Source organism: Amycolatopsis sp. NBC_00438, assembly GCF_036026695.1.
Classification (GTDB): domain Bacteria; phylum Actinomycetota; class Actinomycetes; order Mycobacteriales; family Pseudonocardiaceae; genus Amycolatopsis.
In genome coordinates, this window is sequence record NZ_CP107923.1 from 7,471,459 (window position 1) to 7,584,580 (window position 113,122).

Here is a 113,122-nt window from a genome sequence, read left to right on the forward strand (position 1 = left end):
TCTCGATCCCGGACACCGCGGACGGCGCCGGGCAGACGGCGCCGCTGGCGCTCTACGCGAACGGAACGAAGATCCGCGACCTGTCCCTGACGTCGAACTACAGCTGGGTCTACGGCGCGTACCCGTACACGAACGCGCCGTCGCAGGGCAGCCCGCACCGGTTCTACGACGAGACGCGCGCGCAGATCGGCGACTGGCCAGCGGGCACGGTCCTGAAGCTGCAGAAGGACGCGTCCAGCACGGCCGCGTACTACGACGTCGACCTGCTGGACGCCGAGCAAGCGCCAGCCGCGGCGACCGCCCCCGCGGGTGCGTTGTCGATCACGTCGTACGGCGCGGTGCCGGACAACGGCTCGGACGCGACCGGGGCGATCAACGCCGCGATCGCGGCGGGCGCGGCCCAGAACAAGCCCGTCTGGATCCCGGCCGGGACGTTCCGGATCACGTCGAAGATCAACGTGGCGAACGTTCGCGTTTACGGAGCGGGGCCGTGGTATTCGGTGATCCAGGGCACCGGTCCGCGCGGTGGCTTCTTCGGCACGGGCAGCAACGTCACGCTGGCGGACTTCGCGATCTTCGGTGACGTCCGGATCCGCGACGACAACGGCTCGGACGCGGCACTCGACGGCAACTTCGGCGCCGGGTCGTTCGTCCAGAACCTGTGGATCGAGCACACCAAGGTCGGGCTGTGGACCGATTCGGGCACGAACGGCCTGTACGTGGTCGGCACGCGGATCCGCGACACGTTCGCGGACGGCGTCAACATCCACGCCAACGTGGCCAATGTGCGGGTCGACCAGTCCATGGTCCGCAACACCGGCGATGACGGGCTGGCGATGTTCTCCGAAGGCAGCGCCGTGACCGGGAGCGCGTACACGTTCAACACGGTCCAGTCGCCGGCGCTGGCGAACGGCATCGGCATCTTCGGCGGCAGCGGCAACCGCGTAGAGGACAACGTCGTCTCGGACAACGTCGAGGCGGGCTCGGGCATCACGGTCGGCACCCGCTTCAACCCGGTCCCGCTGTCCGGCACGACGTCGATCCGGCGCAACACACTCCTGCGCACGGGCAGCTTCGAGCACAACTGGAACTCGGCGATCGGCGGCCTCTGGATCTACGCGGATTCGGCACCCATCGCGGCCCCGATCGTCGTCGAGGACCTGACGCTGACCGACAGCAGTTACCAGGGTGTGCTGCTGAGCTTCCAGAAGTCGATCACGCAGCTGAGCTTCGACCGCGTGACGATCACCGGAGCGGGCACGTACGGCCTCGAAACGAACGCGACGGGCAGCGCATCGATCGCGCACACAACGGTGACGGGCGCCACGTCCGGCGGCCTGCTCAACGACGGCGGCTACACGCTGGTGCGGGGCGCCGGGAACTCGGGCTTCTGACGGCCGGGCTTCCAACGCAAACGGCCCCGGTGACCTGCTAGGTCACCGGGGCCGTTGGGCGTGGCGGGTGAGGGATTCGAACCCCCGTAGGCGTAAGCCAACTGGTTTACAGCCAGTCCCCTTTGGCCACTCGGGTAACCCGCCCAAGCCGGTTGTACCGGCCGGGGAGAAGCTTACCCAAGCACTCCCGGCGGGGGTCAACCGGGATACCCCGGACTAGGCTGGGTGCCCCTGACTAGCGAGTACGAGGTGTGAGGACACGTGGCGGATCCCTCTTTCGACGTCGTGAGCAAGGTCGACCGCCAGGAGGTGGACAACGCGCTGAACCAGGCGAGCAAGGAGCTGGGCACGCGCTTCGACTTCCGCGGCACCGGCACGACGATCAACTGGTCCGGCGAGGAGGCGATCGCGATCGAGTCCGAGACGGAGGAGCGCGCGCTGGCCGCGGTCGAGGTCTTCAAGGAGAAGCTGATCAAGCGCAGCATCTCGTTGAAGGCGTTCGAAGCGGACGAGCCGGCCCTCTCGGGCAAGATCTACAAGCTCAGCGGCAAGATCATCCAGGGCATCGCGTCGGACAAGGCGAAGCAGATCGCCAAGTTCATCCGGGACGAGGGCCCGAAGGGTGTCCAGGCTCAGATCCAGGGTGACCAGCTGCGGGTTTCGGGCAAGAAGAAGGACCAGCTGCAGGACGTGATCGCCTTGCTCAAGGGCAAGGACTTCGAGATCGCGCTGCAGTTCACGAACTACCGCTGACGCACCCCCGTTGACCTGCGGGTATCCGGTTTCAGGTGCCCGTGGGTACAGCGTCGGTACAACCGAGCGCGGAGTCGACGAGCGTCCGCGTCTGATCCACCGCGTCCGGCCAGTAGCCGACGTAGGTGTTGAGCGTCACCGTGGGCGTGGTGTGCCCCATGGCGAGCTGGACCGTCTTGACGTTCGCTCCGCCGAAGATCAGCACCGTGGCGAAGTAGTGCCGGAGGTCCCGCAGGCCGAAGCCCTCCGGCAGGCCAGCGGCCTTCACAGCCGGACGCCAGATGTACGACCAGTCGGCCCGGTGGATCGGCCGGCCGTCGCCCCGGGTGAACACGAGGTTGGCGGGCCGCCGGATCGGCCGGCGGGGGTCGGTCTCGTCGTCGATCTCCTCCGGCAGCGTCCGGAAGGTCTCCAGGTGGCCGCGCAGCGAGTTCGCGACCAGCGTCGGCAGCTCGTTCGCCCGGCGGCTGGTCTTCGTCTTCGGCGGGGCGAGGTACGGCGTGCGGCCGGACACCACCGTGAGCTGGTGCCGAACCTCGACCTCCATCGTGGCGAAGTCGATCGCGTCGCGCTCCAGGCCAAAGATCTCGCCGCCTCGCCAGCCACAGCCAGCCGCCAGGTAGACGATCGGCCGGTACCGCTCCGGAAGCGCGTCGTGCAGCGCGTGGACCTCTTCCGGCCGCGCGATGTAGTACTGGGCGTCGTCGATCTCCGGTAGGCGGATGCCGACGCACGGAGATGTCCCAATGCGCTTGTCCGCCACGGCCGCGTTGAACAGGGGAACGAGCGTTCCGAAGTAGACGACCGCGAGTGTGCTCGGGGCGAGCTTGACCGCTCGATCCTTTACCCAGCCCCGAATATGCGAGCTGCGAATCTGAGCGATGGGCAGCTCACCGAGCGCGGGCACCAGGTGCCGCCGGATGACGCGCTCGGTGCGTTCGGCCGTGCTCGGGCGGTGCAGCAGCGTCTGCCGCCACTGGTCCGCGTAGTTCTTGAACGTCAGCCGTCCGGCGCGCGGGTCGACGTACTGGCCGCGCGAGATGTCGGCGTGCACGTTCGCGTCGTGCCGGTCGGCGTCGACGCGGCGCTCGAATGACTCGGTACGGTCCTGGCCGGTGTCCGGGTCGACCCAGCGCACGCGCCAGCGCTTACCGCGTCCGTGGCGCTTAGAGCGCAGCCGCTCGCCGGTGACGGAGTCGCGTTTCCGCAGGTACCAAAGGTCGTCAACGGCCATGTGGTCCCTCGCCGTCGTCGTCCTGGCCGTCGAGCTTGCGCCGGGCGAGGTGCAGTTCGGCGAACACGGCGGCGAGCCGTCGTTCGGCGTCGTTGTGGTAGCCGATGCCGGTCATGGACCAGTCGTTGACGACGGTCAGGACCTCGGTATCCGAGATCCCCAGGGCCTCGCGCTGTTCGTCCAGGCAGTACTCCGCCCGGGTGCGGCGGATCTGCCCGAACGTCGTCGAGTAGCGGCGGGACTTGGTCAGGAAGTGGCCCCGGAACCCGAGCATGTGCGCCCACTTCCGGAGGTTGAGGTCTACGAACTCCTCGAGCCCACCCAGCCGCCAGGCCGTACGCATGAGCTGCTTGTGGTGCTCGGTGATCGGAAGCTGTTCGATGTGCTCGGCCGAGCGGATGCGGTAGTCGCTGCCCTCGGTCAGACGGGTGCCCTTGGTGGCGTACTTCGCGACATAGCCAGCGACGCGCCGGTCGTGCCAGCCGCCGTCGGACTCCTCCGAGGTGCCTTCCGAGGCCGCGATGGGCTCCACGTCGACCTGATCACCCCAGGCCAGGTCAAGCACACCCACGGCCGGGGAGTCCGGGGTCCGGACGACGACGGACGCGGCGGCCGCCTGGATGACGGCGGTCAGGACGTCGTCGGTCACTTCGGCCGGCGGGGGCGGGCCGTCCGGTCCCTCGGGGCCGTCGATGCGGACGACGGCGTGGAAGTGGATGAGGCCGCGCCGCTGGTACTCCGCAACCTTGGCGTAGGACAGGCGCATGACCTCCCGCAGCTCCGCCGGGCGCAGCCCCAGGGCGCGGGCCAGCTTGCGGCCCACAGCGATGGTGAAGCGGCGCCACAGCTCTCCGGCGTGGGCCTGCCACAGCACCGACCCGACGTAGTCGTAGGTCTCCGGGTCCAGGGGCGTGCCGAGGACGTCGTCGTACTGGGAGTGCAGCTCACCGCAGGAGCAGCGGCGCACGTGTCCATTGCGGAAAGGTCGCGAGTGGACTTTCCCGAACGACGGTGCGGTCAGGGTCGCCAGCACCCGCAGGTGGCCGGTGACGGTCTCGGGGACGCCCTTGCCTCCGGCCATGCCCGCGCGGATGAGGTGGAACGTGTCGTGCGCGTAGTGGGCAGAGCAGGACTCGCACACCGACGCGCGCCGGTTCTTGCAGGGGACGAACACCGAGCCGGACAGCTCGGCAACGACCTTGCCGGAGGAGTCGACCACAGTGGAGCCCCCGGCCATCCGAACCGGCTTCGCGCAGCCCCGAGCGGCCTTGACCTTCCCGGCCCAGGTGTCGAAGTTCGCGCGGGCGAGGACGTGCGCGAGGGCCGGGTCGAGCGTGCCGGACTCCGAGAACGCAGCCACCATCTCGCCGAAGCCAGCCTGAGCAGCCACCATCAGGCAGCCACCCCCACCCGAGCGGCACCCGGCCAGCCAACGCGTGACGTACGAAGGTCACCCCACACCGCCGGGCGCGAGACGGTGTGCAGGCCATCCAGGTAGGGCACTTCGAGGACTTCCCCGCGTTCAACGAGAACGTTCCAGCGCTCCGGCGACACGCCCATGCCCTGAACGAGGTCCATGACCAGCTCGGGGAGGTCGGCGAACCGCAGGTCGCAGAAACGGCGGCCGGTCTCCGAGTCCACGTCGGACAGTCGGAACCGCTCGCCGGGCAAGCGACGGACCTGGGCACAGTGGCGTTCCTGCTGGGCCACGACCATGTCCGAGTAGGAGCCGAAGCGGCCCTCGCCACGGCAGGTGCGGCAGGCGATGCCGGAACCCGGGGTGAGGGTGCCCATCCCTGAGCACGTCGAGCACGGGGTCCAGGCGATCACGGGGGCCTGGATGTGCGGCTGTCCGCACCGGGAGCAGTCGAAGGTGAGCACGTCACCGAGCTGCATGGTGGTCATGGCTCAGACCCCCGCGCAGAAGCAGACGTAGGCCGCGCCGACGGCCCCGGTCACGGAGCCGTCCCGGTCGCAGGCCGCGAGGGTGCCCCAGCAGTCCGGGCACCAGCCAGCCGGGCCAGCGCGGTGCACGCGGTCGGGAAACGTGCGGAACAGCGGGGCCAGCGAGTAGTACCGGAACGGCCCGACGACGGTGTAGGTCTCCCCCGCGTCCACGAGCGCCTCCCACCGCGCCTCGGTCAGGTCGACAACGTCGGTGATCACGTCCTCGATGTACGGCGGCAGGTCGCCGAACTTGTTGCGGCCGTAGGGCTCCAGCGTCAGCGGGTTCTCGTCGGAGAACCGGAACCGCTCCGGGATCACCGTCACGTACCGCTCGTCATCCAGCAGTGCAAGAGCGCCCATGTTCGCCTCCGTCGTCGCGCCGAACCCACCGACCTCCCTAGGGAGGTAATCTCAGATTGCACCTCCCTAGGGAGGTTGTCAAGCAAGGTGTGGAGGTCTCACTAGGGAGGCCGTACCCTGGACACTGACGCAGCGAAGGAGACCCCCGTGTCGGAACGGCTACCGCTCAGCAGACGGATCGCGGCCGACCTGCGCGCGGCGATCATGCAGGGCGAACTCGCCCCGGGTGCCGTGCTCCCGTCCGAGCGGCAGCTCATCGCCCAGTACGGCACGACGAAGGCGACCGCCGGCAAGGCGATTTCCTTCCTGGTCTCCGAGGGCCTGGTGACGACCGAGTTCGGGCGAGGCACCTTCGTTCGACGCCGTCCACCCCTCCGCCGCGTCTCGGCAGCACGACGCCACGCGGCCCACCGAGACACCGGAAAGCCCGTCTTCGACGTCGGAGCCATCGAGCAGGGCCGGGTTCCGTCGCGCCGGATCCTCTTCGTCGGGCGCGCTCCTCTGCCCGCGAACGCAGCTCATTGGCTACGCGCCTCACCCGGCGACGAGGCAGTCGTACGCCGTCGCCTGCAGTTCCTCGATGAAGAGCCGGTCGTGGTCTCCGCGAGCTACTACCCGCTGTGGCTCGCAGCGGACACCCGGCTCGAATCACCCGACGCGCTCCCGGAGGGGCCCGACGAGCTGATCGAGTCGCTCGGGCACACGTTCTTCCGAGGGGTGGAGGTGTTCAGCGCGCTCATGCCGACCCCGGAGGAGACGGAGCTGCTCAACCTCCACGCAGGGGTGCCGGTGATGCACATGTGGGACGTCGACTACGACAAGGACGGCAGGCCCCTACAGGCCGCTCACGACGTCTACGCGGGCGACAAGCACGAGTTCATCTACGAGTGGAGCGAAGGCGACATTCAGCCATGACGAGCGAGTGGCCCGGCAACTGGGCTGACCGGATCAGCGGCGAAGCCTGTGAGATGTGCCAGTCGAAACGCTTGGACGACGACACCTACGGGATTCGGATCTTCGAGACGGCCGACGTGGACGCCGTGCTCCAGCGAGCCGACATCCAGCGCGGGTACACGCTCGTCATCTGGCGCGGGCGTCACGTCGTCGAGCCGTTCGAGCTGACAGAGTCGGAGGCGCAGTCCTACTGGAAGGCGACCTTGACCGTGGCGAAGGCGCTAGCGACGTTCTACCGGCCGCTCAAGATGAACTACGAGACGCTGGGGAACACCGTCCCGCATCTCCACACGCACCTACTGCCGCGCTTCGTCGAGGACCCTGCTCCGGGGAGGCCGTTCCCGCTGCTGCCTCAGAGTGGCGACGAAGCCCAGATCGACCCTGCGCAACTCGCCAGCGACGCCACGGGGCTTCGGGCTCTCCTCGGTTGAGCCGCTGCCCGTGAGGTGGAGGCTTGGTGAGAACTTTCTCTACAGGATCAAGGCGGCCCCTCCGGGGCCGCTCGGCCCCAGCTCTTTGCCCCGGCCAAGCCCTCGCGGGGGCGTGCGGCCTGGCGGCCGGTCCCCCGCGAGTCGGCCGGGGCGAGTGGGCCGATGGGTTCGGGCAAGCCGCGGATCCGAGAAAGATGTCCTCGCCGGACGGGCAGGCTCCGGGATGACCAAGGCCGCCTGGCTGCCGGCGGGCAGAGCGGTCGCCAGGTGGTCATCCCGCCGCCCAATCCGGCAGCTATCACACCGCGATGGGGCCGCAAGCTTGACGAGGACGGCTCTGTCTTGTTCACGGTTGCGGCCCCATCGCGGTGTGATCGAGTCGCTACCAGGCGACGGGATGACCACCGACTAGCGTGAGTAACGAAGAACGCGGTCATCTTTGAAACGGAAGCTCCACTTCGCACGATCAATAAGGGACAGTGAAGGGATGATGCAGTGCATTGGTTCAAACGAGGCCGAGTGATGCCTGACGATGCACTTGACACGCCCAACCCAGATCAGGCCTGGAAGGCACTGTCCATCACCAATGAGTGGATTCGCCACGCCGACTCGAAGACCGGCGTCACGCTAGCCTTTGTCGGCGCTACGGCCACAATGCTATTCAAATTATTGGAAAATCAGAGCAAGTGGACCTTGCCTATCATCATCTCGGCGACAATAACTACAGTCGCCATGATCCTGGCAGTCCTCTTCGCAATAACGGCACTCTTCCCTCGCGTACGGAATCGCGAACAGCGAGCTAAGCACCCGGAATCCACCGCCGGCGCTGAAGAGTCGATAAATTTGCTGTTCTTCGGTGACGTGCATCGGAATTATCGCGACGACCGGCCTACATATAGAGACGTGCTCTCCTTGCTCACATCCGACGCAACGAGACTGACAGGCCAGATCGCGGATCAAATCCATGCAAACGCACACATTGCATCGGTGAAATTTCAGCACGCAAACAGGGCGATCTCCTGTGAGCTCCTAGCAATGGCAGCCATTTCGGGAGTTGCCTTCATCAAAGTGTTGGGGTGGTAATAGTGGACGGAAACCACAAGGCCTACGATTACAAGCAAAGCTCAGCACGCATTGCTGAGATTCTTGATCAACCGGCCGGACAGTTCGAAGAAGTCGAGTCACTCCCTGATCGCGATAAGTTATCGTACACCAACGGATTCTACGGATGGTGCTCGGCGATCTTTGTCGATATCCGCGATTCCTCCAAGCTTACTGCCAAGTACAAGCGTCCCCGTCTTGCAAAGTTGTACAGGTCATTCATCTCCGAGATGACAGCAGTCCTCAACAGTGATCTATTCGTCCGCGAGGTCAATATCGTCGGCGATTGCGTTTGGGCCACATACAAGACGCCGAACAAGACCGACATAGACGACGTATTCAGCGTCGCTTTTACCGCCAATACTTTGCTAGAGCTACTGAACGCGCAGCTAAAGAAAAGGGACTATGACCCTCTGAAGATAGGGATTGGCGTCGACTACGGTCGCGTCCTCATGATCAAAGCCGGATACAAAGGCAGCGGCTTGAATGATGTTGTCTATATGGGCGACGTAGTAAACAGGGCAGCACACCTCGCACACAAAGCTGGCCGGAATTGGCAACCGCCAATTTGGGTTGGCTCAACGTTCCAGCAAAATCTGAACGACCACAACCGAAGTTTGCTAACACAGCGGTACGACATGGAGGTCGGGACCGTGTTCACGGGCTACGTGATTCACACTGGAATGAACGAATGGATTAACGAGAATTTCGGCTAGGCCCGAAGGAACGGACACGAGCAGACCAGTCTGATAACGGGTACAAATCCGGTACAGACGGCACCAACCAGCGACGACCGACGACCACCACCAACGGGCACAAACCCGCAGCTCAGAGCCACACACCGGAGCATCACCCCAGGCCGGACGCAGTTCACGAACTACCGCTGACGCACCCTCGTTGACCTGCGGGTATCCCTATCGGGTGCCCGTGGGTACAACGTCGGCGAGTGCCTCAGCTCCGTTCCGCGTCGCGCCGGTAGCTGTAGTGGATGAGGCCCGCCCGGAGCATGCCCACCTTGTCGTACAACGCGCGAGCCGGGGCGTCCTCCAGCGTGTTCCAGTACAGGCCCGGGAAGCCCTGCTCCTCCGCGTCCCGCGCCACCCAGTCGATCATCGCAGTCGCGATACCCCGCCGCCGGGCTTCCGGGTCGACGTACAAGTCCGCCAGGTAGCACTTCGCGGCGTACCAGATACTCGCATGGAACAGGTAGTGCGCGGCGCCGACCACCTCGCCGTCCAGCCTGGCGATGATGCCGCGGATCCGGTCGTCGTCGAGCAGGCGTCGCCAGGTTCGTTCGTAGGCTTCGTCGACGCGTTCGACCTCGAAGTACGCATCCTTGCCGCGGGCCAGGACTTCCCAGCGGGCACGGTCGGATTCGGTCAGGAAGCTGATCTCCACCAACGAATACCTCCGCTCAGGACGGCGTGATCGTCCAGCTCGCCTCGTAGCCGTCCACCCTCAGGTACGCCGGACCTCGAACGTCCCGATCCACCTCGACGTCGCCGATCTCGTTGACCAGCAGGTCGTCCGTCTCGGCGGACTCCACCCACAGGGCGATGTTGCCGCGGGTCTTCGCCGAGAAGTGGACGCGCGTGACTCCCGCCGGGACCCGCAGGACCGCGTCGCCCTTGCCCGATGCCGGCTTGGCGAGCGGCGTTTCCGGGAGGCTCCGGTAGTCCGTGATCGTCGCCGTCCAGGTCGCGTCCGCCAGGACCGTCACCTTCCTCGTCGGGCGGTCCGGTTCCGTGTTCAGCCAGGTTGTGCCCTTGTACGCGCCGATCGCGTTGACCAGGCCGAACTCGCCGCCGTCGGTGCTGATGATCACGTTACCCGCGCACTTCGGGCAGTCGAACGTGAAGAAGCCCAGCTGGTCCGCCGGCCAGGTCACCGCGAACTGGCCTTCGCCCTTGCCCGTGTGCGTCTCCGGCGGCACGTCCCGCGGCGCGGCCGGCGCAGCCGTAGAAGGAGGCAAAGAAGCAGAAGAACCAGCCGCCACGATCACGCCGTACCCGGTACCCGACGCGCACCCCGACGCCAGCACCACGGCCGCGAGCGCGTACACCACTTTCTTCATCCGATCCCCCTCAGTGATCTTTCGGCCCTCTTTGCCCCGGCGTTACCGTCGCCTTGTGTGATCGATCACCCAATCGGGCACAGCAAACCCCTCTAACGCGCGAACGCCGCGCGACCGTCCACAGCAGACCGCCCGCAGCGTGTTGTAATCGCGCGGTCACCGCGTGGAGAGGGTCAGGATGCGCCGTTTGCTCGTCTTCGTGCTTCCGCTGGTCCTCGTCACCGCACTGCTGACCCCCGCGAGCGCCGCCGAACGCCAGCAACTCGTCCCCGGGTACGGCTCCTACGCCCGGCTCGTGCGGCTCGAACACTCCCCCTTCGGACGCGGGCGCGTCATCGCCGCGCTCACCAGTGAAGACGCCGGGGGCAAGTTCACCCCCGTCATGGAGAGCACCGACGAGGGCGCGTCCTTCCACAAGATCGCCGAGATCCACGACCCCGACGGCCGCTACGGCATGTGCTGCGGCACCCTCTACGAACTCCCGCAGCGCGTCGGCCGGCTCCGCGCGGGCACCCTCCTGTGGGCCGCGTCCTACCGGCAGGACGCCGGGGCGCAGCGCCGCGTCGGGATCAAGATCTGGGCCAGCAAGGACGGCGGCCGCTCCTGGGGGTTCCTGGCCGAAGCCGCCCGCTCGCACAACATCGACGGCATCTGGGAGCCGGAGTTCACCGTCGACGCCGGGGGCACGCTCTGGCTGCACTTCGCCGACGAGACGCAGGCGCCGAAGTACGCGCAGGTGCTCAACCGGGTCGCCTCGACCGACGGCGTGAACTGGGGCACCAAGCAGCTCACCCTGGCCATCCCGCCGGACCGCGTCCGTCCCGGCATGCCGATCATCCGGCGGCTGCCCGACGGCCGGTACTACTTCGCCTACGAGATCTGCAACTTCCGCGACCGCTACTGCGACCCGTACTTCAAGATCTCGCCCGACGGTGCCAACTGGGGCAGCCCGACCGACCCCGGCACCCGCGTCAACACCGCGAACGGCAACTACTTCCAGCACGCGCAGACGATCACGCTGTTCCCCGGCGGGCCGAACGGCGTCCGGATCGTCATGGTCGGGCAGATCTACACCGACGCCAAGGGCAAACCGCAGCCGGGCAACGGCCAGGTCCTGCTCGCGAACGACAACTTCGGCAGCGGCAACTGGTACGAGCTGCCCGCGCCGGTGCACATCACCGGCATCTACAACAACTTCTGCCCCAACTACTCCTCGACGCTGCTGCCGGTCGACGACGGCAAGAACGTCCTGGAGATCGCGACCGAGTACAACCTCGGCTGCAAGGCCTACTTCGGCAAGGGCCCGGCCTTCTAGCGCTTCCCCATCCCGGCTCCACAGCCCGCCCCGTAGGGTGGGCGGCGGCGGTGGACCGAGCAGAGGGAGGCAGCGAATGAAGGGCATCGTGCTGGCCGGAGGCAGCGGGACTCGCCTGCACCCGATCACCCAGGCGGTGTCGAAGCAGCTGCTCCCCGTCTACGACAAGCCGATGGTCTACTACCCGATCTCGGTGCTGATGCTGGCCGGGATCCGCGAGATCCTCATCATCTCCACCCCGGCCGACCTGCCGATGTTCCGCAAGCTGCTGGGCAACGGCGACCAGTTCGGCCTCTCCTTCACCTACGCCGAGCAGCCGAGCCCGAACGGGCTGGCCGAGGCGTTCGTGATCGGCGCGGACTTCATCGGCGACGACGACGTCGCGCTGGTGCTCGGCGACAACATCTTCTACGGCCAGGGCTTCTCCAGCCGGCTGCAGGCCGCGGTCCAGGACCTCGACGGCTGCGTCCTGTTCGGTTACCCCGTCAAGGATCCCGAGCGCTACGGCGTCGGCGAGGTCGGCGCGGACGGCAAGCTGGTCTCCATCGAGGAGAAGCCGGCCAAGCCCCGCTCGAACAAGGCGATCACCGGCCTGTACTTCTACGACAACCAGGTCGTCGAGATCGCGCGCGCGCTCAAGCCGTCGCCGCGCGGCGAGCTGGAGATCACCGACGTCAACCTCACCTACGTGCGCCAGGACCGCGCGACGCTCGTCGAGCTCAGCCGCGGCTTCGCCTGGCTGGACACCGGCACGCACGATTCGCTGCTGGAGGCCGGGCAGTTCGTGCAGGTGCTGGAGCACCGGACCGGCGTGCGCATCGCCTGTCTCGAGGAGATCGCGCTGCGGATGGGCTTCATCAACGCCGACGAGTGCTACGCGTTGGGCTCGAAGCTCGCGAAGTCCGGCTACGGCGACTACGTCAAGGCCGTCGCCGTCGCAGCCGGAGCTTCGGCCTAGAACAGCTGGTCGCGCAGCGTCGGCCCGGCGTACTCGGTCCGGAAGACGCCGCGTTCCTGCAGGTGGGGCACGACCTTCTCGACGAATTCGTCGAGCCCGCCCGGGGTCAGGTGCGGGGCGAGGACGAAGCCGTCGGCCGCGTCGGACTGCACGTATTCGTCGATCGCCCCGGCCACGGTCGCGGGCGAGCCGACGAACTGCTGGCGCGCGGTGGCCTCGATCACCAGCTCGCGGATCGACAGCTTCTTCTCCTCCGCGAGGGCCCGCCACTCCGCGGCCAGCGCGGCCGGGTCCTTCTCGTGGCGGACGCGGCCCCAGGTCAGCGGCGCGGCGTCCGGGTCCGGGTCGATGTCGGGCAGCGGCCCGTCGACGTCGTAAGCCGACAGGTCGCGGCTCCACACCTGCTCGAGGAACTGGATCGCGGTGGCCGGGCGGACCTGCTGGTACCGGATCTCCCGCGCGCGCTCCGCGGCCTCGGCGTCGGTGTCGCCGAGGACGAACGCCGCGGCCGGCATGATCAGCAGCTCACCGGGCTCTCGCCCGTAGGCGCTCAACCGCCGCTTGACGTCGTGGAAGAACGCCTGGCCGTCTTCGAGCGTGCCGTGCCGGCTGAAGATGACGTCGGCGGCCTTCGCGGCGAACTCGCGGCCTTCGCCGGAGTCGCCGGCCTGGATGACGACCGGCTGCCCCTGAGGTGTGCGCGGCAGGGTGAACTCACCGTGGATGTCGAACTGTGGTCCACTGTGGACGAACTTGCCGGGGTCGCGCGCGAAGACGCCGTTCTCCTTGTCCCCCAACAGGGTCCCGGGCTGCCAGCTGTCCCACAGCTCGCGCACGGTGGCCAGGAATTCCTCGGCGCGCGCGTACCGGTCCTCGCGCTCGAGGAAGCCGCCGCGCCGGAAGTTCTGACCGGTCCAGGCGTCCGGTGACGTCACGACGTTCCACGCCGCCCGCCCGCCGGAGAGGTGGTCGATGCTCGCGACCTGGCGCGCCACCTCGTAGGGCTCGTTGAACGTCGACGAGAGCGTGCCGGCCAGGCCGAGGTGGGTGGTGACGGCCGACAGCGCGGCCAGCACGGCGGTCGTGTTGGGCCGGCCGACGACGTCGGTGTCGAGGATCTTGCCCGCGTGCTCGCGCAGCCGCAGGCCTTCGGCGAGGAACAGGAAGTCGAGCTTGCCGCGTTCGGCCGTGCGGGCGAGGTGCTCGAACGACGCGAAGTCGATCTGGCTGCCCGACGCCGGGTCGCTCCACACCGTGGTGTTGTTGACGCCGGGGAAGTACGCGGCGAGCTTGATCTGCTTGGTCATCTCAGGCTCCCGGGGTGACGGCGTACTGGTTGACCGCGCGGCCGAGCCCGAGGTGCTCGCGCAACGTCTCGCCGCGGTAGGCGGACCGGAACGCGCTGGCCGCGCGCAGCGCCGGGACGACCTCGCCGGCCAGCAGGTCGAGGTCGTCGGGCAGGACCGCGGGCCGCAGGTGGAAGCCGGCGACGCCGGTCTCGGCGGCCCAGCGCGGCAGCTCGGCGGCCAGCTGCGCGGGCGTGCCGACGAACGAGAGGCCGACGGGCTCGAACGGCGTCAGCGCGTCCAGCTCGCGCCGCCGGTCCCGGGCCGTCTGCGCGGTTTCGGCCAGCACGATCGAGACCGTGGCGAGCACCTTCGCGCCGGGGAACCGCGCGGCCGCGGCGCGGACGGCGTCGAGGTGATCCGCCCTGGTCACGACCAGGTCGGCGGCGACGGCGTGCGGCGAATCGCCGTAGACCGCGGTCACCGGGTGGCCCTGCGGCGGCCGCGGCGTGATCGACGGGCCCTTCACGCTGAAGAAGCCGCCCTCGAAGTCGACGTAGTGCAGCTTGTCCCGGTCGATGAACCGGCCGGTCGCCGCGTCGCGGACGATCGCGTCGTCCTCCCAGCTGTCCCAGAGCCGGGTGACGACGTCGAGCACCTCGGCGTTCTCCGCTTCCGCGGCAGCCTCGGCGGGGGCCGGGCGACGGCCGAAGTGCGCAGCCTCGGCGTCGGTGCGCGAAGGCACGGCGAGCACGCCGGCGCGCCCGCGGCTGGCGTAGTCCAGCGTCGCGACCGACGTCGAGACGTGGAACGGCTCGGTGTGCGTGGTGGTGACCGTCGGCACCAGGCCGATCCGGCTGGTCACGGGCGCGATCGCGGACAGCGTGAGCAGCGCGTCGAGACGCCCGCGGACGACCTCCTCGCCGCCGGACTGCAGCGCCAGCGAGTCATCGAGGGTGACGAAGTCGAGCGAAGCGGCTTCAGCGAGCTTCGCGTACTGCAGGTAGTGGCCCGAGGTGAACAGCGCGGCGGGCTCGGCCGCGGACACGCGCCACGCGGCCGGGTGATGCCCGGCCCCGTCGATGGCGACGCCCAGGTGCAGCTCTGCGGAGACCATGCCTGCGCAACTCCGCGTCCCCGATGTGGATTCCCCGTCCCAGCATGTGGAAGAAACGCATCTTTCCCTACGAAAGTGACGCCTGGGGTCAGAGGCTGCCGGGGGCGCGGCGGGCCATCTCCTCGAGCCGGGCGATGCGGTCGGCGATCGGCGGGTGCGTCGAGAACATCTTGCTCAGGCCTTCGCCCGGGCGGAACGGGTTCGCGATCATCAGGTGCGACTGCGAGACCAGTTGCGGCTCGGCGACCAGCGGCCGCGCCCGCGTGCCCGCCTCCAGCTTGCGCAACGCCGAGGCGAGGCCCAGCGGGTCACCGGTCAGCTCGGCGCCGGACGCGTCCGCTTGGTACTCCCGCGACCGGCTCACGCCCATCCGGATGACGGCCGCCGCGATCGGCCCGATGAAGATCAGCAGCAGGCCGACCAGCGGGTTCCCGTCGCGGTTGTTGCCGCCGAAGAACAGCGCGATGTTCGCGAGCACGCTGATCAGGCTCGCCAGGGCCCCGGCGACGCACGAAATCAGGATGTCGCGGTTGTAGACGTGGGACAGCTCGTGGCCGAGCACGGCCCGCAGCTCGCGCTCGTCGAGCAGGTCGAGGATGCCGGTGGTGCAGCAGACGGCGGCGTGACGCGGGCTGCGTCCGGTGGCGAACGCGTTCGGCGCGGCCGTCGGGCTGAGGTACAGCGCCGGCATCGGCTGGCGGGCGACCGTCGCGAGTTCGCGCACGATCCGGTACATCGCGGGCTGCTCGGCCTCGGACACCGGCTGGGCGTGCATCGCCCGCAACGCCAGCTTGTCGGAGTTGAAGTAGGCGAAGGCGTTCATCCCGAGGGCGATGACCAGGCCGATGACCAGGGCGCCGCGGCCGAAGAGCCCACTGATCGCGACGATGATCGCCGAGAGCAGGCCGAGCAGCAACGCCGTCTTGAGTCCGTTCTGGTGCCCGTGCAAGCGCGCTCGCCTCCGTCCGCTCTTTCCGCTCTTCAGGTGGGTTACCCACTGGAAACAACGCGATCGGGGGACCCGAAGTTCCTTCGCGTGATCATCGTGCGGGTTACGCTCGGGAGGCGAATCGATCACGAGCGGAGGCGCCGATGCGAGGCCGCCAGATACGCCGGAGGACCCTGTTCGCCCTGGTCACAGCGGGTGCCGGGGCCCTGGTCCTGCCGGGGGTCGCGCGCGCGGAGAACGTCCGGTCGATCGACCTGGGCGGCGCCCCGACCGGGATCGCGGTGAACCCGGTCACCGGACTCGGTTACGTCACGGATCCCCAGGCCGGCACCGTTTCCGTGGTGGATCCGCAGAGCGCCACGGTCGGCGCGGTGGTCCACGTCGGCGGGGCGCCCGGTGACATCGCGGTCGACTCGGTCGCCAACCGGATCTACGTCGCCAACCCGCCGGCCGGCACCGTCGTGGTGCTGGACGGCCGCACGCACGACCTGGTCAGCGTGATCGGCGCGGGCGCCGGCGCGGCCACCCTGGCGGTGGACGAGCAGGCCAACCGCGTCTACGCGGCCAGCGGCGGCACCGGCATGCTCGCCGTGCTCGACGGCGTCAGCTGCTCACTGGCGACCCTCGTGCCCGGCCCGAAGCCGAGCCTCGGCGGCATCGCCGTCGACCCCGGCCGCAAGCTGGCCTACTGCGCCAGCACCGACACCGATTCGGTGGAGGTGTTCGACATCGACGCCGGGAAGTTCGTCGCGAGCGTGCACGTCGGCGCGAAGCCGACGGCGGTCGCGGTGCACGCCGCGAGCGGCACGGTGTACGTCGCGAACTCCGGCATCCACCACATGTCCATTGTGGACTCCTCGACGCGCACCGAACGCAAGACCGTGTTGCTGCGCAGTGAATCCTCCGCGCTCGCGGTGCACCAGGGCACGAACACGGTGTACACCAACGGCGGCCAGAACGGGATCGGCCGGATCGACGGCGCCACCGGCACGCTGACCGGCGACCTGTCGCTGGGCGTCAACCCCGGCGACGTCGCCGTCGACCAGCGCACGCACACGGTGTTCGTCACGGATCCCTTGCACGGCAGGGTTTCCCTGATCGGGGATTTCTGAGCAGGCACCTGGGGTAACTCCAGGTATACGGTCGGAGACTATGAAACTCGGACTGCAGATCCCCGACTTCACCTGGCCGAACGGGGCGTCCGCGCTGGGCGCCGACCTGGCCTCCGTCGTCCGCACCGCCGACCAAGCGGGCTTCGACTCCATCGCCGTGATGGACCACTTCTTCCAGATCGGCGGGGTCGGCCCCGTCGAAAACGACATGCTCGAGGCGTACACCACCCTCGGCTTCATCGCGGCGCACACCGAGCGCGCCAAGCTGCTGACCGTCGTCACCGGTGTCCTCTACCGCCACCCGGGCCTGCTGGCCAAGGCGATCACGACGCTGGATGTGCTCTCCGGCGGCCGCGCGATCCTCGGCGTCGGCGCGGGCTGGAACGAGGACGAGTCGAAGGGCCTCGGCTTCCCCTTCCCACCGGTGAAGGAGCGCTTCGAGCTGCTGGAGGAGAACCTCCAGTACATCCTCCAGATGTGGGCCGAGGGCGACGCGCCGTTCAAGAGCGCGCACTTCGACGCTTCGCGGCTCCTGAACGTGCCGCAGGTGCTTTCGAGCCCGCGGCCGCCGATCATGATCGGGGGCGGCGGCGAGAAGAAGACCCTGCGCTTCGTCGCGAAGTACGCCGACCAGTGCAACCTCTTCAACAGCCCGGAGCTGGAGCACAAGCTCGACGTCCTCAAGCAGCACTGCGAGACCGAGGGCCGCGACTACGACTCGATCACCAAGACCGTCTACCACATCCTCGACATCGGCGAAGACGGCGAGAAGACCGACGAGCTGCTGAAGGAACTGGAGCGGCTGAACGGGCTCGGCATCGAGGTCGCCCTCGGCATGGTCCCGCACGTGCACAACCAGGCGGTGCTCGAGAAGTTCGGCACCGACATCATCCCGGCCGCGGAGAACATCGGATGAAACTAGGTCTCCACCTCGCCCAGCAGACGTACCCGAACGGCCCGGCGGCCCTCGGCGCCGACCTCGCCGCGACGGCCCGCGCCGCCGACGAAGCCGGCTTCGGCTACCTGTCGGTGATGGACCACTTCTTCCAGATCTCGCGCTACGGGCCGCCAGAGCACGAGATGCTGGAGGCGTACACCACGCTCGGCTTCCTGGCGGCGCACACGTCGCAGGTGAAGCTGTTGACGCTGGTCAGCGGCGTGATCTACCGCCACCCGGGCCTGCTCGCCAAGGCGATCACGACACTGGACGTGCTCTCCGGCGGCCGCGCGGTACTCGGCCTCGGCGCGGGCTGGAACGAGGAGGAAGCGCGTGGCCTCGGCATGCGCTACCCGTCGACGAAGGAACGCTTCGAGCAGCTGGAGGACGCGCTGCGGTACGTCCACCAGATGTGGTCATCGGATGATTCGGGCTTCACCGGCACCCACGTGACGGCGGAGCGGCTCATGAACGTCCCGCAGGCGCTGTCCCGTCCCCACCCGCCGATCATGATCGGCGGAGGCGGCGAGAAGAAGACGCTGCGCTTCGTCGCGAAGTACGGCGACGCCTGCAACCTGATCGCGGGGCCCGACCTGGAGCACAAGCTGTCGGTGCTCCGGGCGCACTGCGAAGCGGAGGGCCGCGACTACAGCGAGATCACCAAGACGGTGGCCCTGTGGCTGGACACGGGCGCGGACGGCTCGTCGACCGGGGCGCTGCTGGAGGAGCTGGAGCGCCTGGCCGGCCTGGGCATCGACGCGGTCCTCGGCTGGGTCCCGGGCGTGCCGGACCTCGCGGTGATCGAGCGTTTCGCCACGGACGTCATCCCGGTGGCGAACAAGCTCTGAACTGCGGTTTTCGAAGGCCTCCTCGTCTTGGTGAGGAGGCCTTCAGCCGTCTTTGGCGACGCGCCGGGTCAGCGCCGCGACGCCGATCCCGACGACCGCCAGCACGATCCCGGCGACCACCCAGCCGACCAGCGCCAGCACCACGCCGGTCACCGCGAAGAGGACGAACTCCACCAGGAAACGGGCCGGTTCCGGGAGCCGCCGGTTCGCCTTCGGAGCGATGAACAGACCCCAGATCGCGGCCGCCACCACCGGCAGCAAGATCGCGTCGACGATCGCCGGCGCCAAGCCGCCGCCGAGCTGGGTGCCGGCCAGGGCCAGGCCGCCCAAAAGTGCCAGTTCCGTCAGGAACCGGACCGTCAGCACCACACCAGCGACCCCGCTCAGGCGGGGAGTCGGCTCCGAAGTCATCCGCCCAGCGTAGGGCCCAGGTCCACTGTGGACGTTACGGATCCGGACCGGCACTATCCGTGATCTGCGCCACAGGTCACCTGGTCGGCGTGGTGATGTTGCGGTTCCGAATCGGTCCACCGACCCGCCACGCGTCGCTGTAACGACCTTCCGCCGCCGCTCGACGTGTCTAACGCATATCGCGACCGCGAGTCCAAGGAGCCTGGTAGATGACCACATGTCGACTCTGCGGTTCGACAAACACGGCCAGCGTCGTGGACCTCGGCGCGACTCCCCCGTGTGAGCGATTTCTGACCGCCGAACAGCTCGACGAGCCGGAAGCCACTTTCCCGCTGCACCTCATCGTGTGCACCGAGTGCTGGCTGGCGCAGATCCCGCCGTTGATCGACCCGGACGACACCTTCACGGAGTACGCGTACTTCTCCTCCTTCTCGACGTCGTGGGTGGAGCACGCGAAGCGGTTCGTCGACGGCTCGGTGGAGCGGCTGGGCCTGGACGAGAAGTCGTTCGTCGTCGAAGTCGCCAGCAACGACGGTTACCTGCTCAAGCACGTCGTCGGCCACGGGATCCGGTGTCTGGGTGTCGAACCTTCGGTGAACGTCGGGCAGGCCGCGCGGGACGCCGGAGTGCCCACCCTGACCGCCTTCCTCTCCGAGGAAACCGGCCGTCAGGTGCGCGAAGAGCACGGGCCGGCCGACCTGGTCGCCGCGAACAACGTCTACGCGCACATCCCCGACGTCCTCGGCTTCACCAAGGGCCTGCGCGCCCTGGTCGCGGACGACGGCTGGGTCTCCATCGAGGTCCAGCACCTGCTCACGCTGATCGAGAAGAACCAGTACGACACGATCTACCACGAGCACTTCCAGTACTACACGGTCGAATCCGCGCGCCGCGCGCTGGCGACCGGTGGGCTGACCGTGGTCGACGTCGAACTCGTGCCGACGCACGGCGGGTCGATCCGGCTGTGGGCGCGTCCCACCGAGGCTTTCGAGGGGTCCCGGGTGGCGGAGCCCCCGGCCCGGGGGGGCGCCCCGGTTGTCGCAGCGGTCGCGGGCGAGCCCAGCGAGCGGATGACCGACGTGCTGGAGCAGGAGAAAGCCGCCGGGCTGCACGAGCTGTCCGGGTACACCGAGTTCGCCGAGCGCGTCACCCGCGTGCGGCTGGACCTGCTGAAGTTCCTCATCGAGGCGCGCAACGACGGGAAGACCGTCGTCGGCTACGGCGCCCCGGGCAAGGGCAACACCCTGCTGAACCACTGCGGGATCCGGACGGACCTGCTGAGCTACACCGTCGATCGCAACCCGTACAAGCACGGCCGCTTCACTCCGGGCACGCGCATTCCGGTGCTGCCCCCGGAGCGGATCGAAGCCGATCGGCCCGACTACGTGCTCGTCCTCCCGTGGAACCTCCGGGAGGAACTGACCGAACAGCTGTCGTTCGTGGGTGCCTGGGGCGGAAAGCTCGTGTTCCCCATTCCCCGCCTGGAAATCGTCGAGGTGTCGTGAAGTGAAGGTCGTACTCTTCTGCGGTGGTTACGGGATGCGGATGCGCAACGGCGCGGCCGACGACGTCCCGAAGCCGATGGCCATGGTCGGCCCGAGACCGCTCATCTGGCACGTCATGCGGTATTACGCGCACTTCGGGCACACGGAGTTCATCCTGTGCCTCGGCTACGGCGCGGCGCACATCAAGAACTTCTTCCTGAACTACCAGGAAACCATTTCCAACGACTTCATCCTGCGCAACGGCAAGCCGGAGCTGCTGTCGACGGACATCGCCGACTGGACGATCACCTTCGTGCAGACCGGGATCGAGTCGCCGATCGGCGAGCGCCTGCGCCGCGTCCGCGACTACCTCGACGGCGAGGAGATGTTCCTCGCGAACTACGCCGACGTCCTGTCCGACGCGCCGCTGCCCGACATGATCGAACGCTTCGAGAACACCGACGCCGGCGCGTCGATGATGGTCGTGCCGCCGCAGTCGTCGTTCCACTGCGTCGAGATGAACGAGGGCGGCATGGTCGGCGCGATCACCGCCGTCAGCGAGATGCCGCTGTGGGAGAACGGCGGGTACTTCGTGCTGCGCCAGGAGGTCTTCGACCACATCCCGGAGAACGGCGACCTGGTCGCCGACGGCTGCGGCGAGCTGGCCAAGCGCGGCCGGCTGCTGGCCTACCCGTACCGCGGGTTCTGGAAGCCGACCGACACGGTCAAGGAGCGCGCGGCACTCGACGACGCGTACACGCACGGCAAGAAGCCCTGGGCGCTCTGGGAGCAGCCCGCCGCGAGCACCGCGTGATCGGGCTGCGGCCGGGACGGCTCGGCAGTGTCGTCGCCCTCGGCGCGCACTGCGACGACATCGCGATCGGCGCCGGCGGCACCCTGCTGACGATCTGCAATTCGCGGCCCGGCCTGCGGGTCGACGCGCTGGTCCTCTCCGGCGGTGGCACACCCCGCGAGGACGAGGAGCGTGCGGCGCTGGCGGCGTTCTGCCCCGGCGCGCAGGTCGACGTCACGGTGCTGAAGCTCCCCGACGGCCGGTTCCCGGCGCACTGGGAAGAGGCCAAGAACGCGCTGGAGGAGCTGCGGCGGCGGACCGACCCCGACGTCATCCTGGCGCCGCGCACCGACGACGCGCACCAGGACCACCGCGGGCTGGCCAAGCTGGTGCCGACGGCGTTCCGCGACCACCTCGCGCTGGGCTACGAGATCGTCAAGTGGGACGGCGACCTCGGCGCCCCGTCCGTCTACCAGCCCCTCGACGACGACGTCGCCGAGGAGAAGGTGCGGCTGCTGCAGACGCACTACGCGTCGCAGCGGCACCGCGGCTGGTACGACCGGGAGGCCTTCCTCGGCCTGGCCCGGATCCGCGGGATCGAAGCGGCCGCGAAGTACGCCGAAGCGTTTTTCGTCAAGAAACTCACTCTCGACCTGAAGGGCTGAATTCGATGCGGGTGTTGCTGACGGGGCACAAGGGCTACCTGGGCACGGTGATGGCCCCGGTGCTCGCCGCGGCCGGCCACGAGGTCGTCGGCCTCGACTCCGGGCTGTTCGAACAGTGCCTGCTCGGACCCGCGCCGGCCGACCCGGGCGGGTACGTGGTCGACCTGCGCGACGTCACGGCCAAGCACGTGACCGGCGTCGACGCGGTGATCCACCTGGCCGCGCTGTCGAACGACCCGCTGGGTTCGCTCGCGCCCGAGCTGACCTACGACATCAACCACCACGCGTCGGTGAAGCTCGCGAAGCTGGCGAAGGACGCCGGCGTCGGTCGGTACCTCTACGCGTCGACCTGCTCGGTGTACGGCGCGGGCGGCGACAACCTCGTCAACGAGGACGCGCCGCTGAAGCCGGTGACGCCGTACGCCGAGTCGAAGGTGCGCGTCGAGGCCGACGTCCACGAGCTCGCCGACAACGACTTCACCCCGGTCTACATGCGCAACGCGACGGCGTTCGGCTACTCGCCCCGCCTGCGCGGCGACATCGTGCTGAACAACCTCACCGCGCACGCGCACCTGTCCGGCGAGGTGCTGGTGCTCTCCGACGGCACGCCGTGGCGGCCGCTGGTGCACGCCCAGGACATCGCGCGCGCGTTCACCGCCGCGCTGACGGCGCCGAAGGAGGCCGTGCACAACAAGGCCTTCAACATCGGCACCGAGGACAACAACGTCACCGTCGCCGAGATCGCCCAGGAGGTCGTCGAGGCCGTGCCGGGCTCGACGCTGAACATCACCGGCGAGGCCGGCGCCGACCCGCGCTCCTACCGCGTCGACTTCTCGCGCTTCCGCGAGGCCATCCCGGGCTTCGCCTGCGAATGGTCGGTCAAGGACGGCGCCGTCGAGCTGATCGAGGCCTACCGGAAGTTCGGCCTGACCAGGGAGTCGTTCGACAACCTGTTCACCAGGCTCGCCTGGCTGCGCAGCGAGGGCGAAGCGGGCCGCGTCGACGACACCATGCGGCGGCACTAGTGGCGGGCGGCGCGCAGCTGCGGACCGGGGCGGAACTGCACGCCCTGGTCGAGCGGCTGTACCCGATCTGCCGCAGCATCACCGGCGACGGCGTGCGGCAGACCCTGGACATCATCGGCGAGCACATTCCGCTGGAGCGGCACGAGGTCCCGACCGGCACCCAGGTGCTGGACTGGACGATCCCGCAGGAGTGGAACATCCGCGACGCCTACGTCGCCGCGCCTTCCGGTGAGCGGGTAATCGACTTCCGGGAGTCGAACCTGCACGTCGTCGGGTACAGCGTCCCGGTGTCCGAGCGGATGCCGCTGAGCGAGCTGCGGGAGCACCTGCACACGCTGCCGGACCAGCCGTCGTGGGTGCCTTACCGGACCAGCTACTACGCCCCGGCCTGGGGATTCTGCCTCGCGCAGGAGAAGCTGGACGCGCTGCCCGACGGCGAGTACGACGTCGTCATCGACTCGACACTGGCCGACGGCTCGCTCACCTACGGCGAGCACGTCGTCCCGGGCCGCGTCACCGACGAGGTCATCGTCTCCTGCCACGTGTGCCACCCGTCGCTGGCCAACGACAACCTCGCCGGCATCGCCGTCGCGATCTCGCTGGCTCAGCAGCTGGCTCTCACCCAGCCCCATTACACGTACCGGTTCCTGTTCATGCCGGGCACGATCGGCTCGATCACCTGGCTCGCGCGCAACTCCTCGCGGATCGAAAAGATCAAGCACGGGGTGGTGCTGGCGTGCGCGGGTGACCCGGGCCCGCTGACGTACAAGAAGTCCCGCCGCGACGACGCCGAGATCGACCGCGTAGTGCAGCACGTGCTTCGCTCGCGCGAGCACAAGGTCGTCGACTTCTCGCCGTACGGCTACGACGAGCGCCAGTTCTGCTCGCCGGGCTTCAACCTCGGCGTCGGCTCCCTGACGCGGACGCCGTACGCGGGCTATCCCGAGTACCACACCTCCGCCGACAACCCGGGCTTCGTCTCGCCCGCGGCCATGGAGGACACGCTCGGCGCGCTTCGCGACGCTTTCGGCGTCCTGGACCGCAACCGCCGCTACGTCAACCTCAGCCCGTACGGCGAGCCGCAGCTCGGCAAGCGCGGGCTGTACAGCTCGCTCGGCGGCCGCAGTGACGCCAAGGAGGCCCAGATGGCGATGCTCTGGGTGCTCAGCCTCTCCGACGGCGACCACTCGCTCCTCGACATCGCCGAACGGGCCGGGCTGCCGTTCGACATCGTCGACGTCGCGGCCCGTGCCCTGCACGACGCCGGCCTGGTCAAGGAGTGAGCGACGTGGCCAACCATCGCCGGGCCGCCGGTTCGCTGCTCCGGAACGGCGCCGTGCGCGCCATGGCCGGACGGCTGAGCTGGGGCCTCGGCGACCAGGCGGTGTCGAGCCTGACCAACTTCGCCGTCGGCCTGTACGTCGCGCGTTCGCTCGGGACGTTCGCCTTCGGCGTCTTCAGCCTCGCCTGGGTGACCTACGGCGTGGTGCTGAACGTCTCGCGCGGCCTGGCCACCGACCCGCTGATGGTGCGCTTCAGCGCCGTCGCGCAGGATCGCTGGCGCTCCGGCGTCGCGAGCGCGTCCGGCACCGCGATCGGTGTCGGCTGCGTGACCGGCGTGATCAGCCTGGTCGCCGGGCTGGCCGCGGGCGGCCCGCTCGGCAGCGCGTTCGTCGCGCTCGCCGTGGTGCTTCCCGGGCTGCTGCTGCAGGACGCCTGGCGCTTCGCGTTCTTCGCCAAGGGCGAGGGCAAGAAGGCGTTCATCAACGACTGCGTCTGGGGCGTGGCCCTGCTGCCGGCACTGTTCGTCGCCGCCCAGATCCACACCGTGGTCGCGTTCGTGCTGGCCTGGGGCCTCTCCGGCGCGGTCGCGGCCCTGTTCGGCTGGTTCCAGACCGGCATCCTCCCCCACCCCCGCGAAGCGCTGGGGTGGTTCCGGCAGCAACGCGACCTGAGCGTCCGCTACCTCGTCGAGAACGTCAGCAACAGCGGCGCGTCCCAGCTGCGCGCGTACGGCCTCGGCGCGATCGCCGGCATCACGGCGGTCGGCGCGGTCCGCGGCGCCGAGCAGCTCCTCGGCCCGTTCCTGGCCCTGCTCATGGGGCTGTCCCTGGTCACCGTCGCCGAGGGCGCACGGGTGCTCAAGCGGGCGCCACACCGGCTGAAGCACTTCTGCGTGATCCTCGGCGGCGGCCAGGCCGGCGCCGCCCTGTGCTGGGGCCTCGGGCTGCTGTTCCTGGTCCCCGACTCGGCCGGCCGCTGGGTGATGGGCTCGGTGTGGGACTCGTCGTCCCCGCTGATCCTGCCGGTCACCCTCGCCGTGGTCGGCGCGAGCTTCGCGACCGGCGCCGCCGCCGGTCTCCGTGCCCTCGGCGCCGCCCCGCGGAGCCTGCGGTCGCAGCTGATCGCCTCCCTCTTCTACGTCACGTTCGGCATCACCGGAGCCTTCCTGGGTGACGCGGCCGGATCCGCGTGGGGCGTCGCGACCGCGACGCTCACCGGGTCCGTCATCTGGTGGTGGCAGCTGCGGCTCGGGCTTCGCGAGTACGTGCCGCCGGCCCTGGACGACGCCGGGGCCAACGAGACCACGATCGTCTTCGCGCCGATCAAGGAGACGATCAACGAAACCACCGTGGTCTTCGCCCCGATCCAAGAGCCGATCAAGGAATGAGGACTCCATGACCACCGTCCCGCGGCTGAGCCTCGGCCTTCCGGTGTACAACGGCGAGGAGTACCTCGCCGAGTCACTGGACGCGCTGCTCGGCCAGACCTACGAGGACTACGAGCTGATCATCTCGGACAACGCGTCCACCGACGCGACCGACGAGATCTGCCGCCGCTACGCCGAGAAGGACTCGCGGATCCGCTACGTCCGCCAGCCGAAGAACATCGGCGCGACACCGAACCACAACTTCGTGTTCGACGTCTCCCGCACCGAGCTCTTCAAGTGGGTCTCCCACGACGATCTCTACGCCCGCGACCTCCTCAAGCGCTGCATCGAAGCCCTCGACGAGCGCCCGGACGTCATCCTCGCCCACTGCGACCAGGCCATCATCGACGGCGACGGCCGCATCGTCCAGCCGCTCGAGTACACCCTCGACACCGGCTCCCGGCACGCCCCGGACCGTTTCCGCAGCATCCTGTTCGAGCCCGGCGGCGACGACTTCTACGGCGTCATCCGCGCCGACGTCCTGCGCCGCGTCAAGCCGCTCGACAGCTACCACCACGCCGACCGCACGTACTCGGCCGAGATGGCCCTGCACGGCCCCTTCTACCAGGTGCCCGAGCTGCTGTACTTCCGCCGCGACCACCCGGGCCGCGCGGAGCGGGCCAACCCGACCATCCGGAGCCGGTGCGCCAACCTCGACCCGCGGCGCGCGGACCGGCTCCGGAATCCCACCGTCCGCCTGGTCGGCGAGTACATCGTCGGGTTCGCCGACCTGATCCGCCGCTCCCCGATCTCGGGCGCCGACAAGCGCGAGTGCTTCCGGCACCTCGGCAGCTGGCTGACCGACCGCGCGCGCTCCGGCCACGGCGAGCGCGTCGAGGACCGCGCGCCGACCGCCTCCGACGTCGCCACGGTCAACGAGATCGTGGCCGGCCGGGAAGGCAGGCTCGCGTGAGCCGTGCCCCACGCGTCGGCGTGTTCGGCCTGCTCGGCTCGGGCAACCTCGGCAACGACGGTTCCCTCGAAGCCGTGCTCGGCTACCTGCGCGCCGAGTACCCGGACGCGGTGCTGAGCGCCCTCGTGGGCGGTCCGGAGATCGTCCGCGAGCGGTACGGCCTCGACACCACGCCGCTGCACTGGAACCAGTCCGAGTACGAGACGGCGTCCGGCCTCCGGTCGATCGTCCTCAAGGGACTCGGCAAGCTCGTCGACATCGGCCGCACGGCCGCGTGGGTCCGCAAGCAGGACGTCGTGATCGTGCCCGGCATGGGCGTCCTCGAAGCAACGCTTCCGTTGCGCCCCTGGGGTTTTCCGTATTCGCTGTTCCTCCTCTCAGCCACGGGAAAGCTCTTCGGGACGAAGGTCGCGCTGGTCAGCGTCGGCGCCAACGAGATCAGCGCACGGGCCACGCGGACGCTGGTCCGCTGGGTCGGCCGGCTCGCGGCCTACCGCTCCTACCGCGACGACATCTCCCGCGACGCGATGAGCGCCATGGGCGTCGACACCAGCCGCGACCACGTGTACCCGGACCTGGCGTTCTCCCTCCCCACTCCGGACGGCGCCGGCACGCCGGGCACCGTCGGCGTCGGCGTGATGGCCTATTACGGCGGCAACGACGACCGCGCCGAGGCCGACCGGATCTACCGCCACTACGTCGACACGATGAACCGTTTTGTCGCTTGGCTCGTTGACCAGGACAGACCGGTCCGGCTCTTCATCGGCGATCAGATCGACCGGCAGGTCGTCGACGAGATCATCGAGAAGACCGCTTCCCCGCTGGTGACGGCGGCCTCGGCGGAGACCCTGGACGAACTGATGCACGAGATGGCCGCGGTGGACCGCGTGGTGGCGACGCGCTACCACAACGTGCTCTGCGCCCTGAAGGTCGCGAAACCGACCGTGGCGATCGGGTACGCGCCGAAGAACGACGTCCTCATGACGGAGATGGGGCTCGGCGGTTTCACCCAGCGGGCGAAGACCGTCGACTTCGACCGTCTCGTCGAGCAGTTCACCGAACTGGAGAACCGGTCGGCCGAACTGCGCCAGACGCTGCTGGAACGGAACGAGATGAACGCGCAACGGCTCAAGGACCAGTTCGCCGCCCTTTCGGCGGCCCTCTTCGGGGGTGGGCGATGAAGGCCATTCCGGTGCCCGAAATCGAGGGCGTGTACCTGTTCGAACCGACACCCCACGCCGACGAACGCGGCTTCTTCAGCCGCACCTTCGACCGCGAGGTCGTCGCGTCCGTCGGGATCGATCCCGACGGCTTCGCCCAGGACAGCCTTTCCCGGTCCCGCAAGGGAGTCGTGCGCGGGATGCACCTGCGCGGCGGGGCCGGCGAATCGAAGCTCGTGCGCTGTTCGCACGGCGCGATCTTCGACGTCGTGGTGGACCTCCGACCGGATTCCCCGACATTCCGAAATATCAAGACGTTCGAACTTTCGGGTGAGACGCAGGTTTCCGTGTACATCCCCGCGGGGTGCGCGCACGGATTCCAGTCACTCACCGATCCCTCCGACGTTTCGTACCGTATCGATCGGGCGCACAACCCGAACGAAGACATTACGATTTCGTACAAAGACCCTGAATTGGACATTTCCTGGCCACTGTCAGTCACACTGGTGAGTGACCGAGACGAACGTGCGCCGTCTCTCGGAGAGGCGTTGAAACCAACGAGGTGACCCCCATGGGAACGAACTTGCCCCGCTCCACGACGGCGAACGAGCGGCTGCACCGGGTCATTCCGGGTGGTGCGCACACTTACGCCAAGGGCTCGGACCAGTATCCCTTCGAGATGGCCCCGGTCATCTCCCACGGCCGCGGCGGCCACGTCTGGGACGTCGACGGCAACGAGTACATCGAGTACGGCTCCGGACTGAGAGCGGTCAGCCTGGGCCACGCCCACCCCCGCGTCCTCGACGCCGTCCGCGGCGAACTGGACAAGGGCAGCAACTTCATCCGCCCGTCGATCATCGAGGCCGAGGCCGCTGAACGGTTCCTCGAAAACGTGCCGACGGCCGACATGGTGAAGTTCACCAAGAACGGCTCCGACGCCACCACCGCGGCGGTCCGGCTGGCCCGCGCGGCCACCGGGCGCAAGCTCGTCGCGAAGTGCGCCGACCACGCCTTCTTCTCGACCGACGACTGGTTCATCGGCACCACACCGATGAACGCGGGCATCCCGGACGAGACGACCGAGCAGACGGTGTCCTTCCCGTACGGCGACCTGCAGGCCGCGGAGGAGCTGCTGCAGCGCCACGACGGCGAGATCGCGTGCCTGATCCTGGAGCCGGCCGCGGCGGCCGAACCGCCGCCGGGGTACCTGCAGGGCCTGCGGGAACTCGCCACCCGCCACGGCGTCGTGCTGATCTTCGACGAGATGATCACCGGCTTCCGCTGGTCCGCCCACGGCGCGCAGGGCCTCTACGGCGTCACCCCGGACCTCTCGACGTTCGGCAAGGCGCTCGGCAACGGTTTCGCCGTCTCCGCCCTCGCCGGCAAGCGGGACCTGATGGAGATCGGCGGCCTGCGCACCGACCGGGAGCGGGTGTTCCTGCTCTCGACCACCCACGGCGCCGAAACCCACTCCCTCGCCGCCGCGATGGCGGTGATGGACGTCTACCGGGACGAGGACGTCATCGGCCGCATGCACGCCCTCGGCGACCGGCTCGCCGCCGGCGTCCGCGACGTCGCGGCCGGGATCGGCGTCGAGGACCACGTGGTCGTCCGCGGCCGGGCCAGCAACATGGTCTTCGGCACGCTCGACGAAGAAGGCAAGCCGTCGCAGCCGTACCGGACGCTGTTCCTGCGCGAGCTGATCTCCGGCGGGGTGCTCGGCCCGTCCTTCGTGGTCAGCGCCGCGCTCACCGAGGCGGACATCGACAAGACGATCGACGTGGTCGCCCAGGCCTGCACGGTCTACCGCAAGGCTCTCGACGCCAACGACCCCACGCCGTGGATGGGCGGCCGCCCGGTGCAGCCGGTCTTCCGCAAGCGCGCCTGACTCCGCAAGGAACCGCGACCCGCCCGGTGCCCGGTACCGACCGGCCACCGGGCGGTGCCGTTTCCACGGAAACACGCCGGCTCGCCGCCCCGGGGAGCCGGATTCACTCCGTGGGTCCGATGAGGACACTGCAGGGTGACTGTTTTCCCGCCCGATCGTGCGTAGCGTCCTGCCATGGGCAGATCTCGTGCGTTTCTCGTCGGTGCTTGCTCGCTCTTGATCGCCGTGGCTTGCCCGGCGATCGCGGAGGGCGCCGACGGGCCCGGGCCGGTGTGCGATCACCAGCCCGCGGTGTACGAGGAAGCGCCCTCCGGGGCGGTCTCCGTCGATCCGGGCGTCGACGGGGACCTCTCGGCCAAAACGGCGGCGAACCCGCCCGGCACGACCTTCTGGCTCCGGCCCGGCACCCACACCCTCGGCACCGACGAGTTCGGCCAGGTCGCGCCCAAGGACGGTGACGTCTACCTCGGCGCCCCGGGCGCGGTCGTCGACGGCCGCGGCGTCAACCGCGCGGCGTTCACCCAGCAAGCCCGCGACGTCGAGATCCGGGGACTGACGATCCGTGGGTTCGCCGCGCTGCAGGACCAGGGCGTGGTCAACCACGACTCCGGCAACGGCTGGCTCATCGAGAACGCCACCATCGAAGACAACGCCGGCGCCGCACTGATGGCCGGCGCGGGCCAGGTCGTGCGGCACAGCTGCCTGCGGAACAACGGCCAGTACGGGCTCAACGCGTACCAGGCCGGCGACCGCATCACCGGGCTCGTGCTGGAGGGCAACGAGATCACCGGCAACAACACCGGCGACTGGGAGGCCAAGGTCCCGGGCTGCGGCTGCAGCGGCGGCGCCAAGTTCTGGGCCGTGAACGGCGCCGACGTCCGCGGCAACTGGGTCCACGGCAACCACGGCGCCGGCCTGTGGGCCGACACGAACAACAACGACTTCCTCGTCGAGGACAACCTGTTCGAGGGCAACGACGCCGAGGCGCTGTTCTACGAGACGAGCTACAACCTCGTGCTGCGCGGCAACACCTTCCGCGGCAACAGCCTGGTCCAGGGCCGCGCGTTCGCGGCGCGCGGCGACAACTTCCCGGCGGCGACGGTGCACCTGTCGGAGTCGGGCGGCGAATCCCGGGTGCCGGCGCGGACGTCGGCCGTCGACATCAGCGGGAACACGTTCGTCGACAACTGGTCCGGGATCACGCTGTGGGAGAACGCCGACCGCTTCTGCACCAGTCCGGCGAACACCTCTTCGGGCTATTGCACGAAGGTCGCCTCCTCGTCTTCGTGCGGCGCGGGCACGATCGCGAAGCCGCCGGCGTACGACAACTGCCGCTGGAAGACCCAGCACGTGGAGATCCACGGGAACACCTTCCGGTTCGAACCCGGACAGCTCGGCTGCACGAGCCTCTGCGGGCGGATGGCCCTGCTGGCGAACTACGGGACGTTCCCGGAATGGTCGCCCTACAAGGGAACCGCGGTCCAGGAGGCCATCACCTTCCAGCAGGGCAACCGCTGGCACGACAACTCCTACACGGGGCCGTGGACCTTCGTCGTGCATGACACCTCCAGGACGGTCGATCCTGCGGGCTGGCGGGCGGGCCCGTACTCGCAGGACGCGTGTTCTTCGTTCGACGGTGGGTCCGCCGGCTGCTGATCTGGATCCTGGCGACGGGGTCCGACAGTTTTCGGCTCCACTCCTGAAATTGGCCGCGATTTCCGTTGTGACACAAGGGAAAAGTCGCGAACGGAAGTTTCCGGACAGCGCGCGGTTCACCCGTTTCAGGGATGGTTTTCGCACGGGTGTTCGGTACCGTCGGAGACATGGCCACCTCGAGCCCCGTTCCCGAACCCCTCCGCCGCGATGCGATCGACATCGTCGCGTTCGACACGATGGGCGTCCTCTACTCGTGCGCCGACGATGTCGGCGAGCTGCTCGTCCCTTTCCTGCGCGGCAAGGGATGCGTGCTCGACCGGCATGACATCACCCAGCTGCACCTGGAATGCAGCCTCGGCAAGATGTCCTCCGCGGACTTCTGTGCGGCGGCCGGCGTGCCCGGCGCGCCGGACGACGAATACTGCCGCGGCCACCGCCTCACCGAGGGCGTCGTCGCGGTGCTAGCCGAACTCGACACGACGGGCGTGCGGCTCGCCTGTCTCAGCGACGACGTCAGCGAGTGGTCCAAGCTGCTGCGCGAGCGGTTCGGACTCGCCGAATACCTCACCGACTGGTTCGTCAGCGGAGACACTGGCGTGCGCAAACCCGATCCCGAAGCATTCACCGGCCTGTGCCGGCAGCTCGACGTGGTGCCGGATCGCATCCTCCTGATCGACGACCGGGAGGAGAACGTCGCCGCCGCGCGGGCCGCGGGACTGCAGGCCCTGCAGTACGGAACCGCGCGGCTGTCCACGATGGACCGGCTTCGAAGAGAGCTCAGACCGTGGTGAACCGCGAACTCGGCGCACCCCGCAGCCGCCCGGAGGGCAGCCGCCGATTGCAGAGCACCAGCAGAAGATCCTGCGCGGCGCCCGTGAGCGGCGTGCCGGTGCCGTACGACCAGTCGAGGTCGTCGGCGCGCAGGGAGACGTCCGTCAGATCGGTGCCGAAGTACTTCACCTGTTTCGGCTTGAGCCCTTCGAGAATCACTTCGAGACGCTCCAGGGGCACGCGCCTGTCGAGCTTCAAGGCGGTCGTGATGTCCAGGCCGTGGATCACGTCGTGGCTCAGAGCCCCCTCCGCTCCCCCGCCCGGCGGCCGCCAGGGGTGTTCGGCGTTGTCGCGCAGCGAAGCGACGAGCGCCTCGGGCGACAGCTCGGCCGCGTCGCGGCGAGCCATCCGGTCGGCCATGTGGTTGAAGCGGCCGGCGGACTTCAGCATTTCGCGGGCGAACCGGCCGGTCGACAGGCGGAACGGCATCGTCATGTGGGCGACCACCTCCGGCACGCGCCAGCCCGCGCACAACGTCGGCGTCGCCCATCCGGCCGGCGGCAGGCCGTCGAGCACGGCCGCCAGATCACGGCGTTCCGCGGCGATCAGGTCCTGGATCATCGGGGTCTCCTTCGCGAGTCGGTCACCCCACCGACGAACAGAACCGGCCAGGACCGACACGTTCACCGGGCCTGCCGCGCGGGCCTGGACGCATCGAGAGATCGGTGACCGTCCGGACACGCGACGCGCGTTCGTCCCGCCGTTGGCCAGACGTTCGTCAGAGACGATCGGCGACGCGGTCCACCAGCCAGGCCGTCGCGGGGACCACCGCCAGCGCGGCGCAGAAGCCGCCGATCGCGTCCGTCGGGTAGTGCGCGCCCAGCGCCACCTCGGCCCAGCCCATTGCGATGCCGGCGACCACGGCCAGCAGGAGCACGAGCGTCATCCCCGCCGCGCGGGCCAGGTGCAGTCGGTCGGCCAGCAGAAGGCCGATGACCAGCGCGAGCACGGTCGCGAGGGCCGTGTGGCCACTCGGGTAGGACAGGAACTCGCCGTGGATCCGGCGGCCGACGATCGGCTTCAGCACCGTCGTGATCGCGACCGTGGCCAGCACCCCGGTGACGGTCAGCACCGCCACCCGGACCCGGTGGGCCAGGAAGCAGACCAGGGCGACCAGTGCGACCAGGATCGTCGACCCGACCGGTTCACCGCCGAAGTCGAAGATCAGCGCGAAGTACCGCCATGGTGGCCGGACGCCGTCGAGCGACGGCAGCACGGCCGCGTCGATCCCGGCCAGGCCGGAGTCGTGGAAGTGGAGGATGCCGAGCGCGACGAGCACCGCCGTCGCCAGCGCACCCGACATCGCCAGCGGGGCGCGCAACGCGACCGGCAGAGCTTCGGGCGCCGTCCGGACGAGCTCCCTCACCCGTGCGCCTCGATCGCCGCCTGGTACCCGGAGATCAGCCGGTCGAGACCGACCGCCGGGGTGAAGTCCTTCTCGTACCGGACACGGGCGGCGTCCCCCATCTCCAGGTTCCGGTCGCCGGTCACCTCGCGCAGCCGGGCCGCGAGCGAGGCCGCGTCGTTCGGCTGGTGCAGCAGTCCCGTCACGCCGTCCTCGACGAGCTCGGGAAACGCGCCGTGGGCCGCGGCGACCGTCGGCACGCCGGCCGCCATCGCCTCGACGACGACCAGACCGAACGCCTCCAGCCACGTCGACGGCGCCACCACGGCGACGGCGTCGGCGGTCAGGGCACGGCACTCCGCTTTGTTCTGCAAGCCGACGTACGAGACGTCCGGCCGGCCGGACGCCCAGACCGCGACCTCGTCCTGCATCGGGCCGGTGCCGGCGATGACCAGCGGCACACCCAGGGCGCCGCCGAGCTGGTCCCAAGCCCGCATCAGCAGGCCGACACCCTTCTCCTCGGTGACGCGGCCGAGGAACAGCACATGCTTCCCGTCGCCGGTGCGGCGGACGCCGGGGTCGGTGACGAAGTTGTGCTTCACCGCCATCCGCTCGCCGGGCATCCCGGCCGACACCAGGAGGTCCCGTTGCGCCGCCGAAATGCAGAAGAACCGGGAAACGCCCGTCCACCACCGGCGGCGGTTGGCGACCATGCTGGCCGCCATCGGCACCGTCGCGGCGCTGGAGCCGCGGTAGCAGCCGTGCTTCACCGCGGGCAGCGGTGAGCCGCCGACGCACTCGGTGCAGATGTGGCCGTCGCGGTGCAGGGTGCCCGGCGGACAGACCATCGTGTAGTTGTGCAGCGTCGCGACCGCGGGCACACCCGCGTCCGCGCAGGCGGCGACCACCGACGGCGACAGCAGCGGGAACGTGTTGTGGATGTGCACGACGTCCGGGCGCGACGCTCGCAGCCGGGCCGCGAGTTCCTTCCGGACCGCCGGGTTCCACGGGATCATCAGCGGGACGGTCGCCTTGCGGGGCAACGGCATCTGTGCGATGTCGTCGCTGCGGCGCTCGAACAACGACACCTTGTGCCCGCCTTCGGCGAGCAGGGACACCTCGGCATCGACGACGTTGTTCTCCCCGCTCGGCTGCTCGGACCGGTACCGGTTATGGACCACGAGCACCTTCACGCGGCTGCACCTCGCACGCTTGCCCCCTTCGCCGGGATGAATGCTTCTTCGTCGGACTGCGGCACCCCGCGGACCAGCAGCGACGCGGCCAGGGCCAGGTGGAGCAGGTACGGCGACGCGTCGCCGAGGCCGGCCTCGGTGTAGGAGGCCGAAATGCAGTAGGTGATCAGGAAGATCGCGCACGCGCGAGCCAGGGACGGCGGCCGCAGCACCGCCACCACGACCAACGTGAGGAGGAACCCCGCGACCAGCGCGATCCCGACGAACCCCTGCTCGTGGTAGATCGCCAGCCAGCTGTTGTCGATCGGGAGGCCGTCGTAGGACTTGTCCGTCAGGCCGACGCCGAAGATGTATTCCGACGTCGACCGCGGGGCCTCCAGCAGCGCGTCCCACACCTTCGCGCGGCCGGTCAGGCTGGAGAAGTTGTCCGCGCTCTGCCCACGGAGGAACCAGGCCTGCAGCGCACCGGCCAGCACGATGCCGCCGACGCCGCCGACGCCGGCCGTCCAGGCGAACACCTTGCGGGCGCGGGCGCTGGTCAGCGCCATCGACAGGAAAGCCACCAGGAGCCCGGCGATCAGGCCGAGCGTCGCCGTGCGGGTGTGTGTGAGCAGCAGCAACGCCAGCGCCGGCACCACGATGATCAGCGCGCTGCGCCACGTCGTGCGGCGGCCGAACCAGAGGAGGAGCGTCAGCCCGGAGATGACCGCGGCGTACTGGCCGATCTGCGGCGGCGTGAGCGGCCAGATCGCGCCGGACAGCCGGCCGCCGTACTCCTCGGGCATCGCGTTGCCCGGCGAGACGACCAGGCCCACCGCGACCGACGCGAGCACGATCCCGTACGTCCGGATATGGGACCGGACGAACCCGAACCCGCCGTCCCACCAGCGGGTGAGCAACCAGAGCGTGGAGAGGAAGACCGTGAGCCGGAAGCACCGGAACAGCGCGCCCGCGCCTTCCTTCAGGTCGGCGCTGGCCAGGATGCTGGACAGCAGCAGCAACGTCAGCAGCAGCAGGTACGCGCTCGGCCTGATCCGCAGGTGCTTGTTCAGGGCCAGGGCGATCACGAAGGCCGTCATCAGCGAGCCCATCGTGACCAGCTGGCTGACCGACCGCGGCAGCGGGATGACCGTCTTCGCGCCGGTCGAGCCGAGGGTGTTGATGATCAGCAGCGCCCACGCCAGCGCCGCCCACTTCGGCGTCGAGGACGCCGGCTCGACCGTGGCTTCGCCTCGGATCCTCGCCGCCACTCCGGTGTGCGTCGCCATCTCAGCCCCCGCCCTGTGCCGTGAACGTGCTTCCGGAGTCCTGCGAGTACGGCGAGCCCTGCCATTCGCCGATCTCGATGACCCGGTCGGTGGTGTACGGGATGAACGTCCACGGCCCGGCGTAGCTGTTGTCGTGCCAGCGGTTGTCCTGCTTGAACGTGATCGCCTCTTGGACGACGTCGTTCTTGTAGGGCGACCAGTCCGGGTAGGTACCGAAGTTCGACAGCAAGGCCATCCGGCCGCACGAGGCCTGGCAGCCGACCACGGCCGGGTCCAGGACGAACTTGTTGTCGTGGATGTCGACGTGCTGGGTCTTCCAGCGGCAGTCGCTCAGCAGCGGCGCGGTGGTGATCGCCGGGGCCGCGCACGTCTTCACGTTCGGCACCAGGCGGGTGCAGTCGCCGGACGACGTGTTGGCCGGGCTGTTGCAGTACCGGTCGGCGTTCTCCCACAACGTGATCCCGGACCAGTTGTTCTCCAGGAAGTTGCGGGAGATCTCGATCTTCGCGGTCCGTGCCTTGATCCGCGGCTCGCCGCCGGACTCGGAGATGTAGATCGCCGGCGTCGGGAAGTTGTCGCCCTTGTCGGCGTACCGGCGGCCGTCGACCCAGTTGTTCTTCCGGATCGTGTTGTCGCGGATGATCGCGTTGTAGCTGATCTCGTAGATGATCGCGGCGCTGTCGTTGTTCTCGATGAGGTTGCCCTCGATGAGGAAGTCGTTGTTGTTGGTGTCGGCCCACAGCCCGGTGCCGTGGTTGTCGTGCACCCAGTTGCCGCGGACGTCGGCGCCGTTGACGTCCCAGAACTTGACGCCGCCGGTGCAGCCGCAGCCGTCGATCTTCGCTTCCCAGTCGCCCGTGTTGTTGCCGGAGATCTCGTTGCCCTCGACGACCAGCGCGGTGATCGGGGTGCTGCCGGAGAAGGCGTTGATCCCGTACTGGCCGTTGCGGCGCAGGCAGTTGCCGCGCACCTGCTGGCGCGCGCCCGCCATCAGGCCCGCGCCGTCGTTGTCCTGGATCGTCGAGTGCTCGATCAGCCAGCCGTCGCCCGAGTCGTGGTTGACGACGCCTTCGTCGCGCGGTGCGGCGAAGCCCTGCACGGTCAGGTAGGTGAGCTTGACGTTGTTCCCATGCCCGGTGAACGCGTACTGGTTGATCTTCCGGCCGTCGAGGACCGCGCCGGGCGCGCCGATGTAGACGTCGCCGTCCTTCGGGGAGACCTGGTCGTACTTGTCGTCGCCGAGGATGTGCTTGCCCGCCTTGAGCCAGAACGTCGTGCCCGGGCCGGCCGAGCGCGTCTTCACGGCGAGGTCGTTGGGGACGGCCGGGTCGACGATCACCGCACCGGCCGGCGCCGCCGTCGGGCCGGCCGGTTCCTTGTCGCACACGGCCGCGACCGACCCGCTGGGGGCCGAGGTCGCCTGGGCCGGCCCGCCGGTGTCGGGACTGCTGGAGCACGCCGCGAGCGTGAGCAGCACGCCGAGCAGCGGAGCGGCACGGCGGAGTCGGGAGCGGCGGGCTGTCACGGGCGGGTCCTAACTGAAGCGGAGCAGGGTGATCAGGTGTCCGGGAGTGCCGGAGCCGACCAGGGTGGTCGAGGGTTCCTTGCGGCCGAAGCCCGCCGAGTACCAGCCGAGCGGCGGGTCGAGCTCACCCCGGTGGGCCGTCCACGTCAGCTCGGGCGGCAGTTCCAGCTCCGCGGTGTGGACCGGGGCCAGCGTCCGGCCGTCACCCTCCCAGCGCAGGTGGGCGACGTTCCCGTCGAGCGTGGCCGTGACGGCCGGGCCCAGGTGGAACGCCAGCCGCGCCGCCGGGCCGGTGTCGCCGAGCACCTCGTCGACGATCTTCAGGACGGCGCCGTCGAGTTCCACCGTGCGGCGGTGCACCGCCGGTGCGTAGCCGTCGTGGGCCGCCGACCAGCGGGACGGGCCGTGGTCGGGGGTGTGCACCCCGAGCACCTTGGTCACCGCGTGCCGGGTCCAGAGGAACGGGCCGCCGGACACCGACTGGTCCTGGCCGCCCAGTTCGAGGGTGTTGTGGCCGAGCGTGGAGCGGAAGTACGACCGCCACTGCGGTTCGCCGTGGTAGCAGAAGGTGCCCGGGTCGGCGAGGATGTCGATGCCGTCGTGGCGCACCTCCACCGACAACGCGTCGGCGTGGGCGTGCGCAGCGATCGACAGGAAGCCGTGCGGCCCGCCGTCGCAGCGGGCCCAGACCTTGCCCGACCGCAGGATCGTCATGCCCGCGTCCCGCAGGTGAGCGGGGCGACGACCGGGGCGGGCGCCCGTGGCTCGCGGAGTCCGCTGGGCGAGCGCGGCCAGCAGGGGCGTGCGGACGTCGTCACCCGGCACCGGCCACCAGTCGAGGCGGCCGAACAGGACCTCGCCGGTCGCCAGCAGCGACGCCCAGCGGTTGGTCTCGGATCCGTCGACGATCAGGCCGAAGCCGTCGTCGGCGTCGCCCTGCCGCGGCGGGCGGAACCGGTTGTCCACAATGGACGCCAAGGCGTCGGTCATCCGGAGCAGGACGTCCCAGGTGGAGTCCGGCACCGGGGTGCCGGCTGCGTCGGCTTCCAGGGCCGCCGCCAGGCCCAGCTCCAGCACCAGGCCGTGGTACTCGGACGCGAGCTCGGCGTTGAGCCCGGAATCGAAGGTGTTGCGCCCCAGCTGGACGTCCAGCGAGCGGGTCGCCTCGGCCCGCCAGCGCGGCGACTCCGGGAACCAGCCGAACGCGCACGCCGCGGCCAGCAGCCCGGCGTCCTCGGCGATGACGTGGTTGTTCGCCGACGAGCCGTGGCTGCGCAGGGTCGCGAGCCAGTTCTGGTGGTGCCACAGCTGCAGGTGGAAGTCCGGGTTGTCCTCGAACAACGCCGTGACGCCCGCCCAGCCGTCGAGCAGGCGGCGCACCCAGACCCACGACAGCAGCCGGATGCCCAGCTCGATGCCGCTCACCCAATGCGGCCCGCGCAACGGCGGGTTGGCCGCCCACCAGGACCGCAGGTGCGCGGCGGCGCGCTCGGCGTAGGCCTCGGTGCCGGTCAGGGCGTACGCCGCGGCCAGCACGGTGAGGTGCTGGTGGCGCGACGGCTCCCAGATCTGCTTGATGTCGCCGACCTCGTCCTCCGACCGGTACGGCACGTCGAAGGCGTAGACGTCCAGCGGCGCGCGGCGGCCGGTCTTCGGGTCCAAGGCCCAGTCCGGCGACACCATGTCGTCGCGCAGGACGCCGAAGTACTCGGCGCGGCCGGCCATCAGGTGGTCGGCCGTGGCCAGCAGCCGCGTGACGGCCTCACCGGAGACCTTGCCGAGGACGCCGTCCGGCAGCTGGGCGGTGAACCGTGGATGTGACGGCCACGCGGGCGGCTCGGGCAGCGCGGACCGCCACTGCCGCTGGACGACGGCGTGCCGAGCGCGGCCGACGACCTCCGCCGGCCCCATCCGGGACAGCCGGCGGAGGTACCAGCCGGGACCCATCATGCCGGGGCACCCGCCTTCCGCGGCAGCTCGATCCGGACCGGCGCCGAGTTCGCGACGCTGGTCTGCGCGGCGAGCGTGGCCAGCGTGGTGGCGGCCAGCGAGGCGATCGAGATCGGCATCGGGCCACCCGTGCGGACGGCCTCGAGGAACGCGTCGACCTCGGCGGCCTGGCCCTTGTCGCGGCCCTTCGGGATCCGCGAGCTCGCCCACTTCTTGCGGGAGAACACCGACGCGCGGACGAAGTCGTCGAACTTCAGGACCTTGCCGTCGGCGGTGACGTCGAGCGTCTCCTTCGGGAAGCCGGACGAGCCGCTTTCGGCGTAGGTGATGACCGCGGTGGAACCGTCCCCGTAGCCGAGGGTGACCTGCAGGTCCGTGCCGCCGGTCGCGTAGACCGACGTCGGGTCGGCGTCGAGCAGCCAGCTCACCGTGTCGATGAAGTGCCCGCCTTCACCGGCGAAGCGCGAGCCCTCGGTGGCGGTCTGGTTGTACCAGCTGCCGTGGTCGAGGCGGCCGGCGTTGACCAGGTAGCGGACCGTCGCCGGGCCGACGCGCGGGCCGAACTGGCCGCGGGCCTCGTGCAGCAGCGGCGCGAACCGGCGGTTGAAGCCGACCTGCAGCCGGTCGTTGCCGGACTCCTCGATCGCGTCGAGGACCTTCTGCAGCTCGGTTTCCGAGAGCGCCAAGGGCTTTTCGACGAACACCGTCTTGCCGGCGAGCAGTGCCTGGCGGGTCAGCTCGGCGTGCGAACTGTGGCGGGTGACGACGAAGACGGCGTCGATCGAGTCGTCACCGAGCACGTTGTCGATGTCGGTGGATGCCTCGGCGAAGCCGAACTTGCGCCGCGCGTTGGCACCGGACAGCGCCGACGTCGTCGCGACGTGCGTGAGCTGGACGTCGTCGCGCTCGGCGAGGTGCGGCAGCAGCATCGACGAGGCGTAGTTGCCGGCCCCGATGAAACCGAGGCGCACCGGCTGCCCGGCGGGCTTCGGCGCGGCCTTGTGCTCGATCAGCCCGACGCGCGCGGACGTCACGACCGGCTCGGTCTTGGCGACCGCGTCCGGGTAGCGGAACAGCACCGCGACGGCCTTCAGCTCACCGTCGTTGAGCGACTTGTACGTCTCGACGGCCTCGGAGAAGTCCGAGACGTGCGTGATCAGCGGCTCGACGTCGAGGCGATCGCGGTCGATCAGGTCGATGACGCACTCAAGGTTGCGGCGCTCGGTCCAGCGGACCTGGCCTATCGGGTAGTCCCGGCCTTCGAGCTCGTACGACGGGTCGTAGCGGCCGGGGCCGTACGAGCGGGAGAACCGGACGTCCAGTTCCTTCTCGTAGTAGGCGTTCCACGGCAGGTCGAGCTTGCACTTGCCGATGTCGATCACACGGCCGCGGTCGCGCGACAGCTTCGCGGCCAGCTCCACCGGGTCGTTCGTGTTGCCGCCCGCGGCGAGGTACGTCTGGTCGACGCCCGCGCCGTGCGTCAGCTCGTCGACGGCGGTGTCCACCACGCCGGAACCCGGGTGGCTGCACACCAGCGCACCGAGGCTCTCGGCGAGCTTGCAGCGCTCCGGGTCGGGGTCGACGCCGAAGACGCGCACGCCGGACGACACCAGCAGCTGCACCACCAGCTGGCCGATCAGGCCGAGGCCGATGACCAGGGCGACGTCGCCGATCTGCGGTTCGCCGCGGCGGACGCCCTGCATCGCGATCGAACCGACCGTGCCGAACGCCGCGTGCCGCGGGTCGACCCCGGCCGGGACGCGCGAGTAGAGGTTCTTCGGCACCCAGTTCAGCTCGGCGTGCAGCGCGTGCTCGTTGCCCGCGCAGGCCACCAGGTCGCCGACGGCGACGTCGGTGATGCCGTCGCCGACCTGCTCGACGATGCCGCACAACGAGTATCCGAGGGGCGTGTATGAGTCCAGTTTGGACGTCACCTTGCGGTACGTCGCCGAGAGACCGTTGGTCGCCACGCTCTGGACGACCTTCGCGACCTGGTCCGGCCGGGCTCTCGCCTTGCCCACCAGGGACAGGCTCGCCTCCGACACCTTCATCATCTCGGTGCCGGTCGAGATCAGGGAGTACACCGTGCGGACGAGCACGCCGCCGGCCTTGCAGGCGGGCTCGGGCACTTCCAGCAGTGCCAGTTCACCGCTCTTGTAGTTCTGGACGACCTGCTTCACTTCGCTCCCGCTCCCGACATCGCGTTCCGGTACCAGTACTCAAGGGTCAAGATGTGCCAAAGGTGCTTGCTGCGGTCCTGCTGACCGGCGGCGTCTTCGGCGACCATGCGCTGCAGTGCTTCGCGCTGCAGGAAGCCGGATTCGACGAGCACGCCCTCGTTGACGACTTCACGCACCAGCGGCGCCAGATCGCGGCTCATCCAGGCCCGCAGCGGCGCGCTGAACAGGCCCTTGGGCCGGTGCACGATCTCGCTGGGCAGGATGTTGAGCGCCGCGTTCTTGAGCGCCACCTTGCCGGCGCGGCCGACGATCTTCTTGTTGCCCGGGACCTTGAACGCCGCGCGCACGACCTCGACGTCGACGAACGGCGTCCGCACCTCGGTGGACGCCGCCATCGTCGAGCGGTCGGTGTAGGTCAGGTTCAGGCCGGGGAGGAACAACCGCGAGTCGGCCAGGCACATGCGGTTGACGAAGTCGTCGAGCGCCTGGTCGTTGTAGGTGTCCGCGTGCTCGGTGAGGACGTCGTCGACCGTCGGCGCGAGGTCCGGGTTGAGCAGCGACAGCAGCTCGGCCTGGTCGTACATCGTGTAGCTGCGCCGGAACGCCGTCTCCTCGGGCAGGCCCGCGAACGACAGGAACCGCTTCGCGAACCGCACCGATCGGTAGCCACGCTTGGCCGAGGCCACCGGGAGACGGTCCACCAAGGACTCCACCGGACGCCGGACCGCGCCCGGAACCTTGTGGTACCGCAACGCGATCAGGTTCGCGAGGTGCTTGCGGTAGCCGGCGAACAGCTCGTCGGCGCCCATGCCGGACAGCATCACCTTGACGCCGGCGTCGCGCGCGGCCGAGCAGATCAGGAACGAGTTGATCGCCGCCGGGTCCCCGATCGGCTCGTCGAGGTGATAGGTCATCTTCGGCAGCAGGTCGAGCACCTGCGGCGCGATCTCGATCTCGTGCAGGTCGACACCGAACTGCTGCGCCACGATCCGGGCGTACTTGAGGTCGTCCGGCATGGCCTCGAACTTGGCGTCCTCGGCGCGGAACCCGATGGTGTAGGCCGAGATCCCCGGCTGCGACCGCGCGGCCAGGGCCGTCAGGTAGCTGGAGTCGAGGCCGCCGGAGAGGAACGTCGCGACCGGGACGTCGGAGATCAGGTGCTTGGCCGTCGACTCGGAGATCACCTCGTGCAGGTCGACCTCGCCCTCGAAGGCCGCACCCTCCTCGGCGACCTCCCGCAGCGACCAGTAGCGGCCGCGGTCGATCCGGCCGTCGGGGCGGCAGCGCAGCCACGTGCCCGGTTGCAGTTTCTCCGCGCCCTGGTAGGCGCAGCGGCTGTCCGGCACCCAGTAGTAGAGAAGCGACGCGACCAGCGCGGCGTTGTCGATCTCCAGCGACCCGCCCAGCTCGCCGGCCAGCGCCTTCAGCTCCGATGCGAAGGCGACGCCGCCGCCCCGGTGCACGAAGAACAGCGGCTTGATGCCCAGCTGGTCGCGGGCCAGGAACAGCTCGCCGGTGCCCTCTTCGAACATCGCGAAGGCGAACATCCCGCGCAGCTTCGGCAGGCAGTCGGTGCCCCAGCGCCGCCACGCCTGCAGCAGCACCTCGGTGTCGGACGTGCCGCGGAAGCGCACGCCGGCGGCCACCAGCTCGGCCCGCAGCTCGGGTGCGTTGTACAGCTCGCCGTTGTAGCTCAGCGCGAGGCCGTCGAGGACCATCGGCTGGGCGCCGGTCTCGGTCAGGTCGACGATCGAGAGCCGCCGGTGTCCCAAGTGGACTTCACCGGAACCGACGGCGTGGTCGTAGCGACCGGAGCCGTCCGGCCCGCGGTGGGCCAGCGTCTTCGTCAGCCGGTCGGTCAGCGGTCCGCCGTCCGGCCAGAGGTAAGTGCCTGCGATGCCGCACATCTCGAGTGGGTTCCCCTTCGTCGCGGCGCGGGGTCAGGAGACCTCCGCACTCTTTTCGGGGGTCTGGGTGGCGAAGCCCCCGGCTCGGGGCGAAGCCCCGGATGTCACAGCACTCTTTTCGGGGGTCTGGGTGGCGAAGCCCCCGGCTCGGGGCGAAGTCCCCGATGTCACAGTGCTCTTTTCGGACTCGAGCTCGGCGTTCAGTTCGCCTTGGTGCGTCGGCTCGCCGTGGTCCCGCTTGAACGGCGTCGGCCGCTTCGGCTTGACCGGGGCGAACTTCTTCGTCGGCGCGTCCGCGTGCGGGACGCTGACGCTGCCGGGTTCCGGGAGCTTCGGATCCTGAGGCTTGGGCGGCGCCGGCTTGGACTGCAGTGGCTTGGACTGCAGTGGCTTGGCCTGCAGCGGCCTGGCGACCGACGGGACCATCGGCCGGACCGGCGCGAACATGCGCTTCGGCGGATCCACCAGTGCGACGCGCTCGGCGACCCGGGCGGCCAGCTCGTCGATCCGGTCTTCGCGTTCGACGTCGACGCGCGGCGCCGCGGGCGTCAGCCCGGCGCGGCCGCGCAACGCGGTGTGCAGGCCGTCCCACAGCGTCCCGTCCGACTTGTCGCGCGGGTCCGGGTCGACCAGCACCACCCCGAGGATCGGGATCTCCTGGTCGGCCAGCTGCCGCGCGACCGTGTGCAGCCACAGCGTGTTCGCGTGCCCGGCCTTGACGATCAGCACGGTCTCCCCGCCGAGGTGCTCCAGGTCGGTCCACGCGGTGCCCGGCGAAACCGTGCCGACGCCGACGCGGCGTTCGCCCGGTTCGGGATCGGGGTCACCGGCGCCGAGGACGACGACGTCGCTCTTGAGCTCGGTCGCCAGCCTGCGGACGTCTTCGCCCGGCAGGTCGTCGACGACACTCGCGCGGCCGTCTTCGCCGAGCTGCTCCGCGACGTCGAGGGCGAGTGCGGCCGTGATGCTCGGCGCGCCGAGTTCCAGCAACGACACCTCGGTGATGTCCTTCTGGATCGCACGGACCAGCGTCGTGGCGACGCGGTGGCGTTCGGAGACCGCCCGGGAGCGGCGCCAGAACCGGGCCGGGCCACGGCGCTTCGACGGCAGCTGGGCGATCACGGACGCGCCGAGGTGCGTCGAGATCTCGCGGCGCAGCACCGGCCGGTCGCGCGAGACCGCGCCGACGGCGGCGAACGCGATCCCGAGGGCCAGGCCCAACGCGAAACCGATGCCGGCGTTGGTCGCCGTCGTCTTGAGGAACGCCTTCGGCAGCGCGCGGGGCGCGTCCACGATCTGGGTGCCCGCCGCAACCTGCGGGCTGCCGATGCCGGCCTGCTGGGCGCGGGAGTCGAAGTCCGAGACCTGCGACGCGAGCGCGGCGCGGCGGCCGTAGAGGCCTTCGAGGGTGCTGGCGTTCGCGTTGCGGCCCTTGCCGGTCTCGTCGGCGATCTGCGCGTCGACCTTGGTCAGCTCGTCCTGGGCGTTCTTTCGCTGGTCGAGGATGGCCTTCGACTGCGCGGCCGCGGCGGCCTGGCTGCGCTCGACGTGGTCGGCGATGAACGTGTCGGCCAGCGCCTTCGCCTGCGCGACGGCCTCTCCGTCGCTCTTGGCCTTCACGGTGATCTGCATGACGTTGTTCGTCACGGGCAGGCCCGCGTAGTTCTTCATGAACTCTTCGGGCGATTCGGTGCTGTTGAGCTTCTTCAGCGCGCCTTCGGCGATCTGGGTCGTCGACAGCACCGCGACGTCGGTGCGCATCAGCGTGCCGCTGTCGGTCGGCGAGTCGTCCTGGTGGACCACGATCACCTTGGCGACCGCGGTCGGCGGGGCCGGCAGCAGGATCGCGACCAGAGCGCCCGCGATCAGCCCGAGCAGCGCCGTGGCCAGCCAGAGCCGCTTGCGGCGGCGAATGGTGACGAACAGCCGCTGGAGATCGACGAGCGGAGCGGCCGGGGTTTCGGAAGCAGTTGTCACGCCGAACCTGCCAGGGCTTTCTCGGGGGCTTTCGCCGCGGGTTCGGCGGCCGGCTCGCGCGGCCGGACGGGATGGGTGAGCACCGCGCCGAGGATCTCGCGCCCGGCTTCCGAGCAGGCCTCGGCGAGCGAGACGAGTTCCCACGCGGTGCGGCTGGCGGTGCTGAGCACGATCAGCACTCCGGAGCTCGCCCCGGCGTCCGGGACGGTCGGGCGGCCCGGGGTGACCTCCTGGATACGCAGCGGCAGCGACATCTCGTCGGCCAGCGCGGCCAGCTGCGTCGCGGCCAGCCGGGCCGTCTCGTCGTCGTCGGCCACCAGCAGCAGGATGTCGGCGGGGCCGGTGGCCAGCCGGGCGAGCACGCGGCGGTACCGGATGTCGCGGTTGACGTCGTCGGCCGAGGTCGCCACCGGCGGCAGCACCCACGGCCGGTCGCCGCCGAGCAGGCGCCGCACCTTGCCGTACACGCCGCTCGCCGGGAGACGGTCGCCCTCCGGCGTCGGTACGTCGACGCCGGCGAGGATCGGCGACCCGAGCGCGGACGCGATCTCCGGCTCGCCCCGCAGACGCCGGTCGGCGCGGGCGGTGAAGAGGTGACCGAAGACACCGACGAGGAAGAACAGCACCGCGCCACCGGCGGCCAGCTGCGTCATCGTCGGGGCGGCCGGGCCGGCCGGGCGCTCGGAGGGACCCAGCACCACGGTGTTGCCGACGCCGGTCGCGAGGTCGGCCTGGTTCAGGTCGTTGATCGCCTGCTCCAGCGACGTCCGCAGGCCTTCGAGCTGGGTGCGGACCTGGACGCTTTCGACGGTCAGGTCCCCGCCGACGGTCTTGGCGAGGTCGCTGATCTTCTGCGTGGTCAGCTGGACCTGCTGGCGCAGCGTCTCGCGCTGCTCCTGGGCCAGCTGCACCGAGGCGTCCGCCGAGTTGCTCGCGAGCTGCCCGGAGTACTTGACGAACTGCTGCGCGACCTGGTCGGCGAGCTGCTGGGCGTGCTCGGCGGTGTCGGCCGAGACGGTGATCGTCACGACGTTGCCGTTCGCCACCGACGCCGTGACCTGCTTCTTCAGGTCGGCGCCGGTCGGGTGCCACTGCAGCTGCGCGGCGGCGCGGTCGAGGACGACCGAGCTGGTCGCGACCTCGGCCTGGGTCAGCAGCTCGTCCGCTTGGCGCGGTCCTTGCAGCAGGACGCTGGACGAGGTCTGGTAGCCGGGCGAGAAGAGGACCGAGGCGCCGGCGCCCACCGCCGCCCCGAGGACGGCGAGGGCGACCAGCAGCCGCCAGCGCCGGCGGAGAACCTGCCCGATCAGGCTCAGGCGCACCGTGTCGTCAGTCACCGGCGGGATCTCCATTCCTGGGGCAGTACGCCGAACGGCTTCAGTGGATCGGCCGGTTACCCGATCCGTCGTCCGGCCGGGACCATTGGTTACACGTCCGGTGACTTCTTGACCGAACGGCGATCAGGAACCGAGTGCGTGCTCGTACGCGGCGAGGAGGGCCTTCGCCGAGTTCTCCCAGGACAGCGGGCCCGCGACCCGGGCCTGGCCGAGCTTACCCATCCTGACCCGCTCCTCGGGGTCGTCGAGCAGCCGCGAAACCAGGACCGCGAACTCCGCTTCGTCGTTCGCCGGGGCGTACACCGCGGCGTCGCCGGCCGATACGCGCGCTTCGCGGAGTTCGAACGAGACGATCGGCTTGCTCATCGCCATGTACTCCATGACCTTGTTCATCGTGGAGACGTCGTTGAGCGGGTTGAGCGGGTCCGGCGACAGGCAGACGTCGGCGGTCGAGAGGTACCGGACCAGGTCCTCGTCCGAGATCCGGCCGGTGAACTCGACCTGGTTGGCCAGCCCGAGCTTCGCCGAGAGGGCGACCATGTCGTCGAAGGCGTCGCCGGAGCCGACGAACACCGCGTGCCAGTCGCTGCGGCCGACGTCGTCACGCAGCTTCGCGAGCGCGCGCAGGGCGTAGTCGACGCCGTCCTGCGGCCCCATCACACCGAGGTAGGCCAGCAGGTACGGCTTGCCCTGCTTGAGCTCGGGCTCGACGGGGACCTCGTGGAACCGCTCGACGACCGGGGCGCTGCGCACCACGTAGACGTCTTCGGGCCGCTTGCCGCCGCGGATCCGGGCGACCTGCTTGTAGCTCTCGTTCGTCGAGATGACGACGTCGGCGGCGCGGTAGGTGGCGCGCTCCAGCGCGCAGACCCCGCGGTAGAGGAGGTCTTGCCCGCGGTCGAAGCGCGACAGGTACAGCTCGGGGCACAGGTCGTGCTGGTCGAAGATGAACTTCGCGCCCTGCCGCTTGAGCACCTTCGCGACCAGGTACAGCAGGTCCGGCGGGTTGCAGGCGTGCACGACGTCGACCGGCCCGATCTTGCGGGCCAGCCGCAGCGTGTGCCACAGCGCGCTGCCGTACTCCTGCAGGTACCCCGCCGGGCCGCCGGTCGCGGCCTTCAGCGGATAGCGGTGGATGTGGACGCCGTCGATGACAGCTTCGGCTTCGGTGTCGCGCTTGGTGCCCTGCGGGCAGATCACGTGCACCTCCCAGCCGGCGTCGCGCAGGGTCGTGGACTCCTGCCAGACGCGCCGGTCGAAGGGCACCGAAAGGTTTTCGACGAGGATGAGCGCTTTACCAGGCAAGGCCGGCATATCCCTCTTCAAGGCGACGCTTCTCGGCGTCGGGCAGGCGGACGAGGTCGATCAACACCCGGTCGCCGCCGTGCGGCAGGGCCGCCAGCACGTCCGGGTCCTTGCAGCCGACGATCACGACGTCGGCGTGGTCCATGACTTCTTCGACGGACCCGGCGAGCAGCTGGCCGAGGTGCGGCAGCCGGCCCTCGATGTACTCGCGGTTGGCGCCCATCAGCCGCGAGAGGCTGACGTTCGCGTCGTAGATCTTCAGGTCGTAGCCCTTGCCGAGCAGCTTCTCGGCCAGTTCGACCAGCGGCGACTCGCGCAGGTCGTCGGTGCCGGGCTTGAACGACAGCCCGTACAGCCCGACCTTGCGCTTGCCGGTGCGCGCGACCAGGTCGAACGCCCGCTGCAGGTGCTCTTCGTTGGAGCTGAGCACGTGCGACAGGATCGGCACCTTCACGTCGGCGCGGTGCGCGGCGTAGACCAGCCCGCGCAGGTCCTTCGGCAGGCACGAGCCGCCGAACGCGAAACCGGGCTTCAGGTAGGCCGGGCTGATGTTGAGCTTGGTGTCGGCGAGGAAAACGTCGATCACCTGGTGCGAGTCGAGGCCGAGCGCGCGGCAGATCGAGCCGAGCTCGTTCGCGAACCCGATCTTGAGACCGTGGAACGAGTTGTCGGCGTACTTCGTCATCTCCGCGACCGGGATCGCCACGCGGAAGACCGGCCCGGGCAGCCCCTCGTAGAGCGCCGCGACGGCGTCACCGCTGAGGGCGTCGAACTCGCCGATCACCGTCTTCGGCGGGTCGAAGAAGTCGCGGACACTGGTGCCCTCGCGCAGGAACTCGGGGTTCACCGCGACGCCGAAGTCGACGCCGGCCGTGCGGCCCGAGGCCTTCTCCAGGATCGGGACCAGCAGGTCCAGGCAGGTGCCGGGCAGCATCGTGCTGCGGAAGACGACCGTGTGCCGCTCGGTCTTCTTCGCGAGCGCTTCGCCGATCTCCTCGGCGACGCGCTCGAGGTAGACCGTCGAAAGGCTGCCGTTCGGCGCCGACGGCGTACCCACGCAGACCAGCGAAATCTCGCTGTCGGCGACGGCTTCCGCGACGTCGGTCGTGGCTCTCAGCGCCCCGCTCGCCACGACTTCGGCGGTCAGCTCGCCGATCCGCTCCTCGACCACCGGGGCGTTGCCCGCGGTGATGAGGTCGATCTTGACCGGGTTGACGTCCACGCCGACCACCCGGTGCCCCTGCCCCGCCAAGCACGCTGCGGAGACACACCCGACATAACCGAGCCCGAAGACACTGATCTTCACGCCAAAACCTCCGCTTTTCCCACGCGACCCATGAGTTGGTCGGCGAGCCCCCCTGGATCGTTACCGCGAGGGCGGCGAACGGGGGAAAGCGTGAGACGGCCGTGAGGCGCAACAGTTTTCCGGTAAGAATCGCGTCTCGATTCGCCCGGGAATTGCATCTTGCAGGTGAGCGGGCAACGCGTTCGGCGCGGTTCCGGTCAGCGTTCCCCGAGAAGCCGTTTCCGTTCCGGGGTGTATGTCCACCACGGCCGGGGCGGCGCGCCATCCGCTTGGTCGACCGCCGACATGAAGGTGTCGAGCACGCAGGGGTCGTGCCGGCGGCCGTCGGCGGCGCAGAGGCGTTCGTACAGTTCAACCGGGTCGCGCCCGGCGAGCTGGGCGGGTTCGGTGATGCCGAGCCGGGTGAGGTCGCGGACCATCGCCGGGCCGATGTTGGCCAGCTTCAGCAGTTCGCTCATGGGCCCAGCACAGCAGCCGGGGCCGACCCGTGTCTTGTACGGATCGGCCCCGGCTGCCGTGCCGTGGGTGCCGCGTGTCAGTTGTTGTTCACGAAAGTCGTGGCGAGGCTTTCGCCCTTGCTGATCGCATTGGCGTGGTTCTCGATCGGGGAGACGGTCGAGTTCTTGAAGCAGATGTACGTCACACCGGAGTCGGTGCCGCCGTTGGACGGGTCCGGGTTGATGCCGAGGTCCTTCGCCGTCGCGTAGGAGGCTTCGCCGATGATCTGGGTCGGGCCGGTGTCGCCGATGACCGCGTACTCGATCTTGCCGTTGTAGATCACCGCGCAGGAGCCGCCGCCCTTCAGCTGCGACGAGGTGTACTTCCAGATGCTGCTCGAGCTCGGCACGACGATGTAGGGCAGCTTCGCCGCGCTGAGCGGCTTGCCGTCGGACTGGTGGAACGCCGTGTCGTCCTGGTAGCAGCAGTCGGTGTCTTCGTTGCACTGCGTCGTGCGCTGGCCGTCGCAGTCGATGTCCATGTCGGCCTTCCAGAAGACCGCGCCGTTGGCGTCGCAGACGGCGACCGTCTTGGCCGAGACGTCCTCGTCCGTCTTGTACTTGCCGTTGGAGATCTGGGTGCAGCTGTTGGTCTTGGCCAGCAGTTGCGCCGCGGTCGGCCCGGCTTCGACGGAAGCCGGCGCCGCGGCGGTCCGCGCCGGGATCGCCTGGGCCGGAGCCGGGGCGGCCGACGCGAGAGCCGAGGGCATCACGGCCGCGGCCAGCGCCATGGTCGCGAGCAGGATCAGTTTCCGCATTCCTGGTGCTCCCTTTAGTTAGGAAACTTTCCTTACGGCGGCGAGGCACACAGGATGCACCCCGGACTGTGACGGGTTCAAGACCCAGAGGTACGAGAATTTCCCAGCATCCGGCGAGGCTTGACGAAAACCCTGCTCACCGGACGCGGGCGCGGAGAACCGGTTCGGTGCCGTGTTCCGGCCACCGGGAAGACGGTCTGACGGTTATACGGACTAACCGTCAGACCGTCGAAACAGCCGTCGCACCCAACGCCCCCGGCGCCGGCCGCCGGCCAGGACGCCGTCCAGCCAGTCCTGGTCGAGGTCGTGGCTCAGTTCCGTCCGCGGCTGCAGCCATCCGTCGCGGCTGGTCTCGCCGCCGTCGCTCGTGTACACCCGCGTCGCGCCTGCCTGCCGTAGCCGGGCCAGCACCCGCCGGTCGTATGCGCCGAAGGGCAGCGAGTACCGCTGGACCGGCCGGCCGCACAGGTCGCCGAGCAGCTTCGGGGCGTCCGTCAGCTCGCGACGCGCGTGGCGGTCGTCGAGACGACGCCAGTCGCGGGGTTCCCAGCCGTGCGAGCCGATCTCCATGCCGGCGCGGGCGAGGTCGCGCAGCGCGTCGCGGTCGAGGTAGCCGCGCTGTCCGAGCCGGCCGGCGAGGGGGAAGAACTCCGCCGTCAGCCCGCGTTCGACGAGGCGGGGCAGCGCGATCTCGACGTCGGACTCGTTGCCGTCGTCGAAGGTCAGGTGGACGTCCGCGCGTTCTTCGATCGCGTCGAGGATGCGATCGAACTGTTCGACAGTCACCCAGCGTTCGTTCTCCCCCGGCTCGAGCTGACGAGCCGGCCGGCCGATCCCGTGCATGGCGAAGTTCACCGCCACCGCTTCCACCTCCTGCCACCGCGAGTAGTCGAGTTGTTACCCCGATTAATCGCGGAAGCAAACGGGTGAGTTACAGGCTTTTTCCGGCAATCAGCCTTTCCGGATTTCCAGCGTGCAGCACTTCGGCCCGCCGCCGGCTTTTCGCAGCTCAGAGATGTCGACGTAGACCGGCTCGTACCCACGCTCGGCGAGGAGTTCACCCAGTCGAGTGGCCTCGACGGGGAGGACAACGTTCCGGCCGTCGGACACCCCGTTCAACCCGAAGCACTCGGCGTCGGCGGCGGTCGCGAGCACCGCGTCCGGGAACAGCCGCTCGAGCACGCGGCGTGATCCCGCGGAGAACGCCGCCGGGTAGTAGACGATCTGCGCGCGCGTCGTGTCGGTCGCCTCGGAGAGCACGAACAGCGCCGTGTCGAGGTGGTAGTAGCGCGGGTCGACCAGGTTCAGCGAGACGACCGGGACGCCGAGGACCTCCTGCGCCTCGGCGTGCGCGGCCGGGTCCGTGCGGAAGCCGGTGCCGGCCAGCAGCAGGCTGCCGGTCCAGGCGAAGTCGCCCTCGGCCTCGTTGATCTTCTCCGGCATGGTGATGTCGCGGTAGCCGTGTTCGACGAACCAGCGGCGGAAGTGCTCGGCTTCCGCCGTGCGCTGCGGCGCGCGGAACCGCGAGCCGAGGACGCGGCCGTCGACGACCGTGCCGGAGTTCGCGGCGAAGACCATGTCGGGCAGGCCCGGCTGCGGGTCGATCTCCTCCACGGTGTGGCCGAGACGGCGGTAGGTGTCGCGCAGCTCGGTCCACTGCGCGACGGCGACGTCGGCGCTGACCGGCTGGGTCGGGTCCATCCAGGGGTTGATCACGTAGTCCACCGCGAAGAACCGCGGCGGGCACATCAGGTATCGGCGGGTGGTCGGTACGCGAGCGGCCAAGGGCTGTGATCCCTGCATGAATGCAGGGTAAGTGCTGCCCAAACTCGCAATCAATCGCTGTTCGCTGCGCGTATCTGTGCTAAATGTTGCGTGTGAACACCATCGACCAGCGAATCGTTTCGTGTCTCATGGCGAACGCACGATCGAGCTACGCGGAGATCGGCAAGGTCGTCGGCCTGTCGGCGCCGGCGGTCAAGCGGCGGGTCGACCGGCTGCTCGAAACCGGCATCCTGCGCGGGTTCACGGCGGTCGTCGACCCGGAGGCGCTCGGCTGGGGCACGGAGGCGTTCGTCGAGGTCACGTGCCAGGGCAACATCACGCCGGCCCGCATCCGCGCGCGGCTGGAACCGCTGCCCGAGGTCGTCGCGGCGTACACGGTCTCGGGCGCGGCGGACGCGATCGTCCACCTGCGGGCGGCCGACATCCACCACCTCGAGACGGCGTTGGAGCGGCTGCGCGGGCTGGAGATCGTGGACCGGACGGTGTCGACGGTCGTGCTGTCCCGGCTGCTCGAACGCCCACCGACGCCCGAGGAGTGACGCTGTCCGGAATCCGCCGTTCGCGCCGCTGAACGGCTAGTCCGGGATCGACCGCCGGCCAGGCTTTCCGCCTGCTCGAAGCCCGGAGGAGTGAACGAGCGCGTGGCGGCGCCCCCCCGCTTTCCAGCGTAACGGCGGGGACCGACAGTTTCGGCAGCTCAGGCGCCCGGGGCGGCCTCGGCCTCCAGGCGCCTCAGCCGCCCAGAGGGACGCAATTGCCCGAGGTGGCTCAGCTGCCCGAGGACGCAGTCGTCCAACGCGACTCAGCTGTCCAAGGCCCGCAGCACCGCCGGGGCCTCGTCCGGGTGCAGCCTCAGCTCCGTCCGGCCCGCGTGGAACGTGACCGCCCGCTCGGCCACCGCCTGCATCGTCAGCTCCCCCGGTTCGAACGCCGCCGGTGGCTGTCCCGGGGCCAGCCACCGCACCCGGCCGGCGCCCAGGAGGAGCCTTCCCTGCTGCTCGCGGCCGTCGGTCAGGGCCGGGTCGCGTAGGACGCACGGGATCCTCACCCGCTCGCCTCGGGCCAGCGCGGCCTGACGCGCCTTGCGGCGGCGGGCGCCGAAGAACTCGGCCGTGTCGATCATCGTCAGGACGTGGCCCGCGGCCACGATGAACCCCCGGACCAGGGCGCCGACCAGTTCCCCCATGCCTCCAGTCATACCCGAGCAAACCGACGACCGCCTCGTGCCACGCTTACCCCCATGACCGACAGCATCGTCAGCGAGCACACGGGCGGCGTCGCCCTGCTGACCGTCGACGCGCCCGGCAGCCGCAACGCGCTGACGCTCGAGCTGTCCTCGCAGCTCGCGGACGCCGTCGCGGCCGCGGAGCGGGACGAGTCGGTGCACGCCGTCGTGGTCACCGGTACGCCGCCGGCGTTCTGCGCCGGGGCCGATCTGTCCGCGCTCGGCGCGGCCGACGAGCAGGGCCTGCGCGCCATCTACGAAGGCTTCCTGTCCGTCGCGCGCTGCACGCTGCCGACGATCGCGGCGGTCGGCGGCGCGGCCGTCGGCGCCGGCCTGAACCTCGCCCTCGCCGCGGACGTCCGGCTGGCCGGGCCGCGCGCGAAGTTCGTCGCGCGGTTCCTGGAGCTGGGCCTGCACCCCGGCGGCGGGATGACGTGGATGACGCAGCGGCTGGCCGGGCCGCAGCAGGCCGCCGCGATGACGTTGTTCGGGCAGTCCCTGGACGCCGAGGCGGCGGTGCGCACCGGGCTGGCGCTGCGGGTGGTCGACGGCGGGCACGACGACCTGCTCGCCGCCGCGCGGGAGCTCGCCGCTCCGGCCGTCGCCGCGCCGCGCGAGGCCCTGCTGGCCACCAAGCGCAGCCTGCGGACGACCGCGTCGCTGGCCGCGCACGCCGACGCCGTGGACGTCGAGATCGAGCCGCAGCTCGCGTCGCTGGCGTCCCCGGAATTCGCCGAGCGGCTGGCGGCGATGCGGGCGCGGATCCGGTCCGGCCCCTGAGTTCTCAGCAGGTGGACGTGACGCGGGAGATGCGTGTCACAACGCCTGGTGACAGATACCCGTTACCATCGGTTACAGGTATTTGTCGGACCAGCACAGAAGAACCACTAGCGCAGCAAAGAGGTCGTCCGGGACTCGGGACACTGGGAACATCGTGGTCAAGGGCGAGCTAACCTCGTGATAGGGCCTGGTGTCCCGACTGTCATGACACCGGGCAGAGCGACCGAAGGCCGCAACGTCGGGAGAGAGGGAATCCCTGACCCATGAGCACGAGTGCGAACGGCAACGGCGCTGGTCACGGCTCGCTCGCCGCGACCAGGCCCACCGAGATCAACAAGCTGGACCGGGTGGTCATCCGGTTCGCGGGCGACTCGGGTGACGGGATGCAGCTGACCGGCGACCGCTTCACGTCCGAGGCGGCCGCGTTCGGCAACGACCTGTCGACGATGCCGAACTTCCCCGCCGAGATCCGCGCCCCGCAGGGCACGATCCCCGGCGTCTCTTCGTTCCAGGTCCACTTCGCCGACTACGACATCCTCACCCCCGGTGACCGGCCGGACGTGCTGGTGGCGATGAACCCGGCCGCGCTGAAGGCGAACGTCGCCGACGTGCCGCACGGCGGCACGATCATCCTCAACACCGACGACTTCATCAAGCGGAACCTGACCAAGGTCGGCTACGCCACGGACCCGCTGGAAGACGACTCCCTCAGCCCGTACCAGGTGCACCGGGTCGCCATGTCGACGCTGACCCAGGGCGCGCTCGCCGACACCGGCCTCGGCAAGAAGGACGCCGAGCGCTGCAAGAACATGTTCGCGCTGGGCCTGCTGTCGTGGATGTACCACCGGCCGACCGAGGGCACCGAGCGGTTCCTGCGCGAGAAGTTCGCGAAGAAGCCGGACATCGCCGAGGCGAACATCCTGGCGTTCCGCGCGGGCTGGAACTACGGCGAGACGACCGAGTCGTTCGCGACGACGTTCCAGGTCGCGCCGGCGAAGCTGGCACAGGGCACCTACCGGCAGATCACCGGCAACACGGCGCTGGCGTACGGCATCGTGGCGGCCGGCCAGCAGTCCGGCCTGCAGATCCTGCTCGGCACCTACCCGATCACCCCGGCGTCGGACATCCTCCACGAGCTGTCCAAGCACAAGCACTTCGGCATCCTCACCTTCCAGGCCGAGGACGAGATCGCCGGTATCGGCGCCGCGCTCGGCGCGTCCTACGGCGGCGCGCTCGGCGTGACCTCGACGTCCGGCCCGGGTGTCGCGCTGAAGTCCGAGACCATCGGCCTCGGCGTGATGATGGAGCTGCCGCTGGTCGTCATCGACGTCCAGCGCGGTGGCCCGTCGACCGGCCTGCCGACCAAGACCGAGCAGGCCGACCTGCTGCAGGCGATGTTCGGCCGCAACGGCGAATCGCCGGTGCCGATCGTCGCGCCGCTGTCCCCCGCGGACTGCTTCGACGCGGCCGTCGAGGCCACCCGGATCGCGCTGAAGTACCGCACGCCGGTACTGCTGCTGTCGGACGGCGCGATCGCGAACGGCTCCGAGCCGTGGCTGATCCCGGACGTCGGGACCCTGCCCGACCTGCGTGTCGAGTTCGCGACCGAACCCAACTCGGACAACGACTCCGGCGAGTTCTGGCCCTACGTCCGCGATCCCGAGACGCTCGCCCGCGCGTGGGCGATCCCGGGCACGCCCGGCCTGCAGCACCGCATCGGCGGACTGGAGAAGGCCGACCGGACCGGGCACATCTCCTACGACCCGGACAACCACGACAAGATGGTCCGGCTGCGGCAGGCGAAGATCGACGGCATCGACGTCCCCGACGTCGTGGTCGACGACCCGAGCGGCGGCAAGGCCCGGGTGCTCGCGCTCGGCTGGGGCTCCAGCTTCGGTCCGATCGGCGCCGCGTGCCGCCGGGTGCGCAAGCTCGGCATGCCGATCGCCCAGGCGCACCTGCGGCACCTCAACCCGCTGCCGGCCAACCTCGGTGACGTCCTCCGCTCCTACGACAAGGTCGTGGTGCCGGAGATGAACCTCGGCCAGCTTTCCCTGCTACTGCGCGCGAAGTACCTGGTGGACGTCCACTCGCACACCAAGGTCGCCGGAATGGCGTTCAAGGCGGAAGAGCTGCAGAACCTGTTCTCGGAGATCATCACCGGCGTTACGGAGGCCGTGAAGTGACCGCGATCGACCTGGGGTTGCCGACTCGCGGTGGCCTGGACCTCGTCCCGACCACCGACGAGCCGCAGAAGGCCAAGGACTACAAATCGGACCAGGAGGTCCGCTGGTGCCCCGGCTGCGGCGACTACGTCGTGCTCAACGCGGTCCAGTCCTTCCTGCCGACACTGGGCCTCAAACGCGAGAACATCGTGTTCGTCTCCGGGATCGGCTGCTCGTCGCGGTTCCCGTACTACCTCAACACCTACGGCATGCACTCGATCCACGGCCGCGCGCCGTCGATCGCGACCGGGCTGGCGACCACACGCCCGGACCTGTCGGTGTGGGTCGTCACCGGTGACGGCGACGCGCTGTCCATCGGCGGCAACCACCTGATCCACGCGCTGCGCCGCAACGTGAACATCAAGATCCTGCTGTTCAACAACCGGATCTACGGGCTGACCAAGGGCCAGTACTCGCCGACCTCGGGGCCGGGCATGGTCACCAAGTCGTCGCCGATGGGGTCGGTGGACACGCCGTTCAACCCGCTGTCGCTGGCGATCGGCGCCGAGGCGTCGTTCGTGGGCCGGGCGATGGACTCCGACCGCAAGGGCCTCACCGAGGTCCTGCAGGCCGCGGCGGAGCACCGCGGGTCGGCGCTGGTGGAGATCTACCAGAACTGCCCGATCTTCAACGACGGCGCGTTCGACGTCCTCAAGGACGCCGACGAGGCCGCCTCCCGGCTGATCCCGCTGCGGGCGGGTGAGCCGATCCGGTTCGGCCCGAACCAGGAGTTCGGTGTCAAGCGCGGCGACTGGGGTGGCCTGGACGTCGCGAAGGTCGCCGACATCGGCGAGGACAACATCGTCGTGCACGACCCGGCGATCATCGACACGTCGTATGCGTTCGCGTTGTCGCGTCTCGGTGATCAGAGCCTGAACCACGTCCCGACCGGCATCCTGCGCCAGGTCGAGCGCCCGACCTACGACGACGGTGCCCGTGCCCAGGTCGAGCAGGCCCGCGCGGCCCGCAAGCCGGACCTGCAGGGCCTGCTGCGCGGCAAGGACACCTGGACCGTCGCCTAACTCGCGGTACCGAGGTCCGTGAAGGCCTCCTCGCCGGCTCAAGATGCCGACGGGGAGGCCTTCACGGCTTTTCGGGGTTGCGCGAATTTAGGATACGTGTCCTAAGTTTCAGGTCATGCGACCTTTTGTATTCTTCGACGTCCGGACGTCCGATGTGGACGCCGCCGCGGCGAAGCGGCCTGAAATGCCGTGAGGGGCACCCTCACGGCTCTGAAGTCCATGAAGGTGCCCCTCACGGCACTACGGAAACTCAGGTGAGCGGGCGGAACCCGACGCGCTCGGCGTCCTCGGCGGTGCGGAACCAGACCTCGGCCACCATCCGCGGGAACTGCTCGGACTCGTCGGTGCAGTACCGCAACGCCGTGACGCTCGCCTTGACTTCGAAGCCGTCGCTGGGCCGGCCACCGCCGGGGCGCGGCATCGCCGAGCCGGGGCCGAACGGACCGGGCGGGACCGAGTCCTCGGCCGACTCGCGGGCCGGCGGGGGCGGCGGCGCGTCCGGCGAAACGCCGACGGCCGTCTGGGTCGGCTGCACCGACGGCTCGAACAGCGAGCCGCTGTGCGCGCCGGACAGTTCGGGATCGCGGCGCTCGACCGTGCGCATCGACGGCTGGATCGGCTGCGGCGAGTCGAAACCGCCCCGCACCACGCCACGCGGCTGGCGCTTCGGCAGCACCTGCGTCGCCTCGGCCGGCGTCTCCGGCGGCACGTCCAGGTCGCCACCGGCCGCTTCGTCGCCGGCGAAGGCGTACTGCGGCGCCTCGTCGTCCGGAAGCTCGTCCTCGAAGTCGTCCGCGAGCTCGTCCTGCGGCTCTTCCCGCCGCTCTTCCTTGCGGGCCGAACCCGGGTGCTCGCCGATGTAGCGGGTGCGCTCCATCGGCTCTTCGAACGCCGACCGCTGCGACTGCGGCTCGTGGTCGAACCAGTCCGGCTCCGGCGCGGGCGGCGCGGCGGCCGGCGGCTGGAACAACGACCCGCCGGTGTCCGGCTCGAGCTGGTGCTCCAGCTGCGAAAGCGCCGGCGCGGGCTCGGGCTCGTACTGCTCGTCGTCTTCCGGGCTGAGGTACTCGGACGCGGCCGCGCGGTACGGGTCGTCCTGCTCCGGCTCCGCGACCGGCGCCATGACCTGGGTCGCGGACGCCGGGTAGCTGTCCGGCTCCGGTTCCGGCCGGTAGTCGTCGACCGGCGGGGTCCGCGGCGGCACCTGCGAGTCCAGCTCCGCGAAGTCCGCGTCGATGTCGTCGTGGACCTCGTCGCGGCTCACCGGCGACGCGGCGACCAGCGTCCCCGGGTACGACGTCTCCTGCGGCCGGGCCTCTTCGTACGGGTTCGACTCGTACCGGCTCTCGTCGTAGGCCGGCTCGGACCGCGAGTAGCCCTCAGCACCCGGCGTGGCCAGCCCGGCGGCGTTCGCGGGTGTGCGCGCGGCGTCGGCGTGCGACTGGGCCAGCGCGCTCTCCAGCTTGCGCACGCTCTTGCGAAGCGGTAGCACCAGCACCAGCCAGGTGAGCAGTGCCCCGACGAAGAAAGCCGCCAGGCTCCACAGCCAAACCTGTCCGAAAATGGACATCTATCCCTGCCCCTAGTTCAGTGCGTGCGCGCTACCAGGTAAGCGGCAACCGACTCGCACGCGTCACGAGCGGGTGACGCGGGCAGCGCGGTGAGCTCGGCACGCGCGCGCTGAGCGTAGTCGGAAAGGGTGACGCGCGCGCGTTCGAGTCCACTACTGGCGCGGAGCAGCTCCAGCGCCTCCTGGACGACCTCGTCGTCGGCGATCGGGCCCGACAGCAGCTCGACCAGCCGGGGATCGGTCCCGGGGTCGGCCAGCGCGTACAGCATCGGCAACGTGCGGACGCCTTCGCGCAGGTCCGTGCCCTGCGCCTTGCCGAGTTCGTCGGACGGCGACGCGATGTCGATGATGTCGTCGGAGATCTGGAACGCCGTGCCGATGATGTCGCCGAACCGGCGCAGCGCCTCGATGTACTCGTCCGGGGCGCCGGACATCATCCCGCCGAAGCGGCCGGACGTCGCGATCAGCGACCCGGTCTTCTGCGCGATCACGGTCAGGTAGTGCGCCACGGCGTCGTCACCCGGACCGGGGCCGACGGTCTCGCGCATCTGGCCGGTGACCAGCTCGCCGAAGGTCTCGGCGATGATCCGCGCCGCGTCCGTGCCGAGGTCGGCGACCAGCCGCGAGGCGTGGGCGAAGAGGAAGTCGCCGGTCAGGATGGCGATCGTGTTGTCCCAGCGCGCGTTGACGCTCTCGGCGCCGCGGCGCATGTCCGCCTCGTCCATGACGTCGTCGTGGTAGAGCGTGGCCAGGTGCACCAGCTCGACCGCGGCGGCGGCGATCACGACGTGGTCGTCCTGCTTCGGCCCGAACTGCGCGGACAGCAGCGTGAACAGCGGACGGAAGCGTTTGCCACCGGCCTCGACCAGGTGCAGCGCCGCGTCGTGGACGGCCTGGACGTCACTGCTGACGACGTCACGGAGCAGCTTCTCGACGTCGGCCAGCCCGGCGGCGATCGCGCGCAGCAGGGCTTCGTCGGCGATCTGCAGGCCGACCGACTCGCGCAGGTCCTCGAGGGCGCCACCCGGCGCAGCGGGGAGGGATCCCGCCCCGGGGGCTGGGGAAGGCACAGACACGTCGGCTCCGCTCTACTCGTGCACCGGTCGGGTTCTCCCTTGAGCGTAGTGGCTACCCCGCGCCACCGTTTACCCGCTGTCCAGCGGAAACGGTGACGAACATGACATCGCCGGCCGGTCGGGGCCGCCACGCGCGCCCGAGCACGCGACCACCGGTGACCAGGGCCCTTCGCGAACCGCGGCGATCGTCGCTTCGCCGCCGGACGTCGCGGGCGCCGGCAGGTGCGCGCCCGCTCGGTGACGCCGTCCTCGGTGAGCGGGACTTCGCCTGCCCGCTTTGTCACAATGGTCCTTTGTGGACTGTTCGCATCGCGCGCCGGGTGGCCACACTGTCCACAGCGGACGGTGCGACACCGTGTCCCCGGTACGCCTGCAGGCCATGAGCCGACGCGGGTCAGCGTCGCCGGATCCTGACGTCGTCCAGGCAGGTCGAGCTGACGACCAGGTCGCGGTAGGGGTAGCCCTCGCGCTCGAACAGCTCCATGACCATCAGCTCGGCGTGGTCGTGGGCCCGCTGCGAGGCGTCGTCACCCGAGGCGACGTCGACCTGGACGCGGAAGGTGAAGCCGCCGAGGTGGTGACTGTAGGTGAGCGCGCCGTCGGCACTGAAGAACCGGCCGGCGACGTCGTCCGAGGTCAGGCGGGCGAGCAGCTTTTCGCGGGTGGCCTGCGCGGGCCGGTCGAACTTGCCCCGGACGAGGACACGGTAGGTCGGCATGCGCGTCAACATACAGAGCTGTATCCGGATACCGAAGGGATTATCCACCGGGTGGTTCATGATCCACGAAGGGGTGATCGGCGGTTTCGGACGCAACGGGCGGGTCGGACAGGCGGATATTCACGACGTGGAAGAACTGCCGAACCCGACAGCTCTCCCGGTCAGCAAGGAGGACAGCGAAATGCGCAGCAAGATCGCGAGGCGGGCGGGACTCGCCGGAACGCTGTTGGTGGCCGGACTCGCCGTGGCCGTCCCGGCGCAGGCCGCGCCGCAGCCGGGCGTGGCCCAGATCGGCTCAGCCGAGTTCACGAAGGGTGACGCGACGGTCAAGGTGCCGGTCCAGGGCCAGTGTTCGGTCGCCGGCCCGAAGACGGCCACGGCCCAGACGGTGTCGAAGACCGGAATCACCTTCGGCGGCGGCACCTCGTCCTGCACGACAAGGGTGACGGACCCGAATACGTCCGCCACGACAACGACGTCCACGGCGACGGGCAAGAACTTCGAGCTGTCGGCATTGGTGAGCGCGGGCGGCCCGCGGATCAAGCTGTCGACGTTCAAGGTCACCTGCACGGCAACGCACACGCAGACGAACGCCGGCTGGACGTACGGCGGCATGTCGGGCATCACGAACCCGCCGAGCCCGGTCCCGGTCGGCTACGTGGTGCCGCTCAAGAAGTCGAACGGCACGGTCCTGGCGAACGCGGTGTTCAACATCCAGAACCTCCCGGGCGACGGCAGCATCGGCCTGACGATGCTGCGCATCAACTTCCTCCCGGCGTCGGGCATCGCGGGCCAGGTGATCCTGGGCCACACGTCCTGCTCGCCGACACCCTAGGTTTCTCGGGGGTCACGGTTGTTCCGTGACCCCCTCGACCTGCGGTTTCTTCCCATCCGAGGCCGGCGCGGAACCCTGGTAAGGTGCGAGCCGTCGGATACGCAGGGTGCTCGGGGTGGAGCACACTGCAAGCTAGGGGAGAGCTGACGTGACGACATTTGTGGTGAGCGGCCGTGGGTGAGGTCTACGACCCGGACGGGAACTGGCAGTTGCCGGGACCGAACGGGATCCCGCACGCGGGCTCTTACGGGGGCGAGTCTTCCGGATCTGGTGGGACGGGGTTCCAGTACGACGTCGAGACCCTCCGCGAGCTGATGAACGAGTGGAACGACCTCGCCAACGAGTTCGCAAAGGATCTGAACTACGCAGCGTCGCTTCAGCGTGCACAGGGCCCAGGGGACGAATACGCGAGTGGCGGCAACGCGGAACAAATCAGAGCCTCCGGCGAAGCTTTGCACTCGACCTTGACGGCACGTGAGCAGTACTGCCGTTCGATGGCGGCGAAGTTCCAGATGGCTTTGGGCAAATACGCGACGGCCGAAGACACCCACGCGACCGATGTGAACCAGACCGGAGGCAGCCTCTGATGCGCCGCATCCTCCTTATATTGAGCGTGTCGGCATTGGCCCTCTGCTCCTGCACGACCACCACAGGGGGTTCCGCATCTCCGTCCGGTCCAACCACGGACCAGTCGCCGCCAGATTCGACGACGGGCTTGCCCGGGCCAGGTGTCCCGAAAGTGGATGCCCCGATCGACATCGCACACTTCAAGCAGGCACCATGCGACGCGTTGACCGCAGATCAGGTCGCAGAGCTGCTGGGTCCTGGCGTCACACCCAAGGCAGACCTGAACGCACCAGCTGGCCCCAGCTGCAGCGTCAACCCACCTCGAGTTACACAGGCTTCAGTTCTATTGATCTTCGGCAATATCGATGAACTTGGCCTGACCAGCGTCTACCGGGCTAAATACAAATTTTTCATGCCGCTTCCCCCAGTAGACGGCTACCCTATAGCCGCCTACGGCCTTGCTGACGATCGAGTCAGTCACGGCAAGTGTCAGATTGCAATCGGCACGAGCGACCGTCAGACGGTAGATATCGGCGTCGCTCAATCCGAAGATAATATCGGCAAGAAAGATCCATGCGAAGCGGCACGTGGTATTGCTTCGTATGTCCTCGACAACCTTCGCGGGGTGAACTGATGGTCGCCGAAGGGCCTTTGACGGCTGCGCAGATCTATGAGCAGGTCACCGGTGGTGGCGGCATTGATTCGCTGGCCGATGCGCAGGATGGTGCCGGGCAGTTGACCAATCGGATGGTTGAGCGGGCTCAGCGGATCAGCGCCCTTCGGGCCAAGACCATGGCCGGGTGGCAAGGGGGTGCGGGGGACGCCGCCGCTGACGCTACGCGTCCTCTTGTTCAAGCCGCCGCCGATGATGCTGTTCATCTCAAGACCGCTCAGGCTGCCGTTGGTGCGCAGATGGATGCCTTTGGGACCGCCAAGCACTCTGTGAAGCCCGTTGCGGCGCAGCCGCCGGAAATGACTTCTGATGATCTCTACAATGTTCTTACCGGTGATGGGCAGTCCTACAACACCAAGGTTTCCGGGTGGCAGGCCGACAGCCAGGGCAACATCGAGGCCTTTGGCGCCTACCACTCCGCCTCCACCTCCAATGGCGGGCAGATGCCCTCCCAGTACGCGCAGATCAGTGACTCCGGTGCGCCCGTCTCCATGACGACCTCGGGGCAGGGCACCCGGGAGACCACCACCGGGCGGACCGCCACCGCTACCGATACCGGTGAGTGGGCCCGCAATCCGCGGCAAACCGATGTTTTCGGGCAGAACCAGGACGTCCGGGCCGGGCAGAATCAAATACCTCGGCAGCCTTCGAACCAGATTTCCGGGCAGGACTCGCGGCACGTGGTGTCGCAGACTCCTCCCGGGGGTGGCAACTCCGACAGCACTCATGCCGACAACTACGTACCGCCTCCAGCCGCCGCTCAGGGTGGGGGCTATCAGTTCGGGCCTACCGGGCAGCCTCTCGGCAATTTCGGGAGTGGCTCCGGGAACCAGCCGTACAGCGGCTTCGGGCCCGGATCCGGCGGGTTCGGGCCAGGGGCCGGTAGCGGGACCGAAATTGGCACCGGCAGCGGGCGGGGCACGAGCGGGCCGGGCGTCGGTGGCTACCGGACCGGCAGCCCGAACACCGGCGGCATCAACCAACGCGGCCTCGGCAACGGGCCGGGTTCCGGCGCCCGCGTCCCCGAAGAGCGCATGCCCGGCCAAGCAGCCGCACGCGGTGCCAATGGCGCCCGCGGCGCCAATGGGATGCCCATGGGGACCGCGGCCGGCGGGCGTGGGGCCAAGGACGACGACAAAGAGAAGAAGTCCGCCCCTTACCTGAAGAATCCCGATCCCGACGAGACCTTCGGCGGGTTCATCGAGAAGCCCATGCCGCCCGTGATCGGGGAAAGCCGGCCCAAGCCGTAGGCACCTGGAGGAACACAGCACCGTGGTGCTCAAGGCCGAACTCTCCCTCGGAAATCTGCTCACGGCCATGCGTCAGGCCGGCTGCGGGGATCCGCACCCGATCTTCGCCGGTGGGCTGCGCTACATTCCGCCGTCCGCGCGAAAGAACACCGACCGCCAAGCCTTCGAGCAGCTCAGCGAATACGGCTTCACCCAAGGCGACGGCTTCACGCCCGAATTCGACGATCTCCTCCACCTGCTCGACCGGCCCGCGACAGAGTTCTTCGCCTACGCCCGTGACCAGCGGGAACAGATCGGGGTTCTTGTCGCCGTGCGGGGACGGACGGCGGTCACCGCCGTCTGCCAGGGTGAGCGGGTCTGGCTCAAGGGCGTCCCGCCCGATACCCATCCCGTTGACGCGCTCATCGCGAACCTGCCGCCGTGTCAGGCTGCAGATATCAAGCCGTTTTCGCTTCCGCAGCAAGACTTCCGGGAAGAACGAGGCAGCGACGTCTTCGACGACGCCCCGGCTCGCAGCCGGGCCGCGCAGAAGCTCGATGACCTCGTGAAGCAGAAGCACTCCGGGCTCGGGCAGTTCTACGCCGCGAAGCGGGAGGAGGGGCTGCGGATCGAGACCGAAGACTCCCTCGGCTATCTCGACGTCGATGCCGGGCGGGTCGGGATCGGGGTGGCCGACCGGTACATCAGCGTCATGCCCGGGGATCCGGTGGTGCTGGGGCGGAAGGTCGCGGCTCTTCTGGGCAACTGAAAGGGCCGCCACCCCCGGGAAGAGGGTGACGGCCCTTTCAGAAGGAACTTCAGGAAGCGAAACCGCCCGCACTCGCCCACGACAGGGCGAACGCCGGGACCAGGCCGAGGACCAGCGTCACGGCCGTGCCCAGGAAGATCGCCGTTCCGGTGCCGAAGCCCGGGATCGTCACCGTGGGGCCGTCCGCGGCCGGCTCGGAGAAGTACATCAGGACGATCACGCGCAGGTAGAAGAACGCCGCCACCGCGCTGAACACCAGGGCGATGACCACCAGCGGAGCCATGCCGTCCGACAGGGCCGCCGAGAACACGACGAACTTGCCCACGAAACCTGACGTCAACGGGATGCCCGCCAAGGCCAGCAACAGGAACGTGAACACCGCGGCCACCAGCGGCGACCGTTTCGCCAGGCCCGCCCACGCCGAGAGGTGCGTTGCCTCGCCGGAGGAGTCGCGGACCAGGCTGATCACGCCGAACGCCGCCAGCGTCGTGAAACCGTAGGACAGCAGGTAGAACAGCGTGCTCGACAGGCCGTTCGCGGTCATCGAGATCGCGCCGATCAGCAGGAAGCCCGCGTGCGCGATCGAGGAGTACGCGATCATGCGCTTGACGTCGGTCTGGGTCAGGCCCAGCACCGCGCCGATCACCATCGAGATGATCGCCACGCCCCAGAGCACGCCGCGCCACTCCCAGCTCGTGGAGCCGAACGCCACCGACAGCACCCGCAGGATCCCGCCGAACGCGGCGACCTTCGTGCACGCCGCCATGAACGCCGTCACCGGGGTCGGCGCGCCCTGGTAGACGTCCGGGGTCCAGGTGTGGAACGGGCCGACCGAGCCCTTGAACAGCAGGCCGACGACCAGGAGACCGAGGCCGGCGAACAGGAGCGTGTCGGAGCGGTCCGAACCGGCCGCCGCGGCGGCGATGTCGCCCAGCTTCACGGAGTTCGCGTAGCCGTACAGCAGCGCGAGGCCGTAGAGGAAGAACGCCGAGGAGAACGCGCCGAGCAGGAAGTACTTGACCGCGGACTCCTGCGAGAGGAGACGGCGACGGCGGGCCAGGCCGCACATCAGGTACAGCGGCAGCGAAAGGACTTCCAGCGCGATGAACATCGTGAGCAGATCGTTCGACGCGGTGAACGCCATCATGCCGCCGAGCGCGAACAGCGTCAGCGGGAAGACCTCGGTCTGCATGGTGGTCGCCGTCTGCGCGCGGTCCTGGACCGTGCCCGGGCGGATGCCGGCCTGCGCGACCAGCGCGCCGCCCGGCTCGACGACGCGGTCCGAGATCAGCAGCACCGCGCCGACCGCCAGGGCCAGCAGCGTGCCCCAGAGGAACAGCGCCGGCTTGTCGATCGAGATCGCGCCGCTGAACGTCTTCACACCGCCCGCGGGGGCGTCGTTGAGCGCGTACTTGATCAGCCAGCCGCCGGCCAGGAGGATCGCCAGGAGGCTCAGCCCGACCTGCGTGCCGAACCGCGAGCGCTTCGAGGCGAACGCTTCCACCAGCACACTGACGCACGCGGCGCCGAAGATGATCAGCACCGGCAGCACGGCGTTGTAGTCGACCGACGGCGTCGCGATCGGTGGTTCCGGCGCCTGGGTCAGGAGGATGTCGAGCACGGGTTACTTGCCTCCCTGAACCGCGGACAGCGTCTGCTGCACCGTCGGGGTGACTGTGTCGAGCACCGGCTTCGGGTAGAAGCCGAGGACGATGATCAGCACGACCAGCGGCGCGAGGATCGCGATCTCCCGGCCACTGAGGTCGCGGATGACCTTGGTCGCGCCCGGCTCGGTCACGGTCGCGGTGGCCACGGCGCCACCCGACTCCACGCCGGCCGGGGTGGCGCTGCCCTTCGAGGCGGGCGGAACCAGGGCGTCACCGCGAAGCGGGCCCTGCATCACGCGCTGGTAGAGCCAGAGGACGTACGCCGCGGCCAGGACCATGCCCACGGTCGCGAGGATCGTGTACACCGGCTGGTCCACATAGGACCCGATGAGCACCAGGAACTCGGAGACGAACGAGTTAGTGCCCGGCAAGGACAACGTGGACAGACCGGCGAGGAGGAACAGGCCCGCGAGCAGCGGGGTCACCTTCGCCATGCCGCCGTAGTCGGAGATCTTCGTCGACCCGCCGCGCGCGACGACCAGGCCGATCACCACGATCAGCATGCCGGTCGCGAGGCTGTGGTTCAGCATGTACGTCGCCGAGCCGATCATCGCCTGCTCGTTGAACGCGAAGATGCCGAGCGAGATGAACCCGAAGTGGGCGATCGAGACGTAGGCGATGAACCGCTTCATGTCCCGCTGCCCCGCGGCGAGGATCGAGCCGTAGAGGACGCCGATCACCGAGAGCACCAGCACCAGCGGCGCCAGGGTCTTGCTCGCGTCCGGGAACATCGGCAGGCAGTAACGCAGGAACCCGAACGTGCCGACCTTGTCCAGCACGCCGACCAGCAGGACGGCGACGCCGATCGGCGCCTCCCCCGCCGCGTCCGGCAGCCAGGTGTGGAACGGCACCAGCGGTGCCTTGATCGCGAACGCCAGGAAGAAGCCGAGGAACAGCCAGATCTGCGTGCTCAGCGGCGCGTCCCGGACGACCGTGACGAGCGTGGCCCAGTCGAACGTGCCGTGGCCGAGCTTCTTGTCCGCCAGCGAGTACGCCCCGATCGCCGAGGCCAGCATGATCAGGCCGCCGAGGAACGAGTAGAGGAAGAACTTCACCGCCGCGTACTGCCGGTTCGCGCCGCCGTAACCGCCGATGAGGAAGTACATCGGGATCAGCATGATCTCGAACAGCACGTAGAACAGGAAGACGTCGGTCGCGGCGAAGACGCCGATCGTGAGCGCCTCCTGCAGCAGGATCAGCGACAGGAACCCGCCCGCGCTGCGGCCCGGCGGGAGCTTGTCCATCAGGCCGAGCCCGCCGACGACGATCGGCACCAGCAGTGCGATGACCGCGATCATCACCAGCGAGATGCCGTCGGTGCCGAACGCGATGTGCACGCCGAAGCTGGGGATCCAGTCGACGCTCGATGTCATCTGCAGCCGCGCGCCGCTCGGCGAGTAGCTGAGCCAGAACGGGATGATCAGCACGAACTCGAGGATCGAGAAGGCCAGCGCGGCCAGCACCGCGGCGCGGTCGTTCCCCTTGAGGAACGCCAGCACCAGGGCGCCGACCAGCGGCAGCAGGATGAGGATCAGCAACCAGGTCATCAGGAGAACCTCACCAGCAGGAGAGCCGCCAGAAGCAGGAACGTGCCGCCGAGCATCGACAGCGCGTAGGACCGGACGAACCCGGTCTGCAGCCGCCTCAGCCGGCCGGAGCCGCCGCCGAGACCGGCGGCGAGGCCGTTGACCGCGCCGTCGACGCCGCGGTTGTCGACGAACACCAGCGCCCGCGAGAGCCAGGTGCCCGGACGGGCGACCAGCGTCTCGTTGAGGGTGTTGCCGTACAGGTCGTTGCGAGCGGCGCGGGTGACGAACGAGACGCGCTCCGGCCGCTCGACCGGGACCGGCCGGCGGAAGATCAGGTACGCGATCAGCACACCGAGTGCGGCGAACACGAGGGTCAGGATCGGCACGATGTCCGCCGGGATCGGCGTGTGCTCGGCCTCGTGGAACTCGCCGACCGTCGGGGCCAGCCAGTCGACGAACCGGTCGCCGATCGCGAAGAACGCACCGGCGCCGACCGAACCGACCGCGAGGATCGCCATCGGGATCCACATGATCGGCTTCGACTCGTGCGGGTGGAACTCACGGCCGTCCGTCGACTTGATGTCCTTCCAGCGTTCCTTGCCGAAGAAGGTCATCATCATCAGGCGGGTCATGTAGAACGCGGTCAACCCGGCGCCGAGGATTGTGGCGATGCCGAAGACCCAGCCACGCCAGCCTTCCTGGCCGAACGCCGCCTCGATGATGGCGTCCTTGGTGTAGTAGCCGGTGAGGAACGGGAAGCCGATCAGCGCGAGGTAGCCGAGGCCGAAGGTGACGAACGTGATCGGCATCTTCTTGCGGAGGCCGCCGAACTTGCGCATGTCGACCTCGTCGTTCATGCCGTGCATGACCGAACCGGCGCCGAGGAACAGCCCGGCCTTGAAGAAGCCGTGCGCGACGAGGTGCATGATGCCCAGCGCGTAGATCCCCGGGCCGAGCCCGACCGCCAGCATCATGTAGCCGATCTGGCTGACCGTCGAGTACGCGAGGACCTTCTTGATGTCGTCGTACGCGCAGCCGATGATGCACCCGAGCAGGAGCGTGAACGCTCCGACCAGCGTGACGATCAGCCGGCCGTCCTCGGTGGCGTTGAAGATGTCGTGCGAGCGGGCCACCAGGTAGACGCCGGCGGTGACCATCGTCGCCGCGTGGATCAGGGCCGAGACCGGGGTCGGGCCCTCCATCGCGTCCGGGAGCCAGGCCTGCAGCGGGAACTGGCCGGACTTACCGCACGCGCCCAGCAGCAGGAAGATCGCCATCGCGGTGATCGCGGCCGGCGGGAACTTGCCCGCGCCCACCGCGTCGAAGACCTGCGCGTAGCCGGTGGACCCGGCGTACTTGAACATGATGAAGATCGCCAGCGCGAGCCCGACGTCACCGACGCGGTTCATCAGGAACGCCTTCTTCGCCGCGGTCGCGGCGGACGGGCGGCCCTGGTACCAGCCGATGAGCAGGTACGACGCGAGACCCACGCCCTCCCAGCCCAGGTAGAGCGTCACGAAGCTGTTGCCCAGCACCAGGATCAGCATCGAGGCGACGAAGAGGTTCAGGTACGCGAAGAAGCGGTACCGGGCCTCGTCGTCGACCATGTAGCCGATCGAGTAGAAGTGGATCAGCATGCCGACGCCGGTGATGAGCAGCACGAACGTCAGCGACAGGGCGTCGATCCGGAGCCCGAAGTCGATCTGCAGCGCGCCGGCCGGGATCCACGAGTAGAGCTTGGTGTCCGTCGTGGCCTTGCCGTCAGCCGTGAAGAACAGGATCAGGCCCCAGACGAAGGCCAGGGTGACGGTGGCCGTTCCGAGCAGATGCCCCCAGCCCTTCGCGCGCTTGCCCATGAGCAGCAGGACGAGCGCGCCGAAGGCAGGGAGGGCCACCAGCAGCCACGATGATGCGGTCACTCGGTGTCTCCTAGTACTTCAGCAGGTTGGTGTCGTCGACCGAGGCCGAGCGCCGGGTGCGGAAGATCGCCATGATGATCGCCAGCCCGACCACGACCTCGGCGGCGGCCACGACCATCACGAAGAAGGCCATGATCTGGCCGTCGAGGCTGCCGTTGATCCGGGCGAACGTCACGAGCGAGAGGTTCACCGCGTTCAGCATCAGCTCGATGCACATGAACACGACGATCGCGTTGCGGCGCACCAGCACGCCGACCGCGCCGATCGAGAACAGCAGCGCCGACAGCAGCAGGTAGTACGTCGGGGTCATTCCTTGTCCCCTTCCGAAGCGACCAGCGCGTGCGCGTCCGGGTGCGGGCGGTCGTCCGCGACGAGCTTGCGCTCCTTCGCCAGCTCGATCGCCGAGGTGGACTCGATGATCGCCGACAGCGACTCCGGCGCGACCGAGCCGTCCGGCAGCAGCGCCGGGGTGGACACGGAGTTGGCGGTGGCGAAGACACCCGGGCCGGGCAGCGGCGACGGCCGGTCGTGCTCGCCGCGGAAGCGCGCCACGACCAGTTCCTTCTGCGTCTTCTTGCCGCCCTTGGCGTGCCGGTCGGTGAAGGCCAGCACCATCGCGCCGACCGCGGCGGTGATGAGCAGCGCCGACGTCAGCTCGAACGGGAAGAGGTAGTCGGTGAAGATCAGCCGGCCGAGGCCCTTGGGCCCACCGCCGGCGGACGTCGCCGAGTCGAGCGGGACGGCCGGGGTGACGTTGTCCAGCGCCCGGTAGATGCCGGTGGCCAGCAGCGCGGCCAGGCCGATGCCCAGCACGGTCGCCGCGAGCCGCTGACCGCGCAGCACTTCGACGACCGAGTCGGAGCTCTCGCGGCCGACCAGCATCAGCACGAACAGGAACAGCATCATGATCGCGCCGGTGTAGACGATGATCTGCGTGAAGCCGAGGAACGGCGCCGACTGGATCATGTACAGCGCGCCCAAGCTCAGCATGGTCAGCACCAGCCACAGCGCCGAGTGCACGGCATTGCGCGAGAAGATCATGCCGAGCGCGCCGAGCAGGCAGGCCGGGCCGAGGATCCAGAACGCGATGGCCTCGCCGACGGACACGCCCGCGGCGGCGCCGGTGGGCGCCTGGGCCAGGAGTGCGGTGATCACGGCTTGACCTCCCCGCGCGCCAGCTCGGGGCCGTTCACGTAGTAGTCCTGCTCGTTCTCGCCCAGCCGCATCGGGTGCGGCGGCTGCTCCATGCCGGACAGCAGCGGCGCGAGGAGGTCTTCCTTCGTGTAGATCAGCCGCTGGCGGTCGTCGTCGGCCAGCTCGTAGAAGTTGATCATCGTCAGCGACCGCGTCGGGCAGGCCTCGATGCAGAGCCCGCAGCCGATGCAGCGCAGGTAGTTGATCTGGTAGTCGGCGCCGTACCGCTCGCCCGGGGAGTACCGGGCTTCCTCGGTGTTGTCACTGCCTTCGACGAAGATCGCGTCCGCCGGGCACGCCCACGCGCACAGCTCGCAGCCGACGCACTTCTCGAGGCCGTCCGGGTGACGGTTCAGCTGGTGCCGGCCGTGGTAGCGCGGGGCGGCCGGCGCGCCGGCCTCCGGGTACTCCTCGGTGGCGACCTTCTTGAACATCATCCCGAAGGTGACGCCGAAGCCCTTGACGGGATCAAGAAACCCCATCTTGCGCTCCTTCCTTTGCGGTACCGACGGCTGCCGGCTTGCGCCGGGCCGCCTTCGCCTCGGCCTTGGCCAAAGCCTTCTGACGCGGAGTGGTCTGCGGGACCTTGAGGTCGAGCGGCGGGACCGGGAACCCGCCACCGGTCACCGGCACGACTTCGCTCTCCTCTTCGCGGCCCGACGCGCGGACGTAGAAGAACAGGGCGACGACGATGAAGATCGCGACCGCGGCGATGATGATCGCCGGCAGGTTCCAGGTGATCACCTTCGCGAAGGTCACCATGACGATCCACACGAGGTTCAGCGGGACCAGGACCTTCCAGCCCAGGCGCATGAACTGGTCGTAGCGCAGGCGGGGCAGCGTGCCGCGCAGCCAGATGAACCCGAAGAGCAGGACGAACATCTTCACGAAGAACCACAGCACCGGCCACCAGCCGGTGTTGAGCACGTTGTTCCCGATCAGCGACAGCGGCCACGGGGCCATCCAGCCGCCGAGGAACAGCGTGGTGGCGAACGCCGAGACGATCACCATGTTGACGTACTCGGCGAGGAAGAACATCGCGAACTTCATCGAGCTGTACTCGGTGTGGAAACCGCCGACCAGCTCCGACTCGGCCTCGGGGAGGTCGAACGGGGCGCGGTTGGTCTCGCCGACCATCGAGATCAGGTAGATCACGAAGCTCGGGATCAAGTAGAGGAACCACACCGGCTGCTGCTTGGCGACGATGTCGGCCAGGTCCAGCGAACCGGCCTGCAGGATCACCGCGACGATCGACAGGCCCATCGCGATCTCGTAGGAGATCACCTGCGCGGCCGAGCGCATGCCGCCGAGCAGCGGGTACGGCGAGCCGGACGCCCAGCCGGCGAGCACGATGCCGTAGACGCCGATCGAGGAGCAGGCCAGCACGACCAGCAGGCTGACCGGCAGGTCGAGCAGCTGCAGGACCGTCCGCTCGCCGAAGATCGAGACCACCGGGCCGAACGGGATGGCCGCCAGCGCGATCAGCGGCGGCACCACGCAGATGACCGGGGCGAGGAAGTACACCTTGCGGTCGGCGGTGTCCGGGATGATCTGTTCCTTGAACGGCAGCTTGAGCGCGTCCGCCAGGGACTGCAGGTAGCCGTTCGGGCCGACGCGGTTGGGGCCCGGCCGGTTCTGCATCCGGCCGACGGCCTTGCGCTCCCAGACGATCAGCACGATCGTGAAGATCGGGCCGATCAGCAGGATGATCACCGACTTGAGGGCGATCAGCCAGAACGGGTCGTCCGCCAGCAGCGCCGCACGCGTCGCCGCGTCCGGAACACTCCCGACAGCAGCTTCAGTCAGCAACGGTGTCACTGTTCACCCCCAGCGAGGTTCACCACGGCGCCGTGACCGGCACCGAGCGTCTTGGCCACGGCGGAGCCGTCGGAGTTGCCCGGCAGCCACACCACGCCATCGGGCAGGTCGGCGACCTCGATCGGCAGCGTGATCGCGCCGCGTTCGGTGCTCACCTTCACGGACGCGCCCAGCCCTTCGGCGGTCGTCGCGGACAACCGCGCGACCGGCTTGCGCTGGGTGCCCTTGAGGTGCGGCTCGCCGTCCTGCAGGGACCCGTTGTCGACCAGCTGGCGCCAGGTCGACAGGACCGCCTGGCCGGCACCCGGAGCCACCGTGGCGCCCCCGGTCGCGGCCTCGACGTGACCCCAGCGCAGCGCGGAGGCCGGGCCGAGCTTCTCGTAGTCGCCGCGCGCGGCGGCCGGCGTCTGCGTGAACAGGTCCGTGTCCATCTCGACGGCGAGGGTGTCGAGCACCCGGCAGTCCGGCAGCGAGCCGGTGCCCTCGATGGTGATGTCGAACGGGCGGGTGCGGCCCTCCCAGTTGAGGTAGCTGCCCGCCTTCTCGTCCGACGCGGCCACCGGGAGCACGACGTCCGCGCGCTCGGTCACGGCGCTCCGCCGCAGCTCGAGGCTGACGACGAAGCCGGCGTTGTCCAGCGCGCGCAGCGCGAGCTCCGGGTCCGGCAGGTCGTACGGATCGACCCCGCCGACGACCAGGCCGCCGAGCTCACGGCCCGAAGCGGCCTTCAGGATCTCGGTCGCGTCGCGGCCCGGAGCCGAGGGAAGCGGGACGCCCCAAGCGTTTTCGACGGCGACGCGAGCGGCGTCCTCGCCGACGCGACGGCCACCGGGCAGCAGGCCCGGCACGCAGCCGGTCTCCAGCGCGCCCCGGTCACCGGCGCGGCGCGGGATCCACGCGAGCCGGACGCCGGTGCGCTCCACCAGGTCGTGCAGCGCGGAGAACAGGCCCGGCACCGAAGCCGCGCGCTCGCCGACGAGGACGACGGCGTTCTCGCCGCTCAGGGCCTCGTCGAGGTCCGGCGCGTGCTTGGCGATGCCTTCGATGGCCGCGGGCTCCTGGCCCGGGACGCAGGCGAGCAGCTCGCCGAACGTCTTGCGCACCGACGACGTCGTCCACTGTCCCAAGTGGACGACCCGGGTGCGGTTCTTGCGGGCCGCCTTGCGCAGCCGCAGGAACACGATCGGCGCCTCGTCCTCGGGCTCGAACGCCACGCACAGCACGGTGCGGGCGCGCTCGATCTCGCCGAAGGTGACGCCGTTCTCCGGCGTCACGCCCACGACGTGCGAGGTGAGGAACGCGAGCTCCTCGGCCGAGTGCGGGCGGGCGCGGAAGTCGACGTCGTTGGTCTGCAGGGCGACGCGGGCGAACTTCGAGTACGCGTAGGCGTCCTCGACGGTCAGCCGGCCACCGGGCAGGACGCCGACGCCGCCGTTGGAGCGGGCCTCGGTGAGACCGGCGGCCGCGATGCGCAGCGCGTCGGTCCAGGACGCCTCTTCCAGCTCACCGGTCTCGCGGTTGCGGACCAGCGGCCGCCGGATGCGGTCCTCGGCGGAGGTGTAGCGGAAGGCGAAGCGGCCCTTGTCGCAGATCCACTCTTCGTTGACCTCGGGGTCGTCGCCGGCCAGCTTGCGCTGGACCTTGCCGCGGCGGAAGTCGGTCCGCTCGGCGCAGCCGGACGAGCAGTGCTCGCAGACGCTCGGCGCGGACACCAGGTCGAACGGGCGGGAGCGGAACCGGTAGGCGGCACTCGTCAGAGCGCCGACCGGGCAGATCTGGATGACGTTGCCGGAGAAGTAGCTCTGGAACGGCTGGCCGGACGTCGTCCGCGAGGCCAGGTCCAGCACGTCCGCCGTCTCCGCTGTGCCGATCTGCTGGTGGGCGCCGCGTTCGAGGAGCTCGATGAACGGGTCGCCGGCGATCTCGCGGGAGAACCGGGTGCAGCGCTGGCAGAGCACGCAGCGTTCCCGGTCCAGGAGCACCTGCGACGAGATCGGCAGCGGCTTCTGGAAGGTGCGCTTGGTGTCCACGAACCGGGACTCCGTGCGGCCGTGCGCCAAAGCCTGGTTCTGCAGCGGGCACTCGCCGCCCTTGTCGCAGATCGGGCAGTCCAGCGGGTGGTTGATGAGCAGCAGCTCCATCACACCCTGCTGGGCCTTGTCCGCGACCGGCGACGTCAGCTGCGTCTTGACGACCATGCCGTCGGCGACGGTCATCGTGCAGGACGCCTGCGGCTTCGGCATCGGCCGGCCGCCCATCTCGACCTCGACCAGGCACTGGCGGCAGGCGCCGGCCGGGTCGAGGAGCGGGTGGTCGCAGAACCGCGGGATGACCGTGCCGAGGCGTTCGGCCGTGCGGATCAGCAGCTCACCCTTGGGGGCGATGACCTCTTCGCCGTCGATGACCAGCTTGACGTGGCCTTCGGGGACCGGCGTCGCAGCCGTGTCGGGCTTGTCGGGGGCGATCGTCATGATGCCTGCGCTCCCACGAGTTCGGGCTTGGTCTGTTCGTGCCGGTTCTTCTCGCACAGCGCGAGGAACTCGTCCCGGAAGTACTTGATGCCGCTGGTGATCGGCGACACCGCGCCGTCGCCGAGGGCGCAGAACGACCGGCCGAGGATGTTGTCGCAGACGTCGAGGAGGGTGTCGATGTCCTCTTCGGTGCCGTGGCCCTCGACCATGCGCTCGAGGATCTGCGCCAGCCAGTACGTGCCCTCACGGCACGGCGTGCACTTGCCGCAGGACTCGTGCTCGTAGAACTGCGTCCACTTCATCACGGCCCAGGGCACCGACACCGTCTCGTTGAAGATCTGCACGGCCGTCGTGCCCAGCATCGACCCGGCTTCCGCCGCGCCTTCGAAGTCCAGGGGAACGTCGAGGTGCTCGGCGGTGAACATCGGGGTGGACGAGCCGCCCGGGGTCCAGAACTTGAGCGGGACGCCGTCCTTCATGCCGCCCGCCATGTCGAGCAGCTCGCGCAGCGTGGTGCCGAGCGGGCACTCGTACTGGCCGGGCTTCTCGACGTGGCCGGAGATCGAGTAGATCTTCGGGCCGGGCGACTTCTCGCGGCCCATCTCGCGGAACCAGCTCGACCCGCCGTTGACGATGAACGGCGCGCTCGCGATGGTCTCGACGTTGTTGACCGTGGTCGGCGCGGCGTAAAGCCCCGCGGCGGCCGGGAACGGCGGCTTGAGCCGCGGCTGGCCACGACGGCCCTCCAGCGAGTCGAGCAGCGCCGTCTCCTCACCGCAGATGTACGCGCCGGCGCCGGCGTGCACGGTGATCTTGAGGTCGAAGCCCGAGCCGAGGATGTTCTCGCCCAGGTAGCCCGCCGCTTCGGCTTCGCGCACGGCCGCGTTGAGGCGGCGGATGCAGTGCAGCGCCTCGCCGCGGACGTAGATGAAGCAGTGGTTGGAGCGCATCGCGTACGAGGCGATGATGCAGCCCTCGATGAGCGAGTGCGGGTCCGCCATCATCAGCGGGATGTCCTTGCACGTGCCCGGCTCGCCCTCGTCGGCGTTGATCACCAGGTAGTGCGGCTTGTCGAAGTTCGGCGGCATGAACGACCACTTGATGCCGGCCGGGAAGCCCGCGCCGCCGCGGCCGCGCAGGCCCGAGTCCTTGACCAACTGGACGAGCTGCTCCGGCGTGCCGGCGAGCGCCTTGCGGATGGCCGTGTAGCCCTCCAGCGCCTCGTACGTGCCGATCTGCCAGGAGTTCGGCGACAGCCAGCGCTTCGTGAGGACCGGCGTAATGGGATCTGCCATTACTTCTTCTCCCCATCTTTAACAGGCACAGCGGGCAGCGGGACGTCCTGGGCGACCGGGGCGACCCAGCCGCGCTCCTGCGCGATCTGCGCGCCCCGCAGGGTTTCGACGGCCTGCGATGGGCCGTCGACGTCCGTGCGGTACTGGCGCTCGTCCTCCGGGAAGAACCCGGCGAGCTGCAGCTCGGCGCCCTTGAAGCTGCTCAGCGGGGCGCCGCGCGTCGGGGCCGGCTTCTTGCCCGCCTGCAGCGCGTCGACCAGCGCGACGGCCTTGTCCTCGGTCTGGTTGTCGAAGTACTCGTAGTTGACCTGGATGACCGGCGCGAGGTCGCAGGCCGCGAGGCACTCGGCGTGCTCGAGGGTGATCGAGCCCGGCTCGTTCGGCGTGCCCGCGGTCTCGTTGTGCCCCAGCGGTTCCGCCTCGGAACCGAGGTGCGTCTGGAGCTTCTTGTAGATCGCGTCGCCGCCCATGGCCGCGCACAGCGTGTTCGTGCAGACGCTCACCAGGTGCTCGCCGCACGGGCGGCGCTTGTACATCGTGTAGAACGTCGCGACCGCGCTGACCTCGGCGTCGGACAGGTCGAGCTGCTGCGCGCAGAACGCGATGCCCTCCTGGCTGACGTACCCCTGCACCGACTGCACGAGGTGCAGCAGCGGCAGCAGCGCCGAGCGGGACACCGGGTAACGCGCGATCAGCTCCTGCGCCCGGGAGTACACGCCACTGTCGAAGATGTCCTCGAGCGGTGTCTCGGCCAGGATTCCCTCGGCCACTGCGGGATCCGGCGCGATGGCGATCACGTCGACGTCCGGCCCGGCGGCCGCGTGCGTCTGATCCGCCGCGTGCGGTCCCGGTTCCGGGACTGCGGTAGAAGAGGTCATCGGTCCACTCCCCCCATGACGGGGTCGATCGAGGCGATCGCGGCGATCACGTCCGCGACCAGGCCGCCTTCGGCCATTGCGGGCATCGACTGCAGGTTCACGAAGCTCGGTTCGCGCACGTGGACCCGCAGCGGCCGCGTGCCGCCGTCGGAGACCAGGTGCGCGCTCAGCTCGCCGCGCGGCGACTCGACCGAGGTGTAGACCTGCCCGGCCGGCACCTTGAAGCCCTCGGTGACCAGCTTGAAGTGGTGGATCAGCGACTCCATCGACTGGCCCATGATCTTCTTGACGTGCTCGAGCGAGTTGCCCATGCCGTCGCTGCCGATCGACAGCTGCGCGGGCCAGGCGACCTTCTTGTCCTCGACCATGACCGGGCCCGGCTCGAGCTTCTCCAGGCACTGCTCGATGATCTTGAGACTCTCGTGCATCTCGTGCACCCGGATCAGGTAGCGCGACCAGCAGTCGGCGCCGTTGTCGACCGGCACGTCGAAGTCGAACTCCTCGTAGCAGGAGTACGGCTCGGTCTTGCGCAGGTCCCACGGCAGGCCGGCACTGCGCAGCACCGGCCCGGTGACGCCGAGCGCGAGGCACGCGTCGACCGGCAGGTACCCGACACCCTTGAGCCGGTTGCGCCAGATCGGCTGCCCGGTGAAGAGCTTGTCGTACAGCGGAAGGCGTTCCTTCATCGTCTTGACGAATTCGGTGACCTTCTCGCGGTAGTCCGCGGGCATGTCCTGCGCGAGACCGCCGGGGCGGATGAACGCGTGGTTCATCCGCAGGCCGGTGAGGTGCTCCAGCAGGTGCAGCACGACCTCGCGCTCGCGGAAGCCCAGCGTCATCGCGGTGGTGGCGCCGAGCTCCATGCCGCCGGTGGCGATGTAGACCAGGTGCGAGCCGATGCGGTTGATCTCCAGCAGCATCACGCGCAGCAGCTGCGCGCGGCGCGGGGCCTCGATCTGCAGCAGCTTCTCGACGCCGAGGCAGTACGCCATCTCCGTCGAGAGCGGGGCCAGGTAGTCCATGCGCGTCACGAAGGTGACGCCCTGGGTCCAGGTCCGGTACTCGCAGTTCTTCTCGATGCCGGTGTGGAGGTAGCCGATGACCGACCGCAGCTGCGTGACGGTCTCGCCCTCCATCTCCAGCACGAGCCGGAGCACGCCGTGCGTCGACGGGTGCTGCGGGCCCATGTTGATGACCATGCGCTCGTCGTGCGCCGCGTCGGCGACGACGTCGTCCCAGTCACCGCCGGAGACCGAGTAGACGCGGCCTTCGGTCGTGTCGCGCGAGTCCGCCTCGGGAACTTCCGTCGTTTCGTCGTTGATGGTCACGAGTACGACCTCCGCTGGTCCGGCGGCGGGATCTCCGCGCCCTTGTATTCGACCGGGATCCCGCCGAGCGGGTAGTCCTTGCGCTGGGGGTGGCCGTCCCAGTCGTCCGGCATGAGGATGCGGGTGAGCGCGGGGTGGCCGTCGTAGACGATGCCGAACATGTCCCAGGTCTCCCGCTCCTGCCAGTCGGCGGTCGGGTAGATCCCGACCAGCGACGGCACGTGCGCGTCGTCCACGTCGAGGCTGACTTCGAGGCGGATCCGGCGGCGGTAGGTCAGGGACGTGAAGTGGTACACCGAGTGCAGCCGCTGCGGGACGTCGACGCCGTAGTCCACGCCGGACACCGAGCTGAGCAGCTCGAAGCGCAGGCCGCCGTCGTCGCGCAGGACCTTCGCGATCGCGGGCAGCTGCTCGCGGGCGACGTAGAAGGTGATCTCGCCGCGGTCGACCGTGGTCTGCAGGATCGCCTCGGACGGGATCTTGTTGTCCGACAGGGCCGCGTAGAACTCGTCGGCGAACTGGTCGAACCAGCCGCCGTACGGGCGCTCGGCCGGCGCCGGGTGGTAGGCCGGCAGCCGGACACCGCCGTAGCCGGAGGTGTCACCGGTGCCGTGGACGCCGAACATGCCCTGGCGTTCGCGGCCGGTGACGACCGGCTCGGCGGGCCGGGTGCCGCGCGGCTCGAGGCCGTCTTCGGTGGGGCGATCGGCGCTGGACTGCTCGCCGCCGGGTTCTGGGGTCTCAGTCATCGCTCTACTTCTTCGCGTACTTGATCGAGGACGCGACGAGCTCGGTGCGGGCGCCGCTGGCGGCGCGGATCGCGGCCCGGCGGGCGTTGATCGGCTCGTCCTGGATCTTGGCGTGCAGCTTGAGGATCGCGTCGAGCAGCATCTCCGGCCGCGGCGGGCAGCCGGGCAGGTACATGTCGACCGGCACGATGTGGTCGACGCCCTGGACCACGGCGTAGTTGTTGAACATGCCGCCGGAGGAGGCGCAGACGCCCATGGCGAGGACCCACTTGGGCTCGGCCATCTGGTCGTAGATCTGGCGCAGGACCGGGGCCATCTTCTGGGTGACCCGGCCGGCGACGATCATCAGGTCGGCCTGGCGCGGTGTCGCGCTGAAGCGCTCCATGCCGAACCGGGCGATGTCGTAGCGGGAACCGCCGACCGTCATCATCTCGATCGCGCAGCAGGCGAGCCCGAAGGTCGCGGGCCACATCGAGTTCTTCCGCGCCCAGTTGACGAGGCCTTCGAGGCTGGCCAGCAGGATGCCGTTGGGGAGTTTCTCTTCGAGGCCCATGGGTCTAGTTCCAATCCAGGCCGCCGCGCCGCCACACGTAGGCGTACGCGAAGCCGACCGTCGCGATGAACAGCAGGATCTCCACCAGGCCGAAGGTGCCCAGCGCGTCCGCCTGCACGGCGAACGGGTAGAGGAAGACCATCTCGATGTCGAACAGGATGAACAGCATCGCGGTGATGTAGTACGCCACCGGCATCCGGCCGCCGCCGACGAGCGGCTGCGGGGACGGTTCGATGCCGCATTCGTAGGCCTCGAGCTTGGCCTTGTTGTAGCGGCTGGGACCGACCAGCGGGCCCAGCAGCACCGACAGCACGGCGAACGCCAGCGCCAGCACGAACAGAAGGACCAGGGGCAGGTAGGGCTTCAGGCTCGGGGCCTGCTGCGCCAGGTTCACTGCGTCCGTTTGGGTCAGCACGGGCAACATCAGCACGGGGTCTTCGCCATCCTTTCCGCGCCGCTGCGGTTTTGCTTGTGGTGGGAACCGCTCAGCCTCGTCGGCACCCTAAGGGACCTGGGTCACACCGCCGAGGGTCAGGGTCTCCTTACGGCCCGTGGCGGTCTTCAGGCCAGCTTGTGAAATAGTTCACAAGCCACTCGTCGTGGATGTGAAGGGATTCACAAAGCATGGGGGGAGTGTAGGACGCGACTCACATTCTTGTCCCTAGCCCCCCGTGTTATGAGGGTGCCCTAACTTTCACCGCCAACGTTGTCACGGCCCGGCAACGGCGCGCGTGCGACCTGCGCGAAGACGTTTCATGATCACCGCACGACCGGACAAACAGGGCGCCGACCTGTGATCTATCCCACTGACCGCACGGCCAACTTGGTAGGCCGGTCGAGTGTCCGCGCGCGCAACCCGCCCACCCCGCCACCGTTCGCACTTGCACAGCAAAGCGTCACTTTCCCTAGGAAAGATGCGTCCGAAGGCCCCCTGGACGCATCTTTCCTAGGGAAAGTGACAGGTTCGGGGGTCAGCGGGGGCTGGGGGCTGCCTTCGCGAGGGCCGAGATCAGGCGGTCGACGCCGTCGCCGCCCTTGGCGTCGTAGCAGCCCGACAGGCCCTTGTAGACCAGCGGGAGGATCTTGTTGATCCGCAGGCCGTACTTGGTCGCCGCGTGCATGATCTTCGGCTTGCCGATGATCTTGGCGAAGACATTGCCCAGCTGGTAGTAGCCGCCCATCAGCTCGCGCACCGCGCGCGGGTACGCCTCCAGCGCGCGCTCGCGCGAAGGCCCTTCGCGCCGGGCCAGGGCCTGGACGACGACCTCCGCCGCGATCTGCGCGGACTCCATCGCCGCCGAGATGCCCTCGCCGTTGAACGGGCTGACCATGCCGCCCGCGTCGCCCAGCAGCAGGAGGCCGTCGCGGTAGTGCGGGGTGCGGTTGAAGCCCATCGGGAGGCCGGCGCCACCGACCTTGCCGATCGCGTTCTCCTCGCGGTAGCCCCACTCCTCCGGCGTCCCGTCGAGCCACTGGCGCAGCAGCGCGCGGTAGTCGGTGTTCCGGAACGAGGCCGACGTCGAGAGCATGCCGAGACCGACGTTCACCGTGCCGTCGCCGAGCGGGAACGCCCAGCCGTAGCCCGGCAGCAGCTTCGGGTCGCGCGGATCCGAGCGGTCCCACAGCTCGAGGTGCCCCTCGATGAACGGGTCGTCGTGGCGCGGGCTCTTGTAGTACTGGCGCACCGCGACGCCCATCGGGCGCTTCTCGTTCTTCTGGATGCCGACGCTCAGCGCGAGCCGCGCGGAGACGCCGTCGCAGGCCAGGACCAGCGGCGCGCGGTAGTTCACCGGCGTGCGCTCCGGGCCGACCTTCGCCTCGACGCCGACCACGCGCCCGGTCGCGTCGGTGATGGCGCTGGTGACGGTGGTGCGCTCGTACAGCCGCGCGCCCGCCTTCACCGCGAGCTTCGCGAGGAGGTCGTCGAAGTCGTGGCGGGTGCGGGAAACGCCGTACGGCGGGTAGCTCGTGAGGTCCGGCCAGTCGAGCTCCAGCGTCAGGTCGCCGGTGAGGATCCGCAGGCCGCGGCTCTGCACCCAGCCGGCTTCCTCGCTCGTGTCGATGCCGAGGTCGATCAGCTGCTTGACGCCGCGCGGGGTGAGGCCGTCGCCGCAGACCTTCTCGCGCGGGAACTCGGTCTTCTCCAGCAGCAGGACGTCGACGCCCGACCGGGCGAGGTAGGTCGCGACAGTGGACCCGGCCGGTCCGGCACCGACGACGATGACTTCGGCGTCCTGGTCAGGGCTACGACGGCTCATACCGCGAGTCTAGGCAGGCTTGCGCGCCCGGTGGATCGCGACGACGCCGAATGTGAGGTTCAACCACTCGACGTCGGCCCAGCCCGCGCTCTCGATGATCTCGCCGAGGGTGCGCTGGTCCGGCCAGGCCAGCATCGATTCGGCCAGGTAGGAGTAGGCCTCCGGGTTGGACGACGTCCGCTTGCCGACCCACGTGAGCAGCTTCAGCATGAACCGCCGGTGGATGAACCTGATCGGGGGAAACGGCGGCGTCGAGACCTCGCAGATCACCAGCCGGCCGCCCGGCTTGACCACGCGGGCGATCTCGGTGAGCGCGGCCTTCGTGTCGACGAAGTTGCGCAGCGCCAGCGAGATCGTCACGGCGTCGAAGCTCTCGTCGGCGAACGGGAGGTTCAGCGCGTCCGCCGCGACCATCGGGACCTTGCGGTGCAGCCCGGCGCGCAGCATGCCGAACGAGAAGTCCGCGGCCAGGCACCAGGCGCCGCCGCGGGCGTACTCGACGGTGGAGACGCCGGTGCCGGCGGCGAGGTCCAGGACCTTCTCGCCGCGGCGGGCGTCGAGCACGCGGGCGGTGGTGGTGCGCCAGCGCCGGTCGAAGCCGAAGGTCATGAACGAGTTCGCCCGGTCGTACCCGTCCGCGACGCCGTCGAACATGGCGGCGACTTCGTGCGGGTCCTTGTCCAGGCTGGCGCGTGACATGGCTTGAGGTTAACCGGGACGGAAATTGATTACGCTGGTGTAATCAATTTTCAGCGGCTACCGTTCCGGCATGGACGCGAAGAGACCGCGGCTGGGCAGCGCCTTCCTGCTCGCCCAAGTCGGCGCGCACGCTGCCCAGCGGTTCACGGAGCAGATCGCGGCGCTGGATCTGACGCCGACCCAGGTCGCCCTGCTGCGGCTCGTGGCCTCCCGGCCGGGCCAGAGCCAGCAGTCGCTGGCCAAGCAGCTCGGCACCCCCGCGACCCGGCTGGTCCCGCTCGTCGACGGCCTGGAGAAGCGCGGGCTCATCGAGCGCCGCCGCAACGCCGAAGACCGGCGGCTGTACGCCGTGGAGCTGAGCGAGGACGGCCGGGTGATGATGGGGCGTGTCGCGCAAACCGGCGCGTCGCACGAACAAGCCGTCACCGCGGCCCTGACCGACGCCGAACGCGAAGTCCTGCACAGCTTGCTGGTGAAGATCGCGGACGAGCAGGGCCTCACGCCGAACGTCCAGCCGGCCTACGGGCGCCAGCGCTCCTGACCGAAGGTCGCCAGCATTCCGGCGACCGCCGCGGACCAGGTGAACTCCTCGGCCCGCGCCCGGGCCGCCGCGCGGCGCAGGTCTTCGGGACGGTCCAGGAGGTTCGTCACCGCGGAGGCGAACGCGGGCGCGTGGTCCTCGACCGCCGCGCCGCAGCCCGGCCGGACGATCTCCCGCAGCGCCGACGACGCCGAGACCACCACCGGCGTCCCGGAGGCGAGCGCTTCCAGCGCGGCCAGGCCGAACGTCTCGTGCGGGCCCGGCGCGAGGGAGACGTCGGCGCTGGCCAGCAGCCGGGCGACGTCACCGCGGCCGGCCAGGAACCCCAGGAACGTCACCGGCAGGCCGCGCGCCCGGCGTTCGAGCGCGCGGCGTCGCGGCCCGTCGCCGGCCACGACGAGCCGCACCCGCGCGCCCGCCTCCGTCAGCTCGGCGACGGTGTCCACGCTGCGCTCCACGTGTTTCTCCGGCGACAGACGTCCACAGTGGACGATCAAGGCGTCCGCTCCCCCGGCGAGGCCGGCGCGCCAGCCGTCGTCGCGCCTGGCGGGCCGGAACGTCGTCAGGTCGACGCCGAGCGGCACGCGGTGGACGTTCGGCGCGGCGATCCGGTCGAACTCCGCCCGCGCGAACGCCGTCGTGCAGACGACCGTGTCGTAGCTCGCGGCCATCCGGCGGTTGGCGACGTCGGCGACCCGGCGCGCGACGACCTCGGGCAGCAGGAACTGCTCCAGCAGCCGGTCGAGCCGCTCGTGGGAGATCACCGTGCTGGGGACGCCGTGGCGCCGTGCCCAGCCGCCCATCCCCCGCAGCGTCAGCCGGTCCGACACCTCGAGCCGGTCCGGTTCGAGCTTGCGCAGCACCGCGCGGACGCGGTGCGGGTCGACGGCGCGGTAGCCGCCGGTGCCCGGGATTTTGGGCGCGGGCAAGGAAAACCGGCGGACGCCGGTGGGCAGGACCTCGTCGGCGTAGCGGGTGCCGGGCACCACCAGCGTCACGACGTGCCCGCTCGCGACGTACCCGGCGCCGAGGTGGTGCAACGCCGTGCGCAGCCCGCCCGAGCGCGGCCCGTAGAAGTTCGCGAGCTGGACGATGTGCACGGCTCAAGCCGCGCGCGCGGCTCGGCCCTGCACCGCTTCGTAGTGCCCCACCAGCTCGTGGCAGACGGCCGGCCAGGTCCGCCCGAGCACCACCTTGCGCGCCTTCTCGCCGAGTCTCGCCCGCAGCGCGGCGTCGCGCAGGGCGTCGATCTTCTCGAGCAGCGCCGGGCCGAACTGCTCGCGGTCCGCGGGCAGCAGGTAGCCGGTGCGGCCGGGCAGCACCAGGTCCTTCGGGCCGCCGGCGTCGGGTGCGAGCACCGGCAGGCCGGACGCCATCGCCTCCTGCACCGCCTGGCAGAACGTCTCGTGCGGGCCGGTGTGCACGAAGACGTCGAAGCTCGCGTACGCGGCGGAGAGCTCGTCGCCGTACTTCGCGCCGAGGAAGGCCGCGTCCGGGAGCTGCTCTTTCAGCGCGGGCAGTTCGGGCCCGTCGCCGACGACGACCACGCGGATGCCCGGCACGCCGGCCAGCGCGGCCAGCCGGTCGACCTCCTTCTCGGGCGCCAGCCGGCCGACGAAGCCGACCAGCAGCTCGCCGTCCGGCGCCAGCGCGGCCCGCAGCGCGGCGTCGGCGTGCGCCGGGGAGAACCGGTCGATGTCGACGCCCCGCGCCCAGCGGTGCACCCGCGGCACGCCGTGCCGCCGCAGCTGCTCGACGGAGTCGGTGGACGGCGCCAGCGTCCGGTCGGCCCGCGAGTGCAGCCGCCGCACCCAGCGCCAGGCGGCGCGGGCGGCGAGGCCGAAGCCGTACGCGGAGGCGAAGCCGGCGATGTCGGTCTGGTAGACGGCGATCGACGGCACCCGCAGCCGTCGCGCGGCGGCGAGCCCGCGGGCACCGACCACGAACGGCGACGCGAGGTGCACGACGTCCGGGCCGAACGCGGCCAGCGCCGTCAGCACGGTGCGCGTCGGCACGCCGATCGGCAGCGAGTTCACGCCGGGGAAGTCGAGCGCCGGGATCCGGATCACCGGGGCGCCGCGGTAGGAGTCCGGGCCGGGTCCGGGCGCGATGATCAGCACGTCGTGCCGGCGTTCGCGCAGGTGCTCGACCACCCGCAGGACGGAGTTGGTCACGCCGTTCACCTGGGGCAGGAAACTTTCGGTGACTATCGCGACTCGCACGCTTCCGACCATCGCACCCGATCCTGGCGCCCGCGTGGCCGCCGGGCCAACGCTGCCGGAACAGATCCGCCACGACATGTCATCTCAAGGTCGTGTCCCGGAAACCAGCAGGGCCCAGACTAAGCAGGCATGACCCTCTTGTCCTCCAGGCCGCCGCGGCCCGTGGAGCCCGGCCTGCTGTCGAGGGCCCTCGAAGTGGCCGGTCGCCTGGCCAACGACGCGACCGACGTGATCACCGCGACCGCCGGCCGGGGTGCACACCCCGCCACGCTGGACTCGCCGTTCGACTGGGTCACCGACACCGACCGGATCCTCGAGCGCCACACGCGGCGCGTGCTGACCGCCGAGTTCCCGGGCATCCCGGTGGTGGGCCACGAGTTCGGCGCCGACCACGGCGCCGACGTCGCGGAGTACCGCTGGGTCGTCGACTCGGTGGACGGCACCGCGAACTACGTCGCCGGGGTGCCGTGGTGCGCGTACAGCCTGGCGCTGGTCGACGCGGCCGGCCCGGTGGTGGGCGTGGTGGCGGACCCGTACCGGGCCCAGATCTACGCCGCGGCGCGCGGACGAGGGGCCCGCGCGAACGGCAAACCGGTGCGCTTGACGGACCGCTGCGTCACGGCGGGCGCTCTGGTGTTCACGGAGTTCGCCCGTCGCGGACCTTGGCCGGGGATGGGCGAGTTCATCGAGCGGGCGGCGGCGGCCCACGCGGGGGTCCGGGTCCTGGGGTCGGCGGCGTTGTCGATCGCGCAGGTGGCCCTGGGCCACGCGGCGGCGGCGGTGCTGCACAGCTACCACGAATGGGACGTCGCGGGCTCGGTGGCGATGGCCATCGAGGCGGGCGCGGTCGTGCTGGACAGGCACGGCGAGGACACGGCGCTGCCGACGGACGGCCTGCTGGTGGCGGCGCCCGGGGTGGCGGACGAGGTGCTGGGCTGGTGGCAGGAGACGGCCCACGCGGGCTGAAACGGGTTGCGCGCGCTGTGAAGATCGGGACATGCCCACCCTGCACACCGCGCGCCTGACGCTCGTACCCCTGGCCGACGAGCACCTGGAGCTGGAGATCGAGCTGGACTCCGACCCGGAGGTGATGCGGTACCTGACGGGCCGGGCGGCGACCCGGGCCGAGGTCGAGGCCGCGCATCGGCGCCGTATGGCCGTCTCGCCCGGGTTCGGGTTCTGGATGGGTTTCCGTGCTGAGGACTTCATCGGCTGGTGGATCCTGCGGCCACCGCAGGGTCCGGACCAGCCTTCGGGCGGGTGTCAGGCCGAGCTGGGTTACCGGCTGCTGCGCCGGTACTGGCGGCAGGGCTACGCCGGGGAGGGCTCTCGCGAGCTGATCCGGTACGGCTTTTCCGAGCTGGGACTGGACCGGATCTTCGCCCAGACGATGGCGGTCAACACGCCATCGCGAGCGACGATGGCCTCGGCCGGGCTGACGTTCGCCCGCGCGTACACCTCGGCGGAGGACTTCCAGGAAGTGCTTCCGGGTACCGAAGAGGGCGAGGTCGAGTACGAGATCACGCGAAGCAGGTGGCTGCGGGAGACGGGTTGAGCTTGGTCTTCGGTCCGGGTCATCGCCGCATCGCCGCATCGCCGCATCGCCGCATCGCCGCATCGCCGCATCGCCGCATCGCCGCATCGCCGCATCGCCGCATCGCCGCGGAGATTGTTGAACGACCCGGCTCGGTTCCGCGGCCCCTGCGGACAGCAAGCGAGCGCGAAGTCGCCCGCCCGACGATCCCGGCGGCGAGTTATCCACATCGCGTGCAGTTATCCACAGATTTGCCGGAGCACCCCTTTGCCGGTGCGGCGCCGATAGACTGGGACTGGGCACGCCCCCCTGGGTGTGGTGGGGAACTTTCTGCTGGTCAGGCGGCAAACAGAGGCGCCCCCTTCCGCGTCCTCGCCGGGAGTGGAGCGGCGGTCAGGCGGCGGCCGGGATCTCGGCGTCAGCTCGCTTGTTCAGCCGCCGGATCCACCACAGCAGCGGCCCGGCCACCAGCCACGTGAAGAACACGAAACTGCCCAGCGGCAGCAGCGTCAGCGTGGCCGAGCGGCCCGCTACCCGGGCCAGTTCCGGGTCCGTCGCGTCGTACTCGATGCGGACCAGCTGGCCGGCCGCGAGGCCGTCCGGGTAGAGGACTCCGTTGGCCGGGCTGTGGACAATGCCGTCCGGGGTCTCGAAGTGGATGATCGTGCGGTCGAACGCCACCGAGTCCACCGTGGCCGTCGCCGTGCCGAGCTGGGCGGAGATCGCGCGGTCGTTGCGGATCGCCGCGAAGAGCAGGCAGACGCACATCACGGTGAGGAGCGAGGCGACGGCGAGGGTTATCCACCACCCGACGCGCCTCGCCCGCTCACCTCTCGTGCTCACGCCGCGAGCGTAGCGGTACTGCTCAGTGCTTGTGCTCCGCGGCGAGATTCCGGTGGTTGGACTGGATCTGGTCGAACGACTGCGGCTTGACCGGAGCCGAAGCCGCGCGGGCCGCGACGGCGGCCGTGGTCCCGTTCGGGCCCACCGCCGGCTTGCCCGACGTGTACAGCCACGTCTGGAACAGGTCGTAGAGCGGTTTGCCCGAAACCTTCTCGGCCAGCGCGATGAACTCCTGGATCCGGCCGTTCGAGCCGCCCTTCTGGGCCTGCCACGCCTGCAGGATCTTGAAGAACGCCTCGTCGCCGACGGCGGTGCGCAGCGCCTGCAGCGTCAGCGCGCCGCGGTCGTACACCGCGTTGTCGAACTGGTTGTCGGCGCCCGGGTCGGCCGGGACGAGCTTCCACAGCGCGGCGTCGGCCGCGTTGGAGTCGTACGTGTACTGCGCCAGCTCGGCGACCGTGCCTTCGCCCTCGTGCTCCGACCACAGCCACTCGGCGTAGGACGCGAAGCCCTCGTTCAGCCAGATGTCGCTCCAGCGGCCGAGCGAGACGTTGTCGCCGAACCACTGGTGGGCGTTCTCGTGCGCGATCAGCGTCGTGTTGGAGCCCGCGATGAAGTTGCGCGCGCCGTACGTCGGGCGGGTCTGGTTCTCCAGCGAGAAGCCGATACCGCTGGTGACGACGCCGCCCTCGGCCTCGAACGGGTACGGGCCGAACTTCGTCGCCAGGAACGCGTCGATCTCCGGCGTCCGCTCAACGCTGGCCTTCGCCGCGTAGAGCGAGTCGCCGAGGTCGCTGCCGTACGCCGAGATGAACGGCTTGCCGTCCGGCGTGGTCGCCTGGTTGAGCTCGTACTTGCCGACGATGAACGACGTCAGGTACGTGGCCTGCTGCTTCGTGCTGCGCCACTGCCAGCGCGTCCAGCCGGCGCGGCTCTTCGTCTTGCGGACGAGCGTGCCGTTGGTGACGGCAACGTTGTCATCCGGCGCTTCGATGGAGACGTCGTAGGTCGCCTTGTCGGTCGGGTGGTCGTTGGCCGGGAACCACCACGCGGAGCTCTGCGGCTCGTCGACGCCGAGCGCGCCGAAGGAACCCTTCTTCCACGCGTTGAGGCCGTCGACCTTCTCGGTGGACGGCGTGTCCGAGTACGCGACGACGACCGTGGCGGTCTGCCCCTTGAGCAGCGGCTGCGCCGGCGTGATGACGAGCTCGCCGTCGCCGTTCTGGTTCGCGAACTGGGCGGGGCGGTTGTTCACCAGCACGCTCGACGCCTTCAGCGCGAAGTCGAGGTCGAACCGCGAGAGGTCCTGGGTCGCGGTGAGCAGCAGCGTCGTGGTGCCGGCCAGCACGTCGGTCGCGGGCTGGTAGGTCAGGCGGATGTCGTAGTGCAGCACGTCCGTCCCGCCGTTGCCGGCGTTCGGGTAGTACGAGTCACCGACGCCGGGCGCACCGGGCGTCGGGGCCGCACTGGCGGTACCGGCGAGCAGCACCGAGGCGACCCCGGCCGCGAGCACACCGAGGCCGGTGCGAGTTCTTGCACGCATTCGAATCCCTCCAACGGGTGAGGATCAGCGCGCTCGAACGTAGCCAGCCAGGAAGACACCAGGAACAGCCGAAGGGAGGATCTTGCCTGCTGGGATCACACTCGGAAAGCGGTTGACCAACCGCCTCAGACGGCGGAGACGGCCGCGCTGACCGCGGAGCGCAACCTCGCGTGCAGGTCACGGTGCCGCGAACGGTCCACCCGGACCTCGACGCCCATCGCACGACGGGCCCACCGCGCGAGTCCGCAGGCCATGGTCCACCTTCACCATCCCGCGGTACGCATGCCTGCGTGCCCGGAGGGTCGGTTCGCGTACCCAGAGGGTCGGTTCGCGTACCCGGAGGGTCGGTTCGCGTACCCGGAGGGTCGGGGCTCGTCTGGTGGCGGCGCCCGTCGCGAGCGTGTCAGACGGCGGAGACGGCCGCGCTGACCGCGGAGCGCAACCTCGCGTGCAGGTCACGGTGGCGCGAACGGTCCACCCGGACCTCCACCACCCGCAACCCCGGCGCGGGGAGCAGCGCGGCCTGGAACTCCGTCAGCGTCTCCGCCACCACGTGCGGCACCCGGTAACCCGCGCACAGCGCGCCCAGGTCCGCGCCATGCGGGGTGCCGAAGACCCGCTCGAAGCTCGCCGAGTGCTCCGGGGCGCCCTGCTCCAGCAGCGAAAAGATGCCGCCGCCGTCGTCGTTGCAGACCACGATCGTCAGGTCCGGGCGCTGCTCCGCGGGCCCGGTCAGCAGCCCCGACGCGTCGTGCAGGAACGTCAGGTCGCCCAGCAGCGCGTACGACGGGCCGCGGTGGACCGTGGCCGCGCCGATCGCCGTCGAGACCGTGCCGTCGATGCCCGCGACGCCGCGGTTGCGGTGGACCAGGACGTCCGGGCGCAGGCGGCCGGCCAGCGCGACGTCGCGTGTGGGGTTGGACGAGCCCACCACCAGCAGCGAGTCCGGCGGCAGCGCGTCCACCAGCTCCGAAGCCAGGCGCAGCCCCGAAGGCCACGGCTCCGAGGCCAGCACCGACGTGACCGCCGTGGACGCCGCTTCGTCGGCCCGGCGCCAGCTGGCCAGCCACTCCGGGTCGGCGGGCTTGGTCGGCTCGTCGAACCACTGCCCGACCTGCCGGACGTTGTGTGCGGGCGCCGGCCAGTCCGAGTCCGGGCGCACCAGCAGCACCTCGACGGAGGCGTCCGAGAGGACGTTCTGGATCTGCCGGAACACCGTCGGCCGGCCGAGGCAGAGCACCTGCTCGGGCTTGTGCCGGTTGATGAACTCCTCGACGCCCAGCAGCCACGCGCCGGACGAGATCGCCGTGCCGCCGGACAGCCCGATGCCGCCGGTCTCCGAGATCACCGGCCAGCCGTGCTGCTCGGCCCACTCGCTGGCCGCCTGGACGCCGGTGTCGCACGCGATGACCAGGCCGTGGCGCGCCGACGGCACCACGAACGACGGCAGCGCGCCGAAGTCGGGCAGCTCGGTCCAGCGGGAACCGTCGGGACGGCCGTCCAGGGACTCGTACCACTCGCCGTCATCGTCCAGATCCGGCACCAGCGGCTCGCGGAACGGGATGTTCAGGTGCACCGGGCCGCAACGCCACTCGCCGTAAGCGGCGTTCCAGGCCCGGCAGATCTGGCTGCGCCAGTACGAGTTCTGCCCGGCGCGGCGCTCGGCGACGGCCAGCTCGTCGAAGTAGCGGGCGGCGTTGCCGAAGAGCCGGTGCTGGTCGATGACCTGCGACGCGCCCGCGGCCCGCAGCTCGGGTGGCCGGTCGGCGGTCAGCACGATCAGCGGGACGCCGGCGCGGTCGGCCTCCAGCACGGCGGGGTGGAAGTTCGCGGCCGCGGTGCCGGACGTGCAGAGCACGGCCACCGGGCGGCCGGTGCGCGCGGCGATGCCGAGCGCGAGGAACCCGGCACCACGCTCGTCGATCCGGACGTGCAGCTGGAGCTTCCCGGCCGCGGCGGCGTCGTACAGCGCGATCGACAGCGGCGCGTTGCGGGAGCCCGGGCAGAGGACGACGTGCGAGACGGTGTTGCGGACGAGTTCGTCGACGATGACCCTGGCCTGCGCGGTGGAAGGGTTCACCGGCAGGCTCCCGACTCTGCCGAGGCACTTTTCCCCGCCGAGGCGGCATCAGGCACAGCAAAGGTGTCCACAGGTCCTATTCTCCCAAACGTGGATGACGCCCGAGTTTCCGAGCTGTTCGATCCGGCCGCGTGGACCGAGGTCGACGGTTTCGCCTTCACCGACATCACCTACCACCGCTCCGCTGAGAGCCGTGGCGGCAAACGTGTGGTGCGGGTCGCGTTCGACCGCCCGCAGGTCCGCAACGCGTTCCGCCCGCACACCGTCGACGAGCTCTACCGGGCCCTCGACCACGCCCGGCTCAGCTCCGACGTCGGCTGTGTCCTGCTCACCGGCAACGGCCCGTCGCCCAAGGACGGCGGGTGGGCGTTCTGCTCCGGTGGTGACCAGCGTATTCGCGGACGCTCCGGGTATCAGTACGCCAGCGGCGAGACCTCCGACACGGTGGACCCCGCCCGGGCCGGGCGGCTGCACATCCTCGAGGTCCAGCGGCTGATCCGGTTCCTGCCGAAACCGGTCATCGCGGCCGTGCCGGGCTGGGCCGCGGGCGGTGGGCACTCCTTGCACGTCGTGTGCGATCTCACGCTCGCCTCGGCCGAGCACGCGAAGTTCAAGCAGACCGACGCCGACGTCGGCTCGTTCGACGGCGGTTACGGCTCGGCCTACCTGGCGAAGATGGTCGGTCAGAAGTTCGCCCGGGAGATTTTCTTCCTCGGCCGGGAGTACTCCGCCGAGCAGATGCACCGGATGGGCGCCGTCAACGCCGTGGTCCCGCACGCCGACCTCGAGAAAGAAGCCTTGGACTGGGCGTGGACGATCGCCGGTAAGTCGCCGACGGCCCAGCGGATGCTGAAGTACGCGTTCAACCTCACCGACGACGGCATGGTCGGTCAGCAGCTGTTCGCCGGCGAGACCACCCGCCTGGCCTACATGCAGGACGAGGCCGTCGAAGGCCGTGACGCGTTCCTGCAGAAACGCGACCCCGATTTCAAGGACGTCCCCTATTACTACTGACCTGCGCCCCCTCCACCTCGACGGCTCCCCCGAGGCCCTGGCAACGCTGCGCCAGGCCGTCGCGGACGCGCTGAGCGGCGGCCCCGCCGTGCTGCCCTTCACCGACCCCGCGTTGCGGGACGCGATGACACCCGCCGAGCCCGCCGAACCCGACACCGCCGTGATCATCGCCACGTCGGGGTCGACGGGCGCGCCCAAGGGTGTGCTGTTGTCGGCGCGTGCGCTGATCGCGTCCGCTGAGGCCACTCACCGCCGCCTCGGCGGGCCGGGGCAGTGGCTGCTGGCGACGCCGGCGCACTACATCGGCGGGCTGCAGGTGCTGGTCCGGTCCCTGCTGGCCGGGACGACTCCGGCGTTCCTGACCGGTGACGGCTTCCGGCCGGACGCCTTCGCCGCCGCCACCGCCACCCTCACCGGCAGTCCTCGCTACACCGCACTCGTCCCCACCCAGCTGGTCCGGCTGCTCGACGACGGCGGCGCGGGCCTGGCCGCGGCGCGAACCTTCGACGCGATCGTTCTCGGTGCGGCGGCGACGTCGGCCGCGCTGCGCGAACGTGCCGCGGAGGCCGGGGTGGCGATCGTGCCCGCGTACGGGATGAGCGAGACGGCGAGCGGCTGCGTCTACGACGGTGTCCCGCTCGACGGGGTCCGCGTCGACGTCGAGGGGGACCGGATCCGCATCGCCGGCGATGTTCTCGCGCACGGTTACCGGCTCCGGCCGGACCTGACGGCGGAGTCGTTCTCCGGCGGTTGGTTCACCACCTCCGACCGTGGGGTGCGGCACGCCGACGGCCGGGTCGAGGTGCTCGGCCGCGCCGACGACATGATCAACACCGGTGGGGTGAAGGTGTCCGCGAACGCGATCGAGCGCTGCCTGACCGCCCAGCCGGGGGTGCGTGACGCGTGTGTCGTCGGGCTGCCGGACCCGGAATGGGGCGAGGCGGTGGTGGCGCTGGTCGTCCCAGCCGGTGAACCGCGCGACGCGGACGAACTGCGCGCCGCGGTGCGGGCCGAGCTGGGCGCGGCGTCCACACCGAAACGGCTCGAATACGCGGCTGAACTGCCCCTGCGCGGGCCGGGAAAGATCGACCGGGCGGCCGTGAAGGCCCGACTTCTGGCGGGTTTCGGCCGCTGATCGGCCGCACTTCGTTGACACGCACAGGGTGCACCCGCTTGGCTACTCACCATGACGCGCTGGATTCGCACCGCTCTGATCAGCACCGCCGTCGCACTGGGTGTCCTCATTCCCGTGGGCACCGCGCTCGCCGCCGAGGGACCGTCGGTGGATCCGAACAGCGGCTCCCTCGTCTGGCAGCTGCCGACCTCCGACTGACCTCCCGGGCTCCCGCTCGGGCGTGATCGTCATGGCGTTGAATGGCGCCATGGCGAGCTTGAGCGAGTGGATCGAAGGGGCCCGGCCGCGGACACTGCCGAACGCGGTCGCCCCGGTGGTGGCGGGCGTCGGCGCGGCGATCGCGCTGGACGCGTTCTCCTGGTGGCGTTCCGTGCTGGCGCTGCTGGTCTCCCTCTCGCTGATCGTCGGTGTCAACTACGCCAACGACTACTCCGACGGCATCCGCGGCACCGACGAGAACCGCGTCGGGCCACTGCGCCTGGTCGGTTCCCGCGTCGCCGCCCCGAAAGCCGTCCTCGCCGCGGCGCTGACCGCGCTGGGCCTGGCCGGCGTGCTCGGCCTGCTGCTCGTCGCGCTCACCGGGTACTGGTGGCTGCTGGCCATGGGCGGCGTCTGCATCCTCGGCGCCTGGTTCTACACCGGCGGCAAGAAGCCTTACGGCTACTACGGTTTCGGCGAAATCGCGGTGTTCGTCTTCTTCGGCCTGGCCGGGGTGCTCGGCACGGTGTACGTCCAGGCCGGCCGGATCAGCTGGGCCGCGCTGGCGTGCGCGGTCGCCGTCGGCTGCTTCTCCACGGCCGTCCTGACGGCCAACAACCTGCGTGACATCCCGACCGACGTCGAGGCCGGCAAGCTCACCTTGGCCACCCGCCTCGGCGACCGCGGCACGCGCCGGCTGTACCTGGTGCTGATCGCGGTGCCGTACGTGCTCGCGCTGGTCCTGGCGTTCACCGGCCACCCGTTCGCCGGGCTCCCCGTGCTCAGCGTGGCCCTGCTGTTCCAGTCGGTCAGCGCGATCCGGCACAACGCGACCGGCCGCGACCTCATCCCGGCGCTGCGCGACACCGGCCTGGCGATGCTCGCCTGGGCCGTCCTGGCCGCGGTCGGCCTGAACCTCTAGTCCCCGAAGTCCTCGACGGGGAACTTCCCGGTCGCCAGGAACTCCTCGAACAACGCCGTGTGCGGCGCGAGGTCCAGGCTCTGCTGGGCGACCCACTCGTCGTCGTAGTAGGTGTGCGCGTACCGCTCGCCGCCGTCGCACAGGAGCGTGACGACGCTGCCCGCCTGGCCGTCCTCGACCATCCGGGCGATGAGCCGGAACGCGCCGTAGAGGTTGGTGCCGGTGGAGCCGCCCGCCCAGTGCCCGGTGCGCTCGCGCAGCAGCCGGATGGCCGCCAGGGAGCCGGCGTCGGGGATCCGGAACATCTCGTCGATCACGCCGGGCACGAACGACGGCTCGCACCGCGGCCGCCCGATGCCCTCGATCCGCGACGGCATCCCCGTCGCGTAGTCCAGGGCACCCGTTTCCCAGGCGCCGTAGAACGACGAGTTCTCCGGGTCGACGACGCAGACCTTCGTGGTGTGCCGCTTGTAGCGCACGTACCGGCCGAACGTCGCGCTCGTGCCGCCGGTGCCCGCGCCGACGACGATCCAGGCCGGCACCGGGTGCCGCTCGGACCGCATCTGCGCGAAGACGGACTCGGCGATGTTGTTGTTGCCGCGCCAGTCCGTCGCGCGCTCGGCGTAGGTGAACTGGTCGAGGTAGTGGCCGCCGCACTCGGCCGCGAGCCGCTCGGCCTCGGGGTACATCGCCGGCGCCTGGTCGACGTAGTGGCACTCACCGCCGTAGAACTCGATGAGCGCGATCTTCTCCTTGCTCGTGCGCCGCGGCACCACGGTGATGAAGCGCAGGCCGAGCATGCGGGCGAAGTACGCCTCGGAGACCGCGGTCGAGCCGCTGGAGGCCTCGACGAGCACGGTGTCCGGCCCGATCTGGCCGTTGACGAGCCCGTAGAGGAACAGCGACCGGGCGAGCCGGTGCTTGAGCGAGCCGGTCGGGTGGACCGATTCGTCCTTGAGGTACAGGTCGATGCCCCACTCCGGGGGCAGCGGGAAGACGTGCAGGTGGGTGTCGGCGCTGCGGTTGGCGTCGGCCTCGATGATCCGGACGGCCTCGCGCACCCAGCTGCGGCTGTGCGAGCGGCTCATTCCGGCTGCCCGGCGGTGTCGCCCCGCAGCTGCGCGCGGAGCTGGGCCCGGGCCCGGGCGCGCTTCTCGTTGCGCTTCGCCAGGCCGGCGGTGACGCGGGCGTTGAGCGGGCGGAACAGCAGCAGCCCGAGCGGCAGGCCGACGACCAGGCCGATGAGCAGCGCGACCAGCAGGGGCACGCCCACGAGGCCCAGGGCCCAGGCGATCACCCCGACCAGCACGAACCGCGCCAGCAGGTACAGCGTCAGGTCACGGGGCAGGGTGCCGGCCTTCTCGTCGCTCACATCAACGCAGGTTACGCCCCGCCCGGCCGGTCCTTTTCCACGCCCGCGCCGGCCGCGTTGTTCGGCCGGCCCTCGAAGCGCGTCGAAAGCACGACGGTGGTGTTCGTCCGCCCGACGCCGGGGATGCGGCGGAGCCGGCCGAGGGTCCGCTCCAGCTCGTCGACGGTCGGCACGCGCACCTTGACGACGAAGGCTTCGTCCCCCGCGACTGCGTAGCAGCTCTCGACCTCGTCGAGCTCGCCAAGCGCGTCGGCGACGTCTTCGTCCGTCGCCGTGTCCGTCGGATGGATGCCGACGAGGGCGGTGACGCCGAGCCCGACCGAGCTCGGATCGACGACCGCGTGGTAGCCCGTGATCACGCCGGCGGCCTCCAGCTTGCCGACGCGTTCGTGCACCGACGACGCGGACAGCCCGACGGCCCGCCCCAAATCGGCATAGGTGGCCCGTCCGTTGATACGCAACGCCGCGATGATCTTCCGGTCCAACTGATCCACGGCATCACTCTATGCGGTTGGACAATCCCCCATTGGCACCACGCCTGGCACCCACTGGACCGGGGAAGTCTCGTCTTCGCACTTCAAGTGACCGGATCTCATAGTTGCACATCGTAAGCAACCTGTCCGTTTTGACCTTTAAGGGCTCTTTACTCGTGGACAACCGTTCGAGTACCTGACGGGTGAAGTGCAACGATTGCCGTGTTGGCTACCCCGGCGCGACGGGCCAAAATGGCCCGGATTGCCTCCGGTATAGCAGTGAGGTCGTTAAGGAGGCGGAAAATGACCGCGACGATGGGCGGACGACTGCTCACCCCAGGCGAGGTGGCAGCACTGTTCCGGGTGGACCCGAAGACGGTCACCCGGTGGGCGACGGCAGGTCGCATCGGCTCGATCCGGACCCCGGGCGGGCACCGGCGGTTCCGCGAGTCCGAGGTGAACGAGCTCCTGGCCGAGCTGACCACGGACGCGAGCGAACCGGCTCGCAAGGCCTGAACCATCCAGCAGCCTGGGCCGTGTCGGGTACGGGGTACTCCCCCGCCCCGTACACGGCCCGGTTTGTTTTCGGGTGCCACAACCGCACCACGGCGCAGACGTACCGCCCGCAGCCCGCGCGGACGGGTAGCCTCGGGGGTCTGGCAAGCCACACGGAAGGATCCGGCATGCTCGCTCTGCTCGCGGCCGTCGGCGCGCTGGTCGTCGCCCTGCTCCTGTGGCGGTCGTTCGCCGGCCAGCGGATCGGAGTGCCCTCGACCCCGCGGCGCGCCCCGATCGCCCCGGACGACGACCCCGATTTCCTGCGCCAGCTGTCCGAACAGCAGCGCAAACGCCGGGACGAAGACCTCTAGGCCGCCTTTACTTTCGGCCACCAGGCCGCGCGGCTCCGGCCCACGTAAAAGCCGTGAAGGGCACCCTCATGGCTTGTACGTCCATGAGGGTGCCCTTCACGGCTTTGGTCTCGGCTAGCGGTACTGCTGAGAGAGCGGTGAAGCGAAGCCGTCGGCGACGGTGGCCGCCAGGTCCAGCAGGGCCAGGCGGGTGTCGCCGCCCAGGCGGTCCAGCTCGATTTCCGCGCCCTCTTCGAGGTGCGGGTCGAACGGGACCTGGCAGACCGCGCGGACCTTCGCGCCGAAGTGGGCCGACAGCTTGTCGAGGTCGACCGAGCCGCCCTTCGGACGCACCGAGTTGATCACCGCGACCGAGCGTTTCACCAGCTCGCCGTAGCCGTGGGCCTCGAGCCAGTCCAACGTCGCCGAGGCGCTGCGGGCGCCGTCGACCGAGCCCGACGAGACCACGACCAGCGCGTCCGCGACGTCCAGGACGCCCTTCATCGCCGAGTGCATCAAGCCGGTGCCGCAGTCCGTGAGGACGATGTTGTAGAAGTGCTCCAGCAGGTTGACCGTGCGGCGGTAGTCGTCCTCGGAGAACGCCTCGGAGACGGCCGGGTCCTGCTCGCTGGCGAGGATCTCCAGCCGGCTGGCGCCCTGGGACGTGTAGGACCGGACGTCGCTGTAGCGCGTGATGCGGGCCGCGTCGCGCAGCAGGTGGCGGACCGTCGCCGTGGTCTCCAGCGGGATCTTCTGCGAGAGCGTGCCGCGGTCCGGGTTGGCGTCCACCGCCACCACGCGGTCGCCGCGCAGCGAAGCGAACGTCGCGCCCAGCGTCGTCGTGACCGTGGTCTTGCCGACGCCGCCCTTCAGCGACAGCATCGCGATCTTGTAGCACCCGCGCAGCGGCTGGTTGACCCGCGCGATGAGGTCACGGCGCTGGGTGTCGGCGGGACTCTCCCCCGGGTTGACCAGCTTGCCCGTGCCGACGTAGACGGCTTTGCGCCAGCCCGACTGCGGCGGCCGCTTGACCTGCTTGACCAGGTGCGCGGTGGACAGGTCGTGCCCGTGGCCGCCCTGCGGCGGCGGTGCGGCGTGCCGGCCGCCCTGGGGCTGCGGCAGGCCGGACGGCTGCTGCTGGGGCTGCTGCTGCGGGTACTGGGCCTGCGCCTGGTACTGCTGCGCGGGGTCGCCGTACTGCGGCTGCAGCGGCGGGAGGTTCTGGTCGTAGCCGTACTGCGGGCCCGGGTTCGGGACCTGGTGCGGCCCGGACGCACTCGGGTTGGGCACCTGGTGCGGGCCCGACACGGCCGGGTTCGGCGGCGGCGCGACGGCCTGCGTCGGCTGGACGTCGAACGCGCCCGAGGTCTCCGGGTGCGGATGCGAGTCCGTCCGGTCGTCGGCGAACAGGCTCCCCGGCGCCTCCGGCTGCTGCGGGGCAGCGGCCGGTTCGGCGTGGCCAGGAGCCGATTCTTCGCTGGGTCCGGTCACCGGTGTAAACCTCCGCGCACTCCGCCCGACATCACTACCCCTGCAGCTCTCCCCGGTGACGACGGTAGTCGGCGTACCCGCGGGTTGCTCAGCCCACCCCGGCGTAGGAGTGCAAGCCCGCGGTGACGAGGTTCACGAAGAACAGGTTGAAGATGATCGCGGCGAACCCGACGATGTTGATGGCCGCCGCCCGGGCGCCGCGCCAGCCGGCCGTCGCCCGTGAGTGCAGGTAGGCCGCGTAGACGACCCACGCGATGAACGCCACGGTCTCCTTGGGGTCCCAGCCCCAGAACCGGCCCCAGGCCGACTCGGCCCAGACGGCGCCGCAGAGCACGCCGAAGGTGAAGACCGGGAACGCGAAGATCGTCGTCCGGTAGGCGATCCGGTCGAGGACGTCGGCCGCGGGCAGCTTCGAGGCGAAGCGCGCGAACTTCGTGTTGTCCTTCTCGTAGGCCGCGCGGAACAGGAACAGCACGCTCGCCACGCCCGGCACCAGGAAGACGCCGGAGCCGATGATGGCCGCCGAGACGTGGATGACCAGCCAGTACGACTGCAGCGCGGGCTGGACCGGCGCGGCGGTCGTGTAGAGCAGCGTGCCGTTGATGAACATCAGGATCACGACGGGCAGCAGCAGGAAGCCGGTGAGGTGGCGGACCGGGAACTTCCACATCACGATCAGCCAGGTGAGCACCGTGATGAAGGTGACCGCCATGCCGTACTCGTACATGTTGCCCCACGGCGCGCGGTGCACGGCGAGCCCGCGCAGCACGATCGCCGACAGTTGCAGCACCGCGCCGAGCACCAGCAGCGACGCGCCCATCCGGCCGATCCGCTCGGGCCGCCCGACCTGGCTCTGCGCGGCCTGGACCTGCTCGACCGGCGGTCCGCCGGCGCCGACGAGCTCGCGCGCCCGCAGCTTGGCCCGCTCGGTGGCGAGCCGGCCCTTGGCGCCGAAGCCCTGCTCGATCAGGGTGAACATCAGCGCGACGACGTAGATCGCCGCGGCGGTGGTGTACAGCCAGTCGCTGTACTGCGACAGCGTCTCGTTGATCGGCATTGCCTCAGCCCTTCTGACCACTGATCAGGCGTTCGCTGATCCGGTGGAACTCTTCGCCGTACCCGGCCTGATCCGTGCGGGCCAGCCCGGCGACCTCGATCACCGTACTCGGCTCGCTCTCGGTTCCCGGCTTCACCCGGACCCACAGCCGACGCCGCTTGACCAGCAAGGACGCGCCGAGGCCGAGGAACATCGAGATGGCGAAGCCGAGCACGAAGCCCTGCGTCGGGTCGTGGGAGACCTGGAGCGAGACCCAGTGGCCGACGCCGTCGAAGCGGACCTTCGTGCCGTCGTCGAGCTTGATCTCCTGGCCGACCTTCAGGTTCTCGCGGGCGATCTTCTTCAGCCGCCCGTCGTCGACCATCGACTGGTCGACCTCGAACACCGACTGCCCGCGCCCGGCGTCCAGCCCGAGGTCGCCGCGCAGGATGTCGACGGCGACGGCGGGGTCGGTCAGCTGCGGTGCCGACGACGTCAGGACGTTGCCGTGCAGGAACGACGTCGGCGCGAACAGGCCGGTGATGGCCAGCTGGCGGGTCCGCCGCTGCACCTCGTCGGTGACGCCGGGCTGGTCGAACTTCGTCGCGCCCTCGGCGAGCATCGTGGTCGGGTCGACCGTGCGCCACTGCGTGTTCTGGGTGCGCTGGGTGCCGTCCGGGAAGGTCACCGTGAACTTCGGCGAGTAGCCCTGGCCGAGCAGGTAGACGCGGTCGCCGACGGTGCGCAGCGGCGAGTTGACCTCGAGGCCGTACGGCCGCCACGTGTTCGTGTCGAGGTCGGCGCCGGACTGGTACTCGATGTTCGAGTGGTAGTACTCCGGCTCGCCGGCGTCGGTGTAGCGCGCGGTGAAGTCGTTGATCTTCACGCAGAACGGGTCGAGGTCGGTGCCGTCGACGCGCAGGCCCGCGTTGAAGGAGTCGTAGTTGTAGATGCCGGAGTTGCAGAACGTGCTGCCGTCGGCCTGGACGATGACCTGGCCTTCGTAGCCGTACAGCTTGCCCAGTGCGAAGAACACGATCAGGCCCAGCATGCTGAAGTGGAAGATCAGGTTGCCGGTCTCGCGCAGGAACCCGCGTTCGGCGGAGATCGTGCGGACGCCGTCGGCCTCTTCCCGCTCGACGCGGCGCCAGCCGGAGAGCTGCTTGTGGACTCCCGTGATCTCGGCGGTGACGTCCTGCTTGCCGCGGCCCAGCCGGTAGTGCGGCATCCGCGCCAGGTTGCGCGGGGTCAGCACCGGCTTGGCGCGCATCGCCTTGACGTACTCGAAGCTGCGCGGCGTGAGGCAGCCGACCAGCGAGATCATCAGCAGCAGGTAGATCGCCGAGAACCAGATGCTGGAGTAGACGTCGTAGAACTCGAGCTTGTCGAGCAGCGTGCCCCACCAGCCGTGCGCGCTGATGTACTCGTCGACCTTGGGCGCGTTGAGCTTCCGCTGCGGCAGGAGCGCGCCCGGCAGCGCGGCCAGTGCCAGCAGGAACAGCAGGACGAGCGCGGTGCGCATCGACGTCAGGCCGCGCCAGGTGTTGCGCACGAAGGCGAAGGTGCGCTTGGCGGGCGTGGGTCCTCGCGGGGCCGCGGGCGGTGCCTCGGTGGTCGTCACAGCGGCAGCCTCAAGTCGCCGGCCAGTTCGTTGCGGAGCCAGCCCATCAGATCTCCCCAGACGCCGGTGACCAGCAGGATGCCGACGATCATCAGCAGCGCGCCGCCGAAGACCTGCACCTGACGGCCGTGGCGGCGCAGCCAGTCGGTGGCGCGCACGGCCCAGCGGGCGCCGAGCGCGATGAGCAGGAACGGCAGCCCGAGGCCGAGGCAGTAGACGGCGATCAGCAGGTAACCGCGGGCCTCGGCGCCGCCGGTCGCGCTGGCCAGCGTCGTGACGGCCGACAGCGTCGGGCCGATGCAGGGCGTCCAGCCGAGGCCGAAGACGGCGCCGAGCAGCGGGGCGCCCCAGATGCCGCCGCCGGGCACGCGGTGCGAGCGGAACTCGCGCTGCAGGCCGGGGATCCAGCCGAGGAACACCAGCGCCATCGCGATGGTCAGGACGCCGCCGATGCGCTGCAGCAGGTCCTGGTTGAGGGTGAGCGTGTCGGCCAGCCAGACCAGGGTGCCCAGGGTGGCGACGAACACGACGGTGAACCCGAGCACGAACAGCAGCGCGGCGCCCAGGACCGCCCAGCGGCCCTGCTTTCGCTCCTCGTCGGCCTTCACGGCGGGGGCGTCCGCGCCGACGAGCGCGGCGAGGTACGCGAGGTACCCCGGCACCAGCGGCACCACGCACGGCGAGGCGAAGGAGATCGTTCCGGCCAGCAGCGCGACGCCCGCGGCGAGCAGCAGCGGTCCGGAGATCGCCAGCTCGGTAACGGAGTTCACGGGTTTGAGGGTAGGCAGTGAGGTCCCGGTGAGAACTCCGGGGCCGGTTCACAGGACGTACGCCACAGCAGTTCAGGACCTTGGTCCCGCCCGTTCCGGGAGAAACTGGTCAAGCACGGCGACACTGTGCTCGACGGCTTGGGCACCGTAGGCGAGCATCTGCGTCTCGTACTCCTCGACGGCTTCGGGGACGGCCTTCTCGACGAGCAGGTCCCGCAGCAGCCGTGCGTCGTACAGCGCCATGTTGGCGCCGTTGCCACCGCTGGGCGACGTCGCGTGGATCGCGTCGCCGAGGAGCGTGACGCGGCCGGGCGCCCACCGCCGTTCCGGCCGGACGACCCGGATCGACAGCGCCGCCGAGTGGGCCGGGTCGGCTGCCTCGACCAGCGCGCGGACCCGCGGGTGCCAGCCCTCGACGGCCTTCCCCGGGACGTCCGGCGCCGGCAGCAGCACCCAGCGGACGTAGTCGGGTGTGTCGGGCAGCTCGACGCCGAACTCGAGGCCGGCTTCGCGCGGCGGACGGCGGAAGCGCATCAAGCCGAGCATGAGCTGCACCTCGCCGTCACTGACGCCGGTGCCGAAGCCGGGGACGAGCGACTCGAACTCCGGCGTCAGGGTGGTGCGGCCGACGACGCACCGGACGCCGGTGTCGCTCGGCCGGAGGTCCGGCGCGAGCCGGCCGCGGACCGCGGAGGTGATGCCGTCGGCCCCGACGATCAGGTCGGCGTCGACGTGGGTGCCGTCCGCGAACTCGGCCCGGGTGCCCCGATAGCCGGTGAACCGCTTGCCGAAGCGAACGTCGAGGCCGTCGAGCAGGAGGTGGCGCAGGACGTGCCGGTCGACGGCGATCGCGGTCATCGGCTCGAGCTCGCGCAGCTGCCGGAGCTGGGTGTCGTGGAAGACGCGGCGGCCGTGGAGGTCGCCCGTGACGGCGTCCAGCAGCGGGTGCAGCCGGTCGGGCAGGCAGGCGAGCAGGGCTTCGCGGCCGACGTCGGCTAGGCCGATCCGGTAGCCCTGGAAGCGGGCGCGGACCCCCGGGTCACGTTCGAACACCTCGACGTCGATCCCGGCTTTCCGCAGGCCCTGGGCCAGGCACAGGCCCCCGAGCCCGGCTCCGATCACAGCGACTCTCATGGTTCCTCCTCGGCTTATTGAACACTGCTCAAGTTACCTGAACAACGCTCAAGTGCGCCAGGCGTGGTGAACTTGTCCCGATGCCTCTGAACCAGGCGGTGGTGCTGGACGCCGCGATCGAATTGCTCGACGAAACCGGGCTGGACGAGCTGACCACGCGCAAGCTCGCCGACCGCCTCGGCGTGCGCGTCGGCGCGCTCTATTGGCACTACGCGAACAAGCAGGCGCTGCTGGACGCGGTCGCGGAGCACATGCTGGCGGTGGCGTCCCGCGGGCTGAGCGCGTCGGGAACGTGGCGGGAGCGCGTGACGGCGTTCGCGAACGCCCACCGCGAGACGATGCTCGCCCACCCGGACGGCGCCCGGGTCATCGCGACGATGAGCGTCCCCGGGCCGGCCGCGAGGGAGTTCCTGGGTCACCTGCTGACCACGCTCGCCGCCGCCGGGATGGCTTCACCGGAACGCGAGGCGTGCGCGGACGTCGTGACGAGCTACGTGAACGGTTTCACGGTCGAAGAACAGGCCCGCCGCACGGCCGTGCCCCGCTCGCTGCGGGACACGGCCTTCGCGACGGGCCTGTCCGTGGTCATCGACGGCCTGGCGACTCGCGTCAGCCGCGCCGAAAAGCCGTGAAGGCCTCCTTCGCGGCTCTTATGGCCGGTAAGGAGGCCTTCACGGCTTTCGTGGGTCTGGCGGGTCTCGCGGGTCAGAGGTAGAGCTGGCCGCCGTCGGCCAGGACGCCGCCGACCCGGGGGCCGTAGTTGGCGTATTCCTGGGTGTTCAGCTCGTACTGGCCGTAGCTGGTCACCGTCTCGTAGGTGACGTACGGGTAGCAGCAGTTGCCGATGTAGAGCTGGTCGCCGTACTGGGCGCCGGACAGGTTGCCGTGCACCAGGCCGTTGCCCGTGTTCTGCCACAGGCGGAGCGTCCGGCCGTTGCCGCTCGTCTGCTTGAGCAGCGTGAACCCTTCGATCGTGACCGGTGCCGCGGACGCGGCCGGTGCCGTCGAAGCTGCAGGTGCCGCCGAAGCGGGCGTCGCCACAGCTGTGGTCACGGCGAAGGCGAGGAACGCCACGGCCGCCAACTTCTTCATCATGAGAAACCCCCGGGTTCGGACAAAACGATCACGGGGAACGTACCGGGAACCGCGCGGCCGGCGGAGGGGTTTCGGTCTGGTCTAAATCACGCCTGTTCCGCCGCCAGGCGCTGGGTGACCGGGAGCAGGTCCTGGGCCAGCACCTGGCGCAGGAACACCGCCGCGACGCGGTGTTGTTTGTCCAGCACGATCGTCGACGGGATGATGTTGCGCGGGTAGCCGCTCAGCTTGAGCAGCACCCGGCCGTCCGGGTCGTAGATCGACGGGTAGGTCAGCTTGCGGTCGCGGACGAAGTCCTGCGCGACGTCCCGCGCCGGGTCGCGGACGTCGATGCCGACGACCTGTGCCCCCGGCGCCTGCTTCGCGAGGCTCTCCATCTCCGGCGCCTCCGTGCGGCACGGCCCGCACCACTGGCCCCAGAGGTTGAGCACGACGACCTTGCCGGGGAAGTCCGCCAGCGACAGCTGCTTGCCCTCGTTCATCAGGTCGTCGCCGGAAAGGACCGGCGCGGTCTGGCGCTGGGCGACGTCGTAGGTGATGTCGACCTGGCCGCCCGGGGAGACGAACGTGAAGCTGCTCCCCTGGACGACCGCGTCCTTGCCCGCGCTGCACCCGGCGATCAGGCCCAGCGCGGCCAGCGTGACGAGGAGCCGTTTCATGCCCCGGTCACCTTCGGGTCGGTGGACCCCGCAGGTTCGCTGTAGACGATCTCGCGCAGCTCGTCGCCGTCGAAGACCAGGCTGGTCAGGGAGGCCAGCGAGCACTGGCGGCGCCGCGGGTCGTGCCACAGCTTCTTGCCCTCGAGGAACCGCCGGAGCGTCCAGATCGGCAGCTGGTGCGACACGCAGAGCGCCTCGTGCCCCTCGGCCGCGTCCCGCGCCCGGTGGACCGCGCCGAGCATCCGGTGCGCGATCTCCAGGTACGGCTCGCCCCACGACGGCTTGAACGGGTTGGTCAGCTTCGACCAGTGCTTCGGCTCCCGCAGCGCGCCGTCACCGACCGCGACGTGCAGGCCTTCGAACTGGTTGCCGGCCTCGATCAGCTCGGCGTCGGTCGCGATGTCGAGGCGGTGCGCGGCCGCGATCGGCGCCGCCGTCTCCTGCGCCCGCTGCAGTGGCGACGCGACGACGTGCACGAGGTCGTGGCCCGCGACGGCCTCGGCGACGGTCAGCGCCTGACGTTGTCCGCGCTCGGAGAGCCGGTAGCCGGGCAGCCGGCCGTAGAGGATCTTCTCGGGGTTGTGGACTTCGCCGTGGCGGAGCATGTGGACGACGGTGGTCACTGGACCGCTCCGGCCGCCGCCTGCGCCGCCGCGGGCAGCGCCGCTTCGATCACCGAGAACGCTTCGTCGTCCATGGCCGCGTTGACGAACCAGGCCTCGTACGCGCTCGGGGGCGCGTACACACCGCCGTCGAGCAGCGCGTGGAAGAACGGCGGGAAGCGCCAGGTCTCGGACGCCTGCGCGCCCGCGTAGTCGCGGACCGCCGGCTCGCCGAAGAACACGCTCACCAGGTTGCCCGCGTACTGGACGCTGTTCGCGACGCCGGCTTCGCTCAGCGCGAGGCGGAAGAGGTTGCCGAGGCGCTTCGCGTTGGCGTCGAGCGCCGCGTACACGGCCTGGTCGGCCGCACGCAGCGTCGCGAGGCCGGTGGCCACCGCGACGGGGTTCCCGGACAGCGTCCCGGCCTGGTAGACCGGCCCGCCCGGGGCGAGCTTGGCCATGATGTCGGCGCGGCCGCCGAACGCCGCCGCCGGCAGGCCGCCGGACATCACCTTGCCGAACGTGTACAGGTCGCCGGCCACGCCTTCGAGGCCGAACCAGCCCGCGCGCGAGACGCGGAACCCGGTCATCACCTCGTCCATGACCAGCAGCGCGCCGTGCTCGTGGGCGATCTCCAGCAGGCCCGCGTTGAAGCCCTCGTCCGGCGCGACGGCGCCCATGTTGCCCGCCGCGGCCTCGGTGATCACCGCGGCGACCGTGTCCGGATTGTCCACAAAGGACCGCCGGACGGCGTCGAGGTCGTTGTAGGGCAGCACGATCGTGTCGGCGGCCTGCGCGCCGGTGACCCCCGGCGACGTCGGCAGCCCGAGCGTCGCGACGCCGGAGCCGGCCTGGGCGAGCAGCGCGTCGACGTGGCCGTGGTAACACCCGGCGAACTTGATGATCTTCGCGCGGCCGGTGAACCCGCGGGCCAGCCGGATCGCGCTCATCGTGGCCTCGGTGCCCGAGTTGACCAGCCGCACCCGCTCGACGGGCTCGACCCGGCCGATGATCTCCTCGGCCAGCTCGACCTCGCCGAGGGTCGGCGTGCCGAACGACAGCCCGGACGTCGCGGCCTCGCGCGCCGCCTCGACGACCGCCGGGTGCGCGTGCCCCAGGATCATCGGGCCCCAGGACGACACCAAGTCGACATAGCGGTTCCCGTCGACGTCCCACAGGTGCGGGCCCTCGCCGCGGACCATGAACCGCGGGGTGCCGCCGACCGAGTTGAACGCCCGGACCGGCGAGTTCACCCCGCCCGGGATGGCCGCCTTAGCGCGGTCGAACCATGCCTTGGACTGCTCGGTTCCAGTGCTCACCCGTCCAGTCTCGCAAACCCGGGCGACGCGCCGCCGACCCCCGTCACCTGCGCCGAGCCCCTAGGATGGCCGCACGCCGCCCGGGAGGGGAACAACCGGTGACCGAACGTGTGCCACAGCGCAACCCGTGGCTGGTGCTGGCCGGCTTCCTCGGCGTCGTCGCCGTGGTCGCGGCGGTCGGCGCCCTGGCCGCGACGTCGTCGAAGGAGATCTACGAGCGCTTCGACCTGCCGCCGTGGGCACCGCCGGTGTCCCTGTTCGGTCCGGTGTGGACGGTGCTGTACGTCACGATCGCGGTGTCCGGCTGGTGCTACTGGCGCACCGACGGCGAGAACCGCGGGTTCGCCGCCTACGGCATCGGCCTGCTGGTCAACCTGCTCTGGCCGCCGCTGTTCTTCGAGGGCGGCGCCGCGGTGCCCGCCCTGATCGACATCCTGGTGCTGGACGTCGTCGTGCTCGTGACGATCGTCCTGTTCGCCCGCCGGTCGAAGCTCGCGGCCGTGCTGCAGGTGCCCTACCTGGCCTGGATCCTGTTCGCGACCGCGCTCAACACTGCCATCATCGTCTTGAACTAGCGCCCGGCCTGCTGGGTGATCGCCTGCGCGGCGACCGTCCCGTCGTCGCCGGCCTGGCCCTGGACGGTCACCGTCGAGCCCGGCTTGAGGTCCGCGAGCGTGCCCGGCTGGGTCACACCGACCGTCGTCGAGTCCGATGTGGACACCTTGACGTCGGTGCCCTGCGCGGTCTTCACGTAGACCGTGGTGCCGTCGACGTGGTCGACCGTGCCGGTGGTGCCGCGCCCGCCGGCCCCACGGAAGCCGCCACCCTGCTGCCCGGTGCCGGTGCCGCCGGTCTGGCCGGTGCCAGCTTGAGTGCCACCCGCCTGCGTGCCACCCAAGCCGCCGCCCTGGCGCCCGGCCGGCGCGCCCGACGAACCCGACGACGAGCCGAACGCGGCGTGCGTCCAGGCGCCGCCGGCGAACACCGCCGCGAGCACGACCAGCCCGGCCAGCACCACCGTGGCGCGGGAGAACGGCTTGGCCGCGCGGCGCATCTCGGCGTTCAGGTCGCCCTCGACCGCCGGGCTGGCGACGATCTGCTCCGCCGTCGGCTCGGAAGCGGCACTTTCACGTGAAAGTGCCGCCCCCTGGTGGTCACTTTCACGTGAAAGTGACGGTTCGGTAGGGGAAGACATGGGGCTCCTATTCGTGACGCAGGGCGTCGATCGGCCGCAGCTTGGCGGCCCGGTTCGCCGGGAAACTGCCGAAGAACAGCCCGATCAGGGCGGATACCGCGAAGGCGAGCAGGATCGACGAGGGCACCACGACCGGTTTGATCCCGGAGATGGTGAACCGGCTGCCGATCAGCCCGATCGCGACGCCGAGCAGCCCGCCGAACAGGCTGAGCATGGTCGCTTCGGCGAGGAACTGGCCGAGGATGGCCGAGCGCGGGGCGCCGATGGCCTTGCGGATGCCGATCTCGCGGATCCGCTCGGTCACCGTGACCAGCATGATGTTGGTGACGCCGATGCCGCCGACCAGCAGCGAGATCGCCGCGACCGCCGCCAGCAGCACGGTGAACGTCTCGGTCGCCGACGTCCGCGTCGCGAGCAGTTGCTCGGAGTTCTGGATCTGGTAGTCGGCGGTGCCGCCGAGCCGGATGCCGTGGCGCGCGTTGAGGATCGCGGTGATCTCGGACTGCGCCAGCGTGACGGCGTCCGCGCTGGTGGCCTGTACGGCGATCTGGCTGAGGCTGCCGTAGCCGGCCAGCGAGTTCTGCACGGCCGAGATCGGCGCGATCGCGACGTCGTCGGCGTTCTGCAGCCCGGTGCTGCCCTTGGCCTGCAGCACCCCGACCACGGTGAACTGGATGCTGTTGAGCAGCACGTTCTTGCCGACGGCGTCGGTGCTGCTGCCGAAGATCGACTCCGCCGTCGTCGGGCCGAGCACGACGACCTTCCGCGCGGCCGTGACGTCCTCGCTGCTGAACAGCGAGCCTTCGGCGAGGTCGCGGTTGGTGGTGGTGAAGTACGCCGGTTCGGTGCCCGCGACGGTCGAGATGTCGTACGACGTCTGCCCGTAGGTCGCGGTCGCCGTCGTGTTGACCACCGGCGACGCGGCCTTGACGTCGGGGGCGCCGATCGGGTCGACCAGCGCGTGCGCGTCCTGCACGGTCAACGGCCGCGCCGAGGCGCTCTGCCCGCCGCCGCGCGCCGGGGAGACGTTGACGACGTTGGTGCCGAGGCCCTGGATGCTGGCCGCGATGGCCGCCGAAGCGCCGTTGCCGACCGCGACGAGCAGGATCACCGCGGCGACACCGATGGTGATGCCGAGCGTGGTGAGCGACGAGCGCAGCTTGTTCGCGGTGAGCCCGCGCACGGCGAAGCGCAGGATCTCGAAGAGGTTCACGACACGGCCCCCACGACCCCGGACGCGCGGGTGACGTCGTCCTGGACGATCAAGCCGTCGTCGACCCGGACGATGCGGCGCGCGTGCGCGGCGACCTCGTCCTCGTGCGTGATCACGACGATGGTGCGGCCGAGCTGGTTGAGCCGGTCGAACACGCCGAGGACGTCCTCGGTGCTGCGGCGGTCCAGGTTGCCGGTCGGCTCGTCGGCGAGCAGCATCGCCGGCCCGGTGACCAGCGCCCGCGCGACGGCGACGCGCTGGATCTGGCCGCCGGACAGCTCGCTCGGCAGGTGCTTGGCCCGGTCGGACAGCCCGACCATGTCGAGCGCCGCGAGCGCGCGCCGCCGGCGTTCGGACCGGCGAAGTCCACTGTAGACGAGCGGAAGCTCCACATTGGACAGCGCGGACGTCCGGGGCACGAGGTTGAACGACTGGAAGATGAAGCCGATCTTCCGGTTGCGCAGCAGAGCGAGCTGGCGCTCGTTGAGCTTGCCGACGCCGAAGCCGTCCAGCAGGTACTGGCCGGACGTCGGGACGTCGAGGCAGCCCAGCATGTTCAGCAGGGTCGACTTGCCCGAGCCGGACGCGCCCATGATCGCGACGTATTCACCGGGCCACACGGTGAGTTCGACGCCGCGCAGCGCGTGCACCGCCGTCTCCCCCGCGCCGTAGGTCTTGCGCAGTCCGGAGACCGCGATCACCGGGTTCATCCGCGTCCGCCGAAGCCGCCGCCGGCGCCCGTGCCGCGCTGGCCGCCGCCGGGGACGCCGCCGGTCCCGCCGCCCGGGAACCCGCCGGTGCCGCCCGTACCGGTCCCGGTCCGGCCCGTGCCGCCGGTGCCGGTCGCGGCCGTCGCGGTGAGCACGACGTTCTCGCCCTCGGTCAGCCCGGAGGTGATCTGGACCGTCGACTCGCCGCGGATGCCGATCTGCACCTGGCGGGGGACGTTCTGGCCGTTCTCCTGCACCGTGACGATGTTCGTGTTGCCCGCGGTCGTCACGGCCGCGGCCGGCACGCTCAGCGCGTTCTGCGCCTCGGCGACGGTGATCACGACGCTCGCCGACTGCCCGGGCCGCAGCCCGTCCGGCGGGCTGGTGAGCGCGAGCTGCGCGCCGTAGGAAACCACACTGCCGCTGGTCGTCGGGGTCAGGTTGATGCTGGAGACGGTGGCCTGGATCGGCTTGTCCGGCAACGCGTTGAGCGTCACCGTGGCCTTCTGGCCCGCCTTGACCTTGCTGACGTCGATCTCGGCGACCGAGGTGTTCACGACCAGGCCGGTCATGTTCGTGATGGTGATGAACCCGGTGCTGCTACTGCTGCTGGACGACGTCGAGGCGCTGGAGTTCGACGAGCCCTGCCCGCCTTGGCCGCTGCCGCTGGAGGTCGAGGACTGCGAGCTGCTCGCCGAGCCGCCGCTCGAGGACTGCTGCCCGACCGTGCCGTTGACCGCCGTGACGGTGCCGGCGCCGGGCGCGTAGAGGGAGGTGTTGTCCAGCGCGGTCTGCGCGGTCTGGACGTCCAGCTCGGCCTGGTCCAGCTTCGCCTGCGCCGAGGTGACGCTGTTCGCGGCGGCCTGCGCGCTGTTCTGGCTGCTGTTCTGGCCGTTCTGGCTCGTCGCCGGAGTGTCTTCGGCGTCTTCGGCGCTGTCGAGACTGTCTTGCGCCACCGAGAGATTCGCCTTCGCGACCTGAAGCTGCTTCGCCGCCTGCGTGCTGTCGACCGTCGCGAGCTTCTGGCCGGCGCTCACGACGTCGCCGACCTTCACGTCGATCGACGTCACCTTGCCCGCCGTCGTGAAGTTCGCCGCGCCCGTGTAGCTGCTGGCGAGCGTCCCGGCGGCGGAAATCGTCTCGGAGACCGTCGCCCGGCGCACCTGCGTGCTGCGGCTCTGGGCCTGAGCCGTGTTCGAAGCCGGGGTAAAGGCTTGGTATATCCCGAATCCCGCCCCGGCCAGTAGCACGATCAGAGCACCGTTGATCACCCATGCCCTGGAGGCACGCACCCGCGTCATGCGGCAACAGTGCTGCCGCCGCTTAGCAATTGACTGTTCGTTCCCTGTGCGGGAGCTGTGTATCAGTCCTTCTGCTTTTGAGGGCGCGTACGCAGCGCGAGAGCGAGCTGACGCACCGCGTCCACCAGCAGGATCGCGGCCACGACCCCGAGCCCGATGGCCGCCGCGAGGTGCCCGCCGAAGTACCGGTGCGACTCGAGGACGGCACCGTCGTCGGTCCGCGTCACCACGGTGGCCATGCCGCTGTGCCAGAAGGCGTAGACGCCCCAGCCGGCCGCCACGGCGAGCACGACCTCCAGGACGGCGACCAGGATCCGCCACGGCTTGTGCAGCCGCGCGGCGGACCCGGATTCGTCCGGCGGCCAGAGCTCGGCCCCGGTGGGCTGCGGAAGGTCGATCACGGAGAGGATTTTCTCACGTCTCGCGCGGCGTCGCCCGGACGAGGCGGTCCAGCGCGTCCCGCCGACCGCACAACTCCGCCGAAACCACGCGAGCCGACCGTCCGGGGGCGCGAGTGGGCGTTCCCGGGTACGCCCACCGGCTTGCCATCGGACGGGAAGATGAT

General features: G+C 69.8%; 112 protein-coding genes and 1 tRNA gene (1 of these 113 cut by a window edge). 43 read left to right on the forward strand and 70 right to left on the reverse strand.

Annotation, left to right across the window (positions count from 1 at the left end; all coding sequences use genetic code 11):
- Positions 1–1,394: the 3' end of a carbohydrate-binding protein gene (locus OG494_RS33750; protein ID WP_328445630.1), read on the forward strand. 1,402 nt of this gene lie to the left of the window's left edge; 1,394 of the gene's 2,796 nt are visible here — the last part of the coding sequence; the start codon falls outside the window, past its left edge; its stop codon occupies positions 1,392–1,394.
- Positions 1,395–1,455: 61 nt separating this feature from the next.
- On the opposite strand, the gene OG494_RS33755 is transcribed toward OG494_RS33750, so the two are convergent.
- Positions 1,456–1,538: transfer RNA gene (locus OG494_RS33755), tRNA-Tyr, on the reverse strand.
- 117 nt (positions 1,539–1,655) lie between these two features.
- Here OG494_RS33755 and OG494_RS33760 point away from each other — a divergent pair.
- Positions 1,656–2,147, forward strand: coding sequence for a YajQ family cyclic di-GMP-binding protein (locus OG494_RS33760; protein ID WP_284747809.1), 492 nt, complete (start codon positions 1,656–1,658; stop codon positions 2,145–2,147).
- Positions 2,148–2,178: 31 nt separating this feature from the next.
- Here OG494_RS33760 and OG494_RS33765 read toward each other — a convergent pair whose 3' ends face one another.
- The 4 genes from OG494_RS33765 to OG494_RS33780 are packed head-to-tail and all read right to left on the reverse strand — an operon-like array spanning position 2,179 to position 5,688.
- Complete coding sequence (locus OG494_RS33765) at positions 2,179–3,381, reverse strand: tyrosine-type recombinase/integrase (protein ID WP_328445633.1); 1,203 nt, start codon at positions 3,379–3,381, stop codon at positions 2,179–2,181.
- A complete protein-coding gene (locus tag OG494_RS33770) occupies positions 3,371–4,774 on the reverse strand; it encodes a replication initiator (protein ID WP_328445635.1) in 1,404 nt (467 codons plus the stop codon). Before OG494_RS33770 ends, OG494_RS33765 begins: the two co-directional genes overlap by 11 nt.
- Entirely contained in the window at positions 4,774–5,286 is a 513-nt protein-coding gene (locus OG494_RS33775) for a hypothetical protein (RefSeq protein WP_328445637.1), read from the reverse strand. The genes OG494_RS33770 and OG494_RS33775 overlap by 1 nt, the downstream gene beginning before the upstream one ends.
- Before the next feature lie 3 nt (positions 5,287–5,289).
- Positions 5,290–5,688 carry a hypothetical protein gene (locus tag OG494_RS33780; RefSeq protein ID WP_328445639.1) on the reverse strand — a complete coding sequence of 133 codons (399 nt, stop codon included), beginning with the start codon at positions 5,686–5,688 and terminating at the stop codon, positions 5,290–5,292.
- A gap of 147 nt (positions 5,689–5,835) precedes the next feature.
- Here OG494_RS33780 and OG494_RS33785 point away from each other — a divergent pair, with 147 nt between their 5' ends.
- From OG494_RS33785 to OG494_RS33800, 4 genes are all read left to right on the forward strand, one after another.
- A complete protein-coding gene (locus OG494_RS33785; protein WP_328445641.1) occupies positions 5,836–6,603 on the forward strand; it encodes a GntR family transcriptional regulator in 768 nt (255 codons plus the stop codon).
- Positions 6,600–7,073 (forward strand): HIT family protein, encoded by a 474-nt coding sequence (locus tag OG494_RS33790; RefSeq protein WP_328445643.1) that lies wholly within the window; start codon positions 6,600–6,602, stop codon positions 7,071–7,073. Before OG494_RS33785 ends, OG494_RS33790 begins: the two co-directional genes overlap by 4 nt.
- A gap of 522 nt (positions 7,074–7,595) precedes the next feature.
- Entirely contained in the window at positions 7,596–8,156 is a 561-nt protein-coding gene (locus tag OG494_RS33795) for a Pycsar system effector family protein (protein WP_328445645.1), read from the forward strand.
- Entirely contained in the window at positions 8,150–8,890 is a 741-nt protein-coding gene (locus OG494_RS33800; RefSeq protein WP_328445647.1) for an adenylate/guanylate cyclase domain-containing protein, read from the forward strand. Before OG494_RS33795 ends, OG494_RS33800 begins: the two co-directional genes overlap by 7 nt.
- Before the next feature lie 235 nt (positions 8,891–9,125).
- Here the strand turns inward: OG494_RS33800 and OG494_RS33805 are convergent, their stop codons facing one another.
- Positions 9,126–9,572 carry a GNAT family N-acetyltransferase gene (locus OG494_RS33805; protein ID WP_328445649.1) on the reverse strand — a complete coding sequence of 149 codons (447 nt, stop codon included), beginning with the start codon at positions 9,570–9,572 and terminating at the stop codon, positions 9,126–9,128.
- Between the two features lie 16 nt (positions 9,573–9,588).
- Positions 9,589–10,248, reverse strand: a complete 660-nt coding sequence (locus OG494_RS33810) for a hypothetical protein (protein ID WP_328445651.1) — start codon at positions 10,246–10,248, stop codon at positions 9,589–9,591.
- 178 nt (positions 10,249–10,426) lie between these two features.
- Between OG494_RS33810 and OG494_RS33815 the strand changes: the two genes are divergently transcribed.
- The gene (locus tag OG494_RS33815; RefSeq protein ID WP_328445653.1) at positions 10,427–11,563 is read left to right on the forward strand and encodes a sialidase family protein; all 1,137 of its coding nucleotides are present in this window, start codon (positions 10,427–10,429) and stop codon (positions 11,561–11,563) included.
- 76 nt (positions 11,564–11,639) lie between these two features.
- Entirely contained in the window at positions 11,640–12,521 is an 882-nt protein-coding gene (gene rfbA, locus OG494_RS33820; RefSeq protein ID WP_328445655.1) for a glucose-1-phosphate thymidylyltransferase RfbA, read from the forward strand.
- Here the strand turns inward: rfbA and OG494_RS33825 are convergent.
- The 3 genes from OG494_RS33825 to htpX form a co-directional block, all read right to left on the reverse strand.
- Entirely contained in the window at positions 12,518–13,828 is a 1,311-nt protein-coding gene (locus OG494_RS33825) for an NtaA/DmoA family FMN-dependent monooxygenase (RefSeq protein WP_328445657.1), read from the reverse strand. The genes rfbA and OG494_RS33825 overlap by 4 nt on opposite strands.
- Position 13,829: 1 nt before the next feature.
- On the reverse strand, positions 13,830–14,924 hold the full coding sequence (locus tag OG494_RS33830) for an LLM class flavin-dependent oxidoreductase (RefSeq protein WP_328445659.1): 1,095 nt from the start codon (positions 14,922–14,924) through the stop codon (positions 13,830–13,832).
- An 88-nt stretch (positions 14,925–15,012) separates the two neighbouring features.
- Positions 15,013–15,873, reverse strand: a complete 861-nt coding sequence (gene htpX, locus OG494_RS33835; protein WP_328445661.1) for a zinc metalloprotease HtpX — start codon at positions 15,871–15,873, stop codon at positions 15,013–15,015.
- Positions 15,874–16,016: 143 nt separating this feature from the next.
- Between htpX and OG494_RS33840 the strand changes: the two genes are divergently transcribed.
- From OG494_RS33840 to OG494_RS33850, 3 genes are read left to right on the forward strand one after another with little or no spacing between them, the layout of a single operon-like run.
- On the forward strand, positions 16,017–16,985 hold the full coding sequence (locus OG494_RS33840; RefSeq protein ID WP_328445663.1) for a YncE family protein: 969 nt from the start codon (positions 16,017–16,019) through the stop codon (positions 16,983–16,985).
- A 40-nt stretch (positions 16,986–17,025) separates the two neighbouring features.
- Entirely contained in the window at positions 17,026–17,901 is an 876-nt protein-coding gene (locus OG494_RS33845) for an LLM class F420-dependent oxidoreductase (protein WP_328445665.1), read from the forward strand.
- Positions 17,898–18,770, forward strand: coding sequence for an LLM class F420-dependent oxidoreductase (locus tag OG494_RS33850; RefSeq protein WP_328445667.1), 873 nt, complete (start codon positions 17,898–17,900; stop codon positions 18,768–18,770). The genes OG494_RS33845 and OG494_RS33850 overlap by 4 nt, the downstream gene beginning before the upstream one ends.
- A 42-nt stretch (positions 18,771–18,812) precedes the next feature.
- Here the strand turns inward: OG494_RS33850 and OG494_RS33855 are convergent, their stop codons facing one another.
- Entirely contained in the window at positions 18,813–19,181 is a 369-nt protein-coding gene (locus tag OG494_RS33855; RefSeq protein ID WP_328445669.1) for a YrdB family protein, read from the reverse strand.
- A 209-nt stretch (positions 19,182–19,390) separates the two neighbouring features.
- Between OG494_RS33855 and OG494_RS33860 the strand changes: the two genes are divergently transcribed.
- The 12 genes from OG494_RS33860 to OG494_RS33915 all read left to right on the forward strand — a co-directional run bounded on the left by OG494_RS33860 (position 19,391) and on the right by OG494_RS33915 (position 32,266).
- Positions 19,391–20,686 (forward strand): class I SAM-dependent methyltransferase, encoded by a 1,296-nt coding sequence (locus tag OG494_RS33860; RefSeq protein WP_328445671.1) that lies wholly within the window; start codon positions 19,391–19,393, stop codon positions 20,684–20,686.
- Between the two features lies 1 nt (position 20,687).
- Positions 20,688–21,479, forward strand: a complete 792-nt coding sequence (locus OG494_RS33865; RefSeq protein ID WP_328445673.1) for a glucose-1-phosphate cytidylyltransferase — start codon at positions 20,688–20,690, stop codon at positions 21,477–21,479.
- On the forward strand, positions 21,476–22,123 hold the full coding sequence (locus OG494_RS33870; RefSeq protein WP_328445675.1) for a PIG-L deacetylase family protein: 648 nt from the start codon (positions 21,476–21,478) through the stop codon (positions 22,121–22,123). The genes OG494_RS33865 and OG494_RS33870 overlap by 4 nt, the downstream gene beginning before the upstream one ends.
- Before the next feature lie 5 nt (positions 22,124–22,128).
- Positions 22,129–23,148: an NAD-dependent epimerase/dehydratase family protein gene (locus OG494_RS33875; protein WP_328445676.1), complete on the forward strand. Its 1,020-nt coding sequence runs from the start codon at positions 22,129–22,131 to the stop codon at positions 23,146–23,148.
- Positions 23,148–24,431, forward strand: a complete 1,284-nt coding sequence (locus OG494_RS33880) for a DUF4910 domain-containing protein (protein ID WP_442874318.1) — start codon at positions 23,148–23,150, stop codon at positions 24,429–24,431. Before OG494_RS33875 ends, OG494_RS33880 begins: the two co-directional genes overlap by 1 nt.
- 5 nt (positions 24,432–24,436) lie before the next feature.
- Positions 24,437–25,819, forward strand: a complete 1,383-nt coding sequence (locus tag OG494_RS33885; RefSeq protein ID WP_328445678.1) for a hypothetical protein — start codon at positions 24,437–24,439, stop codon at positions 25,817–25,819.
- 7 nt (positions 25,820–25,826) lie between these two features.
- Positions 25,827–26,771 carry a glycosyltransferase family 2 protein gene (locus OG494_RS33890; protein WP_326956123.1) on the forward strand — a complete coding sequence of 315 codons (945 nt, stop codon included), beginning with the start codon at positions 25,827–25,829 and terminating at the stop codon, positions 26,769–26,771.
- On the forward strand, positions 26,768–27,952 hold the full coding sequence (locus OG494_RS33895) for a polysaccharide pyruvyl transferase family protein (protein WP_328445681.1): 1,185 nt from the start codon (positions 26,768–26,770) through the stop codon (positions 27,950–27,952). Before OG494_RS33890 ends, OG494_RS33895 begins: the two co-directional genes overlap by 4 nt.
- Positions 27,949–28,497, forward strand: coding sequence for a dTDP-4-dehydrorhamnose 3,5-epimerase (rfbC, locus tag OG494_RS33900; RefSeq protein WP_328445683.1), 549 nt, complete (start codon positions 27,949–27,951; stop codon positions 28,495–28,497). The genes OG494_RS33895 and rfbC overlap by 4 nt, the downstream gene beginning before the upstream one ends.
- Before the next feature lie 5 nt (positions 28,498–28,502).
- Positions 28,503–29,819, forward strand: coding sequence for a glutamate-1-semialdehyde 2,1-aminomutase (locus OG494_RS33905; RefSeq protein WP_328445685.1), 1,317 nt, complete (start codon positions 28,503–28,505; stop codon positions 29,817–29,819).
- Positions 29,820–29,993: 174 nt separating this feature from the next.
- Positions 29,994–31,475, forward strand: a complete 1,482-nt coding sequence (locus tag OG494_RS33910; RefSeq protein ID WP_328445687.1) for a right-handed parallel beta-helix repeat-containing protein — start codon at positions 29,994–29,996, stop codon at positions 31,473–31,475.
- 167 nt (positions 31,476–31,642) lie between these two features.
- Positions 31,643–32,266 (forward strand): HAD family hydrolase, encoded by a 624-nt coding sequence (locus tag OG494_RS33915; RefSeq protein WP_328445689.1) that lies wholly within the window; start codon positions 31,643–31,645, stop codon positions 32,264–32,266.
- Here OG494_RS33915 and OG494_RS33920 read toward each other — a convergent pair.
- From OG494_RS33920 to ddaH, 16 genes are all read right to left on the reverse strand, one after another.
- On the reverse strand, positions 32,253–32,867 hold the full coding sequence (locus OG494_RS33920) for a maleylpyruvate isomerase family mycothiol-dependent enzyme (protein WP_328445691.1): 615 nt from the start codon (positions 32,865–32,867) through the stop codon (positions 32,253–32,255). The genes OG494_RS33915 and OG494_RS33920 overlap by 14 nt on opposite strands.
- A 157-nt stretch (positions 32,868–33,024) precedes the next feature.
- A complete protein-coding gene (locus OG494_RS33925) occupies positions 33,025–33,672 on the reverse strand; it encodes a phosphatase PAP2 family protein (RefSeq protein ID WP_328445693.1) in 648 nt (215 codons plus the stop codon).
- The gene (locus OG494_RS33930) at positions 33,669–34,844 is read right to left on the reverse strand and encodes a glycosyltransferase (RefSeq protein ID WP_328445695.1); all 1,176 of its coding nucleotides are present in this window, start codon (positions 34,842–34,844) and stop codon (positions 33,669–33,671) included. The genes OG494_RS33925 and OG494_RS33930 overlap by 4 nt, the downstream gene beginning before the upstream one ends.
- Positions 34,841–36,112 carry an O-antigen ligase domain-containing protein gene (locus OG494_RS33935; RefSeq protein WP_328445697.1) on the reverse strand — a complete coding sequence of 424 codons (1,272 nt, stop codon included), beginning with the start codon at positions 36,110–36,112 and terminating at the stop codon, positions 34,841–34,843. The genes OG494_RS33930 and OG494_RS33935 overlap by 4 nt, the downstream gene beginning before the upstream one ends.
- Before the next feature lies 1 nt (position 36,113).
- A complete protein-coding gene (locus OG494_RS33940; protein ID WP_328445699.1) occupies positions 36,114–37,637 on the reverse strand; it encodes a right-handed parallel beta-helix repeat-containing protein in 1,524 nt (507 codons plus the stop codon).
- A 9-nt stretch (positions 37,638–37,646) separates the two neighbouring features.
- Complete coding sequence (locus OG494_RS33945; RefSeq protein WP_328445701.1) at positions 37,647–39,587, reverse strand: heparinase II/III family protein; 1,941 nt, start codon at positions 39,585–39,587, stop codon at positions 37,647–37,649.
- Positions 39,584–41,767, reverse strand: a complete 2,184-nt coding sequence (locus OG494_RS33950; protein WP_328445703.1) for a bi-domain-containing oxidoreductase — start codon at positions 41,765–41,767, stop codon at positions 39,584–39,586. Before OG494_RS33950 ends, OG494_RS33945 begins: the two co-directional genes overlap by 4 nt.
- The gene (gene asnB / locus OG494_RS33955) at positions 41,764–43,674 is read right to left on the reverse strand and encodes an asparagine synthase (glutamine-hydrolyzing) (RefSeq protein ID WP_328445705.1); all 1,911 of its coding nucleotides are present in this window, start codon (positions 43,672–43,674) and stop codon (positions 41,764–41,766) included. The genes OG494_RS33950 and asnB overlap by 4 nt, the downstream gene beginning before the upstream one ends.
- Positions 43,675–43,707: 33 nt before the next feature.
- Entirely contained in the window at positions 43,708–45,651 is a 1,944-nt protein-coding gene (locus OG494_RS33960) for a Wzz/FepE/Etk N-terminal domain-containing protein (protein ID WP_328445707.1), read from the reverse strand.
- Positions 45,648–47,003, reverse strand: coding sequence for an exopolysaccharide biosynthesis protein (locus OG494_RS33965; RefSeq protein WP_328445709.1), 1,356 nt, complete (start codon positions 47,001–47,003; stop codon positions 45,648–45,650). The genes OG494_RS33960 and OG494_RS33965 overlap by 4 nt, the downstream gene beginning before the upstream one ends.
- A 108-nt stretch (positions 47,004–47,111) precedes the next feature.
- Positions 47,112–48,302, reverse strand: a complete 1,191-nt coding sequence (locus OG494_RS33970) for a glycosyltransferase family 4 protein (RefSeq protein ID WP_328445711.1) — start codon at positions 48,300–48,302, stop codon at positions 47,112–47,114.
- Positions 48,283–49,599, reverse strand: coding sequence for a nucleotide sugar dehydrogenase (locus OG494_RS33975; protein WP_328445713.1), 1,317 nt, complete (start codon positions 49,597–49,599; stop codon positions 48,283–48,285). Before OG494_RS33975 ends, OG494_RS33970 begins: the two co-directional genes overlap by 20 nt.
- A gap of 197 nt (positions 49,600–49,796) precedes the next feature.
- Positions 49,797–50,057, reverse strand: coding sequence for a helix-hairpin-helix domain-containing protein (locus tag OG494_RS33980; RefSeq protein ID WP_328445715.1), 261 nt, complete (start codon positions 50,055–50,057; stop codon positions 49,797–49,799).
- A gap of 77 nt (positions 50,058–50,134) precedes the next feature.
- Positions 50,135–50,854: a glycoside hydrolase family 75 protein gene (locus tag OG494_RS33985; RefSeq protein ID WP_328445717.1), complete on the reverse strand. Its 720-nt coding sequence runs from the start codon at positions 50,852–50,854 to the stop codon at positions 50,135–50,137.
- 213 nt (positions 50,855–51,067) lie between these two features.
- Positions 51,068–51,697, reverse strand: coding sequence for a polysaccharide deacetylase family protein (locus tag OG494_RS33990; RefSeq protein ID WP_328459104.1), 630 nt, complete (start codon positions 51,695–51,697; stop codon positions 51,068–51,070).
- Between the two features lie 108 nt (positions 51,698–51,805).
- A complete protein-coding gene (gene ddaH, locus OG494_RS33995) occupies positions 51,806–52,657 on the reverse strand; it encodes a dimethylargininase (RefSeq protein ID WP_328445719.1) in 852 nt (283 codons plus the stop codon).
- Positions 52,658–52,731: 74 nt separating this feature from the next.
- Between ddaH and OG494_RS34000 the strand changes: the two genes are divergently transcribed.
- Positions 52,732–53,178 (forward strand): Lrp/AsnC family transcriptional regulator, encoded by a 447-nt coding sequence (locus OG494_RS34000; RefSeq protein ID WP_328445721.1) that lies wholly within the window; start codon positions 52,732–52,734, stop codon positions 53,176–53,178.
- Positions 53,179–53,441: 263 nt separating this feature from the next.
- On the opposite strand, the gene OG494_RS34005 is transcribed toward OG494_RS34000, so the two are convergent.
- Complete coding sequence (locus tag OG494_RS34005; protein WP_328445723.1) at positions 53,442–53,825, reverse strand: hypothetical protein; 384 nt, start codon at positions 53,823–53,825, stop codon at positions 53,442–53,444.
- A 54-nt stretch (positions 53,826–53,879) separates the two neighbouring features.
- Here OG494_RS34005 and OG494_RS34010 point away from each other — a divergent pair, with 54 nt between their 5' ends.
- From OG494_RS34010 to OG494_RS34020, 3 genes are all read left to right on the forward strand, one after another.
- Positions 53,880–54,644, forward strand: coding sequence for an enoyl-CoA hydratase (locus tag OG494_RS34010; protein ID WP_328445725.1), 765 nt, complete (start codon positions 53,880–53,882; stop codon positions 54,642–54,644).
- Between the two features lie 263 nt (positions 54,645–54,907).
- Entirely contained in the window at positions 54,908–56,830 is a 1,923-nt protein-coding gene (locus tag OG494_RS34015) for a 2-oxoacid:acceptor oxidoreductase subunit alpha (protein WP_328445727.1), read from the forward strand.
- Positions 56,827–57,891 carry a 2-oxoacid:ferredoxin oxidoreductase subunit beta gene (locus OG494_RS34020; RefSeq protein ID WP_328445729.1) on the forward strand — a complete coding sequence of 355 codons (1,065 nt, stop codon included), beginning with the start codon at positions 56,827–56,829 and terminating at the stop codon, positions 57,889–57,891. The genes OG494_RS34015 and OG494_RS34020 overlap by 4 nt, the downstream gene beginning before the upstream one ends.
- A gap of 250 nt (positions 57,892–58,141) precedes the next feature.
- Here OG494_RS34020 and OG494_RS34025 read toward each other — a convergent pair whose 3' ends face one another.
- The 3 genes from OG494_RS34025 to OG494_RS34035 all read right to left on the reverse strand — a co-directional run bounded on the left by OG494_RS34025 (position 58,142) and on the right by OG494_RS34035 (position 61,255).
- Positions 58,142–59,461 (reverse strand): sunset domain-containing protein, encoded by a 1,320-nt coding sequence (locus OG494_RS34025; protein ID WP_328445731.1) that lies wholly within the window; start codon positions 59,459–59,461, stop codon positions 58,142–58,144.
- Between the two features lie 17 nt (positions 59,462–59,478).
- Complete coding sequence (locus OG494_RS34030) at positions 59,479–60,531, reverse strand: polyprenyl synthetase family protein (protein WP_328459105.1); 1,053 nt, start codon at positions 60,529–60,531, stop codon at positions 59,479–59,481.
- Between the two features lie 400 nt (positions 60,532–60,931).
- Positions 60,932–61,255 (reverse strand): DUF6204 family protein, encoded by a 324-nt coding sequence (locus tag OG494_RS34035; protein ID WP_328445733.1) that lies wholly within the window; start codon positions 61,253–61,255, stop codon positions 60,932–60,934.
- Between OG494_RS34035 and OG494_RS34040 the strand changes: the two genes are divergently transcribed.
- The 5 genes from OG494_RS34040 to OG494_RS34060 all read left to right on the forward strand — a co-directional run bounded on the left by OG494_RS34040 (position 61,254) and on the right by OG494_RS34060 (position 65,328).
- Positions 61,254–62,090: a hypothetical protein gene (locus OG494_RS34040; protein WP_328445735.1), complete on the forward strand. Its 837-nt coding sequence runs from the start codon at positions 61,254–61,256 to the stop codon at positions 62,088–62,090. The two genes, OG494_RS34035 and OG494_RS34040, sit on opposite strands and share 2 nt — an antisense overlap.
- A gap of 173 nt (positions 62,091–62,263) precedes the next feature.
- Entirely contained in the window at positions 62,264–62,677 is a 414-nt protein-coding gene (locus OG494_RS34045; protein ID WP_328445737.1) for a hypothetical protein, read from the forward strand.
- Positions 62,677–63,291, forward strand: coding sequence for a DUF3558 domain-containing protein (locus OG494_RS34050; protein ID WP_328445739.1), 615 nt, complete (start codon positions 62,677–62,679; stop codon positions 63,289–63,291). Before OG494_RS34045 ends, OG494_RS34050 begins: the two co-directional genes overlap by 1 nt.
- Entirely contained in the window at positions 63,291–64,580 is a 1,290-nt protein-coding gene (locus OG494_RS34055; protein ID WP_328445741.1) for a hypothetical protein, read from the forward strand. The genes OG494_RS34050 and OG494_RS34055 overlap by 1 nt, the downstream gene beginning before the upstream one ends.
- Positions 64,581–64,602: 22 nt before the next feature.
- Positions 64,603–65,328: an ESX secretion-associated protein EspG gene (locus OG494_RS34060; RefSeq protein WP_328445743.1), complete on the forward strand. Its 726-nt coding sequence runs from the start codon at positions 64,603–64,605 to the stop codon at positions 65,326–65,328.
- 49 nt (positions 65,329–65,377) lie between these two features.
- Here OG494_RS34060 and nuoN read toward each other — a convergent pair whose 3' ends face one another.
- From nuoN to OG494_RS34140, 16 genes are all read right to left on the reverse strand, one after another.
- A complete protein-coding gene (gene nuoN, locus OG494_RS34065) occupies positions 65,378–66,949 on the reverse strand; it encodes an NADH-quinone oxidoreductase subunit NuoN (RefSeq protein WP_328445745.1) in 1,572 nt (523 codons plus the stop codon).
- A 3-nt stretch (positions 66,950–66,952) separates the two neighbouring features.
- Positions 66,953–68,542: an NADH-quinone oxidoreductase subunit M gene (locus OG494_RS34070; RefSeq protein WP_328445747.1), complete on the reverse strand. Its 1,590-nt coding sequence runs from the start codon at positions 68,540–68,542 to the stop codon at positions 66,953–66,955.
- Positions 68,542–70,443 (reverse strand): NADH-quinone oxidoreductase subunit L, encoded by a 1,902-nt coding sequence (gene nuoL, locus OG494_RS34075; RefSeq protein ID WP_328445749.1) that lies wholly within the window; start codon positions 70,441–70,443, stop codon positions 68,542–68,544. The genes OG494_RS34070 and nuoL overlap by 1 nt, the downstream gene beginning before the upstream one ends.
- A 10-nt stretch (positions 70,444–70,453) precedes the next feature.
- Positions 70,454–70,753 (reverse strand): NADH-quinone oxidoreductase subunit NuoK, encoded by a 300-nt coding sequence (gene nuoK, locus OG494_RS34080; protein ID WP_247060354.1) that lies wholly within the window; start codon positions 70,751–70,753, stop codon positions 70,454–70,456.
- On the reverse strand, positions 70,750–71,598 hold the full coding sequence (locus OG494_RS34085) for an NADH-quinone oxidoreductase subunit J (protein ID WP_328445751.1): 849 nt from the start codon (positions 71,596–71,598) through the stop codon (positions 70,750–70,752). Before OG494_RS34085 ends, nuoK begins: the two co-directional genes overlap by 4 nt.
- Entirely contained in the window at positions 71,595–72,119 is a 525-nt protein-coding gene (nuoI, locus tag OG494_RS34090) for an NADH-quinone oxidoreductase subunit NuoI (protein ID WP_328445753.1), read from the reverse strand. The genes OG494_RS34085 and nuoI overlap by 4 nt, the downstream gene beginning before the upstream one ends.
- Positions 72,106–73,455, reverse strand: a complete 1,350-nt coding sequence (gene nuoH, locus OG494_RS34095; protein WP_328445755.1) for an NADH-quinone oxidoreductase subunit NuoH — start codon at positions 73,453–73,455, stop codon at positions 72,106–72,108. Before nuoH ends, nuoI begins: the two co-directional genes overlap by 14 nt.
- On the reverse strand, positions 73,452–75,926 hold the full coding sequence (locus OG494_RS34100) for an NADH-quinone oxidoreductase subunit G (protein WP_328445757.1): 2,475 nt from the start codon (positions 75,924–75,926) through the stop codon (positions 73,452–73,454). Before OG494_RS34100 ends, nuoH begins: the two co-directional genes overlap by 4 nt.
- Positions 75,923–77,221 (reverse strand): NADH-quinone oxidoreductase subunit NuoF, encoded by a 1,299-nt coding sequence (gene nuoF, locus OG494_RS34105; protein ID WP_328445758.1) that lies wholly within the window; start codon positions 77,219–77,221, stop codon positions 75,923–75,925. Before nuoF ends, OG494_RS34100 begins: the two co-directional genes overlap by 4 nt.
- Positions 77,221–78,099 (reverse strand): NADH-quinone oxidoreductase subunit NuoE, encoded by an 879-nt coding sequence (gene nuoE, locus OG494_RS34110; protein ID WP_328445759.1) that lies wholly within the window; start codon positions 78,097–78,099, stop codon positions 77,221–77,223. The genes nuoF and nuoE overlap by 1 nt, the downstream gene beginning before the upstream one ends.
- Positions 78,096–79,427, reverse strand: a complete 1,332-nt coding sequence (locus OG494_RS34115) for an NADH-quinone oxidoreductase subunit D (RefSeq protein WP_328445760.1) — start codon at positions 79,425–79,427, stop codon at positions 78,096–78,098. Before OG494_RS34115 ends, nuoE begins: the two co-directional genes overlap by 4 nt.
- Positions 79,424–80,176, reverse strand: a complete 753-nt coding sequence (locus tag OG494_RS34120; RefSeq protein WP_328445762.1) for an NADH-quinone oxidoreductase subunit C — start codon at positions 80,174–80,176, stop codon at positions 79,424–79,426. Before OG494_RS34120 ends, OG494_RS34115 begins: the two co-directional genes overlap by 4 nt.
- Before the next feature lie 4 nt (positions 80,177–80,180).
- The gene (locus tag OG494_RS34125) at positions 80,181–80,729 is read right to left on the reverse strand and encodes a NuoB/complex I 20 kDa subunit family protein (protein WP_086863694.1); all 549 of its coding nucleotides are present in this window, start codon (positions 80,727–80,729) and stop codon (positions 80,181–80,183) included.
- Between the two features lie 4 nt (positions 80,730–80,733).
- Positions 80,734–81,153: an NADH-quinone oxidoreductase subunit A gene (locus OG494_RS34130; protein WP_247063898.1), complete on the reverse strand. Its 420-nt coding sequence runs from the start codon at positions 81,151–81,153 to the stop codon at positions 80,734–80,736.
- 547 nt (positions 81,154–81,700) lie between these two features.
- Positions 81,701–82,987, reverse strand: coding sequence for a geranylgeranyl reductase family protein (locus OG494_RS34135; protein ID WP_328445766.1), 1,287 nt, complete (start codon positions 82,985–82,987; stop codon positions 81,701–81,703).
- 9 nt (positions 82,988–82,996) lie between these two features.
- Positions 82,997–83,686 (reverse strand): demethylmenaquinone methyltransferase, encoded by a 690-nt coding sequence (locus OG494_RS34140; protein ID WP_328445768.1) that lies wholly within the window; start codon positions 83,684–83,686, stop codon positions 82,997–82,999.
- Positions 83,687–83,756: 70 nt separating this feature from the next.
- On the opposite strand from OG494_RS34140, the gene OG494_RS34145 reads away from it, so the two are divergent.
- Complete coding sequence (locus tag OG494_RS34145) at positions 83,757–84,227, forward strand: MarR family winged helix-turn-helix transcriptional regulator (RefSeq protein WP_328445770.1); 471 nt, start codon at positions 83,757–83,759, stop codon at positions 84,225–84,227.
- Here the strand turns inward: OG494_RS34145 and OG494_RS34150 are convergent.
- Both OG494_RS34150 and OG494_RS34155 read right to left on the reverse strand, forming a co-directional pair.
- On the reverse strand, positions 84,206–85,327 hold the full coding sequence (locus tag OG494_RS34150) for a glycosyltransferase family 4 protein (protein ID WP_328445772.1): 1,122 nt from the start codon (positions 85,325–85,327) through the stop codon (positions 84,206–84,208). The two genes, OG494_RS34145 and OG494_RS34150, sit on opposite strands and share 22 nt — an antisense overlap.
- Before the next feature lie 3 nt (positions 85,328–85,330).
- The gene (locus tag OG494_RS34155) at positions 85,331–86,401 is read right to left on the reverse strand and encodes a glycosyltransferase family 4 protein (protein WP_328445773.1); all 1,071 of its coding nucleotides are present in this window, start codon (positions 86,399–86,401) and stop codon (positions 85,331–85,333) included.
- Between the two features lie 177 nt (positions 86,402–86,578).
- On the opposite strand from OG494_RS34155, the gene OG494_RS34160 reads away from it, so the two are divergent.
- Together OG494_RS34160 and OG494_RS34165 are read left to right on the forward strand one after the other, a co-directional pair.
- Entirely contained in the window at positions 86,579–87,415 is an 837-nt protein-coding gene (locus tag OG494_RS34160; protein WP_328445775.1) for an inositol monophosphatase family protein, read from the forward strand.
- A gap of 31 nt (positions 87,416–87,446) precedes the next feature.
- Positions 87,447–88,004: a GNAT family N-acetyltransferase gene (locus OG494_RS34165; RefSeq protein WP_328445777.1), complete on the forward strand. Its 558-nt coding sequence runs from the start codon at positions 87,447–87,449 to the stop codon at positions 88,002–88,004.
- A gap of 372 nt (positions 88,005–88,376) precedes the next feature.
- On the opposite strand, the gene OG494_RS34170 is transcribed toward OG494_RS34165, so the two are convergent.
- From OG494_RS34170 to menD, 4 genes are all read right to left on the reverse strand, one after another.
- Positions 88,377–88,826 (reverse strand): DUF3592 domain-containing protein, encoded by a 450-nt coding sequence (locus tag OG494_RS34170; protein ID WP_328445779.1) that lies wholly within the window; start codon positions 88,824–88,826, stop codon positions 88,377–88,379.
- 22 nt (positions 88,827–88,848) lie between these two features.
- Positions 88,849–90,369 carry a M1 family metallopeptidase gene (locus OG494_RS34175; protein WP_328445781.1) on the reverse strand — a complete coding sequence of 507 codons (1,521 nt, stop codon included), beginning with the start codon at positions 90,367–90,369 and terminating at the stop codon, positions 88,849–88,851.
- A gap of 125 nt (positions 90,370–90,494) precedes the next feature.
- On the reverse strand, positions 90,495–90,623 hold the full coding sequence (locus OG494_RS34180; RefSeq protein WP_328445783.1) for a hypothetical protein: 129 nt from the start codon (positions 90,621–90,623) through the stop codon (positions 90,495–90,497).
- 149 nt (positions 90,624–90,772) lie between these two features.
- Positions 90,773–92,449 (reverse strand): 2-succinyl-5-enolpyruvyl-6-hydroxy-3-cyclohexene-1-carboxylic-acid synthase, encoded by a 1,677-nt coding sequence (menD, locus tag OG494_RS34185; RefSeq protein WP_328445785.1) that lies wholly within the window; start codon positions 92,447–92,449, stop codon positions 90,773–90,775.
- 90 nt (positions 92,450–92,539) lie between these two features.
- Here menD and OG494_RS34190 point away from each other — a divergent pair, with 90 nt between their 5' ends.
- From OG494_RS34190 to OG494_RS34205, 4 genes are read left to right on the forward strand one after another with little or no spacing between them, the layout of a single operon-like run.
- Positions 92,540–93,463 carry a 1,4-dihydroxy-2-naphthoyl-CoA synthase gene (locus OG494_RS34190; protein WP_328445786.1) on the forward strand — a complete coding sequence of 308 codons (924 nt, stop codon included), beginning with the start codon at positions 92,540–92,542 and terminating at the stop codon, positions 93,461–93,463.
- A gap of 1 nt (position 93,464) precedes the next feature.
- Positions 93,465–94,598 carry an o-succinylbenzoate--CoA ligase gene (gene menE, locus OG494_RS34195; RefSeq protein ID WP_328459106.1) on the forward strand — a complete coding sequence of 378 codons (1,134 nt, stop codon included), beginning with the start codon at positions 93,465–93,467 and terminating at the stop codon, positions 94,596–94,598.
- A 51-nt stretch (positions 94,599–94,649) separates the two neighbouring features.
- Positions 94,650–94,796, forward strand: a complete 147-nt coding sequence (locus OG494_RS34200) for a hypothetical protein (protein ID WP_328445788.1) — start codon at positions 94,650–94,652, stop codon at positions 94,794–94,796.
- A gap of 49 nt (positions 94,797–94,845) precedes the next feature.
- Positions 94,846–95,718, forward strand: a complete 873-nt coding sequence (locus OG494_RS34205; protein WP_328445790.1) for a 1,4-dihydroxy-2-naphthoate polyprenyltransferase — start codon at positions 94,846–94,848, stop codon at positions 95,716–95,718.
- Here the strand turns inward: OG494_RS34205 and OG494_RS34210 are convergent.
- The 3 genes from OG494_RS34210 to OG494_RS34220 are packed head-to-tail and all read right to left on the reverse strand — an operon-like array spanning position 95,715 to position 97,584.
- On the reverse strand, positions 95,715–96,806 hold the full coding sequence (locus OG494_RS34210; protein WP_328445792.1) for a PLP-dependent cysteine synthase family protein: 1,092 nt from the start codon (positions 96,804–96,806) through the stop codon (positions 95,715–95,717). The genes OG494_RS34205 and OG494_RS34210 overlap by 4 nt on opposite strands.
- Positions 96,803–97,090, reverse strand: coding sequence for a DUF4229 domain-containing protein (locus OG494_RS34215; protein WP_328445794.1), 288 nt, complete (start codon positions 97,088–97,090; stop codon positions 96,803–96,805). The genes OG494_RS34210 and OG494_RS34215 overlap by 4 nt, the downstream gene beginning before the upstream one ends.
- 11 nt (positions 97,091–97,101) lie before the next feature.
- Complete coding sequence (locus OG494_RS34220) at positions 97,102–97,584, reverse strand: Lrp/AsnC family transcriptional regulator (RefSeq protein ID WP_328445795.1); 483 nt, start codon at positions 97,582–97,584, stop codon at positions 97,102–97,104.
- Positions 97,585–97,866: 282 nt separating this feature from the next.
- On the opposite strand from OG494_RS34220, the gene OG494_RS34225 reads away from it, so the two are divergent.
- On the forward strand, positions 97,867–98,079 hold the full coding sequence (locus OG494_RS34225; RefSeq protein ID WP_072474890.1) for a BldC family transcriptional regulator: 213 nt from the start codon (positions 97,867–97,869) through the stop codon (positions 98,077–98,079).
- A gap of 167 nt (positions 98,080–98,246) precedes the next feature.
- Positions 98,247–98,432 (forward strand): hypothetical protein, encoded by a 186-nt coding sequence (locus tag OG494_RS34230; protein WP_247060316.1) that lies wholly within the window; start codon positions 98,247–98,249, stop codon positions 98,430–98,432.
- A 114-nt stretch (positions 98,433–98,546) separates the two neighbouring features.
- Here the strand turns inward: OG494_RS34230 and OG494_RS34235 are convergent, their stop codons facing one another.
- The 5 genes from OG494_RS34235 to OG494_RS34255 all read right to left on the reverse strand — a co-directional run bounded on the left by OG494_RS34235 (position 98,547) and on the right by OG494_RS34255 (position 104,463).
- Positions 98,547–99,902: a MinD/ParA family ATP-binding protein gene (locus OG494_RS34235; RefSeq protein WP_328445800.1), complete on the reverse strand. Its 1,356-nt coding sequence runs from the start codon at positions 99,900–99,902 to the stop codon at positions 98,547–98,549.
- A gap of 88 nt (positions 99,903–99,990) precedes the next feature.
- Entirely contained in the window at positions 99,991–100,959 is a 969-nt protein-coding gene (gene ccsB, locus OG494_RS34240) for a c-type cytochrome biogenesis protein CcsB (protein ID WP_328445802.1), read from the reverse strand.
- Positions 100,960–100,963: 4 nt separating this feature from the next.
- On the reverse strand, positions 100,964–102,559 hold the full coding sequence (gene resB / locus OG494_RS34245) for a cytochrome c biogenesis protein ResB (protein ID WP_328445804.1): 1,596 nt from the start codon (positions 102,557–102,559) through the stop codon (positions 100,964–100,966).
- Positions 102,556–103,329, reverse strand: a complete 774-nt coding sequence (locus OG494_RS34250; RefSeq protein ID WP_328445806.1) for a cytochrome c biogenesis CcdA family protein — start codon at positions 103,327–103,329, stop codon at positions 102,556–102,558. The genes resB and OG494_RS34250 overlap by 4 nt, the downstream gene beginning before the upstream one ends.
- A 72-nt stretch (positions 103,330–103,401) precedes the next feature.
- Complete coding sequence (locus tag OG494_RS34255; protein ID WP_328445808.1) at positions 103,402–104,463, reverse strand: FAD-dependent oxidoreductase; 1,062 nt, start codon at positions 104,461–104,463, stop codon at positions 103,402–103,404.
- Positions 104,464–104,543: 80 nt separating this feature from the next.
- Here OG494_RS34255 and OG494_RS34260 point away from each other — a divergent pair, with 80 nt between their 5' ends.
- On the forward strand, positions 104,544–105,095 hold the full coding sequence (locus OG494_RS34260; RefSeq protein WP_328445810.1) for a TetR/AcrR family transcriptional regulator C-terminal domain-containing protein: 552 nt from the start codon (positions 104,544–104,546) through the stop codon (positions 105,093–105,095).
- 73 nt (positions 105,096–105,168) lie between these two features.
- Here the strand turns inward: OG494_RS34260 and OG494_RS34265 are convergent, their stop codons facing one another.
- From OG494_RS34265 to hemL, 4 genes are all read right to left on the reverse strand, one after another.
- Positions 105,169–105,558: a hypothetical protein gene (locus OG494_RS34265; protein ID WP_328445812.1), complete on the reverse strand. Its 390-nt coding sequence runs from the start codon at positions 105,556–105,558 to the stop codon at positions 105,169–105,171.
- A gap of 86 nt (positions 105,559–105,644) precedes the next feature.
- Entirely contained in the window at positions 105,645–106,217 is a 573-nt protein-coding gene (locus OG494_RS34270) for a TlpA family protein disulfide reductase (protein ID WP_328445814.1), read from the reverse strand.
- Complete coding sequence (locus OG494_RS34275; protein ID WP_247060305.1) at positions 106,214–106,840, reverse strand: histidine phosphatase family protein; 627 nt, start codon at positions 106,838–106,840, stop codon at positions 106,214–106,216. The genes OG494_RS34270 and OG494_RS34275 overlap by 4 nt, the downstream gene beginning before the upstream one ends.
- Positions 106,837–108,138 (reverse strand): glutamate-1-semialdehyde 2,1-aminomutase, encoded by a 1,302-nt coding sequence (gene hemL / locus OG494_RS34280; RefSeq protein ID WP_328445817.1) that lies wholly within the window; start codon positions 108,136–108,138, stop codon positions 106,837–106,839. Before hemL ends, OG494_RS34275 begins: the two co-directional genes overlap by 4 nt.
- A gap of 98 nt (positions 108,139–108,236) precedes the next feature.
- Here hemL and OG494_RS34285 point away from each other — a divergent pair, with 98 nt between their 5' ends.
- On the forward strand, positions 108,237–108,713 hold the full coding sequence (locus OG494_RS34285) for a TspO/MBR family protein (protein ID WP_328445819.1): 477 nt from the start codon (positions 108,237–108,239) through the stop codon (positions 108,711–108,713).
- On the opposite strand, the gene OG494_RS34290 is transcribed toward OG494_RS34285, so the two are convergent.
- From OG494_RS34290 to OG494_RS34310, 5 genes are all read right to left on the reverse strand, one after another.
- The gene (locus tag OG494_RS34290; protein WP_328445821.1) at positions 108,710–109,333 is read right to left on the reverse strand and encodes a hypothetical protein; all 624 of its coding nucleotides are present in this window, start codon (positions 109,331–109,333) and stop codon (positions 108,710–108,712) included. The genes OG494_RS34285 and OG494_RS34290 overlap by 4 nt on opposite strands.
- Positions 109,334–109,340: 7 nt before the next feature.
- Entirely contained in the window at positions 109,341–110,546 is a 1,206-nt protein-coding gene (locus OG494_RS34295; RefSeq protein ID WP_328445823.1) for an ABC transporter permease, read from the reverse strand.
- Positions 110,543–111,256, reverse strand: coding sequence for an ABC transporter ATP-binding protein (locus OG494_RS34300; RefSeq protein ID WP_328445825.1), 714 nt, complete (start codon positions 111,254–111,256; stop codon positions 110,543–110,545). Before OG494_RS34300 ends, OG494_RS34295 begins: the two co-directional genes overlap by 4 nt.
- Positions 111,253–112,557, reverse strand: a complete 1,305-nt coding sequence (locus OG494_RS34305; protein ID WP_328445827.1) for an efflux RND transporter periplasmic adaptor subunit — start codon at positions 112,555–112,557, stop codon at positions 111,253–111,255. The genes OG494_RS34300 and OG494_RS34305 overlap by 4 nt, the downstream gene beginning before the upstream one ends.
- Positions 112,558–112,619: 62 nt before the next feature.
- Positions 112,620–112,958 carry a hypothetical protein gene (locus OG494_RS34310; protein ID WP_328445828.1) on the reverse strand — a complete coding sequence of 113 codons (339 nt, stop codon included), beginning with the start codon at positions 112,956–112,958 and terminating at the stop codon, positions 112,620–112,622.
- Positions 112,959–113,122 lie beyond the last annotated feature (164 nt).

Bases quoted from the DNA above. Each gene is read 5' to 3' on its own strand.
- OG494_RS33765 (WP_328445633.1), bottom strand. From the start codon at position 3,381: ATGGCCGTTGACGACCTTTGGTACCTGCGGAAACGCGACTCCGTCACC.
- OG494_RS33770 (WP_328445635.1), bottom strand. From the start codon at position 4,774: ATGGTGGCTGCTCAGGCTGGCTTCGGCGAGATGGTGGCTGCGTTCTCG.
- OG494_RS33775 (WP_328445637.1), bottom strand. From the start codon at position 5,286: ATGACCACCATGCAGCTCGGTGACGTGCTCACCTTCGACTGCTCCCGG.
- OG494_RS33780 (WP_328445639.1), bottom strand. From the start codon at position 5,688: ATGGGCGCTCTTGCACTGCTGGATGACGAGCGGTACGTGACGGTGATC.
- OG494_RS33790 (WP_328445643.1), top strand. From the start codon at position 6,600: ATGACGAGCGAGTGGCCCGGCAACTGGGCTGACCGGATCAGCGGCGAA.
- OG494_RS33795 (WP_328445645.1), top strand. From the start codon at position 7,596: ATGCCTGACGATGCACTTGACACGCCCAACCCAGATCAGGCCTGGAAG.
- OG494_RS33810 (WP_328445651.1), bottom strand. From the start codon at position 10,248: ATGAAGAAAGTGGTGTACGCGCTCGCGGCCGTGGTGCTGGCGTCGGGG.
- OG494_RS33815 (WP_328445653.1), top strand. From the start codon at position 10,427: ATGCGCCGTTTGCTCGTCTTCGTGCTTCCGCTGGTCCTCGTCACCGCA.
- rfbA (WP_328445655.1), top strand. From the start codon at position 11,640: ATGAAGGGCATCGTGCTGGCCGGAGGCAGCGGGACTCGCCTGCACCCG.
- OG494_RS33825 (WP_328445657.1), bottom strand. From the start codon at position 13,828: ATGACCAAGCAGATCAAGCTCGCCGCGTACTTCCCCGGCGTCAACAAC.
- OG494_RS33830 (WP_328445659.1), bottom strand. From the start codon at position 14,924: ATGGTCTCCGCAGAGCTGCACCTGGGCGTCGCCATCGACGGGGCCGGG.
- OG494_RS33840 (WP_328445663.1), top strand. From the start codon at position 16,017: ATGCGAGGCCGCCAGATACGCCGGAGGACCCTGTTCGCCCTGGTCACA.
- OG494_RS33845 (WP_328445665.1), top strand. From the start codon at position 17,026: ATGAAACTCGGACTGCAGATCCCCGACTTCACCTGGCCGAACGGGGCG.
- OG494_RS33850 (WP_328445667.1), top strand. From the start codon at position 17,898: ATGAAACTAGGTCTCCACCTCGCCCAGCAGACGTACCCGAACGGCCCG.
- OG494_RS33855 (WP_328445669.1), bottom strand. From the start codon at position 19,181: ATGACTTCGGAGCCGACTCCCCGCCTGAGCGGGGTCGCTGGTGTGGTG.
- OG494_RS33860 (WP_328445671.1), top strand. From the start codon at position 19,391: ATGACCACATGTCGACTCTGCGGTTCGACAAACACGGCCAGCGTCGTG.
- OG494_RS33875 (WP_328445676.1), top strand. From the start codon at position 22,129: ATGCGGGTGTTGCTGACGGGGCACAAGGGCTACCTGGGCACGGTGATG.
- OG494_RS33890 (WP_326956123.1), top strand. From the start codon at position 25,827: ATGACCACCGTCCCGCGGCTGAGCCTCGGCCTTCCGGTGTACAACGGC.
- rfbC (WP_328445683.1), top strand. From the start codon at position 27,949: ATGAAGGCCATTCCGGTGCCCGAAATCGAGGGCGTGTACCTGTTCGAA.
- OG494_RS33905 (WP_328445685.1), top strand. From the start codon at position 28,503: ATGGGAACGAACTTGCCCCGCTCCACGACGGCGAACGAGCGGCTGCAC.
- OG494_RS33910 (WP_328445687.1), top strand. From the start codon at position 29,994: ATGGGCAGATCTCGTGCGTTTCTCGTCGGTGCTTGCTCGCTCTTGATC.
- OG494_RS33915 (WP_328445689.1), top strand. From the start codon at position 31,643: ATGGCCACCTCGAGCCCCGTTCCCGAACCCCTCCGCCGCGATGCGATC.
- OG494_RS33920 (WP_328445691.1), bottom strand. From the start codon at position 32,867: ATGATCCAGGACCTGATCGCCGCGGAACGCCGTGATCTGGCGGCCGTG.
- OG494_RS33935 (WP_328445697.1), bottom strand. From the start codon at position 36,112: ATGGCGACGCACACCGGAGTGGCGGCGAGGATCCGAGGCGAAGCCACG.
- OG494_RS33945 (WP_328445701.1), bottom strand. From the start codon at position 39,587: ATGATGGGTCCCGGCTGGTACCTCCGCCGGCTGTCCCGGATGGGGCCG.
- asnB (WP_328445705.1), bottom strand. From the start codon at position 43,674: ATGTGCGGCATCGCAGGCACTTACCTCTGGCCGGACGGCGGACCGCTG.
- OG494_RS33965 (WP_328445709.1), bottom strand. From the start codon at position 47,003: ATGGAGATCCCGCCGGTGACTGACGACACGGTGCGCCTGAGCCTGATC.
- OG494_RS33970 (WP_328445711.1), bottom strand. From the start codon at position 48,302: ATGCCGGCCTTGCCTGGTAAAGCGCTCATCCTCGTCGAAAACCTTTCG.
- OG494_RS33980 (WP_328445715.1), bottom strand. From the start codon at position 50,057: ATGAGCGAACTGCTGAAGCTGGCCAACATCGGCCCGGCGATGGTCCGC.
- OG494_RS33985 (WP_328445717.1), bottom strand. From the start codon at position 50,854: ATGCGGAAACTGATCCTGCTCGCGACCATGGCGCTGGCCGCGGCCGTG.
- OG494_RS33990 (WP_328459104.1), bottom strand. From the start codon at position 51,697: ATGCACGGGATCGGCCGGCCGGCTCGTCAGCTCGAGCCGGGGGAGAAC.
- ddaH (WP_328445719.1), bottom strand. From the start codon at position 52,657: ATGCAGGGATCACAGCCCTTGGCCGCTCGCGTACCGACCACCCGCCGA.
- OG494_RS34005 (WP_328445723.1), bottom strand. From the start codon at position 53,825: ATGGGGGAACTGGTCGGCGCCCTGGTCCGGGGGTTCATCGTGGCCGCG.
- OG494_RS34010 (WP_328445725.1), top strand. From the start codon at position 53,880: ATGACCGACAGCATCGTCAGCGAGCACACGGGCGGCGTCGCCCTGCTG.
- OG494_RS34015 (WP_328445727.1), top strand. From the start codon at position 54,908: ATGAGCACGAGTGCGAACGGCAACGGCGCTGGTCACGGCTCGCTCGCC.
- OG494_RS34025 (WP_328445731.1), bottom strand. From the start codon at position 59,461: ATGTCCATTTTCGGACAGGTTTGGCTGTGGAGCCTGGCGGCTTTCTTC.
- OG494_RS34040 (WP_328445735.1), top strand. From the start codon at position 61,254: ATGCGCGTCAACATACAGAGCTGTATCCGGATACCGAAGGGATTATCC.
- OG494_RS34035 (WP_328445733.1), bottom strand. From the start codon at position 61,255: ATGCCGACCTACCGTGTCCTCGTCCGGGGCAAGTTCGACCGGCCCGCG.
- OG494_RS34050 (WP_328445739.1), top strand. From the start codon at position 62,677: ATGCGCCGCATCCTCCTTATATTGAGCGTGTCGGCATTGGCCCTCTGC.
- OG494_RS34055 (WP_328445741.1), top strand. From the start codon at position 63,291: ATGGTCGCCGAAGGGCCTTTGACGGCTGCGCAGATCTATGAGCAGGTC.
- OG494_RS34070 (WP_328445747.1), bottom strand. From the start codon at position 68,542: ATGACCTGGTTGCTGATCCTCATCCTGCTGCCGCTGGTCGGCGCCCTG.
- nuoK (WP_247060354.1), bottom strand. From the start codon at position 70,753: ATGACCCCGACGTACTACCTGCTGCTGTCGGCGCTGCTGTTCTCGATC.
- nuoI (WP_328445753.1), bottom strand. From the start codon at position 72,119: ATGGGGTTTCTTGATCCCGTCAAGGGCTTCGGCGTCACCTTCGGGATG.
- OG494_RS34100 (WP_328445757.1), bottom strand. From the start codon at position 75,926: ATGACGATCGCCCCCGACAAGCCCGACACGGCTGCGACGCCGGTCCCC.
- nuoF (WP_328445758.1), bottom strand. From the start codon at position 77,221: ATGGCAGATCCCATTACGCCGGTCCTCACGAAGCGCTGGCTGTCGCCG.
- nuoE (WP_328445759.1), bottom strand. From the start codon at position 78,099: ATGACCTCTTCTACCGCAGTCCCGGAACCGGGACCGCACGCGGCGGAT.
- OG494_RS34120 (WP_328445762.1), bottom strand. From the start codon at position 80,176: ATGACTGAGACCCCAGAACCCGGCGGCGAGCAGTCCAGCGCCGATCGC.
- OG494_RS34125 (WP_086863694.1), bottom strand. From the start codon at position 80,729: ATGGGCCTCGAAGAGAAACTCCCCAACGGCATCCTGCTGGCCAGCCTC.
- OG494_RS34130 (WP_247063898.1), bottom strand. From the start codon at position 81,153: ATGTTGCCCGTGCTGACCCAAACGGACGCAGTGAACCTGGCGCAGCAG.
- OG494_RS34135 (WP_328445766.1), bottom strand. From the start codon at position 82,987: ATGAGCCGTCGTAGCCCTGACCAGGACGCCGAAGTCATCGTCGTCGGT.
- OG494_RS34140 (WP_328445768.1), bottom strand. From the start codon at position 83,686: ATGTCACGCGCCAGCCTGGACAAGGACCCGCACGAAGTCGCCGCCATG.
- OG494_RS34145 (WP_328445770.1), top strand. From the start codon at position 83,757: ATGGACGCGAAGAGACCGCGGCTGGGCAGCGCCTTCCTGCTCGCCCAA.
- OG494_RS34160 (WP_328445775.1), top strand. From the start codon at position 86,579: ATGACCCTCTTGTCCTCCAGGCCGCCGCGGCCCGTGGAGCCCGGCCTG.
- OG494_RS34165 (WP_328445777.1), top strand. From the start codon at position 87,447: ATGCCCACCCTGCACACCGCGCGCCTGACGCTCGTACCCCTGGCCGAC.
- OG494_RS34175 (WP_328445781.1), bottom strand. From the start codon at position 90,369: ATGCGTGCAAGAACTCGCACCGGCCTCGGTGTGCTCGCGGCCGGGGTC.
- OG494_RS34180 (WP_328445783.1), bottom strand. From the start codon at position 90,623: ATGGCCTGCGGACTCGCGCGGTGGGCCCGTCGTGCGATGGGCGTCGAG.
- OG494_RS34200 (WP_328445788.1), top strand. From the start codon at position 94,650: ATGACGCGCTGGATTCGCACCGCTCTGATCAGCACCGCCGTCGCACTG.
- OG494_RS34205 (WP_328445790.1), top strand. From the start codon at position 94,846: ATGGCGAGCTTGAGCGAGTGGATCGAAGGGGCCCGGCCGCGGACACTG.
- OG494_RS34210 (WP_328445792.1), bottom strand. From the start codon at position 96,806: ATGAGCCGCTCGCACAGCCGCAGCTGGGTGCGCGAGGCCGTCCGGATC.
- OG494_RS34225 (WP_072474890.1), top strand. From the start codon at position 97,867: ATGACCGCGACGATGGGCGGACGACTGCTCACCCCAGGCGAGGTGGCA.
- OG494_RS34230 (WP_247060316.1), top strand. From the start codon at position 98,247: ATGCTCGCTCTGCTCGCGGCCGTCGGCGCGCTGGTCGTCGCCCTGCTC.
- ccsB (WP_328445802.1), bottom strand. From the start codon at position 100,959: ATGCCGATCAACGAGACGCTGTCGCAGTACAGCGACTGGCTGTACACC.
- OG494_RS34255 (WP_328445808.1), bottom strand. From the start codon at position 104,463: ATGAGAGTCGCTGTGATCGGAGCCGGGCTCGGGGGCCTGTGCCTGGCC.
- OG494_RS34260 (WP_328445810.1), top strand. From the start codon at position 104,544: ATGCCTCTGAACCAGGCGGTGGTGCTGGACGCCGCGATCGAATTGCTC.
- OG494_RS34265 (WP_328445812.1), bottom strand. From the start codon at position 105,558: ATGATGAAGAAGTTGGCGGCCGTGGCGTTCCTCGCCTTCGCCGTGACC.
- OG494_RS34270 (WP_328445814.1), bottom strand. From the start codon at position 106,217: ATGAAACGGCTCCTCGTCACGCTGGCCGCGCTGGGCCTGATCGCCGGG.
- OG494_RS34290 (WP_328445821.1), bottom strand. From the start codon at position 109,333: ATGTCTTCCCCTACCGAACCGTCACTTTCACGTGAAAGTGACCACCAG.
- OG494_RS34300 (WP_328445825.1), bottom strand. From the start codon at position 111,256: ATGAACCCGGTGATCGCGGTCTCCGGACTGCGCAAGACCTACGGCGCG.
- OG494_RS34305 (WP_328445827.1), bottom strand. From the start codon at position 112,557: ATGACGCGGGTGCGTGCCTCCAGGGCATGGGTGATCAACGGTGCTCTG.